Raw genomic sequence first — 115,002 nt, 5'->3', positions numbered from 1 at the left:
CGACGCCCGATGTGGTCGCCGTCACATAGAAATGCTCGTCGTGAATGCGCATGGCCACGCCGTCGTCGGTAATGACACCGGCCTGATCGGTCATCAGCACATAGCGCGCCCGGTTCAGCGGCTGCTTGAGATAGGTGAAGGTATACATGCGGTTGAGCATCTCCGCCGCGTCCGGCCCCTGCACTTCCAGGCCGCCCAGGGTAGACACATCAATCACGCCCACATTGTTGTGCACATTCATGGACTCGGCTTCGGCACACTCCCGCGCCTTGCCGGGAGGGCCGTAGTACCAGGGCCGGTACCAGTCGCCGGCGACCATCATCTGGGCGCCCAGTTCCACATGGCGATTGTGAATGCCGGTCAGACGGATCGGGTCAAAGCTGCGCCCGGCAAGTTGGCCGAAGGTCTCCGCGCTATAGGGCGGACGCGACGTGGTGGTCCCCACATCGGCCATGGCTTCACCGGTGGCCCGTGCCGCCATCCGCATGGTGTTGATGGCCGAGTGACGGCCCTGTGACGGTCCCATGCCGGAGGTGGTGAAGCGCTTCAGCAGTTCCACATGGGAATAGCCGTCAGCGATACCGTTCTTCAGATCCTTGACTTGCAGGTCTTCATCAAAATCAACGAAGTCCTTGCCCTTGGGATGGCTGAAGATCGGCCATGGATGGGTCTGGCCGAGGCTGCCGCGGGTGTTGGGGACGGCCGGTTCATTATCCACGCTGAGGCCGGCGTCTTTCGCCGCCGACCAGCCCGCGTGGCGACCTTCGGCGACCACCGCCGAAAGATCGAAGGCGTTGTTGACGGAGCCGGCGACAAACAGGTGCTCCGGCAGTTCACGCACCGCCATCATTGCGGTTTCGTCGTCATAGGACAGCTTGGCGCCGGCGTGATAGAGCATATGGGCGGTCGGCGTATAGCCGACGCTCATGCACAGCATGTCGCAATCGAGGGTCTCGCCGGTCGGATCGCACTGACCCTCGCCGGTGACGCGGGCAATGGCCGCGCCGGTCAGGCCGCGATTGCCTTTTGCCGCCTGCCCTTCCCACACCGTATGACCCGGCAGGATACGAATGCCGTTGCGCTCGACCGCTGCGCCGCGCTGGCCGGCGTCCGGATCCTTGCGCAGGTCCACCACCGCCTTGATCTCGACCCCGGCCTCGGCCAGGTCCAGCGCCACGCCATAGCCGTCGCCATTGGCGGTGGCCACCACCGCCTTCTGTCCCGGCCGCACGCCATAGTGGTGGATCAGCCGCTGGGCGGCACTGCCCATCATTACGCCGGGCAGATCGTTATTGCGGAAGACCAGAGGCTGCTCCATGGAGCCGGTGGCCACCACCACGCTCTTCGCCCGCATCTTGTACATCCGGTTGCCGCGGATCAGCGGCAGCCAGTTGTCGGCAAAGCAGGCCTGGCAGGTGGTATCGGTCATGACCGTGATGCCGGCGTGGCCGCTCACCCGACTCACCAGGTCATTCAGGCTGGCCGACGGGTCAACCCCATTGGCTTCGAACCGGGCATAGCCGAGCGAACCGCCAAGGATGGCGTTCTCGTCCACCAGAATGACCTCGGCCCCCTTGTCGGCCGCCTCCAGCGCCGCCGCCATGCCCGCCGGACCGCCGCCGATGACGGCCACGTCGGCCCACAGATACTGCTTGTCATGATAGGGGTGCGGCGCCTTCAGATTGACCTTTCCGAGCCCGGCCATATAGCGGATCAGTGGCTCCCACAGGGCCCACGCGCCCTTCGGGCGGAAAAACGTGCGGTAATAGAATCCCGCCGGCAGAAACCGCGACAGGCCGTTGAGGGCGGAGAGCTGATCCTTCTCCAGGCTGCCGCGGTAGTTCTGCCCTTCGACCCGCAGCGCCGGCGACACCGGCAGGCGGTCGGCCAGTACATTCGGCTCGTCGGGAAGCTGCACCAGCGTGTTGGCGTCCTGGCCGGCCATGGTGAGAATGCCGCGCGGCCGGTGATACTTGAACGAGCGCGACAGCATGGCAACGCCATTGGCGGCCAACGCGCTGGCCACCGTATCGCCCTCATAGCCGTCGTACAGGCGGCCCTCGAACGTAAAGCTGACGGGCTTGTCACGATTGATCAGCCGTCCCGCCGGGGCGGCCAGGCGCTCTGCACGTGCGGTCATGACCGGTCTCCGCTCTTGCTCTCGGCCGCGGCCGGTGGCCGGTTGAAATCGCGCCGTTCCTTGAAGACTTCGTCGTATTTATAGGTGCGGACGATTTCGTCCGTCACGGTGTTGCGTTCGGCAATGAACCAGTAGGCCGTGGGCACGTGGTACCACCACTCGCGCACCACACCGGCGGTGTTGTTGTCCATGATGGCATAGTCGACCCACTCGCGATCATTGACCGTCCACGGATCGGGCATCGGCTTTACTTCGCCACCAAAAACAAACTCGGAGATGTTGCGTGGTCCGTTGAGGGGACACGTCATCAGTTTCATTGCGTCACTTCCCTTTCAGGCGCCCGATGGCGCGGTCCTGAAACCCGTCATGCATCATCGCGGCCGCTGGCCGGGGCTGCGCGCCCGGCGCGGTCGCCGTCAGTGGCCGACCGAAGCCGCGCCTTTTTCGCCTACTTGCTCGAAATTGTAGAAGCGTTCGAAGCTGAAGGGCTGAATCAAGTCCGGCACCTTGCCGGTGGCCAGTGTCTCGGCCATGCGCTTGCCGCTGACCGGCGTCGCCTTGAAACCCCACGTGCCCCAGCCGGAGTCGATATAGTAGTTCTTGATGGGGGTCTCGCCCATGATCGGCGCGAAGTCCGGCGTCATATCGGCCATGCCCGCCCACTGACGGAGGATTCGCACGCCCGACAGGAACGGTAGAAGCTCCAGCATGTGCGTCATCAACCCTTCTTTGAAATCGAGGGTCGAGCGCGTGTTGTAGAGCGTGTAGGGGTCGGTGGAGCCACCCATCACCAGCTCGCCGCGGGAACTCTGCGAGATATAGACGTGCAGGCTGCCGGACACGATGATGGTGTCGAGGAAGCGCTTCATCGGCAGTGAAACGCACGCCTGTAGCGGAATGGTGCGAATCGGCAGCTTGAAGCCGGCCATCTTCGCCAGCAGCGAAGTGGAGCCGGCCACCGCCTGCATGGCGACGCCGCATTTGATGTCGCCGCGGTTGGTTTTGACCCCGACGATTCTGCCGTCCTGGATATCCAGACCGGTCACTTCGGTCTTCTGATGCAGCTCCACGCCGCGCTTGGCCGCGCCATGGGCATAGCCCCAGGCCACCGCGTCATGGCGGGCGATGGAGCCGGGCTTGTGATACAGCGCGCCGAGAATGGGAAAGCGCACGTTGCGGCTCATGTTCAGGGTCGGCTCGATACGGGCGATCTCGTCCGGATAGATCAGCTCGGAGTCGACCCCGTGGTGCTTGTTGACCTCGGCCCGCCAGCGGCTGGTGCGTAGCGCGGCATCCGTATGGGCCAGCGTGAAGTGGCCGCGCTCGGAATACATGATGTTGAAGTCGAACTCGTTGGACAGCCCCTGATACAGGCGCACGGACTCGTCATAGAACCGGACGCCCTCGTCCGTCAGATAATTGGAGCGGATGATGGCCGTATTGCGCGCCGTGTTGCCGCCGCCCAGATAGCCCTTCTCCAGCACTGCCACATTGGTGATGCCGTGGTACTTCGCCAGGTAATAAGCCGCCGCCAGACCATGCCCGCCACCGCCGATGATGACCACGTCATAGGACGGCTTCAGGTCCGTTGCGGTGATGATGTCGCGCTGCGCCGGATAGGAGTTGCGCAGACCATATTTCAGCAGCGCCAGTACCATTTGATCCCTCCCCGGCCGAACCGGTCATGGACTTCCCAACCACCAGCCCGACCACCAGCCCGGAGAGTGCCGCCGGTGCTGTAGTGGACCATTGTGAACCATTCGCGAACCAAAAACAGGACCGAAACAGGGAACACCGATCCTGCAGACGTTCTGTCCGGGCTGTCCGGGCGCGAGGCCCCCCTGATCCGAGGCCTGACGTTATCTGTGATCGGGCCTCGGTGCAATACGCACTGCACCGCGGCAGCATACAGATTTCAACGGCGTTTACCCATCCCGTCGAGACCGCCGGCGTGGCCCGCTGCCGCTCGCCGTCGGCGCCGACGCCACGATCCGTTCAGCCGCCGCCGGCGGCCAATCGGTTCACACCTCGGACGATACCAATAGTGAACCAATTGGCGGAACTCAGTCCGGGCGACCGGATGCCGGGGGGGCGAGAACGCCGGCATACAGGGCGGGACGGCGCTGCTGCGCCAGGTCCCACCGCTGGCGCACCGTCGCCACATAGTCCAGATCAATGGTCTGCAGGGTGATCCCCGGCTCGTCGGAGGCAGTTGCCGTCACTACGCCCCACGGATCAACGATCATGCTGCGGCCGACGAAGCCGATGCCAGAGCGAGGCTCCCGGCCGGTCTGGCCTGAGGCAATCAGCCACACCTGGTTGTCAGTCGCCCGCGCCCGCAGCAGAAATTCCCAGTGGTCAGCCCGTGGTGCCAGAAAGGCGGACAGGCACACGATCGCATCCGCATTCTGCAGGGCGATGGCGCGGTACAGCTCGGGAAACCGCAAATCGACACAGATGGTCATGCCGATCCGGCCAAGCGCGGTATCCAGCACCACCAGCTCGTCACCTGGCGTCACGCGGGCCGACTCGATGATGCCCGGCGGAATATCGGTGCGCTGCGGCACGTCGAACAAATGGCTCTTGCGATAGCGTCCGATGATTGCCCCGTCCGGCCCGATCATCGGTGCGGTATTGTATACCCGACCGTCGCCGCCGGCTTCGTACCACGAGCCGGTGATGTGGCAACCGTGGCGTCGCGCAACAGCGCTCAGGGCCTCGCTGGTGGGGCCGGGAATGGGTTCGGCGATCTGCCGCCAGAACGAGTCGTCGCTATAGCCCAGGCCGGTCCACAACTCCGGCAGGCAGATAAGGTCGGCGCCGGCCATGGCGGCCTCTTCCGCCAGGGCCAGACCCCGCGCCAGATTGCCCGCCTGATCGCCGTCCACCGTCGAGAGCTGGACCAGACCGACACTCAGGCGGCGGCCATGCGGCCGCTTGTCCGGGCGGGTTGCGACGCCGGGTCTCGCTGCGGCTTCCGTCATTTCAGCCTCCCTGCCATTCCATCCATGCGCCGTGGAAATCCGCATAGGCCAGCGCCTGCGCCTTTCGTTCGCCATCCGCATAGACATGCAGCTCCAGCAGTGGCTGACGGCTTGAGATGTGCTCCAGACCGACCCGATAGATCGGCCGGTCCTGAGAGTAGGTTTGCAGGATGGAACTGAGATACTGCCGGTCGGCCAGTGACATCTGGTAGATGGCGATGGAATGAAAGATACAGGCAGGCGCCCCGTCAGGCAGTCCGGCCAGATGGGCCGGCAGCAAATCCAGAGCATTGCCGCGCCGCACCTCCGGCCGGCGGCGGCGGGCCAGCGCCAGCGCGCCATCCAGCCGCGCCATGCGTTCCGGCTGATCGGGCCAGACCAGTGCTTTAAGCCAGCGCACCTGGTTGGCATCGTCGATATCTACCGGATTGAGGTCGAGACCGACCCGTGACGCCGCTTCCGGCAGCCGCGGCGCAATCACCGGTATGTGCCCGCCGCGCAGCTCACAGTTCAGGTGCACCGGTGACTGGGCGTGGCCGATAATCCGCCCGTCGCCATAGCTGAAACCGCACCATGGCCATAACAGGTTGAACCCGGCGGAGGCGCCAACCTCCACATAGTGAACCGGCTCATCCGCATACTGCATGTCCAGCATCATGAAGGCCGGCAACAGCACGGCCAGCCGCTGTATCTCGTTGGTCTGCACCGTCCGCGTGGCGATGATCTGCCGCAGGGCGTCCTCGTGGCTGGCGCAGAAGTCGAGAAATACGGCCGGGTCGCCCGGCTCTGTCGCCGCTTCTCCCCTGCGGCCTGGCGTGAGGCTTGGATAATATCGGGCCAGTGGCGCCTCCACGCCCGACAGCAGCAGGTCGTGGACGGCGGCCAGCAGCAGATTGGGCGCCAGCTGGCCGCGCGGTGTGCCGGCGGCCAGGGCCATGCAGCGGCTATCGGCGGCGGCCCAGCGGGCCAGTCGACCATAGAGCGGCGAGTTGCTCTCGACGGTATCGGCCCAGCTACGGAACGTCGCCGCCATATCTGGCGAGTCTTTCATGGCGATGCGGCCTGCCCGGGCTTGGTCATGTCCGACAACTCCTGCATCAGGCGGCGCAATCCGGTGACACGGCTTCGCGCGTCACGCCATGACTGATGAAAAACCAGACGTTGATCCGGCCGCAGGCTGATGCGGGCGGCATTGCGACCAATATAGGCAATCAGTGCTTCCGGCGCGGCGAAGCTGTTGTTGCGGAACGATAGAACCGCGCCCTTGGGTCCGGCCTCGATCTTCTCAACTCCGGCCTGGTGGCAGCGCAGCTTGAGCGCCACCACATCCAGCAGATTTTCTACTTCCTCCGGTAGCGGACCGAAGCGGTCGATCATTTCCGCTGCAAAGGCCTCGATCTCCGGCTCGGTCTGCAACGCCGAAAGACGCCGGTACAACCCCATGCGCACCGGCAGGTCGCCGACGAAGCTCTCGGGAATCAGCACCGCCATGCCCACATGGATCTGTGGCGACCACTGGTCCTCGGCCGGTGCCGTCTCGCCCTTTACTTCGGCCACCGCCTCCTCCAGCAGATGCTGGTAGAGCTCCACGCCGACCTCGCGGATGTGGCCGGACTGCTCCTGACCCAGCAGATTGCCGGCACCGCGAATATCCAGATCATGGCTGGCCAGGGTGAAGCCGGCGCCGAGGCTGTCCAGGGTGTGCAGGACTTCCAGTCGGCGTTGCGCCACCGGCGACAGGACACGGCCCGTGGGCAAGGTGAAATAGGCGTAGGCGCGCTGCTTGGAGCGGCCGATCCGGCCGCGGATCTGATACATCTGCGCCAGGCCGAACATGTCCGCCCGGTGGACAATCAGGGTGTTGGCGGTGGGCACGTCCAGCCCCGACTCAATAATGTTGGTGGCCAGCAAAATATCGTGGCGCCGGTCATAGAAGGCGGCCATCACCCGTTCCAGATCGCTCGGCGCCATCTGGCCGTGCGCCACACCGATGCTGGCGTCCGGCGCCAGCGTCGCCAGGCGCTCGAAGACACGGGGAATGTCGCTCACGCGCGGGCAGACATAGAACACCTGTCCGCCGCGGTGGCGTTCGCGGTTGATCGCCTCGCGCACGATGACCGGGTCGTAGGGCAGGACAAAGGTGCGCACCGCCAGGCGGTCCACCGGCGGCGTTGCGATGATGCTCATGTCGCGCACACCGGCCAACGCCATCTGCAAGGTGCGTGGAATGGGCGTCGCCGTCATGGTCAGCACGTGGACGTTGCTGCGCAGCTCTTTCAGACGCTCCTTCTGACGCACGCCGAAATGCTGCTCTTCGTCGATGATCACCAACCCCAGGGCCTTGAACGCAACCGTCTTGCTGAGCAGCGCATGGGTGCCGATCACCACATCGACGGTGCCGTCGGCCAGGCCCTGCCGGGTTAGCCTGGCGTCGGCCGCCGGCACCATACGGGACAGTTGCGCGATGCGCACGGGAAAGCCCGCGAATCGCTCGCTGAAGGTGGCGAAATGCTGACGCGCCAGCAGCGTGGTAGGCGCTACCACCGCCACCTGCAGCCCGTTCATGGCGGCGACGAAGGCGGCGCGCAACGCCACCTCTGTCTTGCCGAAACCCACATCGCCGCAAATCAGGCGGTCCATGGGCCGGCCCGCTACCAGGTCGGCCAGGGTGTCCTGGATCGCCCGCTCCTGGTCCTCCGTCTCCTGATAGGGAAAACGGGCGCAGAACTCATCCATCAGCCCGGCCGGCGGTTGCAGGGACGGACCGCTTTGCAGCAGGCGTTGCGCGGCCAGACGAATCAGTTGACCGGCGATTTCGCGCACCCGCTCCTTGACTCTGGACTTGCGCGCCTGCCAGGCGACGCCGCCCAGCCGGTCAAGGGTGACAAGTCCGTCCTCGCGGCCATAGCGGGTCAGGACGTCTATATTCTCCACCGGCAGGTAAAGCTTGTCGCCGCCGTCATAGACCAGGCGCAAACAGTCGTGTGGCGCGCCACCCACTTGCAGCGTTTCCAGACCTTCATAGCGGCCGACGCCGTGGTCGATGTGGACCACCAGGTCGCCGGCATCCAGCGTGCCGACCTCTTCGATGAAGGCCTCGTTGCGCCGCCGCCGTCGGGGTGCATGAGCCAGACGCTCGCCCAGAACATCCTGCTCGCTGATCAACGTGATCCGGCCGTGTGAAAAGCCGCGCTCCAGCGGAAGTACGACCAGTCCCAAAGTTCGCTCCGGCAGAGCCTCCACGTCGTGCCAGTCGGTCAGGGTCCGCACCTGCCAGTGGGCGTGGGTGGCGATCAACCCGCCCAGCCGATCGCGCGCGCCGGCGGTAAAGGCCGCCACCGCAATGCTACGGCCAGCCCCCGCTTCCGCCTCAAGGTGGGATTTGACCGCATCGAACAGCCCGCCGTCGCGGCGAATACGGGCTTCGGCAAATTCCGGCCCCCGCCGCGCGCCGAAATCAAGCGCCCGTTCATCCGCATCTGGTGGTGCGAACGGACTCATCTCGCCGCCGCCACGCGACGCCAGCAGAGCCTGCCACTCGTCAGCGGTCAGGTAGAGCCGGTCTGGTGGTAGCGGGTTATAAATCGCCCCTTCCGCTCGCGCCGCTTCACGGGTTTCCAGCCGCGCCTGAAAGTGTTCGCCTATCTGCTCGAAACGTGCCGCCGCTGCGTCGCCACCCTGGTGATCGAGAGTCAGCAAGGCATCGGGGCAATAGTCGAACAGAGTGTCCAGCCGTTCCTGAAACAACGGCAACCAGTGCTCCATACCGGCGGCACGGCGGCCGGCGCTGACCGCGGCATATAAGGGATCATCGTCGCCGGTGACCTGAAAAGCCTCCCGGTAGTGACTGCGAAAGCGGCTGATAGTGTCCTTGTTCAGGACAACCTCGCTCACCGGCTGCAGAATCACATCCTCGAAGGTGCCGGCGCTGCGCTGGGTCATGGGATCGAAGGCGCGCAGGCTTTCAATGACGTCACCGAACAGATCCACCCGTACCGGATTTTCGGCGCCGGGCGGAAACAGATCAATCAGGCCGCCACGAATGGCGAACTCGCCCGGTTCATGAACGGTGCCGCTGCGGTGATAGCCGTTGCTTACCAGAAAGGTCTCCAGCGCGGCCTGATCAATGGTCTGACCGACAGCGAGCGTATAGGTGGAGCCGGCAAAGACCCGGCGCTGTGGCACCCGTTGCAGGATCGCCGCTACGGTGGTCAGCACCACTCGGCCCCCGCCGCCGGTTCCGCCCCTGCTCGTCTGGCCCCCGCTGGTCTGGCCCCCGCTGGTCTGGCTATGACCAGACCCGGCATCGGCCAGCCGTCCAAGCGCATCGATCCGCCGCGCTACCGTCTCCGCATTGGGCGACACCCGGTCAAAGGGCAAGCAGTCCCAGGCCGGAAACTGGATGACCTGACTATCCGGTTGAAACAGCGCCAGCGCTTCGCTCATGCGAGTCATGCGCGCCTCATCGCGGCAGACGTGAACAACCCCGGCACCATGGGCCTTTGCCAGAGCGCCTATAACAAAGGCATCGGCGCCTTCCGGCGCACCACCGATCAGGTAGCGGTTGTTGACCACCCGGTCATACAGGCTGGCCGCGCCGGTCGCGGCCGGCTGTTCCGGTGCCGCATCGGCGACCGGCATCCTGGTGGCGGTGTGGGCCACTACAGGCTGTGTCCCGGGCGGAAGGCCCTGATACGCCGCAACAACCCGCGGTCCAGCGACTCAGACGGCGGCACGCTACCGGCGATCCAGGCAAAGAGGTCGGCTTCAGCGTGGGACATCAGCACTTCAAAGCGGTCCAGGCCATCGTCGTCGAACTCGTGCAGGTGGGCACGGGCAAACCCCCCCAGGATCAGGTCAATTTCACGCATGCCGGTATGGCCGGCACGATAGCACAGGCGGCGGATGCGAACCGCGTGCCGGTCGTCCGGGTCGTCTGTCATCGTCAATCCCCGACCGGTTGATCCACCGCAAACCTCAAAAACCGCTGTCGCCTGAAGCCAAGCAGCGCCACCCGGCCTGACCCGGCCGCCTTAACGGTGCGGCCACAGGCTCATGCAAACCGCCCGGCCGGTCGCCATGCTTGGCGATTCGCCCGAAGCCAGAAATACTCACAATCCATGCGACCGCAAATCCTCTACCCGCTCTTTCGCCCCGTGGCCACCCTGAAGGGGGTCGGTCCACGCCTGGCGCCCCTGTTCGAGCGTCTGGCCGGGGCGCGGGTGGTGGATCTGCTGTGGCATCTGCCGGTAGACCTTGTGGATCGTAGCTACAGCCCGTCGGTGGCGGATGCGGAGCCGGGCCGGATCGCCACGCTGACCGTGCGGATTCTGCGCCACGAGGCGCCGCGTATCAAACGGCTGCCCTGGCGCGTGATCGTCGCCGACGATAGTGGCGAACTGACTCTGGTCTATTTCAACGCTCGCGCCGACTGGCTGACAAAAAGCCTGCCGGTGGGCGAGGTCCGGGTGGTGAGCGGCCGCACGGAAACCTGGCGTGACGCCCTGCAGATGCCCCATCCCGATTTGGTTATGACCGTCGAAGAGGCAAAGCAGGCGCGGGCCGCGGAGCCGGTCTACCCCCTGACCCAGGGCCTGACGCCACGGGTGGTCCAGCGCACCGTCGCCGCGGCGCTGGCTCAGGTGCCGGTGCTGCCCGAATGGCAGGATCCGGCGTTGCTGGCCCGCGAGGGGTGGGCCGACTGGTCGTCGAGCCTGAGCCATATCCATGCCCCCGAAGGCGGTGGCGACCTCGATCCCCTGTCCGCCTGGCGTCGCCGCCTGGCTTATGACGAGCTTCTGGCGTCGCAGCTGGCGCTGGCCATCGTCCGTCGCAGCCATCGCCGCCGGCCGGGTCGGGCCCTGCATGGCGATGGCCGCCTCCAGGCAAAGGCTCTGGCCGCCTTTGGCCATGCCCTGACCGCCTCGCAGGAGCGAGCCTTAAGTGAAATCGCCGCCGACCTGTCGTCGGGCGAGCGCATGCTGCGCCTGTTGCAGGGCGATGTGGGCAGTGGCAAGACCATTGTCGCCCTGCTGGCCATGCTTGGCGCCGTCGAGGCCGGCGCCCAGGCCGCCCTTCTGGCACCCACCGAAATCCTCGCCCGCCAGCACCATGCCACCATCGCGCCCCTGGCGGCGGCGGCCGGCGTCACGGTGGTTCTGCTGACCGGGCGCATGAAGGCGGCGGAGCGCCGCGATGCGCTGGCCCGTCTGGCTGACAACCGGGCAGCCATTGCCGTCGGCACCCACGCCCTCATTCAGGAGGATGTCGCCTTTCACGACCTCGCCCTGGCGGTGGTCGACGAGCAGCACCGTTTTGGCGTCCATCAGCGCCTGGCCCTGGGCCAGAAGGGGCGCGGCCTCAACCTGCTGGTGATGACCGCCACGCCGATCCCGCGCACCCTGCTGCTGGCCGGCTACAGCGATCTGGACGTGTCCCGCCTGACCGAGAAGCCGGCCGGCCGCAAGCCGGTGCAAACCCGGGCCATGCGGTTGGAGCGACTGGACGAGGTGGTCGCCGGGCTGGACCGCGCCATCGCCGCCGGCGGCCGTGCCTACTGGATTTGTCCGCTGGTGGAGGAATCGGAGCTGGTGGATCTGGCCGCCGCCACTGATCGCCACGCCATGCTGCGTCAGCGCTTTGGCCAGCGGGTCGGTCTCGTCCATGGCCAGATGCCGTCGGCCGAGCGCGAGGCGGCGATGGCCGCGTTCAGCGCCGGCGATCTGGATATCCTGGTGGCCACGACCGTTATCGAGGTTGGAGTGGACGTGCCTGAGGCGACCATCATGGTGGTGGAACAGGCCGAACGCTTTGGCCTGGCCCAGCTCCATCAGTTGCGGGGCCGTGTCGGTCGTGGCGGCGGGGCCTCGTCGTGCCTGCTGCTCTACCAGGCACCGCTGGGCGAGGCCGCCAGGCGCCGCCTGTCGATCATGCGGGAAACCGACGACGGATTTCGCATCGCGGAAGAGGATCTCCGACTGCGCGGCGGCGGCGAGCTGCTGGGCACGCGCCAGAGCGGGCTGCCCGGCTTTCGGCTGGCTGACATGGCGGTTCATGCGGACCTGCTGGAAATCGCCCGCGATGACGCTCGCCTTGTCCTGGATCGCGACAGCGATCTGGCCTCCGCGCGGGGTCAGGCTCTGCGTGTTCTGCTCTACCTGTTTGACCGTGACGCGGTGGCCAATTCGCTCAAGGCCGGTTAGTCGCGCCTGAGGCGTTACGGTCGGCCAGGGTCTGCGACGGCATGCCGCGCTCGCCGGCGGGCCGGCGGTCCGGCGGCGCCACGATGCCACCGGACATGACCATGCGGATGCCCTCTTCCACGGTCATGGATACGACCCGCACCTCGCTCATGGGCAGGAATAGCAGAAAGCCGCTGGTCGGGTTGGGGGTCGTCGGCAGAAAGATGTTGACCACCGGGTCTTCGGTTTGCGCCTGCACCTCGCCCTCCGTTTCACCGGTCAGGAACCCGATGGCCCACACCCCGCGGCGGGGATATTCCACCAGAACCACCTGGCGGAAAGCCTTTGATTTGGCGGCAAAAACCGTTTCGAAAATCTGCTTCAGCGTGCCGTAGATGCTGCGCACGATCGGCATGCGCGCGACGATGCGATCACTCAGCCGCAGTACCATCCGGCCGACCAGCCCGGCGGTCAGGGCGCCGATCAGCACAAGGCCGACGACGACAATGATGACGCCCAGCCCGGGGACAGAAAATGGCAGATAGGTTTCGGGCCGGTAGGCGACCGGTACCAGCGGCGTCACCAGCCGGTCAACAAAGGTGATACCGGCCCACACCATCCAGAAAGTCAGGCCGACCGGTGCGGTGACCAGGATGCCGGCGATCAGATAGGTGCGCAGACGGGCCATCAGCCGGGCTGTCAGCCCATGCCTCACTTCCGGTTTGGGCGCCGCCTGGCCGTCTGGTTCAGGGGTGGTCATCGCCGTTAGTGTAGCGCGTTTGCATGGTTATATTCCAACAGCGGCTGGACCTGGTGTCCGCAAGAAAAGGCCGCCGGCGTGTGCCGCCGACGGCCTTGTTTCTTGTATTGCCGGCCGGCGGTTTGTCAGTTGGCCTGTGACAGATGGGCGATGGCCGCGTCCACGCCACCGGAGGTATGGGGCACACCAGCGGCGCGCAGGCCCATTTCCACCGAGCTGAGAGCGCCGGTCAGCATGGCCTCATTAAGATCACCCATATGGCCGATGCGGAACACGCGATCGGCGAACTTGCCGAGGCCCGCACCCAGCGAAATGTTGAAGCGCTCGAAGGCGACCCGGCGGAAAGCATCGGCCGAATGGCCTTCCGGCAGATAGATGGCGGAGACGGACGGGCTGAACTCCCGCTCGTCCTGGCAGACGACCTCCAGGCCCCAGGCCTCAACCGCCTTGCGCGTGGCTGTGGCAAACCGGTTGTGGCGGGCAAAAATATTCTCCAGCCCCTCTTCGTGCATCATATCAATGGAGGCGCGCAGGCCATTCATCAGGCTGGCCGCCGGCGTGTAGGGGAAAATCCCCTTGTCGTAGGCGCCGGTCATCCACTCCCAGTCCCAGTAGCTGCGGGGCATCTTGGATGATTTGTAGGCCTCGCGCGCCTTCTTCGAAATAGCGTTGAAGCCGAGCCCGGTGGGCAGCATCATGCCCTTCTGCGAGCCGCAGATGGTCACGTCAACGCCCCACTGGTCATGCTGGTAGTCGGTGCAGCCGAGGCCGGAAATGCTGTCCACCAGAAGCAGCGCCGGATGCTTGGCCGCATCCATGGCCTTACGGATATCGGCCAGCCGGGCTAGAACCCCGTTGGACGTCTCGTTGTGGACGATGCACACGGCCTTGATGGCGTGGTTCTTGTCCTGGGTCAGCTTTTCCTCGACCACCGCCGGGTCGGCGCCGCGCCGCCAGTCATTTTCCACCACCTGCACGTCAAGCTGCAGCATTTTGCCCATCTTGACCCAAAGATTGGAGAACATGCCGGCATCGAACATCAGAACCTTGTCGCCGGGCGACAGGGTGTTGACCAGGGCCGCTTCCCACGCGCCGGTCCCGGAGGACGGCCAAATGGCAACGGTTTCCTTTGTCTTGAAGAGGGTTTTGACGTCTTCCAGCAGCTTGATGGCAAACGGCAGGAAGTGCGGCCCGCGATGATCGACACCGGGGGCATGGATGGCCTTGAGAACGCGGTCGGGAATATTTGTCGGACCGGGAACCTGCAGGAAATGGCGACCGCTGTTGCTCACGTGACGTGTCTCCGTGGACGGGTTGGAAGGTGTCTGGGCCTGGCCGGCGGTTTACGACCCGTGGTCTGACCGTCGGCCCCGAATTCGCTGGCGACGGCCCGAATAGCATGGGCGAACCGCCAATTGAAGCGGCGATGACCGGCGATGACCGATGTGCGACCAATCGCCGGCCTCACCGGCCGCCGCCGCCACAGGTCCCGGCCGTCGCCTGAACCGCGGGCGCCTGTGACGCCCGGCGGTGGCCCGCCGGAGGCTAGCGGTGGATCGCGCTCTCCGGCCGCAGCGCGGCGAACAGCGCCGCCGCCTGGGCCCGGTTGCGGACCGCCAGCTTGCCATACAGGTTCTTCAGGTGAAACTTCACTGTATCTATGGAAATACCTAATTCCAAAGCCAATTGTGCGTTTGAGCGCCCGGAAGTCAGTGCCGCCAGCAACTGATATTCGCGCGCCGTCAGGGACTCCAGCGGATGGACCCCCAGGGTGCGCACGTCAACGAACGGAAAGACCATCATGCCGCGCGCCACGGCGTCGGCCACGCTCAGCAGATACTCTGCGGTCTCATCGCGCGAGCAAAACCCGGCGCCGCCGGCGGCCATCACCTGTCGCGGCACATCACGCTCCGCCGTTCCGGCATAGACCACTATGCGCGGCTTGCGGTCGCGGTGGCGCAGCGCGTTGAGGACCCCCTGCCCGCTGAGGTTGGGCAATGTCCAGCCGATGACGCCCAGCGCCACATGGGCCTGATCCACGGCGTCAAGGAATGCCTCGCCATCGCCGACGGCGGCGTGCAGGCGAAACCGCGGATCACCGCTGAACAGCCGCACCAGCGCATCGCGCACCAGCGGGCTGGGGTCGGCGACCACGACGCTGTGCTGGGTTGCCGGGCGGCCCGGCTCTGTCTTCTGCTCGCTCATGGCTGGTAGTGTAGTGCAGGCTTGGCCGGTGGAGCATCCTGCATTGACGGGCTGGTCGCCGCGCCGTGGATGGGCGAGTGTCCCGGAGCGTGATTTAGTGGGCAGCAAGGCGGCGCCGGATCGGCGCAGGGCCGGATCGACGGGGAGACATCTTTATGACCACCGGAGCTGTGACCACTGGGCGCGCCGACACCATCATCCGCAACGGCTGGGTTATTGACGGCAGCAATTCGCCGCGCTACCGCGCTGATGTGGCGGTGACGGACGGCCGCATCTCCGCTGTCGGCGATCTCGCCGCGTGGTCCGCCGACACCCAGCTGGATGCCGCCGGCCGTATTGTGTCGCCCGGCTTCATAGACGTGCACACCCATGATGACTGCGCCCTGGTCAACACGCCGGCCATGACGCCGAAGCTGAGCCAGGGCGTGACCACCGTGGTGGTTGGCAATTGCGGGGCCAGTGCCGCTCCATTCACCCTGGCGCCCGGCGGCTGGCCGCCCGACCCTCTCGATCTGCTGGGTGATCGCGGCTTCGATTTTCCGCGTTTCGCCGATTATATCGCCTGGCTCGGCTCCCATCCGCCGGCGATCAATGCCGCGCCGCTGGTCGGCCATACCACCCTGCGTCATCGCCATGTGAGCGATCTTGGCGGGGCTGCTCGCGAAGACGAGATTCAGGCGATGGAGCGCGACATGGCGCAGTCCATGGCGGACGGTGCCATTGGTCTGTCCACCGGCCTCGACTACAAGGCGGCGCTTGGCTCCTCCACCGAGGAAGTGGTGCGGCTCGCCCGGGTTGCCGCCGGGCACGGAGGCATATTCACCTGTCACCACCGGGCCTACTTCGCCGGCATCGAAGAGGCGCTGGAAGAGGCCTTTGACATCGGCCACCGGGGTGGCCTGCCCATGGTCGTGTCCCATCACCAGTGCTCCGGCCGTGACAATTTCGGCAAGGCGGCGCCGACCCTCGCCCAGATTGAGCGGGCCCGCCGCCGGCAGACCATCGGTCTCGACGTCTATCCCTATGCCGCCAGCTCCAAGACTCTGGATCCCAACCGCTGTCAGCCGGGCGTGAAGGTGCTCATTACCCGGTGCGTTCAGCATCCGGAAATGGTCGGCAAGGAAATCAGCCAGGTGGCGGCGGAATGGGACTGCGCCACCAATGTGCAGGCGGCCGAACGTCTGGTGCCGGCCAACGCGGTGTATTTTCAGCTCGACGAGGACGATGTGCGGACCATCGTCGGCTATCCCTCCTCCATGATCGGCTCCGACGGTCTGCCGGCCGACGACATGCCCCACCCGCGGCTGTGGGGCACCTTTCCCCGCGTCTTCGCCCGCTACGTTCGGGAAGAGGCCATGTTTCCCACCGAAATGGCGGTGTTCAAAATGACCGGGCTCAGCGCCCGCCAGTTCGGTTTCGCCGATCGCGGGTTCATTGGCGTCGGCATGGCCGCTGACATCGTCGTATTCGACGAGGCCACTATCGATGAACAGGGCACATGGGAGAAGCCGGCCGTGCCGGCGGTCGGTATCGACCTGGTGATGGTCAATGGTCAGGCCGCATGGCGCCAGGGCCAGGATACCGGCGCCAGGGCAGGCCAGGTGCTGCGGCGCGATGCCTCGGTGACCCCGTATCCGGCCACGCCGCTATATGAGACGGCTGCGTAAACAGGCCTGCTATCATACTGAATTACATACGGGAAAAACGTTCGTGACTCTACGCAGCGAGGCCCTGTACACGCGCACCGAGATCGCCGCCCCGCGCGGCATTTGCACCGGTGGCCATCAGGCGGAGGCCGATGCCGGGGTGCGTATCCTGCAGGCCGGTGGCAATGCGGTGGATGCCCTGGTGGCGGCCGGCTTCACGGCGTTTGTGGTGGAGCCACGCTCGTGCGGCGTCGGCGGGTATGGCCACACCTCCGTCTGGCTGGCCGCGGCCAACCGGTTCGTCTCCTTCGATCATTATGTGCGGGCGCCGCTCAAGGCGCGGCCGGACATGTTCGAACCCGACTGGAGTGTGCCGCCCACCTATTATGGCTACCCCCATGCGGTGGGACGGCACAACGTCACCGGGTTCCTGGCCCCGGCGGTGCCTGGTGCGGTGGCCGGTCTCTGCGACGCCCATGCCATGTTTGGCCGGCTTCCCCTCAAACGGGTTCTGGAACCAGCCATCGAGGCGGCCGAGGCCGGTGTGTCGTTCACCTGGCTCGACAAGATGTCCATCGCCGACCGGCTGCCGGAGATTCAGGCGGTTGCCGGCGATGCGGAACTGCTGCTGCGGGCTGACGGACGGGTGCCGCAGACACCGCACCAGGATCCCACAGGCGATGTCATGGACACCTCGCGCCTGGCCCGCCTGCTCAAGGATATCGCCCGGCGTGGCAAGCGTGCCTTTCATGGGGGCGCCTTCGCTCGCGCCATCGGCCGCTATATGGCGGCCAACGGCGGTATTCTGTCGGCGGCGGATCTGGAGTCCTATCGCACTCGCATCATCGAAGAGCGACCGGCGCGCTATCGCGGCCACCACTATGTGTCCTGCTACGATCAGGTCGCCTATGAGGCGCTGAATATTCTGGAACGCTATGATCTGCGGAAATATGGGCCCGACAGCTTCGAGTATCGCCATCTCATGGCCGAAGCCCTGGCCGTCGCTTTCACCGACAATATCGCCCAGTACGGTGACCCCGATTTCGTCAGAGCGCCGGTGAACGGACTGGCCAGCCCGGTCTTCGCCGCTGCCAGGGCCCGTGGCCTGTCCCTGCGGCGCGCCCTGCCGCGACCGGTCCGGGTGATGGACGCCTGGCCCTACGAGGAGTCGTTTCCGCCGCCCGAGCCGCTGCCGGAACCGACGGCCACCCTCGGCCGCACCAGCGGCACCAGCCAGGTTGTGGCCGGCGACCGCTGGGGCAATATGGCGGCCAGTTGCCTGTCCATCGGCCCCGGGTTTGGCGGCATGCTCTATGTCCCGGAACTGGGCATCTTCCTCAACGGCTCCATGGCCAATTTCGACCCGCGGCCAGGCCATCCCAATTCCATCGCCCCCGGCAAGATGCCGATCTTCGCCGCTCCGGCCATTGTCGCTGCACGAGGAGGTCGGCCGCGTTTTGCCGGCTCCGGCTCAGGCAACTACCGCATTACCACGGGCGTGTTGCACGCCATGTGCGGCCTGATTGATTTCGGCCAGAGCCTGCAGCAGGCGGTGGACAGCCCGAAAGTCCATTGCCAGGGCCAGGAAACCTATGCCGATGTGCGGTTGCCAGCGCGTCTGCGCGACCGCCTGGCCCGCGTCGGCCACCATGTGGTGGAGGTGGAGGAAGGCCCGTCGCGGCTCAATTTCGGCCGCGTCTGTGCCATCGCCTGGAACGCCCGCCGCAAGGTGTGGACGGCCGGCGCCGGGCCTGTGTGGATGACCGGGGTCGCCGGATACTGACTGCGGCGGCCGCGACGCCCCCTTGGCATCGTGCGGCCGTGGTGCATCATGGCGCCGTGCCGCCACCAGGCACTTCAGAACGAACCGGGGGGAACGGTCATGGCCCGCACCATTACGCGCAGCAAGCCTGTCTATTCACGTGAGGAAGTGGAATCCGACCGCGGCGTAGTCGCCGCCGGCCATGAGCGTGAGGCAGAGGCCGGCGCGCGCGTCCTGGCGGCTGGCGGCAATGCGGTGGATGCCATGGTCGCTGCCGCTTTCACCGGTTTTGTGGTGGAGCCGGCGTCCTGCGGCGTCGGCGGCTATGCGCACACCACGGTGTGGATCGAGAAGCGTGGCGAGAGCATTACCTTCGACGGCTATGTGCGGGCGCCGTCCCGTGCCCGCGCCGACATGTTTGAGATCGATACCAGCACCACCGGCCACTACTATGGTCATCCCGTGACCAAGGGTCGCAAGGCGGAAGCAGGTTTCCTGTCGCCGGCCGTCCCCGGCGCCGTGCGCAGCCTGTGTGACGCCCATGAAGCGTTCGGCAAGCTATCTCTCTCCCAGGTGCTGGAGCCCGCCATCGAGGCGGCGGAGGAAGGTCTGCGCTTCACCTGGCAGCACCTGACCACCATCGTCAATCTGGAGGACACCATTCGCTCCCTGCCGGAAACGGCGGCGATGCTGTTGCCCGGCGGTCGTCTGCCGCGGGTCCCCTACAGCGGCAAGAGCGCCCAGCGTCTGGACCAGACAGCGTTGGCCGGGACTCTCAAGGAGATCGCGAAGAAAGGCGCCGCCGGATTCCATGCGGGCCGCGTGGCGGAAGCCATCGGCCGTTTCGTCACTGCCAATGGCGGCATTCTCTCGGCCGACGACATCAAGGGCTATCGCACCCGCATCCTGCGTGAAAAGCCGTCGCGCTATCGCGGCCATCGCTATACAAGCTGCTTCGATCAGGTGGCCTACGAGGCGTTGAATATTCTCGACGCTTATGACCTGCGGGGCTATGGCCCGGACAGCTATGAGTATCGCCATCTGGCGGCGGAAGCCCTGGCCCTGGCCTTTACGGATTCCATCGCGCTCTATGGCGATCCGGATTTCGAGAAAGCACCGGTCAATGGCCTGGCCAGCGAGGCCTTCGCTGACGCCCGACGCAAACTGATTCGCATGGGCAAGGCGCAGTCGCGTCCCGTGGCGGTGGGGGACCCCTGGCCCTATGACGACCGCTGGCCGGCGCCCGAGCGTCTGGAGGCGCGGCCGACCACCGCACGGCGTGACGGCACCAGCCAGATGGTGGCGGCCGACCGCTGGGGCAACATGGCCTCCACCATCGTCAGCCTGACCAGTGGTTTCGGCTGCCTGGTTCTGGAGCCCAAAACCGGCGTCTTCCTGAACAACTCCATGCAGAATTACGACCCCCGGCCGGATCATCCCAACCGTATCGTGCCCGGCAAGATGCCGATCTTCGCCGCGCCGGCCATCGTCGCCTGGAAGGGCGGCAAGGCGCGCTTCGCCGGCGCCGGGTCCGGCGGCTATCGCATTGAAGGCGGTGTGCTGCACACCATGATGAACGTGCTCGACCACCGCATGGGCGTGCAGCAGGCCATCGATCATCCGCGCGTTCATTCGCAAGGGGCGGAGACCGTGGTGGACGACCGTATCCCGACCAAGGTGCGCGACAAGCTGGCCAATGCCGGTCATGACGTGCAGGTGGTGCGCGAAGAGCCCGGCGCCGTTAATTTCGGGCGCATCACGGCGATTGCCTACAACCCGCGACGCAAGACACTGACCGCGGGCGCCGCGCCCAACTGGGGCACTGGCGTCGCCGCCATCTGAACCGGAGGACCAGTCATGCAGCTTGGACGGGCACGCTTTGGCCGGGATGAGGTGGCCGGCGAGCGCGGCGCCGTCGGTGCCGGCAATCTGCGTACCGCCGCCGCTGGCGCCCGTATTCTGGCGAAGGGCGGCAACGCTGTGGATGCCGCCATTGCTGCCGCCTTCATGGCCTATGTGGTGGAGCCGGCATCGGCCGGGCTGGGCGGGCACGGCCGGCTGACCGTGCACATGTCCAAGCTTGGCAAGACAATAGGCATCGACCACTACATCCGAGCTCCGGGTGGCGCCACGCCGGCCGCCTATACCGAGGCCCTGCGCCGCTCCGGCCATGACACCCGCCGGATCAAGCATACCGGGCATCTCTCGGTGGGTGTGTTCGGCACGGTCGCCGGCATCTGCGCCGCCCATGAACGGTTCGCCACCCTGCCCCTTCCCACCCTGATGGAAGAAGCCATCGGCGCGGCCGAGGTCGGCCCCTATATTGATCGTGAGATTCAGAACGCCATTCTCGGCCGGGTGGAGGATCTGGAGGGCTTTCCGCGGGCGCGCGAGGCGCTGCTGCCGGGCGGCCGTGTGCCGCAGGTGGCCAACGGGCTGGTGCGCGGCACCGACGGCTGGGAAGGCCCCGGCCATCGTCTCGACACCTCTGATCTGGCCCGCACTCTCAAGCGTGTCGCGCACGAGGGCGCCGCGGCGATCTATACAGGCAGCATCGCCGAGGCCATTGACCGGGAGATGAAGGCCAACAATGGCGTACTGACGGCGGCCGATCTGGCCGGCTATCAGCCATCGGTCTTCGATGAGGCGCTGTATACCTATCGCGACCACACCTACACCACGTGCTCGGACCTGCTGGGGCCGCAGTTTCTCAACATCATGGAGCGCTTTGACGTCGCCGCCATGGACCCCGATGGCGCAGATTACCGTCATCTGGTGGCCGAGGCGCTGGCCCTGGCCTTCGCCGATACCTTCCACTATCCGGCCGATCCCGCAGCCGCCGATGCGCCGCGCCGGGGCCTTGCCGCCAAACCCTATGGTCAGGTCCAGGCGGCGCGCATCAATATGGCAAAGGCCATGGGCAGGGGCGGCTACGGGCCGGGCGACCCCTGGCCGTTCGAGGGCCGCCCGCGGCCGGCCGGGACTTTGGCCGGCGGCGAGACCGCGCCGCTGCCTGGCACCACGGCGGTGACCGTCGGCGACAGCGACGGCAATATCGCAAGCTTCATCACCAGCCTGGGATCCAGCTTTGGTTCGCTGGTCCTGGTGCCCGACAGCGGAGTCTTTCTCGGCAACGCCATGCAATGGTTTGATCCGCGGCCTGGCCTGGCCAACTCCGTCGCGCCCGGTCGCATGCCGGTCTATGGCGCACCGCTGATGACCGTCTATCGCCAGGGCGTCCCCGTCGGCGCAACCGCCGGGGCCGGCGGTTTCCGCATCCCCACCTGTCTGTTCCACGCCTTCCTCAACCGGGTAGACCATGGCATGGCGATCCAGGCGGCGCTCGACCACCCACGACTGCACACCGAAGGCCAGGAACTCGTGGTTGACGAGCGGCTGGGCGAGCCTGTGATCGGGGCGCTGATGGACCGTGGACACACGGTTCAGGTCAATCAGGACAGTTACTTATCCTGGTCTTTTGGCCGGCCCAATGCGGTCTGGCGTGACCGGGGCGGGACGTGGCATGCGGCCTCGGACGCCAAATCCGGTGGCTCCGCCGCGGTGTAGGACGGCCGTCCCGCCGGCTCTACCAGGCCGCGACCAGCCCGGAGCCTTTACGCCCGGTTAACCAAGGTGGCTTACCTAGGGTTCTACGCCGTCGTGCGCTTGGCGGCAGAATCCGGAGAGGTCGCCTTGGTATGAGCGTCCCGACCTTCTATGAAATCGCCATCTTTCGGGATGGGCGATGGTCCAGCCACGCCACCTATGCTGAGCGGCACGAGGCGATCGATGACGCGCGCCGGATCATCAATGAGGGGCGCTGTGAAAGCGTGCGCGTGACCCATGAGAAGTTTGATGTGGCGTCCAGCCTGTTTCGTGGCTCGACGGTCTTTCGCCAGTCGCGAAAGTCGCCGGGTGAGACAGCGGCGGCGCGGCGCGACAACATGATCTCCGATTCGACACAAGCGGGCCACACCATCAGGATTCTGAACCCGCCGCCGCGGCGTCGCATGGGGACTCTCTGGTGGCTGTTTGCCCTGGCCGTACTTGGCGCAATCGGCATGGTGGTCATGACCCAGACCCGGAACTGGCTCCAACTGCTGTTCGCCATGTGGTCGTGATGGGCCTTCTGGCGAAACCATGGGCCATGACTGCAGCCGCCGGCGCGCGGTGGAACGGAGGCTGATATGGCGGACTCGGCCAATGATCTGCCCCCCGCCCGCAGTTTCAAACGCACGGTCATAGGCCTTTTGGCGCTGGCGCTCGGTGCGGCGGCCGGCTCCCTGGTGGTTGGCTATCTGCTGGACAAGCCGGCGACCGTACCGGGACACGGATTGCTGGAGCTGGCTAAGGGATCGCCACAACTGGCGCTGGAACTACGCGACCTGTCCGTGCCGCTGATTCATGACAACCGCGCGTATCGCCAGCAGGTCGTCCATGTCACGGTGTCGTTCACCAGCCGTGATGGTCGCCGCCGCGCGGAGAAGGAAGTGGCGCGCCTGAGAAATGCCTTCACCCTCGCTCTCAGCACCCTGCCGCAGTCGGTGCGCGGCGAGGAACTGCTGACGCTGGACTACCCGGCCCTGACGAACGAATTGCAGCGGGTCAGTGACGAGGTTCTGGGGCCCGGGACGACCACCGGCATCGGCATCGAGCCCGGAATTATCCGCCACTTCTAGGGAATCGCTCCCCCGCCCGAATGGCCGGGGGAAAATGGTTGGCCGCCGGCGCCACCGGGCATATCCAGTGAGGATTGTCCTGGTAGGCGCACGAGGCGTGGTGGGCGAAGTTGAAATCTACAATCAACTGTCCATCCGCCTCGCCGAGATCGGCGCTCTTGATAGTGTCCAGCAGAAAGCGACCGTCACTATGGGTCTCGCCGCCACTGGTGTCATCGCGAAAGGCGAAGAAGCAACCGCCGGCATAGCCATCGAGCCAGTACAGCAGCCCTTCCCGTTCCAGTTTTGGACTTAGGCCACAGGTGCGGGCAAAGGGAATCAACCGCAGACTGTGGCCACCGCCCAGATCCTGAACCTCCGCCGCCGCATCCGATGCCGGGATCAGGCCAACGCTGAAGCGCATCTCCGGGTCATAGTCGAAATAAGAAAGCCCGCTGAAGTGGCGCCGTTGCGCCGGCGACAGCGGGCTTTGCGGATGCCCGGCGAATAGCCGGTCCCGGCTGTCGCGCCAGTGGCACCAGGCCTGAACCGGGTCTTGGCTCCGCCGCACCGTCTCATAAAGCGCCTGCATCTGACGCCGCCAGTCCCACACCTGGCCATAGTGATCAAGCGCACGCTGCGCCGCTGGCCGGTCGGGCCCGGTCATGGCGCTGTCAGGCGACCACGGTGGCGCTGGTCCGTCCAAGACCCTCGATCTCGCAGCTCACCTGATCGCCGATGGCGCTGATCCGCGCCGGGGCGACGACGCTACCGGTGGAAATGAAGGCTCCTGCGGCGATGCCCTGACCGCGCTTCGCCCGCTGGTTGGCCAGCCAGGCGACGGCGGCGAACGGATCGCCCAGCGGCAGATCCCCGTATCCCTCACCGATGACTTCACCGTTGAGGATTGTGCGGGCCACCAGACGGGACAGATCCAGCGACTGCCAGTCCGTCACCGGCTCCGCCAGAACGCAGCCCCAGCCCCAGGAATCGTCGGCGACGATGGTCCGGGCGTCGTTTTTCCGCGTTTCCTCATCGTAGGTATAGCGGGAATGGCCGATCTCCATGCAGGTCATCAGCGCCTCGGTCCTGTCGCGGATGTGGGCGGCGCTGAAGGGGGCGTCCTCGGGCCTGGTCGCCGTTCCCATAACCACGCAGATCTCGTTCTCACAGCCCATGGCGCGAAATGCCGTAGCGCGCGGGATATCTACATGACCTTGATAGACGCGGTTGGCGAAGACGCCGCCGGGGCACGGATGGTCGATGCCGATACGCTGCTGCATGACTCGCGTCGTACAGGCCAGCTTGTGACCGATCACTTCGCCCAGCCCGCGGCCGCGCAGCCGGTCGTGAACCAGCTCCTGAATGTCATAGGCTTCGTCGATGGTTGGCGGCGTCGCCTCGTCCGGCAGGGCGTTCAACCGGAACTCCGGCCGTACCCGCAGTTCCGCCAGAATCTCCGCTGCTCGCTCCATTGCGTCCCCGTCCATGCCAGCCCCCCAAAGCGCTCGATTGCCCGGTCCAAGGCTCCCGCGGCTGGCCGGGGAAAGCAAGCCCGCTGCCTCACCACAAGGGGCGGCGCACGAATGGTCAGGGGCCGTCAGGGGGCCATCAGAAGGACGCTGGCCAGGCCGGCTCCATCAGGGGCGGCGAAACAGCCGCGCCACGCTGACGGCCAGATCGCGGAGCTGGCGCATCTGGGCCTGCTCGTCACGGACCAGGCAATCGGCCGCCGCATCCGCGATCATGCCCGGATCACCGCGCACCTGGCCGCGCTCGTCCTGCACGGCACTGGCCACGTCCAGACCGTCGCCATCACCGTCACTGTCGCCGCCGTCGGGCGCCAAGGTCATGCCGTTGGCCGCGCCGAGCACGAAATCCACCGACCGGCCATCGTCGCTCAGCGGCAAAAGAACGCTTCGGAACAGCAGGCGCCCGCCATCGAAGCGGGTCAGTGAATCTTCATGCAGCAGCGGCGCCCCTTCATCGAAGACGCGGCGGAAGTCCCGCACCGCCTTGTCCAGCAGTGTCTGGGTCCAGTCGAACCGGCCGCTCAGATAGATGCCGGAATAGGTCCTGAGGGCCGAGCCCAGATAGTGGAAATAGGGAAAGCTGTTATTGCCGAACCGGCGGATGACGAAACAATGGGGCCACAGGTCGGCGATGGCCGCCGGCTCGATATCGTTGAGCGCCGGCCAGTCGCGCTGCCCGGCACGGGTTTGCCAGTAGGTCATCAGGCGATAGGTCAGGCGGCGCTCCTGGGCCGGCCCCGCATGGGGCGGTCCCGGCCGGCGACGATCCGGTGACTGTGCTGGCTGCGGTGTCTGCTGTGACAAGAGAGCGGTCATGGCAACGTCCGTCCTGATGCTGACCCTGCCTTTTGGCAAGGTTCAGCAACAGACTGAAGTGAAGCCGTTAACCTATTGTCAAACGAAGGTTTCTTGGCAAAACCCCGCTAAATGCAAATAGTCGCGACTGTGACCGGCATCAGCCGGCTCCGCTTTATCCGGCAATAGCGCGGGCCGGTCGTGTCGACTGGGCCGGTCGCCGGTTGCGTTTGCCGCGGAGCTGACTGGCCGGCGTGGAGTCGTGCGCACCCTTGCCGGCGCGCCCCGGCTGGCCGCCCCGTGTGTTGGCGGCGTCATCACGGCCGTGCCGCCTGTTGTTCTGCGGGCGTTTGACGGGCGTACGGGACACCGCATGGGGCCGCTCGCCGCCGGCAACCGTAATCGGCTGTTTGACGATAGTCTCGATGCTGCGCCAGGCGGCAAACTCCGTCTCGTCGCAGAAGGTAACCGCCACGCCCTCGGCGCCGGCGCGGGCCGTTCGGCCGATGCGGTGAACATAGCTTTCCGGCTCCACCGGCACGTCAAAATTGATGACGTGAGAGATCCCCGCCACATCGATGCCGCGGGCGGCGATATCTGTCGCTACCAGGGCCCGCACCCGGCCGGAGCGGAAGTCCTCCAGGGCTCGCTGACGCGCGCCCTGCGACTTGTTGCCATGCATGGCGCTGGCCGGAATGCCTGATTTGACCAGGCCATCGGCAACCCGGTCGGCGCGATGCTTGGTCCGGGTGAAGACAATCACGCGCGACAGAGCCGCATCATTCAGCAGATCACGCAACAGCCGCGCCTTCACTGCTGAAGAGGCGAAATGGACGCTTTGGCGAATGGCGGCGACGGTCACCACCTTCGGCGTCACCGACACCCGCACCGGGTCCTGCAGCATGTCGCGGGCCAGCGACGCCACTTCGTCCGGCATGGTGGCCGAGAACAGCAACGCCTGACGTTGCTTCGGCAAGGCGGCGATGATGCGCCGGACATCGCGGATGAAGCCCATGTCCAGCATGCGGTCGGCTTCGTCCAGGACCAGGTGGCGCACTTCGCCGAGGTCGGCCTGACGCTGGCTCATGAGGTCCAGAAGGCGGCCTGGGGTGGCGATCAGAATATCCACGCCGCGGCGCAGCACATCAGCCTGGCGGCGGATCGGCGCGCCGCCGATGACCGATGCGGCGCGCAGCTTGAGCCCGGCGCCATAGTCGCGAAAGGCGCTGGCCACCTGAATGGCCAGCTCGCGGGTGGGCACCAGAATAAGCGCGCGCGGCCGGCGCGATGGGGGGATATCGGCCAGGGCCTGGAGAATGGGCAGGGCAAAGGCGGCGGTCTTGCCGGTTCCCGTCTGGGCGATGCCCATGACGTCCCTGCCCTGTAGCAGCGAGGGGATGGCCTGGGCTTGAATGGGTGTCGGGTGTGCAAAGCCAAGAGCGGCGAGCGTGCGGCAAAGCGGCTGGCTGATTCCGAGATCGGAAAAAGCAGGAGGAGTAGTCAGAATGGTTTTTATCCTTGAGAAAACAGTTACATCGCGCCCGGCGCCACCGTCATTGCGGTCGGCGGCGGGTTATCCTGAACCGGACGGCGCGCCCGTACCGACGCCGGTCTCCCGAGAGAGACGGCGCCGGCCGGGTCTTGCGCGCCGGTCAGTCTTTTCGACGATGTCTTGGTGTGGGCGGAAACCGCCCAGGGACGCCAGATACCGTCAGATGGTTTCTTGACGGCGTGGGTCTGGCTACTCGGCCTGCAGGTTGACGGCCTTGGGGCCGCGCGCGTCAGGCTGAATCTCGAAGCTCAGCTTCTGGCCTTCGTTCAGGGTCTGGAGTCCGGCCCGCTCAAGAGCGGACACATGGACGAACACGTCCTTCGAGCCGTCGTCAGGAGCGATGAAGCCATAGCCCTTGGAAACGTTGAAGAACTTTACGGTACCTGTGGTCATTTTCATACTTTCAAAGTCACGGGAAAATCCGCACGGACTCGAGTCCGGCGGAGCGACAAACTACACAGTTTCAGGGGAACGGGTGAGCACCACCAAGGCGGTAAACGCAAACGTCACATGAGAGGCTGTGGAGCCATCACGCCCCTCATATGGGCCCGGCCGGGCTGAATTGCAAGGGTTTCGTTGCGGCGAACCGGCGCTCTTTTCGGTTGTCATACACCAGCGCCCGCCCGGACATGAAGATAAGCGCGCGATTCGCCCGGACTTTGCCGCATTTTCCGGTTAGACTGTAACCATGAGCACAACCGAACCGCCTGCATTCAGCAAGCCAGACCCGGAAACGCCGGCCCGGCCAAAGACCCGTAACTGCCTGTCCTGCCAGCGTTCCTTCCCGAGCCTGTGGGTCGGGGAGCGCATCTGCCCCAAGTGCAAGGCCTCGTCATGGTGGCGATCGGACAGCGCCGCCGGCTAACCCCGGTTCGCCTGATCTCTGGTTCCACCGTCCGGCTACAGGCGTGATTCACTGCCAAATGGCCTCACCAGAAAGCAACTCACCACAAAGTGCCTTGTCCGTGTGCCCGCCCATGATGAGGCTGAGCGATCTTTGTGATCGACCGCGCGGGGTGCCATCCACCATGCCTGACTTTGCCCTGAACCGCCGCGCCGTGCTGGCCGCTGGTGTCGGCCTTGCCGCGGCGTCCGTCGCGACCCTGTCCCTGCCCGGCACCGGCCAAGCGGCAACCCTCGACAGCGCGTTGCAGACCGCTCTGAAGGGCCAGCGGGTGCTGCGCGACCCGGTCACCGACGCGGCATTCGACGGCCGGCCCGTGCTGGTCACCTTCTTCGCCAGTTGGTGCCCGCCATGCCGCGCTGAAATGGGGCACCTGCAAAGCTATATCGATAAGCACGGTGATACCGTCAGCATGATTGCGGTCAACTGGATGGAGGACTTCGCCGGCCCCATAGATACCGCCCGTCTCAACCGTTTCCTCGATGTGGTTCCCGCTTCCATGCCGGTGATTCAGGCCGATGGCCGCCTTACTCAGGCCATGGGCGGCGTGCTGTCCGTGCCGGCGGTGTTTATCTTCGACGGCCAGGGTCAGGAAGTCTTCACGCTGGGCGGTGGTCAGGGCCAGATCGGCCGCTACTTCATCACCGAGGATCAGCTCACCACCGTCATCGCCGGCCTGTCATAGGCCGCGGCGCATCCGGGTGTGTATGCCTGATGAATATGGTGAGCCCGGCAGGTCTCGAACCTGCGACCCTCTGATTAAAAGTCAGATGCTCTACCAACTGAGCTACGGGCTCTTCGCCGGCCCGCCGGGCCGGTGCGGCCGGACCATAGCGGAGATGAGCCGGAAATCAATCGCGCTGGCCGGCTGAGGGCCGCACACTGCGCCTGACTCCCGGTGGTTTTGCCGGCGTCAGGCGGCCGGGTCGCCGCTGCCGGCGGCATATTTGGCGCGCAACGCCCGGGCGATGTCCGGCGCCACAAAGCTGGATACATCGCCGCCCAGCCGCGCCACTTCCTTGACGAAGCGCGAGGCGATGAAGGTGTGCTTTTCCGAGGCCATGAGAAATACGGTCTCCAGCGTTGGGTCCAGCCGCGTGTTCATACCGACCATCTGAAACTCGAACTCAAAGTCAGAGACGGCACGCAGGCCACGGACGATGGCCCGTGCCCTTTCCTCGCGCGCCAGATCCACCAGCAGCCCGTCGAACGGCCGCACCCGGATGCGTTGGCCGGCGCCATCGGGCAGGGCCGCCACCGCCTTCTCCACCATGGCCGTTCGCTCGTCCAGGCTGAACAGCGGCGCCTTGCCCGTATCCGCCGCCACCGCCACCACCAGGCTGTCGAACAGGCGCGCCGCCCGGCCGATAATGTCCACATGGCCCAGGGTCACCGGGTCGAAGGTGCCGGGATAGACGGCGCGCGCGCCGGCCTCGTTCACGCCGGCTTCACTCATCAGAGTCGTCCGGCCCGTCCCGGGACTCACCCTGGCTGTCCGGCGCCCCGACCGGGCCACTGGCCGGTTCCTCGGGGTCTTCCGGCGCATCGGCGTCTTCCGCCATCTGGCTGACCGAAACCGTGCGTTCGCCGTCATCCAGGCTGAACACCGTCACCCCCTGGGTGGCGCGACCGGCGATGCGGATATCATCCACCGGACAGCGCATGATGCGGCCGCGGTCGCTGACCAGCATGATCTGATCGCTGTCGGTCACCGGAAACGACGCCACCACCGGTCCATTCCGTTCCGACGTGATGATGTTGGCATAGCCCTTGCCGCCCCGTTTGGCGGCCCGGTACTCGTAGGCGGAGCTGCGCTTGCCGAACCCGTTCTCGGTGATGGTCAGGATGAACTGCTCCTGTGCGGCCAGACCGTCATAGGGCGGTTGGTTGAGCAGCGCCGCCGCCGCCCGGTCATTGTCTTCCGCCTCGTCACCCTGGCTGGCCAGACGCCGCGCCGCCATGGCCGCCCGCAGATAAGCCTCGCGGCTATCGGTGTCCGCCGCCACATGGTCGAGGATCGACAACGAGATCAGCTCGTCGCCCTTGTCCAGACGAACGCCGCGCACACCAGTGGAGGTGCGACCGGAAAAGACCCGCACGTCGCTGACCGGAAAGCGCGTGCAGCGTCCGCTGCGCGCCGCCAGCAAAATGTCGCTGCCGTCCTGGCAAGCGGCGACACCGATCAACCGGTCGCCGGGGTCCAGCTTCATGGCGATCTTGCCGTTGGCCATGACATTGGTGAAGTCGTCGAGGCGATTACGCCGCACATTGCCGCTGGCGGTGGCGAAGACGATGTGCCCCTCGCCCCAGGCGGCTTCATCTTCTGGCAGGGGCATCAGGGTGGTGATGGTCTCGCCGTCTTCCAGTGGCAGAAGATTAATCAGGGCCTTGCCGCGGGTCTGCGGACTGCCCAGCGGCAACCGATAGACCTTCTGCATATAGACCATGCCGCGCGACGAAAAGAACAGGACTGGTGTGTGGGTGTTGACCACAAACACCTGGGCCACCGCGTCGTCTTCCGTGGTGGTCATGCCCATGCGGCCCTTGCCACCGCGCCGCTGCGCCCGATAGGTGGAAAGCGGCACCCGCTTGATGTAGCCGTTGTGGGTGACGGTGACGACCATGTCCTCGCGCTGGATAAGGTCTTCCAGATCGTGCAGCGCCTCCCCTTCCGCCAGCTCGGTCCGGCGCGGTGTGGCGAAGGCGTCCTTGATGGCGATCAGCTCCTCGCGAAGGATGTCGCGCAGCCGCAGACGAGAGCCCAGAATGTCCAGATAGTCGGCGATACGGTCCACCACTTCCTGCAGCTCGGCGGCGATTTTTCCTCGCTCCAGCCCGGTCAGGCGGTGCAGACGCAGCTCCAGGATGGCCCGCGCCTGTGCTTCCGACAGGGCGTAATGGCCATCCACCACGGGCCGGTCCGGCTCCGCTACCAGGGCGATCAACGGCGCGATGTCGGTCGCTGGCCAGAGCGCCGTGGTAAGAGCCTGACGGGCCGCGTCGGGGTCGCGGGCGGCACGGATCAGGCGGATTACTTCGTCCAGATTGGCTACCGCCACCGCCAGACCGATCAAGGTATGGGCCCGCTCGCGCGCCTTGCCCAGATCATAGCGGGTGCGCCGGGTGATGATCTCTTCGCGGAAACTGATGAACGCCTGCAGCACCTCACGCAGCGACATGATCTCCGGCCGGCCGCCGTTCAGCGCCACCATGTTGACGCCGAAGCTGCTCTGCAGCGGCGAATAGCGGTAAAGCTGGTTCAGCACCACGTCCGGCTCGGCGTCACGTTTTAACTCGATCACCACGCGTACGCCGTCGCGGTCGGATTCATCACGCAGGTCGGAAATGCCTTCGATGATCTTGGCGTTGACCGCCTCGGCAATACGCTCGATCATCCGTGACTTGTTCACCTGGTAGGGCACTTCATTGACGATGATCGAGGCACGTCCGCCGCCGCGATCCTCTATTTTTGTGCGGCCGCGCACGATGATGGTGCCGCGGCCGGTGGTATAGGCCTGACGGATGATGCCGGTGCCTTGGATAATGCCGCCGGTAGGAAAGTCCGGCCCCGGCACCAGCTCCAGCAGGGCGTCGTCGCTCAGATGGTCGTCGGCCAGCAGGGCGCAGCAGGCGTCGACCACCTCTCCCAGATTGTGTGGCGGTATGCTGGTGGCCATGCCGACGGCGATGCCGCCGGCGCCATTGACCAGCAGATTCGGAATACGGGTCGGCAGGACCGTCGGCTCGCGGGTCGTCTCGTCGTAATTCTCTTTGAACTCCACGGTCTCGCGGTCGATATCGTCCAGCAGAGAATGGGCGGCGCGGGCCAGCCGCGCTTCGGTGTAGCGCATGGCTGCCGGCGGATCGCCATCCATGGAGCCGAAATTGCCCTGACCGTCCACCAGCGGCAGGCGCAGGGAGAAATCCTGCGCCATGCGGACCATGGCGTCATAGATCGCCGAATCTCCGTGCGGATGGTATTTGCCCATCACGTCGCCGACGATGCGGGCGGATTTGCGATAGCCACGGTTATAGTGGAAGCCCGACTCGTGCATCGAATAGAGGATGCGCCGCTGCACCGGCTTCAGTCCGTCGCGCACGTCCGGCAGGGCCCGCGAGACGATCACGCTCATGGCGTAATCCAGGTAGGAGCGGCTCATCTCCTCTTCGATGGTGACCCCCAGAATATTCTCGCTGGGAGGCTCGCCGGTCGGGATCGTGATGGTCAAATGCCGCTGCCTGATCTGGTGCCTGCGGCCCGGCTGCGCCTGTGCATACCGGGCCGGCGGGACGATGACTCCGGCCCCGTGACGAGGCGCAGGAGGGACGGGCACGAATACCCGCCGCGAACCCAAAACCTAGCAGATCGAGGGCCCGTCAACAACCAGATGCGGTGTTTTGCCGGGCCCGGCAGGCGTCGGCGATGGAGCCTGGAATCGGCTCAAACCGGGCCTCGTTCAGACATCCCCGGCCAGCACCTCGGGTGGTCGCCGACTCAGCACGAAAAAGCGCGCCGACAACAGGCCGACACTGACGATGCTGGCGATGATGATGGCCTCGATCAGGCCCCGTGTGCCGCGTTCCAGAGTGATCGCCAGCAGCCAGCCCAGCGGCAGCATGATGACGATATAGCTGACCACATGACACAGGGTCGGCATCCAGGTGTCGTGCATGGCGCGCAGGGTGGTGGCCATTACCCCCTGCCCGCCGTCGAAGATCACCGCGAAGGCGGTCAGAATCAAAAGCGGCGTGGCGGCCGCGATCAGGGCCGGGTCTTCGGTGTAGAATGAGGCAATGGCTCCGGCAAACGGCGTCACCACCAATGCCGCCAGCAACAGGCAAACAACCGTATTGGCGGCCAGCCCGGTCCAGCCGGCAAAGGCGGTCTCGTCGCCATCGCCGTGGCCGATGGCATAACCCACCCGCACGGCCGTTGCGAAACCGGTGCCCAGCGCCACCATGAACAGCATGCCCAGCAGATTGAGGCTGATGGTGTAGACGCCAACGGCGATGACGCTGATGGCGCTGGCATACAGTGTCATGGCGGAGAATGCGGCGGCCTCGGCCAACTGGCTGACGCCATTGGCATAGCCGAGCCGTCGTTCGCGCGTCGCCCGCCGCCAGCTTCCCGGCCGTGGCCGGCGCAACGCAAAGGCGCTGCGGCCGGGCATCAGCCACAGGATATAGGCCAGCAACGCGCCGGCCATGGCCCAGCGCAGGATGGACGAGGCCAGGGCCGAACCATCGGCGCCCAGCGCCGGCAGGCCCCAATGGCCATAGACCAGCAGCCAGTTGAGCAGGATATTCAGCAGGTTGGCGCCGACCATCAGAACCATGGCCGGACGCGGCCGCTTGATTCCCTCCAGGAAGAAAGCGGCCATCATGAACAGGGTGGCGCCAGGCAAGCCGAGAGCAAAGATGCGTGTGGCGCTGGCGGCGCCGGCCACCATATCGGCGCTGCCGGCGGTCAGGCTGAACAACGGTTCCGGCCAGGCCATCAGCACCATCGCCGCCACGCCCAGAACAAAGGCGTAGCGTACGCCGCGCCGGAAGACCTCGCCGCACAGGTCCGCATCGCCTGCGCCATAGGCCCGCGAGGTGGAGGCGACGGTGCCGATCAACAGGCCGATGGCGCCGATCATGACGGTGAACAGCACCGCGTTAGCGAGACCCAGATAGGCCAGGTCGCCGGCGCTGTAGCGTCCGACCATCATGGTGTCCACGGTGATCATGATGGTTTGGCCGGAGCGCGCCAGGATCATCGGCACCGCCAGTCGGGTCAGGTCTTTAAGGTGGCGGCCGAGGCGCGGCCGGAAGGCCAGGGACTCCGGCGGGGTCGTGCTCATGGCGGGAATGCCGGGTTTTATGGCCCGCTCGCCCCTGTGGCGCGGGCCAGGCTGCGCCCTGCTTGGTGCGCCGCGCCGTTCTTATGCCTTGGGCCCGCCCGGCCGTCCAGTAGTCCGTTGCACAACGGTCTCGCCGGCCATCAGCCCGGCCTGCTCTCAGCCCGGCCTGCTCTCAGAAAGGAATGTCGTCGTCCAGATCGGCCGCGCCGGCGCCCATGGACTGACCACGCCCACTATCATCGGCCATGGCCGGTTCGTCATAACCGCTTGCCGAACTGCCACCCGACGACGCGCCGTCGCCGCGGCCGCCCAGCATGGTCAGCTCGCCACGGAAGCGACGCAGCACCACTTCCGTGGAATAACGATCCTGGCCGGACTGATCCTGCCACTTGCGGGTTTCAAGCTGGCCTTCGACGAAGATCATGGAGCCCTTGCGCAGATACTTCTCCGCCACTTCCACCAGCTTGTCGTCGAAGATCACGACCCGGTGCCATTCGGTCTTCTCGCGGCGCTCGCCGCTCTGCCGGTCGTTCCACCGCTCGCTGGTGGCCAGGGTCATGTTGCATACCTTGCCGCCGTTCTGGAACGTCCGCACTTCCGGGTCGCGTCCCAGATTTCCGACCAGAATCACCTTATTGACGCTGCCTGCCATGTGCTGTCTCCCGACCTGTTCGGCGTTCCCGCGGGCTCAACCCTGCTGTCGCCGATCCTACACAGGCCGGCCGCCGGCCGCGACCCGCAGCCCCATCCCCGCTGGCCCGCTAGGCAGGCTTGCGGGCGGCGACAATACCGCGGGTGCCGGCCAGGGTAAGGACCGTTGCCGTCAGGCCAAGCGCGCGCAGGGAGGCCAGGAACCAGTCCAGATTGGCGGCGGTCTCGCCGCTGCCGGTGCGGTTTTCTGAGGCCGATTTCTCGGCCACGGGCGCTTCCGCCAACTGGCGTCCCTGTTCAGCCCAGAAGGCCCGGTAATCGTCCATCAGCCGGTCGTCGGATGGGGCGAAGCGGTCGAGGGTCAGGAACAGGCCGCCCGGCAACAGAGCATCGGCCATGACCTTCATCTGGCGGGCTTTCTCATGATCGGGGAAATGGTGGAAGCTCTGTACGCACAGCGCCACGCTGATCGGCGTCGCCGCCAGGTCCGCCGCCTCAAGTGTGGTCAGGTCCGCCTGCAGAGTCCGCACCCGACTGCCGAACGGCGCCAGTCGCTCACCGGCTCGCTTCAGACAGGCGGCGGAATAGTCGATCTCCAGCACCTGGACCCTTTCATCCCGACCCAACAGCGGTTCCGCCACCAGCCCGGTGCCGCAGGCATAGTCAGCGATCCAGCTTGCCGGCTGCCAGGCGGCGGCGGCCAGCGCCGCCAGATAGGCCACCTGGGAGTCCCGCTCCGGCCAGCGCGCATGGTTGGCGCTGTCCCACTCCGCAACGAATTCGGGTTTATGCCAGCGGTCGCTGTCAGCCATGTCATCGTCTCTCTGTATGCGTAAAAAGGGGGAGCGTAAAAGAGGGCTTAAGGCGGGAGAGTATAGGGGGTTAATGCGGATTGCCCGAAAAAGGGGCCCAAACAGTGGCCGCCGCCGCCCGCCTGGTCAACCGGCCCGGTCGATCCGTCTGCCAGTCGGCCGGACCTGACCAACGGGCCCATGGGCCATGGGGAGTCGATTCAGGGCGCCGGCAAACCTATATTGATGAAACACCGGATGATTTCCGGTCCCGCCCCACCCCCGAGCCAAAGCAGGCCATGAGCGCACCTCCGCATCAGACCCATATTTCCGTGCGCGGAGCCAGAGAGCACAACCTCAAGAATATCGACGTGGAGATTCCGCGCGACCAGCTGGTGGTGGTCACCGGCCTGTCGGGCTCCGGCAAGTCCTCCCTGGCCTTCGACACCATCTATGCGGAGGGTCAGCGGCGCTATGTGGAAAGCCTGTCAGCCTATGCCCGCCAGTTCCTGGAGCTGATGGAAAAGCCGGACGTGGACCAGATCGAGGGCCTCAGTCCGGCCATTTCCATTGAACAGAAGACCACCTCGCGCAATCCCCGCTCCACCGTCGGCACGGTGACGGAAATCTATGATTATCTGCGCCTGCTTTATGCGCGCATCGGCGTACCCTATTCGCCGGCCACCGGCCTGCCCATCGAAAGCCAGACCGTGTCGCAGATGGTTGATCGTGTGATGGCCATGCAACCGGGAACCCGCCTCTACCTGCTGGCGCCGGTGGTGCGCGGCCGTAAGGGCGAATACCGCAAGGAGATCGCCGACCTGCAGAAGCGAGGTTTCCAGAGGCTTCGCGTCGACGGGACCATTGTCGAGATCGATCAGACTCCGACTCTCGACAAAAAGCGCAAGCACCACATCGAAGTGGTGGTGGACCGCGTTGTCGTCCGCGATGACCTGGCCGGTCGTCTGGCGGAATCCTTCGAGACGGCGCTGGAGCTGGCTGACGGCATTGTCTGGGCCGATGACGCGGACAGCGGAGAGCGCACGGTCTTCTCCGCCCGCTTCGCCTGTCCTGTTTCCGGCTTTACCATCGACGAGATTGAGCCGCGCCTCTTTTCCTTCAACAATCCGCACGGCGCCTGCCCGGCCTGCGACGGCCTCGGCACCACCATGTTCTTCGACCCTGAGCTGATTGTGCCGGATGAGTCGAAAAGCTTGCGGGATGGCGCCATCGGGCCATGGGCCGGCTCGTCATCGCAATATTACGGCCAGACCCTGGATTCCATCGCCCGTCACTTCAAGGTGTCGGTCAAGACCGCATGGAGCGACCTGCCCGAGGCGGTGCGCAAGGCGGTCCTGTTCGGCTCCGGCGCAACGCCTGTCACCATGAAATACGACGATGGCCTGCGCACCTATAAAACCAGCAAGCCGTTCGAGGGTGTCATTCCCAATATGGAGCGGCGCTGGCGCGAAACCGATTCGTCATGGGTCCGCGAGGAGCTGGGCAAGTATCAGAACATCAGCCCGTGCGGCGTCTGTCAGGGGCGTCGGCTGAAGCCGGAGGCGCTGGCCGTCAAGATCGCTGGCCATGACATCAGCCAGGTGGCGGAGTTTTCCATAGCCAGTGCCGTGCGCTGGTTCGGCACTCTTGAGTCGCGTCTCAGCGCCAAGGAAAACGAAATCGCCCGGCGCATCCTGCGCGAAATCAACGAACGGCTGGGCTTTCTCAACAGTGTCGGGCTCGACTATCTGGCCCTGTCACGTAACTCCGGCACCCTGTCGGGCGGCGAAAGCCAGCGCATCCGTCTCGCCTCACAGATCGGCTCCGGCCTGACCGGTGTCCTCTATGTGCTGGACGAACCGTCCATCGGTCTGCATCAGCGCGACAATGCCCGCCTGCTCTCCACCCTGGTGCGGCTGCGTGATCTGGGCAACACGGTCATTGTGGTGGAGCATGACGAGGAAGCGATCCGCAGCGCCGACTGGCTGGTGGACATGGGCCCCGGCGCTGGCGTTCATGGCGGTCATGTTATCGCCTCTGGCCTGCCCGATACGGTCTTTGCCAATCCTGACAGCCTGACCGGCCAGTACATCACCGGCATGCGTCAGGTGCCCCTGCCGGCGACACGGCGGCCCGGCAAGATCGTCGGCGGCAAGCGCCGTGAGGTGCGCATCATCGGTGCTACCGAACACAATCTTCAGTCGGTTAACGCGGCCATTCCGCTTGGCGCCTTTACCTGCGTCACCGGTGTATCGGGCAGCGGCAAGTCCACGCTGATTCTGGAAACCCTGTATAAGGCCATCGCCCGCCGGGTCATGGGTGCGCGCGATCATCCCGGCGCTCACGAGCGTATCGAGGGACTGGAATACGTCGATAAGATCGTCGATATCGACCAGTCCCCGATCGGCCGCACACCGCGCTCGAACCCGGCCACCTATACCGGCGCGTTCACGCCTATCCGCGACTGGTATGCAGGTCTGCCCGACGCCATCGCCCGTGGCTACAAGCCGGGCCGGTTCTCGTTCAACGTGCGCGGTGGCCGCTGTGAGGCGTGTCAGGGCGACGGCGTCATCAAGATCGAGATGCACTTCCTGCCGGACGTCTATGTCCAGTGCGAGGAATGCCATGGCAAGCGCTACAATCGCGAGACTCTGGAAGTCCGCTTCCGCGGCAAGTCCATCGCCGACGTGCTGGATATGACAGTGGAGGAAGGCCTGGAGTTTTTCCGCGCCGTGCCGGCCATTCGCGACAAGCTGGATACGCTTAATCGCGTGGGGCTTGGCTATATCCATGTGGGCCAGTCGGCGACGACCCTCTCCGGCGGCGAAGCGCAGCGGGTGAAGCTGGCCAAGGAACTGTCACGGCGGGCCACTGGCCGCACGCTCTATATTCTCGATGAGCCCACCACCGGTCTGCACTTCGAAGACGTGCGCCGCCTGTTGGAGGTGCTCCATGCCCTGGTTGAGCAAGGCAACAGCGTAGTGGTGATCGAACACAATCTGGAGGTCATCAAGACCGCCGACTGGATTATCGATCTGGGGCCGGAAGGCGGCGACGGCGGCGGCCGCATCGTTGCCGCCGGAACGCCGGAAGACGTGGCAGAGGTGGCCGAAAGCTATACCGGCCAGTTTCTCCGCCCACACCTCAGGCGACCCCTGCAACAGCGTGTGGCGGCGGCGAAAGCGGGTCCGGCGGTTGCCCAACCGCGTAAGGCGAAAACCGGCCGCGCCAAAGGTCGCCCGCGCAAGGCAACCGCCAGCGCCGCCCGCTAGGCGATCAGGGCGATGCGTTCAGGCGCGGAACGGCGCGTCAAAACGGAGGACGGTCCATGGGTCGTGTCATCCACTTCGAAATCCACGTCACTGACGTGGCGCGCGCCATCGCATTCTACGAAACCGTCATGGGCTGGCGGATCAGGCCCTGGAACGGCGAGAGCGACGGCTACTGGCTGATCGAAACCGGCGAGCACGGCACAGCCGGCATCGACGGCGCCCTGATGCTGCGCCATGGCCCCGCCCCGGTTGATGGACAGCCCCTCACCGGCTTCATGTGCACTGCGGAGGTGGCCGATGTGGACGGCGTGACCGCTGCCGCGGAAAAGGCCGGCGGTAGAGTCGCCTTGGCCAAACGGCCTATCCCCGGCGTCGGCTGGCACGCCTGCATCCACGACAGCGAGGGCAATATTCTGGGCCTGTTGCAGCCGGACCCGGCCGCCGCCAGCGGCTGATTTCGGCTTGCCCTTAACTGCCGCTTTGGAGTGCGTCCCAGTAGGTCTTGTTGAGATCGCCGATCATCTGGTCATGCCGCGCCGCCAGGCAGTCACGCATGGTGAATCGACCGCCGTCCGGCGCTTTCGCCAGACACGTGTCATAGGCCTGCCGCGCGCCGGTCCGCCCGGCCTGTGCCGCCGTGCCCAGGGTGATGTCCCACAGGCCATTGCGCTCGCTGGCGCTCTCCCGTTCCGCCAGTGGCAGGGCGTTGACCAGACGGGCGGTCAGCAGCGCCGCCCCTGCCGCTTCCGTGTCGCCCTCGACGATTCGCCGGCCCAGGGGGCGCAGCACGTCTTCGGCCAGGGCCAGGTCTATCGCCGTGTGCGGCAGGCTGAATTGCCCGGCTTCATCCGCCACCGCAACGAAAACGTCCGGCGCCACGCTGACCGCCGCACTGACCAGTCCCAGTTGTCGCAGCGCCGCGCCACGCACGGTCACCTGGATGGCCGAGTGGCCGCGCAGCGAGGTGATCGCCACCATCTCGCCCGCCGGTACGCTTATGGTCTGGCCATCGGCCGTCATGCCGGTCAGGACGAAGTCATCGGCATTGCGCGCCTCATAGCGCGTTCCCCTGGCCGGCGCCCGGCGTTCCGGCTCCAGGCAGAAACTGGTCAGTTCCGCATGACACTGACCATAGCGGCACTGCAGAGGCACAGCCACCGGGGTCGTCAGAACGGCCAGCAGTTGCGGCGCCCGATTAAGGGCGCTCTCGGCCGAACCAAAAGGAAGCAGCGATGTCAGAGCAAGGGCTGACAGAAGCAGCAGGCGACGCATGACGTCTTCTCCTGTTCATGTCGAAATGCCTGCCGGATGCAGGCCAGCGATGAACTCTAGCGGCTCCGGGCCGCAGTCGTCAAAAGGTCCCGTGATCAGGCTTGTCGGACGAACCTGCCCCTGGCCGGCTTCCGTCTGTAGACTGCGGTCATGACTCCGCCAAGCCAGGTCGCAGGCCGGCCCCTGTCGGCCGCCGCCGCGGCCGCCACGCTCCGTGCCTGGCTGCTGGGCCCGGCCCGCGCCATCGACGACACCGGCGACCTGCTGGCCGGCCTGGCCGTGCGTCTGCAGGCGGTGGGTGTCCCGGTCTGGCGTCTGACTGTCCACAACCGTCAGCTCCACCCCCTGCTCTTTACCCGCGCCTATTACTGGGTGGACGGCAAGGGCACCAGCCAGGTGCAGCGGCCGCGCGATGTGGAGGGCACCAACTTCTTCATCAACAGCCCCGTCGCCCGCGTCTTTGCCGGGCACGGTCCCGCCCGCTATGACCTGGAGCACATGGTCGCACCGCGCGAATTCCCGCTGCTGGACGATCTGGCGGCCGACGGCATTACCCACTACGCCATCTGGCCGCTGGACAGCAGCGAAGGCACCGCCGCCATGGCCTTCACCGCCTCGACGCGACAGGCCGGCGGCTACGGCAAGCGCGCGCTGACGATCCTCGATCAAACCCTGCCGGTGGTCGCGCCGCTGATCGAGCTGATCCAGCGCCGGCTCAACGCCATTGCCATTCTCGATACTTATGTGGGCCACCACGCCGGGGCGAAAGTGCTGGCCGGCAGTATTCACCTGGGCGACGGCGAAACTATCGAGGCAGTGCTGTGGTACTGCGACATCCGTGATTTCACGGCCCTGTCGGAAACCCTGCAGCGCGATGCGCTGATCGACACCCTGAATGGCTTCTTCGAATGTGTTGTGGATCCGGTGCAGGAACTCGGCGGCGAGGTGCTGAAGTTCGTCGGCGACGCCATGCTCGCCATATTCCCCTTGTCGGGGGATTCGCGGGCCAGACGAACCGCGGCGCAGAAAGCGCTGGATGCGGCCAATGCGGCCCGCCGCCGTGTGGAGGAATGGAATACTGGACGGGCCGGTGGCGGCGCGCCGCAAATCCGCTTCGGCATCGCCTTGCACGCCGGCGATGTCATGTATGGCAATATCGGCGGCGATGGTCGCCTCGACTTCACGGTCATCGGCCCGGCGGTCAATCGCGTGACCAGAATGGAGAAGTTCTGCTCGGCCTGGAATACGGCGCTGGTGGCTTCGGCGGAGTTCGTCGCCCTCTGCCCGACTCCGTTCCAATCGCGCGGCGAGTGCGCTCTGCGCGGCATCGCCCGGCCAGTGGAGTTGTTTACGCCCGCCTGATCGCCATAGCCAACTGCGATGCCCGCTCCTGATGCCGGGTTCCGTATCGGGCCCTGACTCCTGCTCCCTTTGAGGTTCCGGCCCTCTTATACTCATTGCCGGGCGCTGGCTGGCGTCCTATGTCTCGGACTTCGTACCCAATGGCTCAAACCCGTCCCTCCGATTCCGCTCTTCCCTCATTCCTGCCCCGCCCAAGGATTTCCCCATGACCCCTGATCTGCCGCCGGTTCATATTGTCGGTGGCGGCCTCGCCGGCTCCGAAGCGGCCTGGCAGGTCGCCCGCGCCGGCGTTCCGGCGGTGCTCCATGAAATGCGCCCGCTGCGCCCGACCGCGGCTCACGCCGGCGACAGCCTGGCGGAGCTGGTCTGCTCCAACTCCTTCCGCTCCGATGATGCTGAAAGCAATGCGGTGGGCCTGTTGCACGAGGAAATGCGCCGCTGCGATTCGCTCATCCTGGCGGCGGCGGACGACAATCGTGTGCCGGCCGGCTCGGCCCTGGCGGTGGACCGGGTTGGTTTCGCCGCCAAAGTCACAGCCCGACTGGAGTCCCATCCCTTGGTGACGATCCGCCGCGAGGAAATCGGCGGGCTGCCGCCGTCCGACTGGGACAATGTGATTGTCGCTACGGGTCCCCTTACCTCACCGGATCTCTCCGCCGCCATCGCCGACCTGACCGGTGAGACCTCCCTTGCCTTCTTCGACGCCATTGCGCCGATTGTTCACCGCGACAGCATTGATTTCTCCATCGCCTGGTTTCAGTCGCGCTATGACAAGGGCCTCACGGAAGGCTCCGGCCAGGCCGGGGACTACATCAACTGCCCGCTCGACGACGTGCAGTACAGGGCCTTTATCGAGGCGCTGAACACGGCCGAGACCACGCCCTTCCACGAATGGGAGAAGGACACACCCTATTTCGAGGGCTGCCTGCCGATTGAGGTCATGGCCGGGCGCGGGCCGGAGACATTGCGTTTCGGCCCCATGAAGCCGGTCGGCCTGACCGATCCCCGCACCGGCCGTCGCCCCCATGCAGTGGTTCAGCTTCGCCAGGACAATGCACTCGGCACGCTGTTCAACATGGTCGGCTTCCAGACCAAGATGCGACATGGCGAACAGGTGCGCGTGTTCCGGACGATCCCCGGGCTGGAGCAGGCGGAATTCGCCCGCCTCGGCGGAGTTCATCGCAATACCTTTCTCAACAGCCCGCGCCTGCTCGACCCGCTGGCCCGCCTCAAAGCCGATCCCCGGCTACGCTTTGCCGGGCAGATCACCGGCGTCGAAGGCTATGTGGAAAGCGCGGCCATCGGCCTGCTGACCGGCCGCTTTGCGGCGGCGGAGCGGCTGGGCCAGGTGCCGGACCAGCCGCCTCTGACCACCGCGCTCGGCGCGCTGCTCGGCCACATCACCGGTGGCGCCAGGGCCGACACGTTTCAGCCCATGAACGCCAATTTCGGCCTGTTCCCGGATCTGGCACCGGAAATCCGCGATGCTCGTGGCAAACCGCCCCGCGGCATGGACCGCAAGCACCATCTGACGCGCCGTGCCCTGTCCGACCTGGCGGCGTGGCTGGATGACAGTGTTGCCGCCGTGGCCTGACCCCATGGTCGGGGCCCTGGCCTGACTAGGACCGCCGGCTCAACCCGCGCCAGACCATGCCGGCGCGACGCCACACCGGCCAGGGGTCGCTGGCCACCCGCCAGGGGTCGTGGTCTGCCCGCTGCAGCCGGCCAAGGTCGCGCCGGGCAACCCCCGCCAGCAGCGTGATCGGCCGCGCCGCGGCTCCACCGCCAACACGGTCCGGGTGGGCCGGGCCGGCCAGCAAACGGCGGGCTTCCTGCGCCACCTCCTGCACCACCTTCCCCAGGCCGGCCGAACCGGCGGCACTGGCTGGCGCTACGCCATGATGGGCCAGCCGGTCGGCCGGCAGGAACAGGCGGCCGTGGCCAGCCCAGCGCGGCAGGTCCAGCAGCAGCCGAGACAAGCCGACGCCTTGCGCCATGCGGGCGAAAGCGCCACCCGGTGAAGGCGCACCAGCCAGATCGTGGATCAGCCGCATCGCCTCGCCCCAGGTGGCATCGGCAAAGCCGGTCAGTGCCGCCATGTCCCGTGGCGGCTCGCCGCCGGTGGCGAAGTCCGTGGCTGCCAGCATGGTCTGAAATTTTCTTTCCTGGTCAGGGCTTTGCACAGCGAAGCTGGCCAGGAGCCGGAGCACCGGTTGCGCCGCGACGCCGGTTGTGGGAGCGCCGCCTGAATGGCTACCGGGTGTCCGGGCCAGGGCGTCAGTCCACCAGGCAAGCCGCAGGCGGGCCGCCGCCGGTTCTCGCACGGTTGCCGGAATGCGCAGCAGTTCGTTCAGCAGGCCGAGCGCCGCCGCGCCGGCCATACGGGCTTCCGCCGGCGTCAGCAGAACCGCCAGATAGGAATCCCGGTCCAGGTCCCGGAGGTGGGCCAGACTCTGTGTGGTATCAGGCCGCGCCTGCGGGTCGTCGGTCACCGGCTGAATCCTGTTTCGTTTCGGCCGACGCCGGCGGCTGACCACGGGACTGCCGTCTTTTCCTGCAGATGACCTTTTCCCTGCCCCGGCCCGTCACTATACTCCGGCCAAGTCAAATTGACGCACCCAGGGGGAGTTCTTATGGGCAGCATTCTGCAATCACTCACCGGCACGGTCGTTTCTGGCGTCGTGCTGCTGGTGGTCCTGGTCATCATCGCCAATCTGATCGGCGCCTGACCACCGGCCGACACGGTTCTAACAAGAGGGGAGGCCCGCTGTGGAAGGGGCAATGCATATGGGTATGGGTGAGTTTGTCAGTGTTGAATGGTGGACCTTCATGGTCCGCTGGGCGCACGTCATTTCCGGCGTCATGTGGATCGGTCTGCTCTGGTACTTCAACTTCGTCCAGATTCCGAGCATGCCGAAGATCCCGACGGAGCAGCGCCCGGCCATCAGCAAGGTCATCGCGCCGACCGCCCTCTTCTGGTTCCGCTGGGCCGCGTTGTCCACGGTCGTCTTCGGCCTGCTTCTGGCCTGGATGAACGGCTATATCTGGGATGCACTCCTGATCGGCCTCACCGGCACCGGCGGCGTTGGCCATACGGCCATCGGTTTCGGCATGTGGCTCGGCCTGATCATGGCCTTCAATGTCTGGTTCATCATCTGGCCGAACCAGCAGCGGGCCCTGGGCATGGTGCAGGCCGATGACGCGTCCAAGGCGTCATCCGCCAGGACCGCCATGCTGGCCTCGCGGACCAACACCCTGCTGTCCATCCCCATGCTCTACTTCATGGTGGCGGCGCAGAGTCTCTACGTCATTTCCTGATCCGTACCGGATCCAGAATGACATCAGGCGGGGCCTTCGGGCCCCGCCTCTTTCTTGTCCGGCGCGGCGCTTGCCCCGTCCACCGGCAGCGCCATGAGCGCGGCGGCGACACGCCGCCCCTCACTGGCCATCAGGTTATAGCTGCGGCTGGCCGGCGCGGTCGCCATCACATCGGCGATCTGCCCCGCCTTGCGCAGCGCCGCCACCAGGCCGGCCGGCGAGGCGTCCAGCCGCGCGCCGCAACCGATCAGCAGCACGTCCGCCCCACCCAGTCCGCTGAGGGCGGCAATGAGCGACGTCGGCTCGATTCCATCCAGACTGTCTATGGGCCAGGACCGCCAGCCGCTGGGGGTCAGCAGAATGCCTCCGTCCACCCGCTGCCCGGCCAGGTGGAAGCGGCCGGGTCCAACACTGTCTATGGTCAACCGGCCGTCCGCTGCCAGCCTGGCCAGGCGTGTGCTCATGTCGCCACGGCGGCTGGCATCATCGCTCATGGGGCGTGTCGGGTTCAGCCCGGCTCTGCGTCGGTGTCGGCGCCGGAAGCGGCCTCGCCCGCCGCATTGCCGCCGGACCCGGCGGTGCGGTCACCGACTCCGAAAATCAGCAGCAGCGGGACTGCCAGGCAGATCGACGAATAAGTGCCGATGACGACGCCCAGCAGCAGGGCGTTGGCGAATCCGCGGATCACCTCGCCACCCAGCGCGATCAGGGCGATGACCGCCAGCAACGTGGTCAGTGCCGTAATCACCGTCCGGCTCAGGGTCTCGTTGATCGCCTTATCGAACAACTCGCCTAACTCCATGCGCCGATACTTGCGTAGAATTTCACGCACCCGGTCGAACACCACCACCGTGTCGTTGATGCTGTAGCCGGCGATGGTCAGGACCGCCGCGACGGTGGACAGGTCAAACTGCCAGCCCATCAGTGAGAACACGCCGAGCGTGATGACCACGTCATGGCACAGGGCAATGATGGCGGCGACGGAAAACTGCCACTCGAAGCGCAGCCAGATGTAGATCAGGATCGCCAGCATGGCGAGGGTGAAGGCGATGATGCCGTCGCGGATCAGGTCGGCGCTGACGGTCGGTCCCACCAGCTCCGTGCGTCGATAGTCCGCCACATCGCCTTCCAGGGCGGCCCGCACCACCTCCAGTGCTGCGGTCTGCGCCTCGTCGCCCCCGGGCTGGCGCTGAATGCGGATCAGCACAACATCCTCCCGCCCGAACTCCTGCAATGACACCGCCCCAAGACCAAGCCCGCCCAGGTCGGCGCGCAACTGGCCGAGATTAGCCGGCCCCGCGGTCTCCACCTCCAGCACGATGCCGCCGGCGAAATCGATGCCGAAGTTCAGGCCGCGCCCCGCCAGAAGCGCCACCGACGCCAGGATCAGGCCGATGGACAAGGCATAGAACAGACGCCGCCGCGGGATGAAACCCACATGCGTGTCGTCGGGGATGAGGTGCAGTGCCATGGTGATCCTACAGCGTCAGGGTGCTGGGCCGCCTGGCCCGTAGCCACCGCACAATCAGCAGCCGCGACACCATGAACGCGCAGAACAGCGACGTCAGAATGCCGACCGACAGGGTGACGGCGAAGCCGCGCACCGGGCCGGAGCCGAATATGAACAGAAACAGCGTGGCGAACAGGGTCGTCAGATTGGAATCGATAATCGTGCCCATGGCCCGGCTGAAGCCCGCGTCCACCGCCTGGATGGGACTGCGGCCCAGCCGCAGCTCTTCGCGGATGCGCTCGAAGATCAGCACATTGGCGTCCACCGCCATGCCCATGGTCAGCACGATGCCGGCAATACCCGGCAGCGTCAGTGTCGCCTTGAGGGCGGTCAGCACGGCGAACAACAGGATGATGTTGCTGACCAGGGCGATATTGGCATACAGGCCGAAACGGCCGTAGGTCACCAGCATGAAGCCGGTCACGATGACCAGGCCGACGCCCGCCGCCAGCTTGCCGGCGGAAATCGAGTCGGATCCGAGGCTGGGGCCGACCGTGCGTTCCTCGATGATCGTCAGTGGCGCGGGCAGCGCGCCGGCGCGCAGCAGCAGGGCCAGATCCTGCACTTCCTGGGCGCTGAAGGATCCTGAAATAATGCCGTTGCCGCCCAGGATCGGCTCGCGCATGACCGGTGCGGAGATGATCCTCTCGTCCAGCACAATGGCAAAGCGGCGGCCCACATTCTCTGTGGTGATCGTCGCGAACTGCCGTGCGCCCAGGGAATCGAAGCGGAACGAGACCACCGGCTGGCCCTGGTGAAATGTCGCCTGAGCGTCCGTCAGGTTTTCGCCGCTGACCCGGGTTCGCCGTTCGATGGCCAGCCGTCCGGCCTCCTGCTGCCCGGCTCCTTCCACCGGCAGGACCAGCCGTCCGGCGGGCACTCGTCCACCAGCGATGTCTGCCGCGGTCACCTCTTCATCCACCAGATGGAAGGTCATGCGGGCGGTACGCCCCAGCAGGCTCTTCATGCGCTCGGGGTCGTCGACGCCGGGAAGCTGCACCAGAATGCGGTCGGCGCCCTGACGCTGGATCAAGGGCTCGGTCGTGCCCGACTCGTCAACCCGCCGGCGAATGATCTCGATGGACTGGCTAACCGCGTTGCTGGCCCTGGCGTCGGCGGCTTCCTGGCTGAGGCTTACGGTGATGGCGTCGCCCTGCCGCTCCACGCTGAGGTCGTGGTCGATGGCGCGCAGAAGCGTCATCGCCGCATCGCCTTCCGCCGGGTCCGTCAGGGTCAGGCGGACCCTGCCGGCGGCCACGCCAAGCCCGCGATAGCCGATCCGATCTTCACGCAGGCTGGCCCGGACCAGATCCACCACGCTGTCCAGATAGTCATTGACGACACTGTCGGTCTCGACCCGCAGCAGCAAGTGCGAACCGCCCTGCAGATCGAGCCCCAGAACCACCTGCCGCGCCGGCAGCCAGGACGGCAGGCTGTCCACCACACTGCGCGGCAGCACATTGGGCACCGCCACGATGATGCTGGCCAGCAGCACAGCAAGGGTCACGGCTACCTTCCAGGGAGCGAGATAGACCATCGCTTGGCGTCAAAACCGCGCTTGGCTGGCGGGCCCGGACAGCGGCCTAGCGGCCCATCAGACGGTTGATGATACCGCCCTTGCCCTGGTCATTGCTGGGTCCGCTGACCGGGCCGGAAGCGGCATTGCCGCCGCCGCCGCTGTCGGCCGGCTCGCTGCGCGACAGGATATCGGTGATGGTGCCGCGCATGACGCTGACGCGAACGCCCTCGGCGATCTCCACCTGCACTTCCGCATCACCGGTGACACGGGTCACCTGGCCGACGATGCCGCCGCCGGTGACAACGCGGTCGCCACGCTTGAGGGCCTGCACCATCTCCCGGTGGGCCTTCATCTTCTTCTGCTGTGGGCGGATCAGCAGGAAATAAAAGACGACAAAGATCAGGACCAGCGGCAAGAAGCTGATGAAACCACTACCGGCTCCTCCGGCGGCGTCCTGGGCGAGGGCGGGCGAAATGAACATGGGCAAGTCTCCGGGGTGTCATTGGCCGCTGGGACGGCTGGGGAGCTGGGACGGCTGGGGCCTGGTGGGGCCGGTTCTCGGCCGGCGCAACCGGCCGGAATCTGGCGCGGACCTTATCAGCCCGCCCCGCCCTTGCCAATTGACACGCCCGGCAGCGCCCTGCCGCATCGGCTCCCTCGCCGGCTCGCCCAAATGGCTGGCCATCATGTCCCGGGGGCCATCTCCCGGGGGCCATCTCCCGGGGGCCATGACTGGCTGTGCCGCTGCCGGCCCTGTGATAGCGTCCCGGCGATGGATGACTTCGCCCTCAACATGCGTGTGCTGGCGGCGCTGGAGCGCATCGCCGCCGCCTTGAATCGCTCGGCCGGCGACACTGCTGCCGCCCCATCGGGCGCCGCTCCCGCCGCCTCTGACACCCTCCCCGACGCCCCCGACGCCCCCGACGCCCCCGACGCCTGGCTATGGGAGCCGGCAGCGGGCCGCCTGCATCCGATTCCTCGCATGAACGCTGTGGCTCTCGATCTGCTGGTCGGTATCGACCGGCAGCGCGATTTACTGCTGGCCAATGTGCGCCAGTTCGCCGCCGGACTGCCGGCCAACAATGCCTTGCTGTGGGGCGCGCGCGGCACCGGCAAGAGTTCGCTGATCAAGGCGGTGGCCCGCGCCGTCGCCCATGAGCACCCCGGCGTCCTCCACCTGGTGGAAATCCACCGTGAGGATATCCCATCCCTGCCCGCCCTGCTTCGCCTCCTGGGTCAGAAAAACGGCCGCTTCCTGTTGCTGTGCGATGACCTGTCCTTTGACAGCAGTGACGCCAGCTACAAGTCGCTCAAAGCCGTTCTGGAGGGCGGCGTCGAAGGCCGGCCCGGCAACGTGCTGTTCTGCGCCACGTCCAACCGCCGCCACCTGATGAGCCGGCGCATGATCGAGAACGAGGACGCCAGCGCCATCTCCGCCGGCGAGGCCGGTGAGGAAAAAATCTCCCTGTCCGACCGTTTTGGCCTGTGGATCGGTTTTCACGCGGTGGACCAGCCAACATATCTGGCCATGGTCTCCGCCTATGCTGATCGTTTCGGCCTGGACATACCGGCGGACCGTCTGCACGCGCAGGCGAAGGAATGGTCGGTCACCCGCGGCGCCCGCTCGGGCCGGGTTGCCTGGCAATACATTCAGGATCTGGCCGGGCGGCTGGGCCAGACTCTGGACTGACAGCCGGCCGCATCTGCATGGCTAACCCCGCCAGGGGGCCGGGTCCGCCGCAATCAGGGCGGGCGGGTCAGCCCGACGTCCGCCGGGTCGACCGGTCGCGAGTGCCGCCGCACTTCAAAGTGCAGTTGCGGCTCACCTACATTGCCGGTGGAGCCGACGCGAGCGATGGTCTGACCGCGCCGCACCACGTCGCCCCGTCGCACCGCCAGCACGTCGTTGTGGCCATAGGCGGTGAGCCAGCCATCGGCGTGTCGGATCAGCACCAGATTGCCGAAGCCCCGGATTTCGTTGCCCGCATACACCACCGTGCCGTTCTCGGCCGCCAGCACAGGGGTGCCGCGCGCCGCGCGGATGTTGATCCCATCGTTCTGCAGGCCGCCTTCACCAGGCCCGAAGCGGGCGACCACCTGACCCTCCACCGGCCACAGGAAGGTCCCGGCGCGGGCCGGCGGATCGGCCAGCGGGCCCCTCACCGCTGCGCGTGGCCGGGTCGCCACGCTGATCGTCGGCAGCCCCTGGCCCGCCGCAGGGGTGATGCCCGCCGAGCCATTGGCCAGGGAATCGGTTGCGGCAGCGCTCTGGGCCGGCTGTGTGGTGGCGACAACCACGCTCTCGGCTGCTTCCGGTTCCAGGCTGTCCAGCGTCTGGGCAGCCACGGCAATGGACGCCGCGGCGCTCTCGGACTGCGCGGCATCGCCGGTCAGGGACGTGGTGGAGGTCACCACCGTGGCTGGCAGGGTCAGAAGCTGGCCAACCTGAATACGGGCCTCGGCACCAAGGCCGTTGGCCCGCGCCAGGGAAACCTGATCGACGCCGAACCGGTTGGCGATGCCATAGACCGTATCGCCGGCCTGCACCCGGTAGGTGGTCGGGGTCGGCACCGTCAGGCTCTGCCCGGCGCTCAAACGAAAGGGCGGGCGCAGGCCGTTGGCCTCGATCAGGGCGCGCTGCGATACGCCGAAGCGCCGGGCCAGGGCATAGACCGTATCGCCCGAGCGCACCACCACCATGCCAGGTCCCCCGCCAGAGACCCCTGACGCCGTGGCGGCAGTCGGCTGCAGCGGCCGCGTGCGGGCGTCCTGCTCCACCGCCGGCAGCGGCAGACAGGCGGCCAGGACCAGCAGTGCACAGGCGGTGACCAGGCAGGCGCGGCGCCAGGCCCGCAGGACACCGGCCATCAGGGCACCGGCCATCGCCGTCAATCCACCGTACGATCCGACACCAGCGGGACGAACCTGACCGGCGTCAGTGGCTCCTCGCGCCAGGTCTCTCCGGTCCGGGTAATCCGCACCAGACTCTGGTCGCTGTGCTGTCGTCCCACTGGCACCACCAGAACGCCACCGTCCCGCAATTGCTCAATCAGGGCCGTCGGCACGACATCGGCGGCGGCGGTGACGATGATGCCATCGAAGGGCGCCTGTTCCGGCCAGCCGGTGGAGCCGTCGCCAACCCGCGTAACGATATTGGACAGGCCCAGCTGGTTGAACAGGATCTGCGCCTGACGCATCAGGCTGCGATGGCGTTCGATGGTGTAGACCCGGCGCACCACATGGGCCAGCACGGCGGCCTGATAGCCGGAGCCGGTGCCGATCTCCAGCACCTTGTCGCGCGGGCCGACGCCCAGTGCCTGAGTCATCATCGCCACCACGCTGGGCTGGCTGATACGCTGATCCTCGCCGATAGGCAGGGAGGTGTCTTCCCACGCCCGCTCGCGTGAATGTTCGGGCACGAACAAGTCACGCGGCGTCTGTTCCATGGCCTTGAGGACCGCCATATCGCTGATTCCGTGCTGGCGGAGCGTCATGATCAGCCGCGCCACCCGGGCCGGATCGGGCTGGCTCACACCGTCACTGTCCGCGGCGTGGCCGGTCATGTGATCGCGCCGTTCAGATGCTGTCGAAATCGCGCCAGGGCCGGGCGATAGGTGTGGTCCAGGTGCAACGGCGTAACCGCAATGGCCCCTTGCTCTATGGCCGCCAGGTCCGTGCCTTTGCCCATGGTGCCGCCGGTGCGATCGAGAATCCAGAAATAGTCGCGACCGCGCGGGTCGGTGCGACGGTCGATGGCGATTTGCAGGTCGCGCCGCCCCTGACTGACGATCCGCACCTCCTTCACGTCTCCTGGCGGACGCGCCGGGAAATTGATATTGACCAGAACGCCTTTGCCCCAGTCGAGCGTTATGATGCGGCGGATCAGGTCCGGCGCATGGCGCTCCGCCGCCTTCCAGTCGAGCCGCCCCTTGCTGTCCCGTTCCTGGCTGAGCGCGATAGCGCGCATGCCAAGAAGGGTCGCCTCCTTGGCCGCGGCGACGGTGCCCGAATAGGATACGTCCTCGCCCAGATTGCTGCCCTCGTTGATGCCCGACAGGACCAGGTCCGGCGGCCGGCCCTCAACCAGATGACGGCTGCCGATCAGCATACAGTCGGTGGGCGTGCCACTGACCGCAAAGCGCTGCGGGCCATGGGACGACACGCGCAGCGGCGCGTCCACGGTCAGGGAGTGGCTGGCGCCGCTTTTCTGGGTTTCCGGCGCAACCACCCACACATCGTCGCTAAGGGTGCGGGCGATCTTCTCCAGCACCTTGATGCCGTCGGCGTGGACGCCATCGTCATTGACCAGCAGGATGCGCAGCCCGCGATCATGCTCTTTCTGAACGGCGGATTTATCGCCCCCGACGGCACGGGCCGTCGTGGCTTTGCGGATCACGCCGCCGGCTCCAGCCGTGTGACACCGCCCATGTAGGGCTCCAGCACAGCCGGAATCCGCACACTGCCGTCCGCCTGCTGATAGGTCTCCAGCACCGCCACCAGGGCGCGCCCTACCGCCACGCCGGAGCCGTTCAGGGTGTGGACGAACTGCGTCCCCTTGCCGTCGGCCGGACGCAGGCGGGCGTTCATGCGGCGCGCCTGAAAGTCGCCGCACGTGGAACAGCTTGATATTTCGCGGAACATATCCTGTCCCGGCAGCCATACTTCCAGGTCATAGGTGCGGCGGGCGGAAAAGCCCATGTCGCCGCTGCTCAGAACCACCACCCGGTAGTGCAAGCCAAGCCGCTTGAGCACTTCTTCCGCACATGCGGTCATGCGCTCCAGCTCCTCCTCGGACTCCGCCGGACGGACGATAGAGACCATCTCCACCTTGGTGAACTGATGCTGGCGGATCATGCCCCGCGTATCACGGCCGGCAGCCCCCGCCTCGCTGCGAAAACAAGGCGAATAGGCGGTCATGCGCAGCGGCAGCTCGTCTTCGGGCACAATCTGCTCGGCGACCATGTTGGTCAGCGAAACCTCCGCCGTCGGGATCAGCCAGCGATCATCGGTGGTGACGAACTGCTGATCGGCAAACTTCGGGAGCTGGCCTGTACCGAACAACGCGTTCTCGCGGACCAGCAGGGGGGCATTGATCTCCCGATAGCCGTGCTCGCCCGTATGCAGGTCCAGCATGAACTGGGCAAGCGCCCGCTCCAGGCGGGCCAGGCCGCCACTCAGGACCACAAAACGTGAGCCGGACATGCGCGCCGCGGTCTCGAAATCCATCAGGCCGAGCCGTTCGCCGATCTCGAAGTGCTGCTGCGGCGGGAAGTCCAGTGCCGGCTTCTGGCCGGAGCGCCGCAATTCCACATTGGCCGATTCATCCGCGCCAACCGGAACGTCGTCCGCCGGCAGGTTGGGAATACCAGCCAGTAGGCCCGTGATTTCCGTGGCCAGGGCGTCGGCTTCCGCTTCCACAACCATCAGCCGTTCATCACCGGCGCCGGCATTGGCCAGCAATGCCGAGGCGTCTTCGCCGCGGGCCTTGGCCTGGCCGATTTCCCGGCTCAGTTTTTTCTTCGCGGCCTGCAGCACCTGCGCTTCGGTCAGGGCGGCGCGGCGGCGTTCGTCACGGGCCAGCACATCGGCCGCCATGGCCGGCAGGCCGCGACGGGCCAGGCCGGCGTCGAAATCCTCAGGATGTTCGCGAATCCATCGCAGGTCATGCATACCCCTTCGATGGCATGGCCGCCGGACCGGTGCAAGGCCCCTGTTGCCGGACGCCGGCCGCTAACCTGCCGCGCCATGGAGCCCGGGCGGGCCAGCCTGGCGGCGGCCCCGCGGCAGCCCGGGTGGCGGCTCTGACCGCGCCTAGCTGTTGAAGTCGGTCTCGTCCTCGTCCTCGTCGCCGCCCTCGTCCTCTTTCAGGGTCTTTTCCTGGCGGCGCAGGCGACCCTTCTCGATACGACGCACGGCGAAAACCGAAACCTCGTAAAGCACCAGAATCGGCAAGGCCAGGCTGATCTGGCTGAGCGGATCGGGCGGCGTCAGGATGGCCGCGGCGATGAAGGCGATGACAATGGCATAGCGCCGCTTCTTGGCCAGACCGACCGAGGTGACGATACCGGCGCGCCCGAGCAGCGACAGCAGGACCGGCAACTGGAAGGCCACGCCAAAGGCGATGATGAACTTCATCACCAGGGACAGATACTCGCCGACCCGCGCCTCGAGCTGCACTTCCACGCCGCCGGCCAACTGCGTTTCCTGGCTCAGGAAAAAGCCCCACGCCAGCGGCATGACTACGTAATAGACCAGCGCCGCACCGGCCACGAACAGCACCGGTGTGGCCAGCAGGAACGGCAGGAAGGCCCGTTTCTCCGTGCGATAGAGCCCCGGCGCCACGAACATCCACAACTGGCCGGCAATGATTGGAAAGGACAGAAAGAACGCGCCGAAGAAGCCGACCTTGACCTTGACGAAGAAAAACTCCTGCAAGGCGGTGAAGATCATTCGCCGGTTCTCTACATTCTCGCCGAACGAATCAATCAGCGGCTGGGTCAGGAAGGCGAAGATCTGATTGGCGAAAATGAAGCAGAAGACAAAGGCGATAAACAACGTCCCCACCGCCCACATGAGGCGGTTGCGCAGCTCCAGCAGGTGCGCCAGCAGCGGCATTGGCCGATCGGTGACGGGGGCGTCCTCGGTGGTCATCGCATGGCTGTCGGTTGCACGGGTCCGGGTGTCAAAGGGTTCCTTCCGGCCGCCTGTCCGGCTGGCCGAAGCGGCCGGTCAGCCGCCAGCCTGTGGCCGGCTGGATTGCGCGGCCCGGGACTCGCCGCTGCCGGGCGCGGTCTGGCCGCCGCCGGGCGCCGGCGGAGTCTGACCGTTACCGGCGACCGCCGCCTGGCCATTGGCCGGCGAGGCTTTGCCGAGGGTGCCGGCGGCCGCTGCGCCCGCTGCGGGAGTAGCGGCACCCACTGCCGGCGTAGCACCGGCGGACGGTGCGGCTGCGAGCGACGATGACCGCCCGGACAGTGAACGGGTGGTCGCCGCCAGGCTGCCATCGGGATCGATCGACTTCTCCAGCCGCTTGCCCATATTGACGCTGGACGCCGACTCGATCTGCTTGCGCACTTCGTTCAGTTCGCTTTCCTCGGCCATATCATTGATGGAGTTCTGGAAGTCACGCATGACCCGGCGCGCCTTGCCACTCCAATAGCCCATGGTCTTGAACGCGCGCGGCAACTCGCGCGGACCGATCACGATGATGGCGATGATGGCGATAACCGCCAGTTCCGCCCAGCCCAGGTCAAGCATCGGGAGCCCTGCCGATTAACGGCATGCCGGCGAAGCCGTGGCGTGGGACGCCGCGGCGTGTCCGGACTACGCCGTTTCCTTTTTCTCGGTCGTCGTCGACGCGGCCGGAGCCGGGCTGTCCGATGGCACCTGCTTGGAGACGGTCTTGGCGTCACGCGCCTCGTCGCCCTCGTCCTGCATGCCGGACTTGAAGCTCTTCACGCCCTTGGCCACGTCACCCATCACCCGCGGCAGTTTGCCCGCGCCGAAGATGATAAGGATGATCGCCAGCACCAGAACGACCTGCCAGATACCAATACTCATGGGAAAAACTCCCGTTTCCTCAAGAGATTAAGCGCCAACAATGACAGAAAGCCGGGGCCGGAGCAACGCGTCCGCGCGGCACGTTATCGCGAGGCCGCCATTCCGCCGCCGCCGCCCACCTCGCCCGGCCGCCCTTGGCGATCATGCTGGCTGTCCCGCGCAAAGACAAAGGTATGGGCCGGGTTCATGGTTACCGCCACGTGTGCGCCGGCAATCCGGTCATAGACACCGGGCACCCGGGCATGGAGATGGAGCGGCGTTGCGCTGCCATCATCCGCCACATCCAGCGACAGATGCACCAGTGACGTGCGTCCCAACAGGCGGCTGGCCTGAATCTGCGCCACACGGGGCGGCAGCCCGCCGCCGGACTGAGTCTGGGTATATGACCCGGGCTCGGCGGCGGTCAAAAGCAGGCCCTCTGGCCGGATCAGCACCTGGACTGGCGTACCATCCGCCAGATCCGGTGCCGCGACCGGGCCCAGCGGCGTTGCCACAAAGCGCTGGATTACCATCCCGTCGATCCGGTTGACCTCGCCGAAAAAACGGGCCACGAAATCCGATGCCGGCCGCAGATACAGGTCCGCCGGCCGCCCCACCTGGGCCAAGCGCCCCTCGCGCATCACCGCAATGCGATCGGCCATGAACATGGCCTCTTCCGGATCATGGGTAACCAGCAGGGTGGCGGTGCCGCTGTCCTGCAACAGGTGCAGGGTATCGTCCCGCACCTGATCACGCAGCCGCGCGTCGAGGCCGGAAAACGGCTCGTCCAGCAGCATGATCCGCGGTTGCGGCGCCAGGGCGCGGGCCAGGGCGACGCGCTGCTGCTGGCCGCCGCTCAGCATATGGGGGAAAGACGCGGCAAGGTCGGCGATGCCCACCCGTTCCAGGGTCGCACCCACCCGCTGCCGCCGCTCACCGGACTTCAGGCGGCGCAGGCCGAACGCCACATTTTCCCATACAGACAGGTGGGGGAAAAGGGCCATGTCCTGAAACACCAGCCCGACGCCGCGATGTTCCGGCGGTGTGTCGGTCCGGCCATCGGCCACCAGCGTGCCGCCGATCAGGACCCGTCCCGCCTGCAACCGCTCCAGCCCGGCGGCCAGCCGCAGCAGCGTGGTCTTGCCACAACCTGACGGGCCAAGCAGACAAACCAGCTCCCCGACGCCTACCGCCAGGCTGACACCGCGCACCGCTTCGAACGCGCCATAGCGGTGCTGTACGGACTCCAGCGACAAACCGCTGGCCCGCTCCGCCATAGCCGGCCGCTGTTTCTGCCCGCTCAGCGCCACCACATTGTGCTGGTTCTTAGTCATTCTGAAATATCAGTATAGATATATGTGACAAGAGTCTGATTTTTAACCTTGAAAGCTTATCGTTCACGAACGGAAGTGAGCGGCGTCGCGTCGCCTTCGCTCTCCTCCCCGTCATCCATCAGTGCGTCGTCGAAGGGGTCGCCGCCGGGCCCCTCGCTACCGTCTTCATCATCCTCGGCCGGCTCGGCAAGCTCGTCGGCTGCGTCGCCGCCGCCGACCTCCGGGCCCATGGGCACCTGGCGCGCCAGCAGGCCGGTGGCCTTGAGGTCTTCCATGCCCGGCAGGTCGTCGATGGACTCCAGGCCGAAATGTTCCAGAAATGCGGGGGTGGTCAGCCAGGTTACTGGCCGCCCCGGCGTGCGGCGGCGGCGGCCGGGTTTGATCCAGCCGGTCTCCAGCAGGATGTCCAGCGTTCCCCGGCTAAGGGCAACGCCCCGGATTTCCTCGATTTCAGCCCGGGTGACCGGCTGGTGGTAGGCCAGCGTGGCCAGCGCCTCCACCGCGGCCCGGGACAGCCGCCGGCTGACCGTCTTTTCCACTTCCAGATAGGGCGCCAGATCCGCCGCCGTGCGAAAGGTCCAGCGGCCGCCGACCTTGACCAGATTGACCCCGGCGCCGGCATAGCGCGCCGCCAGATCAGCCAGGACCTGCGACAGATCGGTGCCGTCCGGCAGCCGGGCCTGCAACGTCGCCTCGTCCAGCGGTTCCTCGGCCGCGAACAGGACGGCCTCGGCGAGGCGCAGCGGGTCAACTGAAGTCGTCATGGTTTCAAAATCCCCGCTCCGGTCAGGCCGACTGATTACGCGCGCGCAAGAAGATATCGCCGAACTGACGGTCCTGGCGGATTTCAGCCCGGCCGCTGCGCACCATTTCCAGGCTGGCGGCGAAACTGGAGGCCATGACGGAGCGCACCCCCAGCGGGCTGGCGCCGCCGGCGCCGGCAATCAGGCTCGACAGGCTGGTCCAGTCGGCCAGCCCCGGCAGGACGCGGCTCAACCGCTGGATCGCTTCGTCCATGCTGGTCAGATCGCCCGCGTCGAAGTGCATGATGCCGGGGTCGCGCCGCCGCATCTGGTTGCCATAGGCGCGCAGCAGGTCATAGAGGCTTAGCTGAAACACCGGGTGGTTGATGACGCGGATGCCTTCCGGCTGGCCCCGTCGAAAAACGTCGCGCCCCAGACGTGGCAGCGCCAACAGCTTTTGCCCGGCTTCCTGCATGGCTTCAAGCTGACGCAGACGGAAGGTCAGGGCGGCGGCCAGTTCTTCACCGCTCGGCCCGTCCTCCTCGTCCTCCACCGGCAACAGCAGGCGGGACTTGAGATAAGCCAGCCACGCGGCCATCACCAGATAGTCCGCCGCCAGCTCCAGCCGGTGGTGGCGGGCGATCTCCACAAACTTCAGATACTGCTCGGCCAGGTCCAGGATCGAAATCTGAACCAAATCCACCTTCTGTTCGCGGGCCAGGGCCAGCAGCACATCGATAGGCCCCTCATAGCCGTCCAGCAGCAGCACCAGATCGCCGCCGTCCACGGCCGCCGGGTCATCTTCCGCAAAGCCGGCCGACCGTCCGCCGGCCGCCGTTTCACCCTCGCCGACCACGCGCAACTGCGGCGGCGTGGCGCCGCCGGCCGCCGCCTCTGGGTTGTCGTTTGCCGTGTCGTCGCCTGTCATGGCCCCGGCCTGCCCCCGTAGCTGTCTGCCCGTGGTCCGTCTGCGCGGTGCGGCCATTCCAGCCCGAAGGCTGACCGCCGGCCCCACCTTAGCGGCACGGGTGTGGCGAAGAAACCAGTCATTGGGCGGCATCGCGGCCCATCAACCGCCATAGGGCGGCCAGCCGTTCAGCCGGCGCCGCCGCTTCTTCCGCTCGTCGTGCCACGGTCAGCCGCGCCTGATAATCCCGCGCCGCCGTCAGACGCCTGGCCGACGCCGCACTCATGGTCGGCAGCGCCATCGCGATTTCGCTCATTTCCGCCAGATCGCCCTTGCAGTGAAGGGCAAGGTCACAACCGGCCGCCAGGGCCCGCTGCGCTCGCTCCGCCAGGCTGCCGCCAAGCGCGTTCATATTCAGGTCATCGCTCACCACCACGCCCCGCAGGCCCAGCCGGCGGCGCAGGATGCCGCCGATGACGGCGGTAGAGAATGTTGCCGGCTCGCGCGTGTCCCACGCCGGATAGCGGATATGTGCGGTCAGCACCCAAGGCGCATCCTGATGAGCGGCAAAAGGCGCCAGATCAATCGCCAGCCGGTCATCGCTATCCGCCACCTCCGGCAACGCCTCATGGCTGTCGGCAGTTGCCCGGCCATGTCCCGGCGCGTGCTTTATCGCCGGCGAAACCCCGCCGTCCTCCAGCCCCTCACGCCAGGCCCGACTCAGGGCCATGACCGAATTGGCCGTATTACCGAATACCCGCCGCACCAGAAAGTGGTGGGTTTGCGCCTGCCGCACGTCCAGGGTCGGCGCGCAATCCACGGTGAACCCCAACGGCGCAAGCTGGCCAGCGATGATCCGGCCGTGCAGCCTGGCTGCCGTCAGCCCGTTGCCCGGATCGGCCTCATACAGATCGCCAAGATCGGCCGGGGACGGCAGGTCCGCCCATGCCGGCGGCCGCAGCCGCTGCACCGGACCGCCTTCCTGATCGACCAGGACCGGCGTCAACCTGTCGCCGACGCAATCACGCAGCTCGCCAATCAGGTCCCTAATCTGCTCGGGCCCGCGACAATTGCGTCCCATCAGAATGAACCCGGCCGGCCGCAATCCGGTGAAGAACGCCCTTTCCTCCGCCGTCAGTCGTTCGCCTTCGCACGAGAAGATGACCGGCGCACGATCACCGCTGACCGCCATACCAGGATCTAGCGGCTGATCACGAGACAGGCCTGATTCTGCGCCGCCAGGGCTTCGCAGGCCTGTTCCGCCGCCGCCTTGTCGGCCCAGTCGCCCGCCCGGATGCGCCAGAAGACGCCCCGCGAACCAAGGTCGGCGCGCTCCAGGTGCAGGGTCAGGCTACCCAGCACGGCCGGATATTTGCCCTGCATCCGCTGCCATTCGTCGCGCGCGCGATCCTCCTCGCGCACCGCGGCCAGTTGAATGCGCCAGGCCCCGGCGCCATTTGCCGTGCCCGTATTCACGGTGCCGATGGCCGTCGCGGAGGCGCTCGCCGCCGCCGTCCCGGTCGCTGTCTCGGTCGCTGTCGCGGCGCCGCTTTCCGCCGCCGTGACGGTGGCCGCGTTACTTGCACCGCCGGTTTGCCCGGCCGTGTCCACAGCCTCGGCTGCCTCGGCAATATCGGCAAGCACCGCTTCGGTTTCCGCGTCCGCCGCCGCACTGGCCGGCGGCAGCAACGCACCCTCGGCGACCTGCTCCGCCGTGGGTAGGTCAGGCACTTCCGGCCCGCCCTCCCCATCCTCGCCGGCCGCCGCCGGCTGGGGCAGCGCTTCGGCTGGCGGCGGCAATAATTGCTCGACGCTGCTCTCCCCGCTTTCCGGGTCAATCCGCTCAAACACGGTGGAATCCTGATTGGCGATATCCAGCCCGCCAGGGTCCGCCGGGCGCACCTTTTCCGGCGTTTCGTCGGCCGTGATCATCGGCGGCGCGCCATCATCCGCGCCGCCGCTCACCAGGCCATAGGCGTACCACACCAGCCCGCCGAACGCGGCGACCAGAACGGCGGCGATTGCCCAGGTAAACAGACGGCGACGCTCGCCACTCTCGTCATCCCGCCTGTCGTGTCGATCATCATCCAGCGCCATCAGCGCATCTCCTCCGCCGCGGTCACTCCCATCACCTCAAGACCGGCCGCGATCACCAGCCTGAGGGCGCTGACCAGGGCCAGCCGCGCCCGGGTCGCCGGCACATCGTCCGGCAATAAGAATCTAAGTCCCGCATCATCCCGCCCCTTGTTCCACAGAACATGGAAGCCGCTGGCAAGATCATACAGATAATAGGGCACGCGATGCGGCTCGTGCGCCTCCGCCGCTCCTTCCAGGGTGCGCGGCCAGCCGGCCATCTGGCGGATCAGGTCAAGCTCCGCCGGGTCGGTCAGCGGTGTCAGGTCGGCCGCCGCCAGCGCCGCCGGCGACAGGTCTATCGCCGTCATCTCGCTGGCGGCGTGGCGCAGCACCGACGAGGCGCGGGCGTGGGCGTATTGCACATAGAACACCGGATTGTCGCGCGACTGCTCCTTGACCTTCTGCAGATCAAAGTCCAGCGGCGCGTCATTGCGACGGGTCAGCATCATGAAGCGCACCGAATCGCGCCCCACCTCCTCCACCAGATCGCGCAGGGTGACGAAATTGCCGGCCCGCTTGCTCATGCGCATGGGCTCGCCACCGTCCAGCAGGCGGACCAGCTGGCACAGCTTGATGTCCAGCGTCACCGCACCGTCGGTCAGCGCCGCGACGGCCGCCTGCATACGTTTGACATAGCCGCCATGATCCGCCCCCCAGACGTCGATCAGGCTTGTCGCCCCGCGCTCCACCTTGTCCAGGTGATAGGCGATGTCCGGTGCGAAATAGGTCCAGCCGCCATCGGACTTGCGCAGCGGCCGGTCCACGTCGTCGCCGAAGCGGGTAGCGCGGAACAGGGTCTGCTCGCGCGCCTCCCAGTCGTCCGGCACCTGGCCCTTGGGCGGCTCCAGCACGCCCCGATAGATCAAGCCTTTGGCCTCGAGCCGGGCACAGGCGGCCTCCACCTTGCCGGCCTCGACAATGGCCCGCTCCGACGTAAACACCTCATGGCGCACGCCCAGCTCGTCCAGGTCGCGGCGGATCAGATCCATCATGGCGGCCACCGCAAACGGTCGTACCGTCGCCAGCCACACGCCGGCGCCGGCCGGCCCTGGGCTGCCGCCCCTATTGTCAGCCAGGCTGTCGCCGTGTTCTGCCGCCAGGGCCTGTCCCGCCGGCACCAGATAGTCGCCCTGATACTCAAGCTGGCCGGTGGGCGTCAGGGCGCCAAAGGCCGCCGCGTCCATCGGCGCGCCAAGCGCCTCCAGATAGCGCCAGTACGTCGCCCACGCCAGTGCATCAACCTGCGCCCCGGCATCGTTGACGTAGTATTCCCGGGTCACCCTGTAGCCGGTGGCCTCCAGCAGCGAGGCCAGCACATCGCCGACCAGCGAGACGCGGGCGTGTCCGATGTGCAGCGGCCCGGTCGGATTGACCGAGACATACTCCACATTGACCGTCTGCCCCTGGCCGGTGGTGGACCGGCCATAGGTGCGGCCCGCCTGCAGGATGTCGGCCACCTGGCTCAGCCAGAACGAGTCGCGCAGCCGCACGTTGACGAAGCCCGGCCCGGCCACCACGGCCGCCGCCACCTCCGGCAACGCCTGCAGTCCTTCACACAGCATGTTGGCAATTTCGCGCGGCGCCATGGCCGCCGGCCTGGCCAGAATCATGGCTGCATTGGTAGCCATGTCGCCGTGGCCGGCCTCCCGCGGCGGCTCGACAGTCACCCGCGCCAGGTCCAGGCCGTCCGGCAGGCGGCCGGCCGCCACCAGCGAGGCAATCACCTGGTTCAACTGGCGCCGCAAATGATGAAAGGGGTCCATGGCGTCGGGCTGGCTCAGGCGTCCCACCGGCCAGCCGGCCGGCGGTCGGGGAAAAAGCGTTCGTGCTCGCGGAAGGCAAAGCGGTCAGTCATGCCGGCGATATAGTCGGCGACCAGCCGCGCCTGCTCCGTGCTGGCGGCGCCATCGGTAAGGGCTGCCCATTCGTTTGGCAAGCGGGTCGGGTCGCTGTTAAGGGCCTCAAACAGATCGCGAACCACCTGCCGCGCCACGTCCGTGCGCTCGGTGACCACCGGATGACGATACATCCGGGCGAACAGGAAGCGGCGGACCGACTGCACTGCGTCCGTCATCTCACCTGAAAACGCCACCACCGGCCTCGCCGCCTGCCGAATGGCATCAGGCGACTGGGGGGCAAGCTCCTGCAGCCGGCGACGGGATTCGTCGATCATGTCGGCCACCATGCGGTTGATCAGCCGGCGCACCGTCTCATGAACCAGACGGCCTGCCTCCAGATCGGGATAGCGCTCCACCACCTCCGCCACCGCCGCATCCGCCAGCGGCAGCTCCGCCAGGTCGGCAACGCTGAACAGGCCGGCCCGCAGGCCATCGTCCAGATCGTGATTGTTGTAGGCTATATCGTCGGCGAGAGCGGCGATCTGCGCCTCCAGGCCCGCATGCGTATGCAGTTGCAGGTCATGCCGGGCGGCGTAGGCCGCGATGGCATAGGCCAGCCCGGACGTATCGCCACCGGCCCGGTCGATCAGCGGGCCGTTGTGCTTGACCACCCCTTCCAGGGTTTCCCAGGTCAGATTGAGGCCGTCGAACGCCGCATAGCGCCGCTCCAGCAGCGTCAGGATACGCAGGGTCTGGCCGTTGTGATCGAACCCGCCATGGTCGGCCATGGCTTCGTTCAGCGCGCTCTCGCCGGCATGGCCGAATGGCGTATGGCCAAGATCATGGGCCAGCGCCAGGGCCTCGGCCAGATCCTCATGACCGCCCAGGCGACGGGCGACGGAACGGGCGATCTGCGCCACCTCCAGCGAATGGGTCAGGCGGGTGCGGTAATGGTCACCCTCGTGAAAGACAAACACCTGGGTCTTGTATTGAAGCCGGCGAAAGGCGGTGGAGTGGACCACACGGTCACGATCACGCTGGAAGGCCGACCGGCCGGGGCTCTCCGCCTCGGCATACAGCCGCCCGCGGCTGTGCTGCGGGCGGCACGCATAAGGCGCCAGAAGCGCGGAGCGATCATCGGGCGTTGGCGCATCTTGGGGCGGCGGCATGGACCGGACGCTATATCTATGCCGGCCCGCTTTCAATGCGCGTTTGACCCGGACTGCCGGACCGCCTACATAGCATCCAACGCCGTTTTCCTACCGGATTGCCCCATGAGCCAGACTCAACACGACCACCCGGCCGCCGCTTCACCTGGCGATACCCCGGCCGCGGCGCCGGCGATCGTGGTCACCGCCTCGGCGGCCCGACGCATCCGACAAATTGTCGAGGCGGAATCCGGTCCGTCCATGCTGCGCATCGCCGTCAACGGCGGCGGCTGTTCCGGCTTTCGCTATGATTTCTCGCTTGAGTCCCAGGTCGCGGACGATGATGTGCGTTTCGAACGCGACGGCGCGGTTGTCCTGGTGGATGCCATGTCGCTGGATATTCTCGCCGGCTCGGAAGTGGATTTCGTCGACGACCTGATCGGCGCCGCCTTCCAGATTCGTAATCCCCAGGCCAAGTCATCGTGCGGCTGCGGCACGTCCTTTGCCATCGGCTGAGTTCGGGACCAGCCCGCACCTGGCGGCGGAGTCCCTGCGACCTATGAAGATCGCCACCTGGAACGTCAATTCCCTGCGCGCCCGCATAGAGCGGGTGGTTGAATGGATTGACGAGGCCGGCCCTGATGTCCTGCTGATGCAGGAAATCAAGACGGTTGCCGAGACCTTTCCGCGCGATGCTTTTGAAAGCCGCGGCTACGCCCTCCATGTGGTCGGTCAGAAATCCTATAACGGCGTGGCCATTGCCTCACGCCTGCCCATGACGCCGGGTCTTTCCACCCTGCCCGGCGACACGGACGACCTCCAGGCGCGCTATGCCGAGGCGGTCATCGGCGACGGGCCGTCGGCCGTGCGGGTGGCGGCGATCTATCTGCCCAATGGCAATCCCGCGCCCGGTGAAAAGTTCGACTATAAGCTGGCCTGGCTGGCCCGCCTTGATGGCCATGTGCGGCATCTGATGGCCGGTGAAGAAACTTTCGTCCTGGGCGGCGACTACAACGTCATTCCCGAGTCGCGCGACGTCCATGACCCGGCTGCCTGGCAGAATGATGCGCTTTTTCGCCCTGAAAGCCGGGCCGCCTTACGCACCCTGCTTCACCACGGCCTGACCGACGCCTATCGCGCCGTCCACCCGGACACCATCGCCTACAGCTACTGGGATTATCAGGGCGGCGCCTGGCAGAAGGACAATGGCATCCGCATTGACCATCTGCTGCTGTCGCCGGCGGCGGCCGACCGTCTGGACGGCGCCGACATTGACCGGGCGCCGCGCGGCCGGGAAAAGGCCAGCGACCACACGCCGGTGTGGTGTACCCTCAGCGACTAGCCGTCGCCGGGCGACCCGACCCATAACGGCCGGCAAATCAGCCCCCCAGCCTTGAGAGGCGCCTTAGTTCACGGGCCCCGGACTCAAAGATCCCCGGATCACAGGTCCGCGTAGACGTGGGTCTCCGCCTGTGCGCCGGGATGGGTCACCGCCCCCTTCTGCGCCGGACCGACGGTCTGGGCATAGCGCCACAGGGCGCCGGACTGGAAATCGGTGGCGCGCGGCGTCCATGCCTTGCGCCGCTCCGCCAGTTCCGCCGCTGACAGCGCCACGTCGATGGTCCCGGCGTCGGCGTCGATGGTGATGGCATCGCCGTCGCGCAACAGGCCAATGGGGCCGCCCACCGCCGCTTCCGGCCCCACATGGCCGATGCAGAAGCCGCGCGTGGCGCCGGAAAAACGTCCATCGGTGATCAGCGCCACCTTGTCGCCCATGCCCTGACCATAGATCGCCGCCGTGGTCGCCAGCATCTCGCGCATTCCGGGGCCGCCCTTGGGCCCTTCATAGCGAATGACCAGCACCTCGCCCTCCCGGTAGTCGCGGCGCTGCACGGCGGCAAAGGCCTCTTCCTCGCTGTCGAAGCAACGGGCCGTGCCGCTGAACTTCAGAGCCTTCATGCCGGCCACTTTCACGATCGCTCCTTCCGGCGCCAGATTGCCTTTCAGACCGACAACGCCACCGGTCGGCGACAGCGGGTTCGACACCGGCCGAATCACATCCTGTTCATCAGAAAACTCAACATTTTCAAGATTTTCTGCCAATGTCTTCCCACTGACGGTTATGCAGTCACCATGCAGATAGCCGCCGTCCAGGAGGGCCTTCAACAGCACCGGTACGCCACCGATCTCATACATGTCCTTGGCCACATAGCGGCCGCCGGGCTTGAGGTCGGCAATATAGGGTGTGCGCCGGAAAATCTCCGCCACATCGAACAGATCGAAATCAATCCCCGCCTCGTGGGCGATGGCCGGCAGATGCAGCGCCGCGTTGGTCGACCCGCCGCTCGCCGCCACCACCATGGCCGCGTTCTCCAGCGCCTTGCGGGTGACGATGTCACGCGGCCGGAGGTTCATCTGCAGCAAACGCATGACCATTTCGCCGCTGGCCTCGCCATAGGCATCGCGGCTCTCATAAGGCGCCGGCGCCCCGGCCGAGCCGGACAGCGCCAGGCCCATGGCCTCGCTGACACAGGCCATGGTGTTGGCCGTGAACTGGCCGCCACACGATCCGGCGGACGGGCAGGCGACGCACTCCAGGGCGTGCAGTTCGGCTAAATCCATCTTGCCGGCGGAGTGGGCGCCCACCGCCTCGAACATGTCCTGCACCGTGATATCCCGCCCCTTATAGCGGCCGGGCAGAATGGAACCGCCATACATGAAGACCGACGGTACGTTCAGGCGGACCATGGCCATCATCATGCCTGGCAGCGACTTGTCGCAGCCGGCCAGCCCGACCAGCGCGTCATAGCAATGGCCGCGCATGGTCAGCTCGACCGAATCGGCGATCAGGTCGCGGCTGACCAGCGACGACTTCATGCCGGAGTGGCCCATGGCGATGCCGTCGGTGACCGTAATGGTCGTGAACTCGCGCGGCGTACCGTGCGCCGCCTTGACCCCTTTCTTGACTGCCTGCGCCTGGCGCGACAGTGAAATGTTGCAAGGGGCAGCTTCGTTCCAGCATGTAGCGACGCCGACGAAAGGCTGATTGATCTCCTCCTCCGTCATGCCCATGGCGTAGTAGTAAGACCGGTGCGGCGCCTTGTCCGGGCCAACCGAAACGTGACGGCTGGGCAGACGGGACTTGTCCACGGGGCGGGGCGTGAAATCGTCGGGCATCGGCGTTCTCCGGTCTCTGCATTGGGGACATTCAAGTCAGGGCAGTCAGAGCGTGGCAGTCATTACGGCCGGGCCGGCGCTCCAGGGCCTGACCCTACCTGTCCCGGCGGCGGGTGCCTAGCTGGCGCCAGGCCTCATGCGCCTCCGCCACACGCGGCCGCGACACATGGGGCCGCGGGTACGGGCGACAGGCGGGCGATGCCCGCCCTAGGCGGCGGCCAGTTGCTCCAGCGCCGCCGCCAGCCGGTTGCGTGCCTGCTCCGCTTCGTGGCGCTTTTCGCGCTGCTCCTCGACCACGTCCTCGGGCGCCCGGGCGACGAACTGCGGGTTGGCCAGCTTGCGATCAAAGCCGGCGACCTCCCCGTCCAGCCGCTGGATTTCCTTGTGCAGGCGCTCGCGCTCCACGGCGATATCGATAACGCCGGCCAGCGGCAGCACCAGCGTCGCCTCGTCCACCAGCACCCGGACGGCCGCTTCGCCACTGTCTGTGGGCGAGAAGACAATGCGCTCCGCGTCGAGCCTGGCCATGCGGGTGATAGTGTCGCGGTAGGTCTCGAACCGCTGGATCGTCATTTCGCTGCCGCCGGCAACCATCACCGGCAGGCGCGCCGCGGCCGGCACATTGATTTCGGCCCGGACCGTGCGGATCGCGCCGATGGTACGGACCAGCCAGTCCATTTCCTCCTGGGCGTATTTATCCACCAGGGTGCGGTCCTCATCCGGCCACGGGCTGACAATCAGCCGGTTCTTCTCACCACCCGCCAGGTTGTCCCACAACTCTTCGGTAATGAACGGCATGAACGGATGCAGCAGATGCAGGGAACGGCCAAGCACCCAGCTCGCCGTCGCCTGAGTCTCGGCCCGTGCCGCCCCGTCCTCGCCGCTCAGCACCGGCTTGGCGAACTCCAGATACCAATCGCAATAGGTATGCCACAGGAACTGGTACAAGGCTGAGGCCGCCTCGTTAAAGCGGAAGGCGTCCAGCGCCTCGCTCACCGCCAGCACCGTGTCTGCGGTTCGGCCGATGATCCAGCGGTTGACGGTCTGGTCCGCCTCGGCCGGGTCGAAATCCGGGTCAAAGCGGCATTCGTTCATTTCGCAGAAGCGCGCCGCGTTCCATAGCTTGGTGGCAAAGTTGCGATAGCCGGCCACCCGGTCTTCGGCCAGCTTGACGTCCCGCCCCTGCGCGGTCAGCGCCGCCAGGGTAAAGCGCAGGGCGTCGGCGCCATAGCGCTCGATGAAGTCCAGCGGGTCGATGATGTTTCCCTTGGACTTGCTCATTTTCTGGCCGCGGGAATCGCGCACCAGGGCATGGATGACGACCGTCCGGAACGGCACATCGCCCATGAAATGCAGGCCGAACATCATCATCCGGGCGACCCAGAAGAAGATGATATCGAAGGCGGTCACCAGCACGTCGCCGGGATAGAACCGCTCCAGCGCCGGCGTCCGCTCCGGCCAACCCAGCGTGCTGAACGGCCACAGGCCTGACGAGAACCACGTGTCCAGGACATCTTCGTCCTGACGCAATGCGACACCCGCGCCGAACCGGGCCTCGGCTTCAATCCGCGCCTCGTCCTCGCTCTCGGCGACGAAGATGGTGCCATCCGGGGCGTACCAGGCGGGGATCCGGTGCCCCCACCAAAGCTGGCGCGAGATGCACCACGGCTGGATGTTGCGCATCCATTCGAAATAGACGTTCTCGAACTGCTGCGGCACAAACCGGGTCCGCCCCTCTTCCACCGCCTCGATGGCCGGTTTGGCCAGGGTCTTGGCGTCCACATACCATTGGGTCGTCAGCCACGGCTCGATGACCACGTCGGAGCGGTCGCCATAGGGCACTGTGTGGGCGTGCTCCTCGACCTTCTCCAAAAGGCCGAGGGCCTCCATCGCGGCGACAATGCGCTCGCGCGCGGCGAATCGGTCCAGCCCGCGATAGGCTTCAGGCACCGCCTCGTTCAGTGAAGCATCGCCGTTGAAGATGTTGATCATCTCCAGGTCATGACGACGGCCCACTTCGAAATCATTGAAGTCGTGGGCCGGCGTGATCTTGACCGCTCCCGACCCTTTCTCGGGATCGGAATAGGTATCGGCGACGATCTTCAGGCGGCGGCCGACAATGGGCAGCACCGCGTATCGGCCGACCAGATCGGCATATCGCGCATCGTCGGGATGCACGGCGATGCCACTGTCGCCAAGCATGGTCTCCGGCCGGGTGGTCGCCACGGTGATCGTGCGGTCAGGCTCCCCCTCGATGGCGTAGCGGAAGTACCACAGCTTGCCTTTCACGTCGCGATTGTCCACTTCCAGATCGGAAATGGCCGTGCCCAGCTTGGGGTCCCAGTTGACCAGCCGCTGGTCGCGATAGATCAGCCCCTCGCGGTGCAGTTGCACGAACACTTTGCGCACGGCGGCCGACAGGCCTTCGTCCATGGTAAAGCGCTCGCGCGCCCAGTCGGCCGAATCGCCGAGACGGCGAAGCTGGCCAAGGATGGTGCCGCCGGACTCCTGGCGCCACTGCCAGACCCGCTCGACGAAATCGTCGCGGCCCAGGGCGGCGCGGCTGGAGCCTTCGCTCTCAAGCTGGCGCTCGACCACCATCTGGGTAGCGATACCCGCATGGTCGGTGCCCGGCTGCCACAGTGTGTTGCGGCCGCTCATACGGTGATAGCGCACCAGTACGTCCTGTAGTGTGTGATTGAGCGCATGACCGATGTGCAGGCTGCCGGTGACGTTCGGCGGCGGCATCATCACCGTGAAAGGCTGGCCGTTGGATCGTTCATCGGCGGCGAATACGCCGCTCTTCTCCCACGCCGCATAGCGGCGCGGTTCAACATCGTCCGGTTGATAGGTCTTGTTCAGCATGAAGGGATGGATCGAAACCGTAGGAGGCGGAAACAAGGCCGCTGCCGGTCACCGCAGGCCAGGGCCATGGAGAAACGGGCGTTTGACCCCTTGGCCGCGCCTAGCGACGACCACCGCGTGAAACCATGCGCTCAATTTCATGGGCGACGATGCGTTCAACCAGACCCGGCAGGTTCTCATCAACCCACTGTTTGAGGATCGGCCGCAGCACTTCACGCACAATGTCCTCAAGGGTACGCTGACCATCGCCCAGATCGAGATGGCCATGCCGCAGCACCTCGTCAAGCTGGCTGAATGCCGCGCTGGTGGCGCTGGCGGTCTGCTCGGAGGCAACGGACGTGTCCTCGTCCGCCGGCTCTGCCACGCTGTCGTCGGACAGGGTCGCGGCGGGCGTCGCAGCCGGCTTCGGCGCCACAGCCGGCGGCGCATCGTTCTCGGCGAATTCAAGCTCCGCATCGCCAGCCGATGGGTCACCAGCCGACGAGCCGGCAGACGGGTTTGTATCGTCCGGTGTGTTGCTCATGTCTGCAATCGAGCCATCGTCAGCCACCATCTGGGTCAGTTCGAGGACGTCATCATCGGGCTCCGCGTCATCGCCGTCACGTGCCGCCGCCCCATCTGCCGCTGCCCCGTCCGCCGCCTGATCCGCGGCCGCATGGTTCGCGGCGGCCTTGCCCACCGCCGTGGCGATTGCCGCCCCGCCAGCCGGCGCCTGCGGTTCAGCGTCCGGCACCGCTCCATCGCCGCCCTTGGACGCGCCCGGCTCGTCCTCCTCCGAGATAATACGCCGGATGGACGCCAGGATTTCCTCCATGGAGGGTTCCTGGCCTGGCTTTTCGTCAGTCATGAATCCGGCTCTGTCTTTTCCTGCAGGCCTAGCCTAGCGAAGTCCGTCCACCACGCAAACATGCCGGTTTCCGCAATCAGGGGTCAATTCCGGTGCCGAAGAAGCGCCCGCGTACCGAACGATAGTGCTCATCCATGTCATAAATCTCCACCGCCAGAGCCAGATCCGCCGCGGTCAGAACACCGGCCGCCGCCAGCAGACGATAGGCCGCGACAATCTGGTCGCGCTGCGCGCCCACAAGGCTGACCCGCGCATCCAGCAACTCCTGCTCGGCGTCCAGCACGTCCAACACGGTGCGCGCGCCGACCAGGGACTCCTGCCTGACCCCTTCCAGCGCCAGGTCAGACGCCTGGACGCGCGCCGCCTGTGAGGCGATGGAGCCCGTCGCCGACTGCAGCTCCTGCCATGTGACCGTTGCCAGTTCAGCCGCGTTGCGGCGGGCGTTTTCCACCTCGATCCGACGCTGACTCGCGCGCTGCTTGGCCTCGCGAACGCGCGAATACACCGCGCCCGCCTGATACAGCGGCACCGACAGTTCCGCGGCAATGCTTGCGGATTCCCGTTCGCTGTTGGCGCCGAGTGAATCTTCCTGACTGGACAGGCTGCCGGTCAGGCTGACCGCTGGCAGCAGCTCGCCCTCAATGGACGCCACGTCATCAGCCGCCGCCTGGGCGGCAAACTGCGCCTGCACTACGGCCGGGCTGTGCACCTGGGCTCCGGCCAGAGCGGCATCCAGAGACTCCGGCAGACTGGTCGGCAGGTCCGGGTCCACCAGGGTGCCCGGCGGGACACCCACCACCCGCTCAAAAACCGCACGGGAACTGTGCAGGGTTGCCTCGGCTGTAATCCGCTCTGACGCGGCCAGAGCCAGGCGGGATTCGCCCTGGGCAACGTCTGTTCTTGTCAACTCACCGACGCGGAAGCGGTCCTGGGTTGCTTCCAGCTGACGTTCCAGAACCTGCTCATTGTTGCGCCGCAGCTCCAGAATCGCCTGGTCACGCAGCACGTCCATATAGGCGGTCACGGTGTCCGCAAGAACGGTTTGCTCCGTCGCCACAAGGACGGCACGCTGGCGCTGGATTTCGTTCTTCGACAGGCGGGTCGTCGCCTGCGTGCGGAAACCGCGAAACAGCGGCTGGCTGACCGACAATGTAGCCGAGACCGGCGTCCGGTTGGACACCCCGCCGGTGGTGCTGGTGGTCGTATCGATACGCTCCTTGCCGGCGCTGCCGGACAGGGTCACGGTCGGCCGCCAGCCGGCAAGAGCCTGCGGCAGGGACTCGTCCACGGCACGCAGGGCGGCACGGGCGGCCAGCAGCTCCGGGTTGTTCTCATAGGCCAGCACCATGGCCGCATCCAAAGTCTGGCCGGCGGCCATGACCGGTGCCAGAAGTGTAAGGCCGGCCAGCACGGCGGCTATGGTGAGCCGGCGATAAGCCCGCAGAGGCAGCGGCAGAAAGAGCGTCATGGCTCGGCTTCTAGCATGGATCATCGGCCAGCGCGTGGTTTTCTCGGTCAAAGAAGGTGAATGCGGGCTAGAAGGCGAATGCGGGCGATGTGGCCAGGTCGGCCAGATCGGGCGTGGCCGCATCAAAAACAATCCGCCGGGTCAGCCGGCCTCTGTCGTTGCCTTCCACGGCGGTGCGCCGGAACACCGTCGCCCGGCCCAGACCGCCTGCATCGCGCACCACCGCAAGCAGCCGGCCGCCGTCGGCCAACTGTCCTTCCAGGGCCGGCGGTATCTGGCGGATCGCACCGTTGATCAGGATGACGTCATAGGGCGCCTGCCGCGAATAGCCCAGAGTCAAAGGACCGCGGACAATGGCGGCGTTATCCACCGACAGGCCGACCAACAGTCTTTCGGCCTGCTCCGCCAGACGGGCGTCGCTCTCGAGACCGACCACCCCGGCCGTCAGGCGCGCCAGCAACGCCGTGGCATAGCCGGTGCCGCATCCTACATCCAGCGCGATATCGTCTGGCTTGATCTGGCCGGCTTCCAGTAGCCGGGCAAGGACACTTGGCTCCATCAGATAGCGCTGCGCCTGCCCGCCACCCGCTGCGGTTTTTGTCGCGCCTGCCGGGGCCCCATCCAGGTGCGCCCCGTCCGGCGCGCGCCCGTCCAGCGGCAAGTCCTCGTCCACATAAGCCAGGGCCGCTCGCGGACCGGCCAGAAAGGCCTCTCGCGGCAATTCCGCCATTGCCGCGAGGATACGCTCGTCGCGCACTCCCTGGGCCCGGATCTGACATTCCACCATGATGCGTCGCGCCGCGGCGCTGCGCCGTCCGGCTTCCGACAACTGGGCCGCGGTGATCTCGTCCGTCGTCATGGCTGGCTCCCCCTCAAGGTCGCGTCCGGCGGCCTATCCGAGCCGGCTTTATACTGGGAGCGGCCGACCCGGACAATCGCCCGGCCGCCGGCCTCCCCATCTTCGCTGACGGCCTTCGCCGCAAACAGATGATACAGAGATGGTTGATCGCCGGCCAACGCGCGCCTATATGTCGGCGCCGGCCGGCCGGGTGGCAGAGTGGCTATGCAGAGGACTGCAAATCCTTGTACGTCGGTTCGATTCCGGCCCCGGCCTCCATGCCAGTCGCCGACCCTGTCGGTGTCCGGCCAGGCGGTTGCCGCCAGCCCGTAAGACAGGGTAAAGATTCGCTAGGGATTTCGGCCCATGGTCGCTAGTCCGACCACGGATGCTCTGATCCTCGGTAGCTCAGTTGGTAGAGCGGGTGGCTGTTAACCACCATGTCGGCGGTTCGAGTCCGTCCCGGGGAGCCATTATGAGGAGGGGTTAGATCACTGGTCTAACCCCTTCTTTTTTATCAATGTTCGGCGCTGGACTCAGGGTATCTCTCCATCTGGCCGCCGGGCTGTGCCGTTGGCGTATCTCTCTTGCCGCCGCCGTCATGGTCATCGCCTGCCGACCCGGATGGGGCCATGCGCGAACCAAACGCAGTCACTAAACTCAGCCGCTGGACACGGCCTCTGAACCCGGCCGCTAAACGCGGCCTCTGAACCCGGACCAAAAGACTCATGATGACCATCCGCCTCAATGCTTTTGGCGACCTGACGCCGCGGGCCTATGACCGGATCGTTGCCGGCGAGGCGACCGTGGCGGTTTCTGACCAGGCCCTCGCCCGCGTCGAGGCCAACCACCAGGCCTTTCTCAGTCACATCGAGTCCGGTGCCATCGTCTATGGCACCAATACCGGCACCGGCGCGCTGGTCCACACCGCTCTGCCGCGTGAGGACTGGCTGCCCATGCAAGAAGCCGTGCTGGTCAACCGGGCCGGCGCCTCCGGCCCACCCCTCGCCCCGGACGTCGCCCGCGGCATCGTGCTGTTGCGGCTGCACATGGCGCTCACCGCCGTATCGGCGGTCAGTGCCGATCTCTGTCGCTTTCTGGTGGACCGGGTCAATGACCGCATGACTCCGTGGGTGCCGGGCCAGGCCCTCGGCATGGACGGCGAGATGATCGTGCAGTCCCACGCGCTGACGCCGATCATCGGCCAGGGCTTCGTCATGACAGAGGACGGCGGCCGGCAACCGGCCGCCGACTGGCTGGCGGCGCGCGCCATCACGCCCTATCGCCTGCAAATGCGCGAGGGCCTGTTCCTCGTCAGCGGTCACACCGCATCTTGGGCGCGTCTGCGCCAGGTGCGCCGCGACGTGCTGGACACGGCGGCGCTGCTGACCATGACCGCATCTGCCTCTATCGAGGGCATGGCGGCCATGGATCAGCACTATGCAGCGGAACTGGAACAGCTCATGCCGGTGCCGGGTCTGGCCCCGGTATTGAAGGCCATCCGCGCCTACCGTGCGGGCTCGGCCATCCCCACCAGCTCTTTTCAGGCGCCCATTTCCTACCGCACCACGCCGATGATCCATGGCGCTCTGCTGGCCGCCGTGGCGGCGCTGGATGGCGCCATGGCCGGGGAACTGCACTCGGTTGACGACAATCCCCTGGTGCTCGGCGACCAGTCTGACGGCCTGCGATTATTCCACGCTGGCGTCTTTCACAATCAGCACACCGCCAATCTGGTGGATGGGCTGGCTGTGCCCCTGACCCAGCTTGGCCTGCTGTCGGCACACCGCCTGCACCGACTGCTGGACCCGGCAGAGACCGGCCTGACTCGCCAACTCGCCGCCCGCCCCGGCATGGACAACGGCCTGATCATCCTGCACAAGGCGGTCATCGGCCTCGAACCGCGGCTCAAGGCGCTGGCTGCGCCCTTTACCATCCACACCACCGAATCGAGCCTCGGCCATACGGATGTGGAGACCATGATCTTTCCGGCCATCGATCGCATCGCCGAGATGTGCAGCCTGCTGCGCCGCTTCGCTCTCTACGAGCTCTATACGGCACTGGCCGCCATTGACCAGCGCCAGGCGAAACCCGGTGAGCGCATCGAGGCGATCCGGCGGATCGTCCGCCGGCGCATAACGCCCTATAAAGGCCCCCGCCAACTGGGGCATGATATCGACGTTCTGGAAGAGATCGCAGCCGCCGCCGATTTCCGCTGCCTTGTCCTGCCGCTTGAACCGGAGCCCCAGCCATGACGGTCACTCTGGGCCAACCGGCCGACCTGACGCCAGAGACATACAATCGGGTGATCTATGACGGTGAGCCGGTGGCTCTTGCCAGCGATGTGATGGCCCGTCTCGATCGCAATCTGGCCGCCTTCAATGACTTTGCCCGGACCGCCGGTTTCATCTACGGCACCACCACCGGCGCCGGCGCCATGGTCCACAACACCGTCGACCGCGACGCCTGGCAGGAGCGTCAGCGCAAGGTGGTGCTGAACCACTCCGCGGCCATCGGCCCACCCCTGCCCGGCGCGGTGGCGCGCGGCATCATCCTCGTCCGGCTGGCCCATTTTCTGGGAATGACCGCGGCCGTATCGCCTCATTTTGCCCAATACCTGACGGATCGCCTCAATGACGGCTTCACGCCGTGGGTGCCGTCGGAGGGCATGGGCATGGACGGCGAGACCATCCCGCACGGCCATGTTTCCCAGACCTTCATCGGCGAGGGCTTTGTCATGGACCCCACGGGCCAGCGTGTGCCGGCCGGCCAATGGCTGGCGGCGCACGATATTGCACCGGTGGAGCTCGGCCGGCGCGATGGCGGCGCCTTCTCCAACGGCTTTGGCGCGTCGGTTGCCCTGGCCATGCATGTGCGCCGCCGGCTGGCCCGCGCGCTCGACGTCCACACCGCCGTCGCTGCCTGCTCGGCCGAGGCCATGGCGGTGCTCGATGAACATTACGGCCCCGACGTTGTGCGTCTGCTGGACGCCCGCGGCCTGCCACAGACCATCGCCGCCATGGCCGGCCTGATGGCCGGCTCGGCCATTCCGCGCGCCGGTGTGCAGGCGGCCATCAGCTACCGCGTCACTCCGCAGGTCCATGCGGTGCTGCTGGATGCCTTATGGCGACTGGACGAAGAACTCGCCCGTGAGATGCGCTCACGCCCCAACAATGTGGCGTTCTTCCCGGCCGGCCCCGACGGCCCCGCCCGTGTCGTCCATGCCGGCCAGTTTCACAACCAGCCGCTGGCCAATCTGGCCGACGCCGCGGCGCTGGCCCTGGCCCAGGTGGCGATCCTCGCCAACCGTCGCCTGCACCGTCTGCTTGACCCGCAGGAAACCGGTCTGTCAAAGCAGCTTGCCCTGCAGCCCGGCACCGATTCCGGCCTCATCATCCTGCACAAATCAGCCGTCGGGTTTGAGCCGGAGCTCAAGGCCCTGGCCCAGCCATTCAGCCTGCACACGGTGGAATCCAGCCTCGGCCACACCGACGTGGAGACCATGGCCATGCCGGCCCTGGGTCGTCTGCTGCGCATGGCGGACATGACCGCCGCCATCGCCGCCTATGAACTCTATGCGGCGCTGGTGGCGATCGATCAGCGCGGCGCCCGTCCCGGCGCCGGAGTCGCCGCCATCCACGCACTGGTGCGGGCTCGCATTCCGCCCTTCACCGCTGACCGCAACTACGGACCCGAAATCGAAACGTTGCGCGACCTGATGGCGACCGACGCCTTCCTCGCCCTCATTCCAAGCCTGGACCATGCCGCCGCCAGCGCCGACATCCACGCCTGACCTGCTGCGCCGCTTGCGGGCGTTGGGCCAGCCGGAGCGCGCCGCCTTCCTCGCCGCCGGCTATGCCTTGTCGGCCGAAACCCACTGGGGGGTGCCGGTGCCGGCCGTGCGCCGGCTGGCCCGTGACACCGGCCGCGCCCTGCGGCCGGCGCCGGCGGCAGAGGTATTTGCCGTGACCGACCGGCTGCTTGCCGCCCGCGTCTTTGACGCCCGCTGCCTTGCCTATGAAGTGCTCGCCTGGCTGGCCGAGCGGGACCAGGCCTGGGCCGGCCGCCTGACCGCCGGCCGCCTCAAACGTCTGGCCCGCCATCTGGACTGCTGGCCGGCGACAGACCTCCTTGCCACCCGGCTGACGGGTCCGGCCTGGCGTGACGGCCGCCTGGCCGACAGCGATCTGCTGACCTGGGCACGGTCGCGCGATCCATGGCGACGCCGGCTGGCGCTGGTCTCCACGGTGGCGCTCAACCTCGCCAGCCGTGGCGGTAGCGGCGACAGCCGGCGGACCCTGCTGCTGGCCGACCGGCTGGCCCGTGACCCTGATCCGAACGTGCAGAAAGGCCTGTCCTGGGCTCTGCGGTCGCTGATTGACCATGACTGCAAGGCCGTCGAGTCCTTCCTGCACCGCCACGACCAAGCTCTGCCGGCTCGTGTGCGCCGTGAGGTGCGTAACAAGCTCAGCACCGGCCGCAAGAGCGGCAAGGCCTGACGCATCCGCGAACGCCATCCGACAGGCAGCATCCAGCGGCGGGGGTGGTTGGCCGGCGGCGCCACTGGCAAGATCGCGCGAACCCTGACGGAGCCACGAACGATATGCAGGATTTCCTGTCCGAATACGAACCCCTGGTCGCCTCGCTGACTACGCTCGCGGTGCAACACGCCTTGTCCGCTCTGGGTGGCGTCCTGATTCTGGTGGCCGGCTGGATCGTCGCTGGCTGGGCGCGACGCACGGTGCTGCGCGCCATGCGCCGGGTGAATCGGGTGGACGTGACCCTGACCCGCTTCCTCGCCGGCGGCCTCCGCTATCTGGTGCTGGCTCTCACCCTGCTCCTGGTGCTGGCGCAGTTCGGCATCCAGACCGCAAGCTTTATTGCTGTCCTCGGCGCTGCCGGTCTGGCGGTCGGCCTGGCGTTGCAGGGCACCCTGTCCAACGTGGCGGCGGGCGTGATGATTCTGTTTCTGCGCCCGTTCCGCGTCGATGAATTCATCGACGCCGGCGGCCTCATGGGCACGGTGGACGAAATCGGCCTCTTCGCCACCCACATGAAGACCCTGGACGGCAACCTGCTGATCGTTCCCAACGGGCGACTGTGGTCATCGGAGGTGGTCAACTGGAGCCGCCTGCCGACCCGCCGCCAGGACATCCAGGTAGGGGTTTCCTACAGCACCGACCTAGACCGGGCGCTGGCGGTCCTGCGTGAGGAACTGGACAAGGACCCGCGCGTCCTGCAGGACCCCGAACCCATGGTCGCCGTCAACGAGCTGGGCGACAGCGCGGTGGTCATCCTGTGCCGGTTCTGGGCGGCCGCCTCTGACGCCTATACGACGAAGCTGCATCTCAACAAGGCGATCAAGCAGCGGCTGGACCTGGAGGGCATGGAGATTCCCTTCCCGCAGCGGGTCATGCACATGCTGCCGCCACAGCCGTCATAAGGACAGCGCTGACGGCAAAGGCCGGGCTCTGCGCCCGCAGAACCGTATCACTGAATCGATTCGACGATGTCTGGGAATCGCTTCGACAATAACTGGCGCCGCGGCTGGCGCCTGTCCCGCGCGCGGTCACCAGTTTCGATTCCGCGTCAGGGACTGCGCCACGCTCTTCGCATACTCCTCATCAACGGCAAAAGGCAAACAGTAGAATCCTATGAGTTTGTCCCGTCCCTGCCGGGCATTGACGTCCATGCCACCGAATCCCTGACGGAAGATCACACAGGCCATGCCCGCAGCGTCGCTGAGCTGGCCAATGGCGTATTCAATGCGCCCAAGATCGTTCTCGGTGACCCTGACGGCCTCTTCGACCCGCGCCTCCGGAAACATTTTATCGATTCGGAAGAATGCGAACACGCGGCTGAGATCACGCCTGAAGACGTCCCAGTCGGCCGCGACGCAATCGTTGTGGGTCAGTGAAATGAAGATGATGGCAATCGGCGGGGCTTCGGACCATGTCGCAATATAGTTATCGCCGCAGTGGCTCTCCTCCACGGTGTAGGTGCCTCCACCGCCCATCATCAGCGGCGGTTCGAACAGGATCGGCATGTCTGTTGCGGTAGTGGTCTGCCGGGCCGACGCTGCCGTGCTCAAGACGAGAACCGCAAACAGACCCGCAACAAGCGACCTCACCGGTCCTCCGCCCGCATTGTAATCTGTGTCATCGCCCGTCCTGTTGCCGTTACCGGATTCGGGCGACGGCACACACCGCTCAGGCCGCGCCCCGGCCTTCCTGCGCGGCGCTGGCCCGCCCGCGCTCGGCCAGCCGCTCGCCGGCCACCGCGAAATAATCACCGTCGGCCCGCACGCCGCAGCCATCCACCATGCGATTGAGAAAGTTGTAGTAGCAGCAGACCATCAGGGCATCGAACAATGTCCGCTCGTCCCAGCCCGCATCAAGCACCGCATCCACGTCGCGCTGCACCACCTTCGATGGCTCTGTCGTGACCTTAGCCAGATAACGGAACAGCGGTTTCCACCTGGCCTCCACCGGTGCCGTTTCGGGGTCTTGCGCCACCGCCTTCAGCAGGTCTGGTGACACTCCGTGGTTGGCCGCCACCTGCTCATGGACGCCGAAGCAGTACTGGCAGGCGTTGTGGTGGGAGACGAAGGCGGCGATCAGTTCGCGGTCGCCCAGGCTCAGGGCCGAGGGCCCGGTCATCACCCGATTGGCGAACTCCCGCTGCAGCGCCAGCGGATCGTCAAAGGCGGCCTGCACGTCAGGCATCTTTGCCTCGGCCGGCAGGGAGGGTAGAAAGGCCATCTCAGGGCCTCCATCGAGGTTCAACTGCCAGCCTAGAGCCTGGCATTCCATTGGCCAACCCCGGCGGCCACCGGCCGCCTTCTCCTGGAGCGATACGCCATGAGCCAGTCTGACGCCGAAATCCACATCACCTGGCTGGGCGGCCCGGAGGTCAAGGCCCTCAAGCTGACGGACCAGGAGATTCTCGACGCCATCGAGAGCGGCCTGCGCGCCCAGGGCAACGGGGAAACGGTGATCGAGCCGCGGGTCCATCTGGTGCCGCGGGATTCGGCGCACGGTCACTTCAATGTTCTGCGCGGCTATATCCGGCCCATCGACATGGCCGGCGTCAAAGTGGTTGGCGACTTCTTTAACAACTACAAGCAGGGCCTGCGGTCAGAGATGGCGCTGCTCAATCTGTTCGACCCCGAAACCGGGACGCCCCGCGCCGTGCTCGACGCCAGCGACATCACCGATATGCGGACCGGCGCGGTCACCGCCATCGGCGCCAAACACCTGGCCCGCAAGGATTCAAAGATTCTGGGGCACATCGGCGCACGCGGCACCGCCTACTGGAACGTCAGGCTTCTCGATTCGATTTACGACTTTGATGAAATCCGGGTCCATTCACGCCGGCCTGAAAGCCGCGACGCCTTCGGCGCGAAACTGGAAGCCGATCTTGGCAAGAAGATCATCGTCACCGACAACTGGCACGACTGCGTGGCCGACGCCGACATCATCATAGAGGCGTCGCGCCTGACCGAGCCGGCCCCTCTGCTCAAGACCGAGTGGATCAAGAAAAGCGCCTTCGTCTGCCCCTACGGCACCATGAGCGCGGTCGAACTCTCCCTCACCGATATCATGGACAAGCTGGTGGTGGATGACTGGGGTCAGTGCAAGGGCGGCCCCTATGGGGCACTGCGCGAACACGTCAATCAGGGCAAGCTGAGCGAGAAGACCCTCCATGCGGAGCTGGGCCAGATCGTTGCCGGGCTGAAGCCAGGCCGCGAATCCGACGACGAGACCACCCTGCTGTGGCATCGTGGGCTCAGCCTGTCGGACGTGGCGCTGGGCTTTGCCATGCTGGAGAAGGCCCGCACCATGGGCATCGGCCAGAAACTGCGTTTCGCCTAGGCCTGCGCCACCGGCGGCGAAACTGCCTGTTTCGCCGCCGCACCGGGCGCTGCGGCGGCCGGCTCCTGTTCCATGACCGCGGCGATGATGCGCCGCCGCCGGAAGGTCCACAGCCAGACGCCAAGACAAATCAGGGCCGCGCCCACAAAGGGCGGCGTGAAGCCATGGCTTTCCGCCAGGAAGCCGATGATCGCCGCGCCCACCGCCGGTGCCGCCGAGAAAATCAGGCTCATCAGGCTCAGCACGCGACCGCGCAGGGCGGGATCGGCCGAGTTCTGAATCAGCGTCTGGTTGCCCACACCGGAAATGATCATCAGGCCGCCGGCGACGGTCAGGAACCCGGCGGCGACCCAGAAATCTGGTACCAGGGTCACCGCTGCCATGCAGCCGATCATGACCAGAACGGCGGTAAAAAAGACCCGGGTCAGCCCTTTAACCGGGCCGCGCTGGGCCAGCCACAGCCCGCCCAGCACCGCGCCGATGGCGTTCGCCGCATTGAGCAGGGCGAAGGCGGAGCCGCCGGCGCTGAACAATTCGTCTGCCACACCGGCCAGCATCTCCAGCAGCGGCCGCAGCAGCATGCCGGTGGCCGTCGCCATCAGCAGCATCGGACCAATCCCAGGATGGCCCACCGCATAGGCGATGCCGGCCCGCATATCCCCGAAAAAGCTGCCGCGCGGGCCCTGGCGCGCGGCCGCCCCCGGCAGGTCCATACGTTGCAGCACCACCATGAAGACGACAAAGCTGGCGGCATTGATCGCGAAGATCATGGTCACGCCGTTGAGGCCGAAAAAGAGGAAGGCTGCGGCCAGACCCGGACCCACCGCGCGCGACAGGTTGAAGGTCACCGCCCCCAGGCTGATGGCCGTCGCCAGATATTCGCGACTCACCAGATGGTGGACAAAGGCCATCCGCACCGGGTGGTTGAAGCCCATGACAAAACCCAGGAACACCGCCAGTCCGGCCAGCCAGTAGATGGTCATCAGGCCACTTAGCATGAGGATTGTCAGGGCCACCGCCTGGCCCATGGCCAGCACCTGAACGCCTTGAATCAGGGTCTTCTGGTTGACCCGGTCGGCGATAACCCCGGCCACCGGGCTGGCGATGATTGCCGGGAACAACTCCGCAAAAGCGACGATGCCCAGCCAGCGGAAGTCGTGTGTCAGGTCCCAGGCCAGCCACTGCACCGCCAGCCGCTGCATCCAGGTGCCGCTCAGGGAAACCAGATTGGCCCCCACATAGGGGCCGTAATTGGGCTGGCGCAGGGCGCCGGCGATCTGCGCGATGTTCAGGCCGCGGCTCATGGCGCGACCGGCAGGTCATTCATGCGAACGGACTCATGGCGAAGGTGGTGTCCTGCCGGCGGCGCGCGACGCCGGCCTTGGGATACAATGGCAAAGAAAGCGGACCCGTGGCGGCCCGGCCGCTATTGTCGCCGGGCCGACACTGTGTTGTCCATCGCGCCCTGATCTCAAACCGTCCCTGCCGCCTCATATAGCCGGAGCCCGCCATGCCCGAAGACCATCCGGACGTCAGAATCCTGGAGCGCACGCGCGCCTTTCAGGGCTACTTCGCGGTGGGCCGCTATCGCTTGCGCTACCGTCGTCACGACGGACAATGGAGCCCGGAACTGACCCGCGAAGTGTTCGAGCGCGGCCATGCGGTAGCCGTCCTGCCTTATGATCCGGTCAGGGATGCGGTGGTTCTCATAGAACAGTTTCGCATCGGCGCCCACGTTGCGGGCCGTGCCGCCTGGCTGATCGAGGTGGTTGCCGGCATCGCCGGGCCGGGCGAAGACAATGACTCCGTCGCCCGCCGCGAGACGCTGGAGGAAACCGGCCTGGCGGTCAGCGATCTGGTGGCCGGGCCGGACTATCTGGTCAGCCCCGGCGGCAGCAGCGAAAGCGTTGCCCTGTTCTGCGGCCGGGTGGACAGCAGCCAGGCCCTGCCCTTCGCCGGCCAGGCGGATGAAGGGGAAGACATCCGGGTCTTCGTGGAACCGGCCAACCAGGCCATCGCCCGTCTCCACGCGGGCACACTGTCCAATGCCTTCACCATCATCGCGCTTGGCTGGTTTGAACGGGAACGTGAACAATTGCGGCGTATGTGGTCATAAGGACGCCATTACCCTTCCTTGAACCGGCGGCATGCGGCCACTAGGCTGATTATCCGGCCATTCTCCTGTAGGACACCCCCATGGACATTCGCGACGGCTTCGTCGGCGCCATCGGCAACACTCCCCTGATCCGCCTGCGCAGTCTGTCGGACGAGACGGGCTGCGAGATCCTGGGCAAGGCCGAGTTCCTCAACCCCGGCGGTTCGGTCAAGGACCGCGCGGCGCTGGGCATTATCCTCGATGCGGAGAAGCGCGGCCTGCTGAAACCCGGCGGCACCATTGTCGAGGGTACCGCCGGCAATACGGGAATCGGCATCGCCCATGTGGCGGCGGCCCGCGGCTATCGCGCGGTCATCGTCATTCCCGAGACCCAGACTCAGGAAAAGAAAGACCTGCTGCGCCAACTGGGCGCCGACCTGCGTGAAGTGCCGGCCGTGCCCTACCGCGACCCCAACAATTATGTGAAATATTCCGCCCGCCTCGCCGAAGAGCTGGCGGCCAGCAGCCCGGCCGGCGCTGTCTGGGCCAACCAGTTCGACAACACCGCCAATCGCGAGGCCCACCGCACCACCACCGGGCCCGAAATCTGGCGCCAGACCGACGGTACTGTCAGCGCTTTCGTTTCCGCCGTCGGCACCGGCGGTACGCTCGCCGGCACCGGCATGGCGCTCAAGGCGGAGAACGACAAGGTGCAGATCGTCTGCGCCGACTGCATGGGCTCGGCCATATACTCCTGGTTCAAGCATGGCGAGTTGAAAAGTGAGGGCAGCTCCATCACCGAGGGCATCGGCCAGGGCCGGGTCACAGCCAATCTGCAGGACGCGCCGGTTGACGACGCCTGCCTGATTCCGGACAAGGAGGCGCTGGATCTGCTCTACCGGGTGTTTCAGGAAGAGGGGCTGGCCCTTGGGACCTCCAGTGGCATCAACCTGGCCGGCGCGGTGCGCACGGCGCGCCAACTGGGCCGCGGCCACACGGTGGTGACCATGCTCTGCGACGGCGCCGGGCGCTATGCCAGCAAGCTCTACAACCCGGAGTTTCTGCGTTCGAAAGACCTGCCGGTGCCGCCCTGGCTGAACGAGGCCGTTGCATGAGCGAACTGCTGTTTCGCGATGACGCCTATGCCCGCACCTGCACGGCGACCGTGACCGCCGTCACTACGGACGAGCGTGGCGGCCGCGCCGTGCGTCTTGACCGCACGGTCTTCTACCCCACCGGCGGCGGTCAGCCAGGCGATAGCGGCCGCCTGGTTCTGGCCGACGGCACCGCCTGCCCGGTCGCCACCACCATCAAAGGCGAGAGGCCGGACGATGTGCTGCATATACTGGCGGCCGACGCTCCGGCGCCAGCCGCGGGCGACACGGTGACCGCAGAGCTGGACTGGGACCGCCGCCACCGTCACATGCGAATGCACACCTGCCTGCACCTGCTGTCGGCCCTGCTACCCTACCCGGTGACCGGCGGTCAGATCGCCGCCGACAAGGCGCGAATGGACCTGGATATCGCCGAGGCGATCCTCGACAAGGCCGAGCTGACGGCGCAGCTCAACGCGCTGATTGAACGGGATGCCAGAGTCAGCGCCCGCTGGATCAGCGATGAAGAGCTGGCCGCCAATCCCGACCTGGTGAAAACCATGGCGGTCAAGCCGCCCACCGGCAGCGGCCGCGTCCGCCTGATCGAGGTGGAAGGCCAGGACCTGCAACCCTGTGGCGGCACCCACCTCCGCCGCACTGGCGAAATCGGCCGTGTCATCGTCACCAGAATCGAAAAAAAGGGCCGGCAGAACCGCCGCGTCGCCATCGCCTTCGACGAAGCGGTGACCAGTCCGTGAGCGACAGCGCCCTCGTCTCCACCCGATGGCTGGCAGACCGCCTTGCCACCACGGCGCAGGAGCGGCTGGTTGTGATTGATGGCACCTGGCACATGCCCGACGCCGGCCGCGATGCCGACGCCGAGTATCTGGCGGCGCACATTCCGGCCGCGTTGCGGATTGATTTCGGCCGCCTGCGCGACACCCATAGCCCGCTCCCTCTCACCCTGCCGTCGCCCGACGCCTTCTCCGCCCATGTGGGCCAGCTCGGCATCGGCCAGGACCACACGCTGGTCATCTATGACAGCAATGGGCTCTTTTCCGCGCCGCGGCTGTGGTGGATGTTCCGCGTCATGGGGCATGAACGGGTCCATGTGCTGGACGGCGGGATGACCGCCTGGCAAGCGGAAGGCCGGCCCGTCGAAAGCGGTCCGCCGCCGGCCCGCCGGCCTGTTCCTTATGCCGCAAGGTACCGGCCGGAACTGCTGCGCACCCTGGAACAGATGCGCCATTGCCAGGCGGCCGGATCGGAACAGATCGCCGACGGCCGCGGCGCCGCCAGTTTCAATGGCCAGAGCAAAGGCGGCGGCCACATTCCCGGCAGCTACAGTCTGCCGTGGAGCACTCTGGTCGATGCCGCCACCGGTACCCTTCTTCCCGCCGATACGCTCGCCCAACGTCTCCGCGACGCCGGAGTTGATCCGGCCCGCCCGCTGGTGACCACCTGTGGCGGCGGCGTTGTCGCCTGCACCGTGGCCCTGGCCCTGCACGAGCTGGGCTTGCGCACGGTTCCGGTCTATGACGGATCATGGAATGAATGGGGCTCCCTGCCCGATACCCCCAAGGCAGCGGTGCCCGACCTGCGGAGTGAGCCATGACCACCGATCTACCCACGCCGACCGTGGACGCCCAATGGCTTCGCGCCCATCTGAACGCGCCCGATGTGCGGGTGGCGGATGCCACCTGGTATCTGCCGACCGTTGACCGGGACGGCGCGGTGGAGTTCGCCGCCGGCCATATTCCGGGTGCGGTGCATTTTGATTTCGATGCCATCGCCGACAAAAGCAGCGACCTGCCGCACATGCTCCCCACGCCGGAGCAGTTCGCTGAGCAGGTGGGCGCTCTCGGCCTCGGCTCCGATCACGCCATCATCGTCTATGACACCAACGGGTTGTTCGCCGCGCCGCGCGTCTGGTGGATGCTGCGGGCCATGGGTCATGAGCGGGTGGCGGTCCTGGAGGGCGGCTTGACGGGTTGGCAAGCCGCCGGCGGCGCAATCGAGACCGGCGCCGCCTCGCCGTCCCCGGCCATCTTCACCGCCCGTCGCCGCAGCGATCTGATCCGTTCGCGCCGGCAGATGGCGGCCAACCAGACCAGCCATAGCGAACAGGTGGTGGACGCCCGCGCGCCCGGCCGTTTCGCGGGGGCCGAACCCGAACCACGGCCGGGTCTGCGCGCCGGTCACATTCCAGGCGCCATCAACCTGCCGTTCAGTCAGGTTCTCGACAGCCAGACAGCGCGTTTGCGTTCTGCCGACGCCATTCGCAGCGCCTTTGCCGAGGCCGGCGTGGACCTGGCACGGCCGGTCACCACCTCCTGCGGTTCCGGTGTCAGCGCCTGTATTCTGGCTCTCGCACTGGCCAGCATCGGCCGCGACATCGTAGCGGTCTATGACGGCTCGTGGACTGAATGGGGCGGCAGTGACCTGCCGCTGGCCACCGGAGCCTGAGCCGTGGCAGGACCGCCCGCCCGTATCTGCGATGTGATCATTGTCGGTGGCGGCACGGTCGGCTGCTCCGCCGCGCTCCATCTCGCTTTGCGTGGACTCGATGTGGTGCTGCTGGAGCGCGGCCTGGTCGGCGAAAAGGCGTCCGGCCTCAATTTCGGCGGTGTCCGCCAACAGCAGCGCAAGCTGCCTGAACTGCCCTTGGCCCGCCGCGCCCGCGACATGTGGGACCGGTTCCCCCAGATGCTGGGCAGCGACTGCGGTTTCCGTCCCACCGGACACCTGCAGATGGCCCTCAGCGAGGACGAACTGGCGAAGCTCACCGCCTATGCCGCCGCCGCGGGCGAACATGGGCTGGACCTTGAAATGCTCTCCGCCGCGGAACTGCGCCGGCGCCATCCCTGGGCCGGGCCGGAGGTGGTTGGCGGCAGCTGGTCGCCGACCGATGGCCAGGCCGATCCGACCACCGTGACCCCGGCTTTCGCCGCCGCCGCGCGCCAGGCCGGCGCCACCATTCACGAGGGCGCGCCGGCCCGCCACATAAGTCACGACGGCGATGAGTTCCAGGTGACCGCCTGCACCGCCGCCGGCGACAGCCTCACCTTCCTGTCGTCCCACCTGATCAACGCCGCCGGCGCCTGGGCCAACGAAATCGCCCGCCAGTTCGGCGAGCCGGCGCCCATGGCGCCGCGCGCACCGCAAATGGCCGAAAGCGAACCTCTGCCAGCCCTCATCAGCCCTGTTCTCGGCTGCGTCTCCGGTGCGGTCTATCTGCGTCAGGCAGCGGACGGTCGCATATTCTTCGGTGGCGGCTATGGCCGCTTGCTGGACGATGGTGAGAACGCCGAGCCGGTGGAGCAGACCAGCCGGGCAACCCTGGCCGCCGCCCTGCGCCTGGCGCCGGCCCTTAAGGACATGAAGGTCCGTCGTGCCTGGAGCGGCGTCGAGGGCTATATGGAGGACGGGGTCCAGGTGCTGGGACCCAGCGCCACCACCGACGGCCTGCTGCATGGCTTCGGCTTCTCCGGCCATGGCTTTCAGATCGGCCCAGCCGCCGGCGCGGTCCTTGCCGATCTGGTGCTCAGCGGCCGCAGCACGACACCCATCGACGCCTTCGCCATTACTCGCTTCGCCGCCGCGTCGTGACCGGCCGCCAGCCTGACAACGACGCTGGCAGCGAGACTGGCGGTGAGACTGGGCAGGCCATCAGCGCCAACCGCACCCTGTGGGATGGCCTGGTGGACGATCATCTGAAAGCGCCGCTCTATGACGTGGCCGGCTTTCTTGCCGGCGCCGACCGGCTCGGCCCTATCGAAAGCCGCGAGGTCGGCGACGTCGCCGGCAAGCGACTGCTCCACCTGCTATGCCGTTTCGGTCTCGATACCCTGTGCTGGGCCCGGCGCGGCGCCACGGTCACCGGCGTCGATATCGCGCCCAAGGCCATTGCCGCCGCCCGCGATCTGGCGCGGCAAAGCAATCTTGCCGCCACCTTCATCGCCAGTGATGTCCGCACCTGCCAGCCGCACCTGACCCCGCCTTACGACATCGTCTTCATGTCCTGGGGCGCGCTCTGCTGGCTGCCGGACATGGACGAGCTGGCCCGTCTGGTGGCCGCCAATCTGGCGCCCGGCGGAGTCTTCTATGTAGTGGACGGTCACCCCATGGCCGGTGCGGCCGATGAAGACTGGTCGCCGGCAGACGGTGTTGTCCGCCTCAAGTGGAACTACCAGACCGGCCGCCGTCCGGATACCGCCATCTGGAACAATGACTATGCCGGCTCCAACAGTGCGGCGCCGGGCCTGCCGGCTCATGAATGGGCGCATGGCCTTGGCCGCATCGTCACCGCCCTGACCGCCGCTGGCCTGGTGATTGATTTCCTGCACGAGCATGACGTGGCGGCCTGGCGGTGCATGCGGGGGCTGGAGCCGGCAACCGACCATATGTGGCGATTACCGGCCGGCGTGGCGCAGATGCCGCTCAGCTTTTCACTTCTGGCCCGCAAGCCTTGACCGGTGCCGGCCCCATGGGGCGCTAAGCGGATCTGCGTCGCAGCCACGCCCAGAGCCGCCCGTCAATGGCCGCCAGGCCGAGACCGATCAAGGCAAAGCCAGCCAGATGCCGCGGCAACAGCGCCTCGCCCAACAGGGCGACGCCCAGCCCCACTGCCACCACCGGAATCAGAAAAGTCACCAGCGCCAGGTTAGTGGCGCCGGCCATGGCCAGAATGCGGAAGAACACCACATAGGCCAGCGCCGTCGCCAGCACCGCCAGGCCGATCAGCGCGCCGACGGTCTCCGGACCCGGCGCCGGCAGCGTCCAGGGTCGGTCCACCACGATCGCCAGCGGCAGCAGGATCAGGCTGGAGGCCAGCAACTGCCCCGTCGCCGTGGCCAGTGGCGAAAGGCCCAGGCGGCGAAATCTGCGGCCGTGGACGCCGGCGAAGGCATAGGACAGGGCCGCACCCAGAATCGCCGCCTGGGCGATGATCGCCACCCCGAACGGGCCCGCCGCGGCAATCCCCATCATCACTGCCACGCCGGCCAGGCCCAGCAGAACACCGGCCACGCGCCCGACGTCCAGCCGCTCGCCACGGGTCAGCGCATGCGCCACCACCACTGTAAACAGCGGCGTTGTGGCATTGAAAATCGACGCCACGCCGGAGGCGATATGGGCCTGACCCCAGACAATCAGGCTGAACGGTATGGCGTTGTTGAGCACCCCCATGACCGCCAGGGCCCGCCACACCGGCCAGCCGAAGGCCAGACGCTGCCCGCTCAGCCCCATCACCAGCCACAAAATGGCAGCGCCGCCCGCCACCCGCACCGCGACCACAGTGAAGGTCGGCTTTCCGCACCGCCACGCCATTGAAAAAGAAAGAGCCGCCCCACAGCACCGCCAGCGAGACCAGCAGGCCCCATTCCATGGGCCCCATTGTACGATTGATCGGATTCAAGGCCGCGTTGCTGTCCATCGCCGCCGGTCATAGCGGATAGCTTCGTCAGATGCCGCCCGAATCATGCGCCCGCCGGCAACCAGGTGGCCGGCTGCGACCGGGCTGGCTCAGTGGGCCAGAATCTGGCTGAGGAACAGTTTGGTGCGGTCGCTTTCGGGATTGGAGAAAAACGTCTCCGGCGGTGCCTGTTCGACGATCTCGCCGCCATCCATGAAGATGATGCGGTCGGCCACGGTGCGGGCAAATCCCATTTCATGGGTGACCACGATCATGGTCATGCCGGCCTCCGCCAGGTTGATCATGACGTCCAGCACTTCCTTGATCATTTCCGGATCAAGCGCCGATGTGGGCTCGTCGAACAGCATGATCTTCGGCCGCATGGCCAGCGCCCGGGCAATGGCCACGCGCTGTTGCTGGCCGCCGGACAACTGGCCCGGATATTTGTCGGCCTGTTCGGGGATGCGCACCTGTTCCAGATAGCGCATGGCCGACTCCACCGCTTCACGGCGCGGCATCTTGCGCACCCAGATCGGCGCCAGGGTCACATTCTCCAGCACCGTCAGATGGGGAAACAGGTTGAATTGCTGAAACACCATCCCCACTTCGCGACGGACGCTGTCGATCTGCTTCAGGTCATTGGTCAGCTCGATGCCGTCCACCACGATGCGCCCCTGCTGGTGCTCCTCCAGCCGGTTGATGCAGCGGATCATGGTGGATTTGCCGGAGCCCGACGGGCCACAGACAACGATGCGCTCGCCCCGGTGGACACTGAGATCGATGTCCTTGAGCACATGAAACTCGCCGAACCATTTGTGAACGCCGGAAAGCTCGATGACCACCTCGTCGGACTTCAGGCTGTCGCGCGGCGCCTGATCGTCGGCGGCGTTGGCGCTGCTCGATGGCATGTCACTCATGACGGTGTCCTCGTTTCCCGCGGGATGGCATCAACGGCGGTCGCCGACGCCCAGTCGGCGTTCAACCGACTGGCTGTAGCGTGACATGCCGTAGCAGAAGATGAAGAAGACAAAGGCGGTGAAGACATAGCCCTCGATCGCGAAACCGCCCCAGTCCGGGTCGTTGAAGCTTTGCTGCACACGGCCCAGAAGGTCCAGCAGGCTGATGATCGCCACCAGCGTGGTGTCCTTGAACAGGCCGATGAAGGTGTTGACGATGCCGGGGATTACCGCTTTCAGCGCCTGCGGCAGGATCACCTGCGCCATGCTCTGCCAATAGCCGAGACCCAGCGCCGACGCCGCCTCGTACTGGCCTTTGGGTATGGATTGCAGGCCGCCGCGCACCACTTCCGCCATATAGGCCGACGCGAACAGAGCCACCGCCACCAGGGCGCGGATCAGCTTGTCCACGGTGACGCCTTGCGGCAGGAACAGTTGAAAGACATTGGAGGCCACGAACAGGAACACGATCAGCGGGATGCCCCGCCAGAACTCGATGAATACGGTGCACAGCATGCGCACCGCCGGCATTTCAGAGCGCCGCCCCAGGGCCAGCACGATGCCGATGGGCAGCGAGAAGAAAATGCCGATGCCGGCAATCACCAGGGTCAGGAAGAAGCCGCCCCAGTCTTCGGTCGGCACCAGTTCCAGACCGAAGAAGCCGCCGACGAACAGCCAGTAGGCGATCAGCGGATAGCCCAGCATGAGAAAGGCACCGAGTATCCGTTTGTGGCGGAACGACTCCACAAACAGGGGCGCGCCGGCGGACACCAGAATGGCGAAGGACAGGACCACCCGCCACCGTTCGTCCTCCGGATAGAAGCCGAACATGAAGGTCCAGAACCAGACCTTGACATAGGTCCAGCAGGCGCCGCTGACCGCGGCGCAGGCCTCGCGCGAATTGCCGGCGATGGTGGACGAAAAGAACACCCAGTCAATGAACGGCGGCACCACCTGCCAGATGATCCACAGCGACAGGATCGTCAGTGCGGTATTGAACCATGACGAGAACAGGTTGGACCGCAGCCAGCCGATAAGACCAACAGAGGTGCGCGGTGGCGCCAGATCGGGGGCGCGCTCGAATACCGACATCTCAGCGCTCCACCAGCATGATGCTGCGGTTGTAGATATTCATCACCAGCGAGATCAGCAGGCTGATGGTCAGATAGACCGCCATGACGATGGCCAGCACCTCTATGGCCTGGCCGGTCTGATTGAGGACGACGCCGCCGAAAATCAGCATCAGCTCAGGATAGGCGATGGCCGCCGCCAGGGAGGAGTTCTTGAACAGGTTGAGATACTGGCTGATCAGCGGCGGCACGATGACCCGCAAGGCCTGGGGCACCACCACCAGGCGCAGGGTCTTGCTGTGCGACAGGCCTAGCGAATGCGCCGCCTCTGTCTGGCCGTGGCTCACCGCCTGAATGCCGGCCCGCACGATCTCTGCAATGAAGGCCGCGGTATACAGTGTCAGCGCGAGCAACAGCGCGACAAACTCCGGGATCACCGAAAAGCCGCCGACGAAATTGAAGCCGCGCAGCTCCGGATAGCTCCAGGTGAAGGGCACGCCCGCCGCCAGCGCCGCCAGGACCGGCAAACCGATGATCAGCCCCAGTCCCGCCAGCACATCGGGAAACTGCTGCCCGGTCCTGGCCTGGCGCCGCTTCGACCAGCGGCGCAGACCATAAGCACCGATCAGACCCAGCACAAAGCCGATGGGAATCAGGCTGAATCCCGGTTCCATGGTGGGCGACGGCAGATAGAGACCGCGAATGTTGATGACGCCCAGGCCGAACGGTATGACAAAGCTGTCGCGCGGCGATGGTAGGTTGCGCAGAACCGCGAAATACCAGAAGAAAATCTGCAGCAGCAGCGGGATATTGCGCAGGGTCTCGATATAGACCCAGGCCATGCGCGCCACCAGCCAGTTCTTGGACAGGCGCATGATGCCGATGAAAAAGCCCAGCAGCGTCGTCAGGACGATGCCGATGGCCGACACCAGAAGCGTGTTCAGCAAGGCCACCACGAAGGCGTAGCCATAGCTGGACTCTTCGCTATAGGGAATCAGTGTCCAGGTAACGCCGAAGCCGGCGGTGGTCTCCAGAAAGCCAAAGCCGGAGGCAAGACCCGCCGCGGCCATGTTGGTGACGGTGTTCTGGATGATGATCCAGCCGATGACCACCACCGACACCAGGACCAGCCCCTGAAAGAACAGGGCCCGCACCTTCGGGTCATACAGCAGCGACGAGCGGGCCTTACCTGCACCGGGGCCCGCGCCGGGGCCCGTATCGTGTGAGGTCACCGTCATTGCCGGATTGTCGCCATGGGCGATCCCGTCATACTGCGCTGCCCGTCATACTGCGCGGATGGTCAAACGATACGGGGTGCGATTGTCAGACAACCGCACCCCGCCTCGTCATAGTGCCTGTCTAAGCCAGTTTGGCTCAGCGCATCGGCATGGCGTACATCAGGCCGCCACTGGACCACAGCGCATTGGCGCCGCGCTCTAGGCCGAGCGTCGTGGCCGGACCCACATTGGCTTCATAGCTTTCGCCATAGTTGCCCACGTGCAGGATGATTCGTGCCGCCCAGTCGTTGGTCAGGCCCAGATTCTCACCAAGCGCACCCTCGCTGCCGAGCAGACGCTTGATGTTGGGATTGTCGCTGCTCATCATCGCGCCCACATTGTCGGACGTGACGCCGAGCTCTTCGGCTTCGATCATGGCGTACAGGGTCCAGCGGACGATGTCGCCCCACTGGTTGTCGCCGTGACGAACCACCGGACCAAGGGGCTCCTTGGAGATGATCTCCGGCAGGACCACATGATCGTCGGGGTTGCTCAGCTTGATGCGCTGGGCGGCCAGACCGGAACGGTCCGTCGTATAGGCGTCGCAGCGGCCGGCGTCATAGGCGGCGACCACTTCATCGGCCTTTTCAAACAGAACCGGCGTATAGGCCATATTATTGGCGCGGAAGAAGTCCGCCATGTTGAGCTCGGTGGTGGTGCCCAGATTGGTGCACACCGACGCGCCGTCCAGCTCAAAGGCCGACGTCACGCCCAGATCCTTGCGGACCATGAAGCCCTGGCCGTCATAGTAGTTGACGCCGACGAAATCCAGGCCGAGCTGGGTATCGCGCGACTGGGTCCACGTGGTGTTGCGGGACAGGATGTCCACTTCACCGGACTGCAGGGCGGTGAACCGCTCTTTGGCCGACAGCGGAGTGAACCGCACGGCGTTCGGATCGTCGAAGATGGCGGCCGCCACGGCGCGGCACAGGTCCACGTCGATACCCGACCAGTTATTGTTTTCGTCCGGATTGGAGAAACCCGGCAGACCCTGGCTCACGCCGCACTGGACGTGGCCCTTCGCCCGGACATCATCCAGCGTGGCCGCGGAGGCGACGCCGGTGAAGGCCAGGATAGCAGTCGCCGCACCGGCGACCAGATACTTGAGACTCTTCATGAACTCAGCCCCCCAAAGGATTATTCATCCGTTCGTTTCACCCGCCGGCCGGCCCGTCATGTACGACCGGCGAGGCGATTCCCGGCCCGCCTTTGTTTGGCTGGACCGGATCTGCGGGCGTCCCGGCCAGAACCCTGCTGGGTCCTCACCGGAATGTGGCGCAATGATGAAACGCCGGATACCGCTTGCCAAGCCCCGTCACCCGGCCTGTTTCCTGATAGGAATAAATCATCAGGCGACGAACCCGCCATGGTGCCCCTGCACCTCCGGGCTTTGGCCATGGGGCCGCCCCAGGAACGCGCCAGGCGCGCGCCGTGGGATCGCCCGTGGGATGGCCGGTGCGATTGCCGTCGGGACCGTCATGCCGCCAGTTGACGCCATGGCTTCCCCTCCATCTAATCGCCGGCAGCCGATGGCATACACCGTGTCGCCGCCGCCCGCGTGCCCCATGGTGCCGGCGGTGGCACCGGATACTGCCGGCCAGCAAGACACCAGCACGACATCAGCAAGACAGCGGAAAAAGGCGCCGAGACATGAAGGAAGATACAAAAATCGCCCATGCCGGGCGCCACCCCTTCGACAATCACGGGGTGGTCAATCCGCCGGTCTATCACGCCTCGACCATCCTCCACCCGACCGTGGCGGCCATGGAGGAGTCCCGCAAGGCCTTCACCACCGGCGCCAAGGTCACCGTCTACGGTCGCCGCGGCACCCCCACCAGCTATGCCTTTGAAGAGGCCGTAGCGGCGCTGGAGCAGGCGGCGGACGCGGTTGTCCTGCCGTCCGGTCTGGCCGCCATTACGGCAGCCATGCTGGCCTTCCTGAAGGCCGGCGATCATGTCCTGATGGTCGACAGCGTCTACACCCCGTCACGTCGCTTCTGTGACGGGTTTCTCGCCCGTTTCGGTGTTGAAACCACCTATTACGATCCGACCATCGGCGGCGGTATTGCCGATCTCATGCGTGACACCACGCGCATCGTCTATACGGAGTCGCCGGGCTCGCAGACCTTCGAGGTCCAGGACATCCCGGCCATCGCCCGGGCCGCCCATGCCGGCGGCGCCAAGGTGCTGATGGACAACACCTGGGCCTCGCCGGTCTTCTTCAAGCCCTACGACCATGGGGTGGACGTCTCCATCCACGCCGCCACCAAGTATATGGTCGGTCATTCCGACGCCATGCTGGGGGTCGTCACGGCGGCCACCACCGAGGACGCCCTGAAAGTGCGCAACGCCGCCAGCGAGCTGGGCTTCTCCACCGGACCGGACGATATCTATCTGGGCCTGCGCGGGCTACGCACCATCGGCGTGCGCCTGCGCCAGCACCATACCAGCGGCATTGCCCTCGCCCGCTGGCTTGCCGCCCGGCCGGAGGTGGCGCGGGTTCTCCACCCTGCCCTGGAGGACTTTCCCACTCACGCCTTGTGGAAACGGGACTTCAGCGGCGCCTCGGGCTTGTTCGGCGTGGTCCTCAAGCCGTGCTCGAAGGACGCCGTCGCGGCCATGCTCGACGGACTCAAGCTCTATGGCATGGGCGCCAGTTGGGGCGGCTATGAAAGCCTGATCCTGCCAACCCATCCCGAGGCCAGCCGCAGCGCCACCACCTGGGCGACGGACGGTCCGTGCCTGCGTATTCACTGCGGGCTGGAGGACATGGAGGATCTGACCGCCGATCTGGACGCCGGCTTTGCCCGCCTGCGGGCCAGCGACCGCCAGCCCGGCTGACGGCGAAGCCATGATTGCGGCCATTCCCCGTCCCTCCATCCTGCGCGCCGCCGCCCTCGCCCTCGCCGGCCTGCTGCTGGCGGCCTGCTATGAAACCTCGGCTGAGATCATCCCGCCCGACCAGGCCATCAGCCTGACCGACCTGCCGGGCAGCTACAGTGGCAGCGACGGCGCCGAAACAGAGATCGCCGCGATTGCCTTCTCCAATGACTATCGATTTCGCCGCGTTACGGCCGACAATGAACAAACCGTCGGCACAATCCGCATCATGCCGCTGACCGGGGACATCTATGTGGTGCAGATGGCCGACGATGACGACAGTGCCTACACCATCCTGTTCTATCGATTTTCCAGCGACCAGAACGGGACCGGCTTCAGTCGTGTGACGTCGGCGGCAACCGACGAGCAGCTTGTCGCCCTGGCCGCCAGCCATGGCGCAACCTATGACCCGGACTTCGCTGTTCTCGAAGGGCCGGCGGCAACCCAGCTGGCCTTCGTCCTGGCCCATGCCGAATTGCCGTTCACCACTGCCGACGAATGATGACCAATGACTGATACGCCCCGCCAGACAGCCGCGCCGCGTCTCATGCCGGGCAAGGTTGCGCTTGTCACCGGTGCCGGTTCGGGAATCGGCGCCGCCTGCGCCAGCGCCTTCGCCGCCGCCGGCGCCTCTGTGCTGGCCACCGACCTGGACCCGGCCGCTGCCGCCGCCACCGCCGCGACGATCCGCCAGGCCGGCGGTGCCGCCGACTCCATGGCCCTCGATATTGCCGACTATGATCAGGCGGTTGCCGCCGTCGCCCGCGCCGAGCAGCTCTATGGCGGCCTGCATGTGCTGCTGCACGCCGCCCTGTGGTTCGCGCCGCCCCACAAGGTGGCCGATATTCCGCTTGCGGTGTGGCGGCGCAACAGTCTGGTCAATTTCGACGGCTCATTCTACGTCTGCAAGGCGGCGATCCCGGCCATGATCCGTGCCGGCGGCGGTTCTGTCGTGCTGATTTCGTCCAACTATGCCCATGTGGCGGCCGAAGGCGGCTGGGCCCCCTATGACACGGTCAAGACCGCCTTGCTGATGCTCGCCAAGTCCATTGCCGTAGACCATGGAGCCGACGGCATCCGGGCCAACACCCTGTCCCCCGGCGCGGTGGAGACCCGCCGCCTGCTGGAACTCTATGACGGTGATCTGGCGGCGGCGCGCCGCGACGCCGGGCCGCGCCACCTGCTCAATCGTACGGCGCGGCCGGAAGAGATTGCCGCCGGCGCCGTATTCCTCGCCAGCGATGAATCATCCTTCATGACCGGCACCGATCTTCTTCTCGATGGCGGCATGACCGCCCGCTAGGGGCCGATCCCGTTAGAAGCTGGTGATAACGACGATGCCCCGCGTGTCATAACGACCCATGGACTCAAGAACCGGACCGGTTTCTTCCACGCCCACCTGCCGGGTCACCAGCCGTTCCGGCGCCAGCCGTCCGCTTTCGATCATGGCGAACAACGGCGCATAGCCGCCAAGCGGCATGCCATAGCTACCGATCACTTCCAGTTCGCGCCCCAGAATGGTGTCCGTCGGCAGCAGAATACCGTCGCGATCACTCTCCGTGGCAATGCCGATCTGGATGTGGCGGCCACGCTTGCGCAGGCTCATCAGGGCATTACGGCAGGTCTCGGCCAGCCCCAGCGCGTCCACCGCCACATGGGCGCCGCCGCCGGTCAAGGCGCGCACTGCGTCTACGGGATCATTGGCGCGGGCATTGACCGTGGCCACCGCACCCAGCGCCGCCGCCATCTCCAGCTTGGCCGGGTCCAGGTCCACCGCGATGGCCTGCGCCCCCAGCGCGCTGGCGATCTGCACCGCCGACAGGCCAACGCCGCCACAGCCATAGACCGCCAGCCACTCGCCGGGGCGGATGCGGCCGCGGTCCACCAGCCCATGCCATGCGGTCATGTAGCGACAGCCCATGCCGGCCGCGGCAACAGAACTCACCGCCTCCGGCAGGGCAATGGCGTTAAGGTCGGCGTGGGCCACCGGCACCAGCGGGCCAAAGCCGCCTGGCCACTGGGGGCTGAATCCCGGCACCCACGGATCGCTGCAGATATGCTGGTGGCCGTCGATGCACCAGGTGCAGACGCCGCAGCCGCCGCAGAACGGCACTACCACCCGCTCGCCCATCTTGACCCGCCGCACCTGCGGGCCGACCGCCACCACATGGCCGGCGATTTCGTGGCCCATGACCACCGGAAACTCCAGCGGCCAGTGGCCCTGCCAGACATGCCAGTCGCTGCGGCAAATGCCACTGGCCTCTACCTGGACGATCACGCCGTCGGCCGGACAATCGGGGTCCGGCATCTCCCGCACCACCAGCGGTTGGCGAAAGGCATCCATGACAGCGGCGCGCATTGGCGTCTCCCTGTTGCGGGCCGGGGCCGATTCCGGACCTGGTGCGCCCTGCAGGACTCGAACCTGCGACCGTCGGCTTAGAAGGCCGGTGCTCTATCCGGCTGAGCTAAGGGCGCGTGGTAGGCGCCGCCAGCCGCCCTCTAGTGGGTCCACGGACCGCGGCGGCTGGTGGCGAAATTGTCGGCATAGGCCTTGGCTCTCGGTGAACGCTCCTGCGGCTCTTCCACCTGATAGCGATAGCCATGGTGCTCGGCATAGGCGATGGCCTCGGCCTTGTCGGAAAAAGTCAGCCGCACCTGCGAGCGGGCATCGGCCGTGCCGGTCCAGCCCATCAGCGGGTCGCGCAGGCGCGGGCTCAGCGGCGCGAACTCCAGCACCCAGCGATGGGTCCTGGCGCGGCCGGACTGCATGGCGGTCTTTGCCGGTCGATAGATGCGAACGCGGAGATTCCTGTCACTCTGTCCCATGGCGCTGTCCGTCTGCCTTTTCGTCTGCCTGTCGCAACCTGTTGCAACCGGTGGTGGGCTGGTCGGGGCGAGAGGATTTGAACCTCCGGCTTCCTGCTCCCAAAGCAGGCACTCTACCAGGCTGAGCTACGCCCCGCGTCGCCGCGCCTATATCACGCCCTCGATCCTGTGGCGCCGCAACATACGGCCTTCGCCGGCGGGAAGAAAGCGTTAGCTGGCGGCGTTTGCCGGCGAGCAATGCGGTGCTAGGCTCCGGCCATGTCCGCCCACCCCGCACCGCGGCCCGTGATCCGCCCCCGTCCCGCCGAATCCACGGCGGCGCGCCTGTCGGCGGCAACCGCGCCGGCCGACCTGGTCAACCGTCTGCGTTATCCCCTCGACCGCCCGGAGAGCGATGCCTATGGCGGCCTCCTGCACCAGTCGCGCGTCCAGTTGGCGCAGGACCAGATTCTTTCCCTGTCGGGATTTCTGCGGCCGGCCGCGCTTACCCTGCTGACGGAAGAGGCCCGCGCCCTGGCGCCGCGCGCCCATCGCTTTGAAACCATGGCCAGCCCCTATTCAGAGGACCTGTCGGCGGCCGACGACACCAGCCTGCCGGCCAGCGACCCGCGCCGCCTGCGCCTGCGGGCCGCGCACGGTATGGTGGCGGGCGACTTTATCGGCGGCGACAGCGCCATTCGTCGCCTCTACCAGTGGCCGGCACTGGCGAACTTTCTCGCCCATGTTCTGGACCTGCCGATCCTCCACCGCAGCGCCGACCCCATGGCCGACGTCAATCTGCTGGTCTATCGGCCCGGCGATGAGAATGGCTGGCACTTCGACACTTCGGAGTTTGTCGTCTCCCTGCTGCTGACCCGCGCCGACGAGGGCGGCGAATTTGAGTATGTGCCCATGCTGCGCCAGCCCGGTGACGAATGCCGGGCCGAGGTAGCGGAGGTGATGCAGGGCGCGCGCGGCCGTGTGCGCCAGGTGTGGCAGGCGCCGGGTACCCTCATCCTGTTTCGCGGCAAATATTCGTTGCACCGGGTGACGCCGGTGACCTTTGGCGGGCCGCGGCTATTGCTGGCCTTTGCCTTTTCCGCCACGGAGGGCCATATGGCTCCCGACGGCACCCGCCAGGCCCTGTACGGTCGCACCCAACCCCTGACCTGACCCGGCCCCAACCATTACCGCGCCCGCCCGTGTGATGGTCATCGTCATACGTCATCATAATGCGGTCGCCACGGAGGATTTTCATGAGCAGCAAGACTCTCAACATGTCCGACGCCCTGCACGCCTTCCTTATGGACGCGACCATCCAGGAGACCAAAGAGCAGATTGCACTGCGTGACGCCACCGCCAGCCATCCTTCCGCCGGTATGCAGATCTCGCCCGAACAGGGTCAGCTCATGAAGGCCCTGATCGCCATGCTCGGCGCGCGACGGGCCATAGAGGTCGGCACCTTCACCGGCTACAGCGCGTTGACCGTGGCCCTTGCTCTGCCGGCCGACGGCAAGCTGGTGGCCTGCGATGTCTCTGACGAATACACCCGCGTTGGCCGGCCCTTCTGGGACCAGGCCAAGGTGGCGGACAAGATTGACCTGCGCCTGGGCGCGGCCATCGACACGCTGGATGCGATGATCGCCGCTGGCGAGTCCGGCACCTATGACTTCGCGTTCATTGATGCCGACAAGGAAAACTATGACGGCTATTACGAGCGCTGCCTTACCCTGCTGCGGCCGGGCGGCGTTGTCGCCATAGACAATGCCATCTGGGGCGGCGCCATCGCCGATCCGTCAAAGACGGACTCATCCACCGAAGCGATCCGCGCCGTGGACCGCAAGGCCGGCAGTGATGATCGGGTAATATCCGCCATGGTGCCGATCGGTGACGGCCTGATGCTGGCGGTAAAGAAAAGCTAAACCGGGGCCGCGCCGGCGGATGACAACGCCTGGCCCGTGACCGGCCGTCCGGGGCCTCCGGCTCCGCGGGGCTTGACCGGACCGGTGGGCCGGGCCATTCAGGCGGTACCTTGACCCCATCTGCACGGCGCACCCCATGAGTACGCAATCCTACGGTCGCGGCATCGCCCTTGCCGCGGCCGGTATGCTGGTCATCAGCCCCGATGGCCTGCTGATCCGGCTGCTCGACGCCACCGGCCCCTGGCAACTGGTATTCTGGCGCACTGCCTTCATGGCCCTGGCGCTGGCGGTTGGTCTGGCCATCGCCTATGGCGGCCGGCTGCTGCCGATAGCGCGGGCCCTGGGCGGTGGCGGGTTGCTGGCCGGCATCATCATTGGCCTGTCCAATGTCACCTTCGTCGGTGCCATAACCAACACCACCGTCGCCAATACGCTGGTGATCCTGGCGACTCTGCCGCTGTTCGCCGCCTTGTTCGCCCGCGCCATCCTCGGCGAACGGGTGGCGCCCCGGACCTGGGCGGTGATCGCCGTGGCCTTCGCCGGCATGGTGCTGATCTTCGCCAACTCACTGGGCGGCGGCAGCCTGACCGGCGACGCCCTGGCCCTGCTGACGGCGGCGCTCTTCTCTCTCGGCGTGGTGATCCTGCGCCGCGCCGGCAACCGCGACATGACCGCGGCCCTGTGGGTTGGCGCCATGGTGTCGGCGCTCATCGCCCTGCCCCTGTCCCTGGCCGGCCCGTCGGGCCTCAGCCTGTCAGGTCTGGTGGTGCCGGCCGGCGACATGGCCATTCTCGCCCTGCTCGGCCTGCTGATTCTGCCGCTGGCCTTCACCCTCTATATCGCCGGCGCGCGCTATGCACCGGCGGCGGAGATCGGGCTCATTTCCCTGTTGCAGACGGTTCTCGGACCGCTGTGGGCGTGGCTCGGCGTCGGCGAACGCCCGGCCGCCGCGGCGCTGGCCGGAGGCGCAGTCGTCATTGCGGCCATCGCTATCAATTCCACTCTGCCCCTGCTCCGCCGTCGGCGGCGGCCCGCCTGAACCTACTGCAGCGGCCGGCCGAAGATCGGGTGGTTCACCTTGTCGCCGCGCCGGATATCCAGGCGATCAACAGTGCCGCCCCGCAACTCGATCACCGCGCGGACCGGGCCGCCCGGATCAATCACCGTCTCCGACAGGGGGGTGGCATTGCGCACCACCACAAAGATGCGGCCGGTCTCGTCAACGAACAGCATGTCCAGTGGCACCAGTGTATTGCGCATCCACATGGCGATGCGTTGCGGCCAGCCATAGTCGAACAGCATGCCGCCATCAGCCGCCACCTCGGTCCGGCACATCAGGCCGCGGGCGCGCTGTTCCGGCGAGTCCGCAAGTTCGACCGAGAAGTCATGGCGGCGCAACGGCGATTCGATCTGCAACCGGGTGGCGCCAAACTCCACGCTTGAAGCCGGACAGGGGCGGGCATCCTGGCCGTACGCGACATTGCTCACCAGCGGCGGGGCCGGCACCGCAAGCAGCCCCGTCCCCACAGCCAGGATCGCCAGCAGGGCCATCCGCCAGGAATATCTGCGGGCTATCACGACTCCTCCTCCTCGCTCTCTGGCGCGCCATGCGGAGGTGCCCCCGGGGTGGCGCCCGACCTGCCCACCGGTGTGCCAACTGGCGCAAACGCCCGCTCGAAACTGTCACGCACCGAGACTTGCCGCAAATCCTCCTCGCCCCGCGCCATGGCCAGTTGTTGCTGCCGCCACATGCCCGCATAAAGCCCGTCCGGCCGGGTCAGCAGCTCGCCGTGCCGTCCCTGCTCGGCGATGTGGCCGTCCTTGAGCACGATGATCCGATCGGCATCGATGATGGTGGACAGTCGGTGGGCGATGACCAGAGTGGTGCGGTTGGCCGAAATACTCTTCAGCGCCTCCTGGATTTCCTTTTCCGTGTGGGTGTCCAGCGCGCTGGTCGCCTCGTCGAACAGCAGGATGCGGGGCTGCTTCAATATGGTCCGGGCAATAGCCACCCGCTGGCGCTCGCCGCCGGACAGCTTCAGGCCGCGTTCGCCGACCACCGTGTCATAGCCTTCCGGCAGGGTTTGTATGAACGCGTGGATGTGGGCCAGCTTCGCCGCTGCTTCCACCTCCTCGCGGCTGGCATCCGGCCGGCCATAGGCGACGTTGTAATAGATCGAGTCGTTGAACAGGACGGTGTCCTGGGGAACGATGCCGATGGCCCGGCGCAGGCTGGCCTGACGCACGGTCCGAATGTCCTGGCCGTCAATCCGGATGGCGCCGCTATTGACGTCATAGAAGCGGAACAGCAGACGCGAAATGGTGGACTTGCCGGCGCCGGATGGTCCGACGATAGCGACGGTGTGGCCCGGCGGCACCGTGAAGGACACATCGTGCAGCACCGTGCGGTCCGGCCCATAGCCGAACGCCACATGGTCGAACCGCACCTCACCGGCGCCCGGCGCCAGGTCCGGCGCGCCGGCTTCATCGGAGATTTCCGGCGCTTCCGCGCCCAGCGAAAACATATCCTCCAGGTCGGTCAGCGACTGCTTCATCTCGCGATAGACGAAGCCCAGGGCGTTCAGCGGTATATACAACTGAATGATGTAGGAATTGACCAGCACCACGTCGCCCATGCTCATACTGCCATCGGCGACGCCGAAGCCGGCCATGATCATCAGGGCGGTCGCGCCGACGGCGATAATCATCGCCTGGCCCACATTGAGCAATGACAGGCTGGACTTGCTCTTGACCGCCGCATCCTCATACGACCGCCGGGCCCGGTCGAAGCGTCGCGCCTCATGCAACTCATTGCCGAAATACTTGACCGTCTCGTAGTTGAGCAGGCTGTCAATCGCCTTGGTGCTGGCGGAACTGTCCATCAGGTTCATGGCCCGCCGGAACTTCAACCGCCATTCCGTCACTGCGAAAGTAAAGACCACATAGGCGACCAGAGTGACGAACGTTACGACCGCGAATCTGAGCTCATAGAGGTACAAAAGCACGCCGGCGACAAAGAGGATCTCCAGAAAGGTCGGGATAATGGAGAACAGCACCATGCGCAGCAGATATTCGATGGCCCTGATTCCACGCTCGATAGCGCGGCTGATACCGCCGGTCTGGCGGTCCAGATGAAAGCGCAACGACAAGGCGTGCAGATGCTGGAACACTTCAAGCGCAATGGTGCGCACCGCCCGCTCGCTGGGTCGGGCAAACACCGCATCGCGTAATTCAACAAAGGCCTGGGACAGGAAACGGGCCACGCCATAGGCCAGGAACAGGGCGATCGGCACCACCACCACCGCCAGTTCCGGCACGTCCAGCGCATCCACCGCCTGCTTGTAATACAGCGGCGCCACCACCGTCGCGCCCTTGGCCGCCACCAGCAGGACAACCGCGGCCACCACCCGCAGGCGCAACGCCGGCGCGTCGGCCGGCCAGATATAGCGCGCCAGGTTCATGAGAACGCGGGAATCCGCCCGCAGCGTATCGCGCCACGTGGCGCCTGGCCGGCGGCGGCTCAAGACGGACCCGCCGGAACTGGCGGACACGCAGGGGGCGGACACATTGGGAAATAGCGGATCAGGACAGGCTCCGGGCGGATCAGGAATGAAAACGGCGGCGAACCGGCACACACAGGCGGCCGACAGGCAGCCGGCAGGCCGCCGCGCTTTCTATCATATAGTCGCGCCCGGCAGGATGGCCCGCGGCCCGCCCGCACCGCCGCCCCGTCTTGTTGTGCCGCCGCCGGACGCCGCCGGCGGCGAGCCGCGTTTGCCTGTGGCCCGCGGCCGGCTACAGTTGGCCTCGATATCCGCGACGATGACGCAGGCAGGTGTCGCCATGGACATGACCGGAGAATACATCATTCCGGCACCGCGCGAGGTTGTGTGGCGGGGCCTCAACGACCCGGCTGTCCTGGCCCGCGCCATACCGGGCTGCGAATCCCTGGAGCGCGACGGCGAGACCGGCTTTACCGCCCGCGTCGCCGCCCGCATCGGACCGGTCCGCGCCAAGTTCACCGGCAAGGTGACGCTCAGCGATATTGAGCCGCCGCGCGCCTACACCCTGACCGGTGAAGGCAAGGCGCCAGCGGCCGGGTTCGCCCGTGGCAGCGCGCGGGTGGAGCTGGCGGAGACCGACGACGGTCAGACCCGCCTGACCTATACGGTGACCTCCAGCGTCGGCGGCAAGCTGGCCCAGATCGGCAGCCGCCTGGTGGATTCCGCCGCCGCGAAAATGGCCAATGAGTTTTTTCAGAGCTTTTCCGATGTGGTCGGCGGCGACCATGCGGAAAGCGAAACGGCGGCAACCGTCGGCGAACCGGTCCCGCCGCGTGCTGCCGCGCCGACGGCGCCGCCGCCGCACGTGCCCGAACCCGATCATCTGGTGCCGCCGCCCATCTCCCTCAGCAGCCGGCGCAGCCTGTCGCCACGGGTATGGATCGGCCTGTTGATCGGGCTGGTCATAGCCATTCTGGTGGTGGTCGCGCTCTCCGCCAACGGTTAGCGCAAGGCGCTGGTATGGCGGGCGGCGGTTGACGCCCGCCAGGCGTCGCCGCACACTTGCCGCTCGAATCGACGCCTCAGCCGTGGCCGCGCCCGGCCGCTGGTGTCGCCTGCCTGTTTCACTGCCTGCCCGTTTCACTGTCTGCAAGAGGATGCCCATGCCCAGCGTGTCGCTGACCGTTAATGGCCGCGCCGTTACCCAGGAAGTGGAGAACCGTACGCTTCTGGTTGAACTGCTGCGCGAAAAGCTGGAATTGACCGGCACCCATGTGGGCTGCGACACGACCCAGTGCGGCGCCTGCACGGTGCATGTGGACGGCAAGCCGACAAAAAGCTGCACCATGCTGGCGGTGCAGGCCGCCGGCGCCGAAGTGACCACCATCGAGGGCCTGGCCGACGGCGTGAAGGCGGACGGTGAGACCGACGGTCTGCACCCCATGCAGGCTGCCTTCCGCGAGCATCACGGGCTGCAGTGCGGCTTTTGCACGCCGGGCATGATCATGAGCGCCGTGGCCCTGGGCGAGGCCAATCCCGACGCCGATGACGCGGCAATCCGCCATTGGCTCAAAGGCAATCTCTGCCGCTGTACCGGCTACCACAACATCGTCAAATCCGTGGCCGCCGGGATCAAGGCCATGGCCGCCACGAACCGCTGAACGGGGATTCCGAATGCACGATTTCGCCTTTCACCGGCCAACATCGCTAAAAGACGCCCGCGCCCTCTTCGCCCGCTGCGACGATGCCAGCTATCTGGCCGGCGGCATGACCCTGCTGCCGACCCTCAAGCAGCGACTGGCCATGCCCAGCGACCTGATCGACCTGTCGGCGGTGGGCGAGCTTGTGGGCATCACCATTACGGATAGCACGGTGACCATCGGCGCCATGACGCCCCACGCCATGATCGAGACCGACAAGGCGCTGGCCGCCGCCGTTCCGGTGCTTGCCGCCATCGCCCGCCAGGTGGCCGACCCCATGGTCCGCAGCCGCGGCACCATCGGTGGCTCGCTGGCCAACAGCGATCCGGCGGCGGACTGGCCGGCCGCCGCTCTCGGACTCGGCGCCACTCTGGTCACCGACAGTCGCGAAATCGCCGCCGATGATTTCTTCACCGGCCTGTTTGAGACCGCTCTCGAGCCCGGCGAAATCCTCACCGCCATTCGCATCCCCCGGCCCAGGCGGGCGGCTTATGAGAAATTCTCCCAACCGGCCTCGGGGTTCGCGCTGGTCGGCGTCCTGGCGGCGGAGACCGCCGACGGCCCGCGCGTGGCGGTGACCGGCGCCGCCGCTTGTGTCTTTCGCCAGACGGCCATGGAACAGGCGCTGGCGGCATCATGGTCGGCTGACGCCGTGCGCGCCGTCGCGGTATCCGCTGACGGCCTCAACAGCGATATCCATGCGGCGGCGGACTATCGAGCCCATCTCGTCTCGGTCATGGCCGGCCGCGCCGTGGCCGCGGCGTGAGCCGACCCGCCGTCCGGCCCCCCTCCGCATGATCGCACTGCCGGCATCGGTTGACGCCACCGGCGACCTGTTGTCGGGCGGTGACTATGTGGCCGACCGCAGTCTGGCGACGGTCCTCTACCTGTCCCTGGCGCTTGGCCGCCCTCTGTTTCTGGAGGGCGAGGCCGGTGTCGGCAAGACCGAAATCGCCAAGGTTCTGAGCACGACCCTGGGCCGCCGCCTCATCCGGTTGCAGTGCTATGAAGGCCTCGACGTCAATGCCGCCGTCTATGAGTGGAACTATGCGGCGCAGATGATCGCCATTCGCGTTGCCGAGGCCACCGGCGACCGTGACCGCGATATGATCACCAGCGACATCTTCTCGCCCCACTACCTGATCAAGCGGCCTCTGCTCGATGCGCTGGAGCCGGACCTGGCCGGCCCGCCGGTGCTGCTGATCGATGAACTGGATCGCACGGACGAGCCGTTCGAGGCCTATCTGCTGGAAGTCCTGTCTGACTGGCAGGTGACCATTCCCGAGGTCGGCACCATCCGGGCGGAGAAGCCACCCATCGTCATCATCACCTCAAACCGGACCCGCGAAATCCACGACGCGCTGAAGCGGCGCTGCTTCTATCACTGGATAGACTATCCGACCGCCGCCCGTGAACTGGACATATTGCACGTCAAGGCGCCGGACGTGGCGGCGGACCTCAGCCGCCAGGTGGTCGCCTTCGTTCAGCGGCTGCGTGACATGGACCTGTTCAAGCTGCCGGGTGTGGCTGAAACCATTGACTGGGCCAACGCGCTCGCTGCCCTCGACGCTACGGCGCTGGATACCGCCACGGTCGACTCCACCCTTGGCGTCCTGCTCAAGTACCAGGACGATCTGGCGCGGGTGCAGGGTAGCGAAGCCGCCCGCATCCTGGATGAGCTCCGCAGCCAGCCCGCCTGAGGGCCATCCTGGCTCCGGCGGCGCCGGCGGGCCCGGCGGGCCCGGCGACAATGACGCCGGCGACCAGGCCGGCCAGATCGCCCGCAATTTCATTGCCTTTGTTCGCGCCTTGCGCGCGGCGGGTCTGGCCGTCGGGCCGGGCCAGATGCTCGACGCCCAGCGCGCCGTCCAGGCGGTCGGCCTCGAACGGCGCGAGGATCTCTACTGGGCGCTGCACGCGGTACTGGTCCACCGCCGGCCGGAGCATGAGATTTTTGATCAGGCGTTTCGCGTCTTCTGGCGTGATCCTGGTCTGCGCGACTCCATTCTGGCCCTTGCCTTCGGCCCTCAGGGCGCCGTTGACGAAGCCGGGTCAGAAGCCATCAGCCGACGTGTCGCCGAAGGGCTTGGCCTTGGCCAGGCCACGGCCAACCGGGTCAAGCAGGTCAGCGACCAGAAGGACAGCGATGGTCCGCCAGGCCACACCGCCGAAGAAAGCCTGAACGACAAGGATTTCGAGTCCATGACCGAGGCGGAACTTTCCGCCGCGCGGCGGGCCATCGCCCGCCTTTCCCTTGACCCGTGGCAGGTGGCCACCCGCCGCCACCAGCCGGCAACGCGCGGACCCATCCATGCCCGCGCCAGTTTGCGCGCCAGCCTGCGCGCCGGTGGCGATCTCATTCTGTTCCGTCGCCGCCGCCGTCGTCTCAGACCGCCGCCGATCGTGGTGGTCTGCGACATTTCCGGCTCCATGAGCCGCTATACCGAAATGGCGCTGCATTTCATGCACGCGATCACCAGCGACCGCGACCGGGTTCACAGCTTTGTCTTCGCTACCCGCCTGACCAATATCAGCCGACTGCTGCGTCAGCGCGACCTGGAAGTGGCCCTTGACCGGGTAGCCACCGTCGTCACCGACTGGGAGGGCGGCACCCGTATCGGTGCCGCCCTGGCCGACTTCAACCGCACCTGGTCGCGGCGGGTGCTGACACAAGGGGCGATGGTTCTGTTCATCACCGACGGCCTGGATCGTGAAGGCGCCACCGGCATGGAGCGTGAAATGGAACGGCTGCACCGCTCTTCCCGCCGTCTTATCTGGCTGAACCCGTTGCTGCGCTATGCGGCCTATGAACCGCGCTCCACAGGCGCGGCCGTCATTGCCCGCCATGTTGACGATTGGCAGCCGGTGCACAATCTGAAGAGTCTGGAGGCGCTGGCCCGCTACCTGTCACGGCCGGCGCCGCGTCGCTTCGAACCCCGTTCCGCCGCGCTTGCGCCCGAACTGCCGCCTGACATGAAAGCCGCCATCCCATGAGCCAGAGCGACCCCCCGCCAGCCCCCGCACCGGCTATGGACCCCGCACCAGGCGATCCGATTGCCGTCGCCGCCCGCTGGCGCGCCGCCGGCCTGGGCGTTGCCCTGGCCACTGTGGTCAGCACATGGGGCTCATCGCCCCGGCCGGTCGGCAGCCAGTTGGCGGTGGATGAACACGGCAACTTCGTCGGCTCGGTGTCCGGTGGCTGCATCGAAGGCGCGGTGGTGGAAACGGCGCAACGGATTATCCGTCAGGGCGGCGTCGAGCTTCTCGACTTCGGTGTCAGCGATGACGACGCCTGGGCGGTGGGCCTCGCCTGCGGCGGCCGCGTCCAGGTGTTTGTGGAGCGGCTCGACTCATGAAGGCGGCCCTGTTCGACGCCATCGTCGCGGCCGGCCGCCGCAAGCGGCCGGTTGCCACCGTCACCGATCTCAACGACGGGGCGCAGGCTCTGGTCACCGCCGACTCTGTCACCGGCTCCCTGTCTTTGGACGCGGCGCAAATCGCCGAGTCCCGGGCCATGCTGGCCGGAGAGGCCTCCGGCCTGCTGCGCGAGGCCGCCAGCCCAGGTGGTGACGGTCCTCGCCTGTTCGTCCATGTCTATGCCCTGCCGCGACGCCTGGTCATCGTCGGCGCCGTTCATATCGCCCAGGCCCTGGCGCCCATGGCGCGTCTCGCCGGCTATGCGGTCCAGATCATCGACCCGCGGGGCGCCTTCGCGACGCACGCGCGCTTTCCCGACTGTGATCTGCAGGTGGCCTGGCCCGATGATGTGCTGCGCAACTCGCCACCGGACAGCGGCACCGCCATCGCCGTCCTGACCCATGATCCGAAGATTGACGATCCCGCCCTGCGTGTCGCCTGCCCCGGACCGGCTTTCTATATCGGCGCCCTGGGCAGCCGCCGGACCCACGCCAAACGGCGCGAGCGGCTGGCCGCCGAGGGTCTGACCGCGGCCCAGCTTGACCGCATCCATGCGCCCATCGGTCTGGCCATCGCCGCCCGCTCGCCGGCCGAGATCGCAGTTTCGATCCTGGCCGAGATCACCGCCGTGCGCCGCGGCGGCGTCCCGGTTGCCGGCCCGCAGGCAGCGTCTGCGACCCCGGCCGCCGCGTCATGATCTTCGACTCGCTGCCGGTGGCCGAGTGCGCCGGCGCCATCCTCGCTCATTCCACGCGGTTGGCCGGCCACGCCAGCGGCCAGTTCCGCAAGGGCCGGCTGCTGTCGGCCGACGACATCGCCATTCTCGCCGCCGCCGGCCACACCCATCTGATGGTTGCCCGCCTGCAAGACGGCGATGTGGCGGAAGACGCCGCCGCCGCTCGCGCCGCCGCGGCCCTGGCCGGCCCCACTATCACTGTCACCGCCCCCTTCACTGGCCGGGTCAATCTGGTGGCGCCGACGGCCGGTCTGATCACCGTTGATCGGGCTCTGGTGGACCGCTTGAACGCCATTGATGAATCGCTCACCGTCGCCACCCTGCAACCCTTCGCTGCGGTCAGCCCCGGCCAGTTGCTGGCCACCGTCAAGATCATTCCCTTCGCCGCGCCGCGCGCCGCGCTCGACCGGTGGGAGCGCATCGCCGCCAGCGCCCCTCACCGGGCCATCGGCCATGCGCCGTTCCGACCGCTGGTCGCCGGGCTGATCCAGACCCGACTGCCTGGCCTCAAGGACTCGATCCTCGACAAGACCGCTCGGACGCTCGGCCAGCGCATGTCCGATCTCGGCGGCGTTTTGCTGCCGGACCGCCGTTGCAATCATGATCCGACGGCCATCGCCGCCGAACTGGGGGCCCTGCGCCAGGCCGGCGCCACCTTGCTGATGGTCTCCGGTGCGTCGGCCATCACCGACCGCCGCGACGTGGTACCCGACGGCATCACCCGCGCCGGTGGCCGGATTCTCCATTTCGGTATGCCGGTGGACCCGGGAAATCTGTTGCTGCTGGCGCGCCTCGACGGCCTCCCTGTCCTTGGCCTGCCAGGTTGTGCCCGCTCGCCGGCGCTCAACGGAATTGACTGGGCGCTGCAACGGCTGGCCGCCGGCCTCGAACTGAGCGGCAGCGACCTCATGACCATGGGTGTCGGCGGCTTGCTCAAGGAAACCGGCGAGCGACCGCAGCCGCGCAGCGGACGGGGTGCGCCCGGCGGCGCGGCCGGCCAGGCCCGGTCAGCAGCCGCGGCGGCGGAGGTGCCACAGGTGGCGGCCATCGTCCTCGCCGCCGGCCGCTCCAGCCGCATGGGCGACACCAACAAGCTGCTGGCGGCCAGCGGCGGCCGGCCTCTGGTGAGCCACGCGGTGCAAGCGGCCACAGAGGCCGGCTGTGACCCGGTCATAGTCGTCACCGGCCATCAGGCCGAGGCGGTGGAAGCGGCCGTGGCGCACAGCCCGGCGCGTATCGTCACCAACCCGGACTATGCCAGCGGCCTCGCCTCATCTCTCCGCGCCGGGCTGGCGGCGCTACCGGACTCGGCTGACGGCGTGGTGGTTCTGCTGGGTGATATGCCACGGGTCAGGGCCGGTCATGTGGCCCGCCTGCTGGCCGCTTTTGATCCGGCGGAGGACCGTTCCATCTGCGTCCCCACCCGCAACGGCGAATGGGGCAATCCGGTGCTTTTCGCCCGCGCCTATTTCAGCCAGATCATGGCGCTGGACGGCGACCGCGGGGCGCGCGCCGTGCTGCGCCGGTATCCTGACCATGTGGTCGAGGTGGCCATGGACGACGATGCGGTGCGTCTCGATGTTGACACACCCGATGACCTGGCCCGTCTGAACCGCTGATCGACGGTAGCCCCGTCCGGAAAAAGGGCCGCTGCGGTTTCCCCTGCGGCCCCGGCCCGTATCCCACATATGCCTGCGCCCGTGGGTGTGCCTCCGTCGGCCTGCTCCCGTATGGCTAAGCCGCGGCGGGCTCAAGAGCTGCCCTGGCTCTCCATATAGCTGGCGATGGAGGCGCGCAGCTCGTTCAGTTGCGAACAGCCGAACGGGCAGGCGCCCACCAGACGCTGTTCCAGCTCCTGCGCTTTGGCAAGATCGCCGACCTTGAGGTAAAGCTCACCCAGATAGGCCATGGCCCCGGTATGCTTGGGGTCCAGCTCCAGCGCCCGATAGTAGTATGTGAAGGCGTCGTCATTCTGCCCGGTCTGGCGCATGGCGAAACCCAGCCAGTTAAACGGGTCCGCCTCGGTCGGATTCGTCTGAACCACCTGCTGCAGCAGCGGGATCGCCTGGCCATACTGCTCGGCCTTGATCAGCGCCACCGCCTGAACATAGGTGGGATCGCCGGCAAGGGACGAGGTGTTGGTATTCAGCCCGCCATCACCGGCGGCGACGGCCGGACCCGGTGCCGTGCCCATCAGCAGGGCGCCACTCAACAGGGCGGCGGTCAGCGCGGCGGCGAGTTTGTGGCGCGGGAAAGACAGGGACTTGAACATGGCGAGACTCCACCAATGAAGGCCGACCCACGAAAGCCGGCGGGGACACCGGGCGGCGAGTGCGGGCCGCGAAATCCACCGGAAGTTTAATGACCTGCCGGCCCGGTGGCTATTGCTGCAACCGCCCTCTCCCCTGAATGTGAACCGGCGGCGGATGACGCCGTGCCGTGGCGTCTTTGCCGGGGGCCACACGAGCGCCACAATAGGGCCAGCCGAAGGGGGTCAGAATCGCTATGATACATCGCCTCAGGCTGGCCAGCGGCCTCGTCCTCTTCGTCTTTGTTCTGTTTCACAGTGTCAATCACTCTCTCGGCCTCATTTCCCTGGAGGCGATGGAGGCCGGCCGCCATATCTTTCTCTGGGTGTGGCGCGGCTGGGCCGGCACCACCGTGCTGCTGGTCGCCATGGTCACTCACATATGCCTGGCGCTGACGACCATCTACCGCCGCCGCAGCCTGCGCCTGCCACCCTGGCACTGGGCGCAGATGCTGCTTGGCCTGTTCATCCCGCCCCTGCTGGCCATCCATGTATTCGGCACCCGCCTCAGCCACGAGTTTTTCACCACCCAGGACAGCTACGCCTATGTCCTGCTGGTGCTGTGGAAACTGTCGCCGATGGACGGCATCCAGCAGGCGGTGGTCCTCATGGTGGCCTGGGCCCATGCCTGCTTCGGCCTGCACTTCTGGCTGCGCATCCGGCCCTGGTATCGCCGCCACATCGCCTGGCTCTACGGCCTGGCCCTGCTGGTGCCGGCAGCCGCACTCGCCGGCTTCGTCGCCGGCGGCCAGGCTGTGGCGCGGCTGGCGGAAGATCCGGCCTGGTTGCAGGGTCTGGCCGCCGCCGCCAATCCACCGGACGCGGCGCAGGTCCGCACCCTCTATGACGCGCACAATCTGGCCCTGGCGGTCATGGCGGTGCTGCTGCTGGTGCCTTTCGTCGCGCGCGGTGTCCGCCGCCTGAACGAGCGCCGGCGCGGCCTGATCCGGGTGCGCTACCCGTCCGGCCGCTCCGTCCAGGTGGCGCCGGGCCCGACCCTGCTGGACATCAGCCGGCAATTCGCCATTCCCCATGCCAGCGTTTGCGGCGGCCGCGGCCGCTGCTCCACCTGCCGGGTGCGGGTGGACGACGGCCAGGACAATCTGTCGCCGCCGGACAGCCACGAACAGGCGGTCCTGCAACGTGTCTTCGCACCGCCCGGCGTACGGCTCGCCTGCCAGGCGCGGCCGCGCGGCGACGTGGCCATCGCCCCCCTGTTGCCGCCCACCGCCTCACCGGCCGACGCCGCACCAGGCAGCGCTGCCCGTCACGGCGTCGAACGTGACGTCACCGTGCTCTTCGCTGATCTCCGCGAGTTTACCCGGTTCAGCGAGAACCGCCTCCCCTATGATGTTGTTTTCGTCCTCAATCGCTACTTCCGGTCAATGGGTGAAGCCATTGAAAACGCAGGAGGAATTGTGGACAAGTTTATCGGAGACGGGATCATGGCGCTGTTCGGGGTCACCGGCGATCCGGCGCTGGGCGCCCGTCAGGCGGCCGCCGCCGCCTGCGCCATGGGTGCCGCTCTTGCCACCCTCAACCAGGACCTGGCCGACGACCTGTCGCAGCCGCTGCGCATGGGCATCGGCCTGCACCATGGCCCGGTCATTGTTGGCGAACTGGGCTATGGCGAGACGATCTCCCTCACCGCCATCGGCGATACGGTCAATACCGCCAGCCGCCTGGAAAGCATGACCAAGAGCTATGGCTGCGAACTCATACTGTCGGAAGATGTCAGCCGCGCCGGCGGACTCGATCTGACCGGCCACGACACCGCCGAGGCGGAGGTCAGGGGACGCACCCGTCCCCTGACCGTGCATCTGGTCGGCCGCGCCGCCAGCCTCGACCTCTGACCGGTCCTTCCGGACCGGGGCGTCTAGAAGACAATCGCCAGGAAAATGACGATCTGGGCGACAAATCCGGCGCTGAACGCCAGGGTCCGGAGATACGGAATACCCGCATACAGCACTGCCGCGTGAGCCAGCCGCGCCCAGAAGAACACCTGCACCCACAGCGCCGTGGTGGCGCTGGTCTGGCCGCTCAGATGGGCGACAATCACCAGCACCGCGAAGGGCGCCAGGTTCTCCACCATGTTGAGATGGACTCGTTTGGCCCGCTGGGCCCAGCCGGTCACTGGCTTTTCAGTGGCCTGGCGAAAATCCTCGGCCGAGATCATGCCGTTCTGGGCGACGATGCCCAGCACCTGTGGAATCCACAATAAGGCCGCCAGTCCGGCGGTCAGGGTCAGATAAAGCAGTTCAGTGGTCATGGCCTTCCCCCTGTTCCGGCGGCCCCCTTGTCCGGTCGGGCGGGGCATCAGCCGTTAGCGCCGGACTCTGGGCTGCGGCCGACCGGCCGGCAAGGCTGTGCGCCGGCTCTTGGCGCACTGCGGCCAGCCGCTAGACTGGCCGCCGGTCCGCTACACGGGAGCCTGCCATGGACTATGTTCGCCTCGGTGCCAGCGGCCTCAAGGTATCGCGTCTGTGCCTTGGCACCATGTCCTATGGCGATCCGAAGATATACGCCGGCTGGGTGCTGGACGAAGCAGCGGCACAGCCGTTCTACCGCCAGGCCTGGGAGGCGGGAATCAACTTCTTCGACACGGCGGACATATATTCCCGCGGTGTTAGCGAAGAGATCACCGGCCGCGCCCTGAAAGCCCTGGCGCCACGCGACCGGCTTGTCATCGCCACCAAGGTCGGCAATCCCATGGGCGACGGACCGAATGACAGGGGCTTGTCGCGCAAGCGCATCATGGACTCGATAGATAACTCCCTGCGCCGGCTCGGCACCGACTATGTGGACCTCTACCAGATCCACCGCTGGGATCCGGAGACCCCGATCGAGGAAACCCTGGAGGCGCTCAACGACATCGTTCGCGCCGGCAAGGTGCGCTATATCGGCGCCAGCTCCATGTTCGCCTGGCAGTTTCACAACGCGCTCCACGTCTCGGAGCGCAATGGTTGGGCCCGCTTCGTCTCCATGCAGAGCCACTACAACCTGGTCTATCGCGAGGATGAGCGCGAGATGAACCCGCTGTGCCTCGACCGCGGCATCGGACTTGTTCCGTGGAGCCCGCTGGCGCGCGGCTTCTTCGCCCGCAACCGTCATCGCCAGGACGGCGGCGATACGCTGCGCGCCCGCAATGATCCGTGGACTCTACAGACCTACAACCGTGACTGCGACTACGCCATCGTCCATGCGGCAGAGGAGATCGCGCGGCAACGCGGCCTGACGCCGACCCAGGTGGCGCTGGCGTGGCTGCTGTCCAGGCCCGGCCTGACCGCCCCCATCATCGGCGTCACCAAACCGGAACACCTGGACCAGGCTGTCGCCGCCGTCGGCGTCGCCCTGACGGACGAAGAGTGTGCCGCGCTGGAAGCGCCCTATGAACCGCGGCCCGCCGGCGGATTCTGACCCTGACCTGAGTCCAGATCCTCAACGGGAGTTGG

At 66.5% G+C, this 115,002-nt stretch carries 104 protein-coding genes and 5 tRNA genes (2 of these 109 only partly in view); 46 read left to right on the top strand and 63 right to left on the bottom strand.

Annotated elements, in window-relative coordinates:
* The 7 genes from RIE31_10255 to RIE31_10225 form a co-directional block, all read right to left on the bottom strand.
* Positions 1–2,140, bottom strand: the 5' portion of a protein-coding gene (locus RIE31_10255; protein ID MEQ8640966.1) for a 2Fe-2S iron-sulfur cluster-binding protein. Its footprint begins 776 nt before the window's first position; 2,140 of the gene's 2,916 nt are visible here — the first part of the coding sequence; its start codon is at positions 2,138–2,140; its stop codon lies beyond the left edge, outside the window.
* On the bottom strand, positions 2,137–2,457 hold the full coding sequence (locus tag RIE31_10250; GenBank protein ID MEQ8640965.1) for a sarcosine oxidase subunit delta: 321 nt from the start codon (positions 2,455–2,457) through the stop codon (positions 2,137–2,139). Before RIE31_10250 ends, RIE31_10255 begins: the two co-directional genes overlap by 4 nt.
* A gap of 99 nt (positions 2,458–2,556) precedes the next feature.
* Positions 2,557–3,798, bottom strand: coding sequence for an FAD-dependent oxidoreductase (locus RIE31_10245; protein MEQ8640964.1), 1,242 nt, complete (start codon positions 3,796–3,798; stop codon positions 2,557–2,559).
* Positions 3,799–4,203: 405 nt separating this feature from the next.
* Positions 4,204–5,124, bottom strand: a complete 921-nt coding sequence (locus RIE31_10240) for a nitrilase-related carbon-nitrogen hydrolase (GenBank protein ID MEQ8640963.1) — start codon at positions 5,122–5,124, stop codon at positions 4,204–4,206.
* Between the two features lies 1 nt (position 5,125).
* A complete protein-coding gene (locus RIE31_10235; protein MEQ8640962.1) occupies positions 5,126–6,175 on the bottom strand; it encodes a DUF2332 domain-containing protein in 1,050 nt (349 codons plus the stop codon).
* Positions 6,172–9,786 carry a transcription-repair coupling factor gene (mfd, locus tag RIE31_10230; protein MEQ8640961.1) on the bottom strand — a complete coding sequence of 1,205 codons (3,615 nt, stop codon included), beginning with the start codon at positions 9,784–9,786 and terminating at the stop codon, positions 6,172–6,174. Before mfd ends, RIE31_10235 begins: the two co-directional genes overlap by 4 nt.
* On the bottom strand, positions 9,786–10,067 hold the full coding sequence (locus RIE31_10225; GenBank protein MEQ8640960.1) for a succinate dehydrogenase assembly factor 2: 282 nt from the start codon (positions 10,065–10,067) through the stop codon (positions 9,786–9,788). The genes mfd and RIE31_10225 overlap by 1 nt, the downstream gene beginning before the upstream one ends.
* A 177-nt stretch (positions 10,068–10,244) precedes the next feature.
* On the opposite strand from RIE31_10225, the gene recG reads away from it, so the two are divergent.
* Positions 10,245–12,326 carry an ATP-dependent DNA helicase RecG gene (gene recG, locus RIE31_10220; protein MEQ8640959.1) on the top strand — a complete coding sequence of 694 codons (2,082 nt, stop codon included), beginning with the start codon at positions 10,245–10,247 and terminating at the stop codon, positions 12,324–12,326.
* On the opposite strand, the gene RIE31_10215 is transcribed toward recG, so the two are convergent.
* From RIE31_10215 to RIE31_10205, 3 genes are all read right to left on the bottom strand, one after another.
* Entirely contained in the window at positions 12,313–12,993 is a 681-nt protein-coding gene (locus tag RIE31_10215; GenBank protein ID MEQ8640958.1) for a DUF502 domain-containing protein, read from the bottom strand. The genes recG and RIE31_10215 overlap by 14 nt on opposite strands.
* Before the next feature lie 197 nt (positions 12,994–13,190).
* Complete coding sequence (locus RIE31_10210; GenBank protein MEQ8640957.1) at positions 13,191–14,357, bottom strand: aminotransferase class V-fold PLP-dependent enzyme; 1,167 nt, start codon at positions 14,355–14,357, stop codon at positions 13,191–13,193.
* A gap of 253 nt (positions 14,358–14,610) precedes the next feature.
* Positions 14,611–15,270: a response regulator transcription factor gene (locus RIE31_10205; GenBank protein ID MEQ8640956.1), complete on the bottom strand. Its 660-nt coding sequence runs from the start codon at positions 15,268–15,270 to the stop codon at positions 14,611–14,613.
* A gap of 155 nt (positions 15,271–15,425) precedes the next feature.
* Between RIE31_10205 and RIE31_10200 the strand changes: the two genes are divergently transcribed.
* The 6 genes from RIE31_10200 to RIE31_10175 all read left to right on the top strand — a co-directional run bounded on the left by RIE31_10200 (position 15,426) and on the right by RIE31_10175 (position 23,357).
* Positions 15,426–16,937, top strand: a complete 1,512-nt coding sequence (locus RIE31_10200) for a D-aminoacylase (GenBank protein ID MEQ8640955.1) — start codon at positions 15,426–15,428, stop codon at positions 16,935–16,937.
* A gap of 43 nt (positions 16,938–16,980) precedes the next feature.
* Positions 16,981–18,699 (top strand): gamma-glutamyltransferase, encoded by a 1,719-nt coding sequence (locus RIE31_10195; protein ID MEQ8640954.1) that lies wholly within the window; start codon positions 16,981–16,983, stop codon positions 18,697–18,699.
* Positions 18,700–18,798: 99 nt separating this feature from the next.
* Positions 18,799–20,520 (top strand): gamma-glutamyltransferase, encoded by a 1,722-nt coding sequence (locus tag RIE31_10190; GenBank protein MEQ8640953.1) that lies wholly within the window; start codon positions 18,799–18,801, stop codon positions 20,518–20,520.
* A 15-nt stretch (positions 20,521–20,535) separates the two neighbouring features.
* Positions 20,536–22,245: a gamma-glutamyltransferase gene (locus tag RIE31_10185; protein ID MEQ8640952.1), complete on the top strand. Its 1,710-nt coding sequence runs from the start codon at positions 20,536–20,538 to the stop codon at positions 22,243–22,245.
* Between the two features lie 131 nt (positions 22,246–22,376).
* Complete coding sequence (locus RIE31_10180; protein ID MEQ8640951.1) at positions 22,377–22,799, top strand: hypothetical protein; 423 nt, start codon at positions 22,377–22,379, stop codon at positions 22,797–22,799.
* 66 nt (positions 22,800–22,865) lie between these two features.
* Positions 22,866–23,357: a hypothetical protein gene (locus RIE31_10175; protein MEQ8640950.1), complete on the top strand. Its 492-nt coding sequence runs from the start codon at positions 22,866–22,868 to the stop codon at positions 23,355–23,357.
* On the opposite strand, the gene RIE31_10170 is transcribed toward RIE31_10175, so the two are convergent.
* From RIE31_10170 to RIE31_10150, 5 genes are all read right to left on the bottom strand, one after another.
* Entirely contained in the window at positions 23,341–24,003 is a 663-nt protein-coding gene (locus RIE31_10170) for a DUF1684 domain-containing protein (protein ID MEQ8640949.1), read from the bottom strand. The two genes, RIE31_10175 and RIE31_10170, sit on opposite strands and share 17 nt — an antisense overlap.
* Positions 24,004–24,010: 7 nt before the next feature.
* A complete protein-coding gene (locus tag RIE31_10165; GenBank protein ID MEQ8640948.1) occupies positions 24,011–24,826 on the bottom strand; it encodes a fumarylacetoacetate hydrolase family protein in 816 nt (271 codons plus the stop codon).
* A gap of 150 nt (positions 24,827–24,976) precedes the next feature.
* Positions 24,977–25,684, bottom strand: a complete 708-nt coding sequence (locus RIE31_10160; GenBank protein MEQ8640947.1) for a PAS domain-containing protein — start codon at positions 25,682–25,684, stop codon at positions 24,977–24,979.
* A gap of 154 nt (positions 25,685–25,838) precedes the next feature.
* Positions 25,839–27,134 (bottom strand): DEAD/DEAH box helicase, encoded by a 1,296-nt coding sequence (locus RIE31_10155; GenBank protein ID MEQ8640946.1) that lies wholly within the window; start codon positions 27,132–27,134, stop codon positions 25,839–25,841.
* Positions 27,135–27,404: 270 nt separating this feature from the next.
* Entirely contained in the window at positions 27,405–27,614 is a 210-nt protein-coding gene (locus RIE31_10150) for a cold-shock protein (GenBank protein ID MEQ8640945.1), read from the bottom strand.
* Between the two features lie 629 nt (positions 27,615–28,243).
* On the opposite strand from RIE31_10150, the gene RIE31_10145 reads away from it, so the two are divergent.
* Positions 28,244–28,804, top strand: coding sequence for a TlpA disulfide reductase family protein (locus RIE31_10145; protein MEQ8640944.1), 561 nt, complete (start codon positions 28,244–28,246; stop codon positions 28,802–28,804).
* 36 nt (positions 28,805–28,840) lie between these two features.
* Here the strand turns inward: RIE31_10145 and RIE31_10140 are convergent.
* The 6 genes from RIE31_10140 to RIE31_10115 all read right to left on the bottom strand — a co-directional run bounded on the left by RIE31_10140 (position 28,841) and on the right by RIE31_10115 (position 35,428).
* Positions 28,841–28,916: transfer RNA gene (locus RIE31_10140), tRNA-Lys, on the bottom strand.
* A 116-nt stretch (positions 28,917–29,032) separates the two neighbouring features.
* Positions 29,033–29,575 carry a pantetheine-phosphate adenylyltransferase gene (gene coaD / locus RIE31_10135; protein ID MEQ8640943.1) on the bottom strand — a complete coding sequence of 181 codons (543 nt, stop codon included), beginning with the start codon at positions 29,573–29,575 and terminating at the stop codon, positions 29,033–29,035.
* On the bottom strand, positions 29,568–32,348 hold the full coding sequence (gyrA, locus tag RIE31_10130; GenBank protein ID MEQ8640942.1) for a DNA gyrase subunit A: 2,781 nt from the start codon (positions 32,346–32,348) through the stop codon (positions 29,568–29,570). The genes coaD and gyrA overlap by 8 nt, the downstream gene beginning before the upstream one ends.
* A 228-nt stretch (positions 32,349–32,576) precedes the next feature.
* Positions 32,577–33,965, bottom strand: coding sequence for an MATE family efflux transporter (locus RIE31_10125; GenBank protein ID MEQ8640941.1), 1,389 nt, complete (start codon positions 33,963–33,965; stop codon positions 32,577–32,579).
* A 172-nt stretch (positions 33,966–34,137) separates the two neighbouring features.
* Positions 34,138–34,617, bottom strand: coding sequence for a single-stranded DNA-binding protein (gene ssb, locus RIE31_10120; GenBank protein ID MEQ8640940.1), 480 nt, complete (start codon positions 34,615–34,617; stop codon positions 34,138–34,140).
* A gap of 109 nt (positions 34,618–34,726) precedes the next feature.
* On the bottom strand, positions 34,727–35,428 hold the full coding sequence (locus RIE31_10115) for a class I SAM-dependent methyltransferase (GenBank protein MEQ8640939.1): 702 nt from the start codon (positions 35,426–35,428) through the stop codon (positions 34,727–34,729).
* Between the two features lie 278 nt (positions 35,429–35,706).
* On the opposite strand from RIE31_10115, the gene uvrA reads away from it, so the two are divergent.
* Together uvrA and RIE31_10105 are read left to right on the top strand one after the other, a co-directional pair.
* Positions 35,707–38,679, top strand: a complete 2,973-nt coding sequence (uvrA, locus tag RIE31_10110; GenBank protein ID MEQ8640938.1) for an excinuclease ABC subunit UvrA — start codon at positions 35,707–35,709, stop codon at positions 38,677–38,679.
* Positions 38,680–38,735: 56 nt separating this feature from the next.
* The gene (locus RIE31_10105) at positions 38,736–39,134 is read left to right on the top strand and encodes a VOC family protein (protein ID MEQ8640937.1); all 399 of its coding nucleotides are present in this window, start codon (positions 38,736–38,738) and stop codon (positions 39,132–39,134) included.
* Between the two features lie 13 nt (positions 39,135–39,147).
* Here the strand turns inward: RIE31_10105 and RIE31_10100 are convergent, their stop codons facing one another.
* On the bottom strand, positions 39,148–39,951 hold the full coding sequence (locus tag RIE31_10100) for a hypothetical protein (GenBank protein MEQ8640936.1): 804 nt from the start codon (positions 39,949–39,951) through the stop codon (positions 39,148–39,150).
* Positions 39,952–40,101: 150 nt separating this feature from the next.
* Here RIE31_10100 and RIE31_10095 point away from each other — a divergent pair, with 150 nt between their 5' ends.
* Together RIE31_10095 and trmFO are read left to right on the top strand one after the other, a co-directional pair.
* Entirely contained in the window at positions 40,102–41,313 is a 1,212-nt protein-coding gene (locus tag RIE31_10095; GenBank protein ID MEQ8640935.1) for an adenylate/guanylate cyclase domain-containing protein, read from the top strand.
* 205 nt (positions 41,314–41,518) lie between these two features.
* Positions 41,519–42,907, top strand: coding sequence for a methylenetetrahydrofolate--tRNA-(uracil(54)-C(5))-methyltransferase (FADH(2)-oxidizing) TrmFO (trmFO, locus tag RIE31_10090; protein ID MEQ8640934.1), 1,389 nt, complete (start codon positions 41,519–41,521; stop codon positions 42,905–42,907).
* Between the two features lie 25 nt (positions 42,908–42,932).
* Here the strand turns inward: trmFO and RIE31_10085 are convergent, their stop codons facing one another.
* Positions 42,933–43,805, bottom strand: coding sequence for a squalene/phytoene synthase family protein (locus RIE31_10085; protein ID MEQ8640933.1), 873 nt, complete (start codon positions 43,803–43,805; stop codon positions 42,933–42,935).
* Between the two features lie 301 nt (positions 43,806–44,106).
* On the opposite strand from RIE31_10085, the gene RIE31_10080 reads away from it, so the two are divergent.
* Positions 44,107–44,631, top strand: coding sequence for a urate hydroxylase PuuD (locus tag RIE31_10080; GenBank protein ID MEQ8640932.1), 525 nt, complete (start codon positions 44,107–44,109; stop codon positions 44,629–44,631).
* Between the two features lie 23 nt (positions 44,632–44,654).
* Here the strand turns inward: RIE31_10080 and RIE31_10075 are convergent, their stop codons facing one another.
* The 4 genes from RIE31_10075 to yajC form a co-directional block, all read right to left on the bottom strand.
* Positions 44,655–45,125: an Mth938-like domain-containing protein gene (locus tag RIE31_10075; protein ID MEQ8640931.1), complete on the bottom strand. Its 471-nt coding sequence runs from the start codon at positions 45,123–45,125 to the stop codon at positions 44,655–44,657.
* A 14-nt stretch (positions 45,126–45,139) separates the two neighbouring features.
* Positions 45,140–46,102 (bottom strand): protein translocase subunit SecF, encoded by a 963-nt coding sequence (secF, locus tag RIE31_10070; protein MEQ8640930.1) that lies wholly within the window; start codon positions 46,100–46,102, stop codon positions 45,140–45,142.
* A gap of 7 nt (positions 46,103–46,109) precedes the next feature.
* Entirely contained in the window at positions 46,110–47,648 is a 1,539-nt protein-coding gene (gene secD / locus RIE31_10065; protein ID MEQ8640929.1) for a protein translocase subunit SecD, read from the bottom strand.
* A gap of 76 nt (positions 47,649–47,724) precedes the next feature.
* The gene (gene yajC / locus RIE31_10060; GenBank protein ID MEQ8640928.1) at positions 47,725–48,141 is read right to left on the bottom strand and encodes a preprotein translocase subunit YajC; all 417 of its coding nucleotides are present in this window, start codon (positions 48,139–48,141) and stop codon (positions 47,725–47,727) included.
* A gap of 291 nt (positions 48,142–48,432) precedes the next feature.
* Between yajC and RIE31_10055 the strand changes: the two genes are divergently transcribed.
* Complete coding sequence (locus RIE31_10055; protein ID MEQ8640927.1) at positions 48,433–49,350, top strand: ATP-binding protein; 918 nt, start codon at positions 48,433–48,435, stop codon at positions 49,348–49,350.
* A gap of 53 nt (positions 49,351–49,403) precedes the next feature.
* On the opposite strand, the gene RIE31_10050 is transcribed toward RIE31_10055, so the two are convergent.
* From RIE31_10050 to RIE31_09985, 14 genes are all read right to left on the bottom strand, one after another.
* Positions 49,404–50,543 carry a peptidoglycan DD-metalloendopeptidase family protein gene (locus RIE31_10050; GenBank protein MEQ8640926.1) on the bottom strand — a complete coding sequence of 380 codons (1,140 nt, stop codon included), beginning with the start codon at positions 50,541–50,543 and terminating at the stop codon, positions 49,404–49,406.
* Between the two features lie 5 nt (positions 50,544–50,548).
* On the bottom strand, positions 50,549–51,223 hold the full coding sequence (locus tag RIE31_10045) for a protein-L-isoaspartate(D-aspartate) O-methyltransferase (GenBank protein ID MEQ8640925.1): 675 nt from the start codon (positions 51,221–51,223) through the stop codon (positions 50,549–50,551).
* On the bottom strand, positions 51,220–51,981 hold the full coding sequence (surE, locus tag RIE31_10040) for a 5'/3'-nucleotidase SurE (GenBank protein MEQ8640924.1): 762 nt from the start codon (positions 51,979–51,981) through the stop codon (positions 51,220–51,222). Before surE ends, RIE31_10045 begins: the two co-directional genes overlap by 4 nt.
* 71 nt (positions 51,982–52,052) lie before the next feature.
* Positions 52,053–53,330, bottom strand: coding sequence for a serine--tRNA ligase (gene serS / locus RIE31_10035; protein MEQ8640923.1), 1,278 nt, complete (start codon positions 53,328–53,330; stop codon positions 52,053–52,055).
* Between the two features lie 141 nt (positions 53,331–53,471).
* Entirely contained in the window at positions 53,472–54,311 is an 840-nt protein-coding gene (tatC, locus tag RIE31_10030; GenBank protein ID MEQ8640922.1) for a twin-arginine translocase subunit TatC, read from the bottom strand.
* 78 nt (positions 54,312–54,389) lie between these two features.
* Complete coding sequence (tatB, locus tag RIE31_10025; GenBank protein MEQ8640921.1) at positions 54,390–54,917, bottom strand: Sec-independent protein translocase protein TatB; 528 nt, start codon at positions 54,915–54,917, stop codon at positions 54,390–54,392.
* Positions 54,918–54,983: 66 nt separating this feature from the next.
* Positions 54,984–55,220, bottom strand: coding sequence for a twin-arginine translocase TatA/TatE family subunit (gene tatA / locus RIE31_10020; protein MEQ8640920.1), 237 nt, complete (start codon positions 55,218–55,220; stop codon positions 54,984–54,986).
* An 83-nt stretch (positions 55,221–55,303) separates the two neighbouring features.
* Complete coding sequence (locus tag RIE31_10015; protein MEQ8640919.1) at positions 55,304–56,533, bottom strand: ABC transporter ATP-binding protein; 1,230 nt, start codon at positions 56,531–56,533, stop codon at positions 55,304–55,306.
* 56 nt (positions 56,534–56,589) lie between these two features.
* Complete coding sequence (gene scpB / locus RIE31_10010; protein ID MEQ8640918.1) at positions 56,590–57,297, bottom strand: SMC-Scp complex subunit ScpB; 708 nt, start codon at positions 57,295–57,297, stop codon at positions 56,590–56,592.
* A 22-nt stretch (positions 57,298–57,319) separates the two neighbouring features.
* A complete protein-coding gene (locus RIE31_10005) occupies positions 57,320–58,204 on the bottom strand; it encodes a ScpA family protein (GenBank protein ID MEQ8640917.1) in 885 nt (294 codons plus the stop codon).
* A gap of 118 nt (positions 58,205–58,322) precedes the next feature.
* The gene (locus tag RIE31_10000; protein ID MEQ8640916.1) at positions 58,323–59,375 is read right to left on the bottom strand and encodes a glycoside hydrolase family 3 N-terminal domain-containing protein; all 1,053 of its coding nucleotides are present in this window, start codon (positions 59,373–59,375) and stop codon (positions 58,323–58,325) included.
* Positions 59,376–59,383: 8 nt separating this feature from the next.
* Positions 59,384–60,280, bottom strand: coding sequence for an SPOR domain-containing protein (locus tag RIE31_09995; protein ID MEQ8640915.1), 897 nt, complete (start codon positions 60,278–60,280; stop codon positions 59,384–59,386).
* Entirely contained in the window at positions 60,280–62,082 is a 1,803-nt protein-coding gene (gene argS, locus RIE31_09990) for an arginine--tRNA ligase (protein MEQ8640914.1), read from the bottom strand. The genes RIE31_09995 and argS overlap by 1 nt, the downstream gene beginning before the upstream one ends.
* 14 nt (positions 62,083–62,096) lie before the next feature.
* Entirely contained in the window at positions 62,097–63,326 is a 1,230-nt protein-coding gene (locus RIE31_09985; protein ID MEQ8640913.1) for a deoxyguanosinetriphosphate triphosphohydrolase, read from the bottom strand.
* Positions 63,327–63,431: 105 nt separating this feature from the next.
* Here RIE31_09985 and erpA point away from each other — a divergent pair, with 105 nt between their 5' ends.
* Together erpA and xth are read left to right on the top strand one after the other, a co-directional pair.
* Positions 63,432–63,821, top strand: coding sequence for an iron-sulfur cluster insertion protein ErpA (gene erpA / locus RIE31_09980; GenBank protein MEQ8640912.1), 390 nt, complete (start codon positions 63,432–63,434; stop codon positions 63,819–63,821).
* 43 nt (positions 63,822–63,864) lie between these two features.
* Complete coding sequence (xth, locus tag RIE31_09975) at positions 63,865–64,647, top strand: exodeoxyribonuclease III (protein MEQ8640911.1); 783 nt, start codon at positions 63,865–63,867, stop codon at positions 64,645–64,647.
* A 98-nt stretch (positions 64,648–64,745) separates the two neighbouring features.
* Here xth and ilvD read toward each other — a convergent pair whose 3' ends face one another.
* From ilvD to RIE31_09950, 5 genes are all read right to left on the bottom strand, one after another.
* Positions 64,746–66,482, bottom strand: a complete 1,737-nt coding sequence (gene ilvD, locus RIE31_09970; GenBank protein ID MEQ8640910.1) for a dihydroxy-acid dehydratase — start codon at positions 66,480–66,482, stop codon at positions 64,746–64,748.
* Positions 66,483–66,689: 207 nt separating this feature from the next.
* On the bottom strand, positions 66,690–69,347 hold the full coding sequence (locus RIE31_09965; protein ID MEQ8640909.1) for a valine--tRNA ligase: 2,658 nt from the start codon (positions 69,345–69,347) through the stop codon (positions 66,690–66,692).
* A gap of 100 nt (positions 69,348–69,447) precedes the next feature.
* On the bottom strand, positions 69,448–70,194 hold the full coding sequence (locus RIE31_09960) for a DUF2497 domain-containing protein (GenBank protein ID MEQ8640908.1): 747 nt from the start codon (positions 70,192–70,194) through the stop codon (positions 69,448–69,450).
* A gap of 76 nt (positions 70,195–70,270) precedes the next feature.
* On the bottom strand, positions 70,271–71,662 hold the full coding sequence (locus RIE31_09955) for a TolC family outer membrane protein (GenBank protein MEQ8640907.1): 1,392 nt from the start codon (positions 71,660–71,662) through the stop codon (positions 70,271–70,273).
* Positions 71,663–71,729: 67 nt separating this feature from the next.
* Positions 71,730–72,521 carry a protein-L-isoaspartate O-methyltransferase gene (locus RIE31_09950; protein MEQ8640906.1) on the bottom strand — a complete coding sequence of 264 codons (792 nt, stop codon included), beginning with the start codon at positions 72,519–72,521 and terminating at the stop codon, positions 71,730–71,732.
* Between the two features lie 184 nt (positions 72,522–72,705).
* Here RIE31_09950 and RIE31_09945 point away from each other — a divergent pair.
* The 6 genes from RIE31_09945 (at position 72,706) to RIE31_09920 (ending at position 77,943) form a co-directional block, all read left to right on the top strand.
* Positions 72,706–72,779, top strand: a tRNA-Cys gene (locus RIE31_09945).
* A 118-nt stretch (positions 72,780–72,897) separates the two neighbouring features.
* Positions 72,898–72,973, top strand: a tRNA-Asn gene (locus RIE31_09940).
* A 255-nt stretch (positions 72,974–73,228) separates the two neighbouring features.
* Entirely contained in the window at positions 73,229–74,755 is a 1,527-nt protein-coding gene (locus RIE31_09935; GenBank protein ID MEQ8640905.1) for an aromatic amino acid lyase, read from the top strand.
* A complete protein-coding gene (locus tag RIE31_09930; GenBank protein MEQ8640904.1) occupies positions 74,752–76,293 on the top strand; it encodes an aromatic amino acid lyase in 1,542 nt (513 codons plus the stop codon). The genes RIE31_09935 and RIE31_09930 overlap by 4 nt, the downstream gene beginning before the upstream one ends.
* Entirely contained in the window at positions 76,262–76,999 is a 738-nt protein-coding gene (locus tag RIE31_09925) for a DNA alkylation repair protein (GenBank protein MEQ8640903.1), read from the top strand. The genes RIE31_09930 and RIE31_09925 overlap by 32 nt, the downstream gene beginning before the upstream one ends.
* Before the next feature lie 104 nt (positions 77,000–77,103).
* Positions 77,104–77,943, top strand: a complete 840-nt coding sequence (locus tag RIE31_09920) for a mechanosensitive ion channel (GenBank protein MEQ8640902.1) — start codon at positions 77,104–77,106, stop codon at positions 77,941–77,943.
* Positions 77,944–78,069: 126 nt separating this feature from the next.
* On the opposite strand, the gene RIE31_09915 is transcribed toward RIE31_09920, so the two are convergent.
* Both RIE31_09915 and RIE31_09910 read right to left on the bottom strand, forming a co-directional pair.
* The gene (locus tag RIE31_09915; GenBank protein MEQ8640901.1) at positions 78,070–78,546 is read right to left on the bottom strand and encodes a hypothetical protein; all 477 of its coding nucleotides are present in this window, start codon (positions 78,544–78,546) and stop codon (positions 78,070–78,072) included.
* A 163-nt stretch (positions 78,547–78,709) separates the two neighbouring features.
* Complete coding sequence (locus RIE31_09910; protein ID MEQ8640900.1) at positions 78,710–79,261, bottom strand: peroxidase-related enzyme; 552 nt, start codon at positions 79,259–79,261, stop codon at positions 78,710–78,712.
* 99 nt (positions 79,262–79,360) lie between these two features.
* On the opposite strand from RIE31_09910, the gene RIE31_09905 reads away from it, so the two are divergent.
* Positions 79,361–80,374, top strand: a complete 1,014-nt coding sequence (locus RIE31_09905; protein ID MEQ8640899.1) for an ornithine cyclodeaminase family protein — start codon at positions 79,361–79,363, stop codon at positions 80,372–80,374.
* Here RIE31_09905 and RIE31_09900 read toward each other — a convergent pair.
* Positions 80,371–81,678 carry an MFS transporter gene (locus tag RIE31_09900; GenBank protein MEQ8640898.1) on the bottom strand — a complete coding sequence of 436 codons (1,308 nt, stop codon included), beginning with the start codon at positions 81,676–81,678 and terminating at the stop codon, positions 80,371–80,373. The two genes, RIE31_09905 and RIE31_09900, sit on opposite strands and share 4 nt — an antisense overlap.
* A gap of 206 nt (positions 81,679–81,884) precedes the next feature.
* Here RIE31_09900 and RIE31_09895 point away from each other — a divergent pair, with 206 nt between their 5' ends.
* The 7 genes from RIE31_09895 (at position 81,885) to RIE31_09865 (ending at position 88,035) form a co-directional block, all read left to right on the top strand.
* Entirely contained in the window at positions 81,885–82,490 is a 606-nt protein-coding gene (locus tag RIE31_09895) for an NUDIX domain-containing protein (GenBank protein MEQ8640897.1), read from the top strand.
* A gap of 80 nt (positions 82,491–82,570) precedes the next feature.
* A complete protein-coding gene (locus RIE31_09890; protein ID MEQ8640896.1) occupies positions 82,571–83,584 on the top strand; it encodes a cysteine synthase A in 1,014 nt (337 codons plus the stop codon).
* The gene (locus tag RIE31_09885) at positions 83,581–84,321 is read left to right on the top strand and encodes an alanyl-tRNA editing protein (protein ID MEQ8640895.1); all 741 of its coding nucleotides are present in this window, start codon (positions 83,581–83,583) and stop codon (positions 84,319–84,321) included. Before RIE31_09890 ends, RIE31_09885 begins: the two co-directional genes overlap by 4 nt.
* Positions 84,318–85,178 carry a sulfurtransferase gene (locus RIE31_09880; protein ID MEQ8640894.1) on the top strand — a complete coding sequence of 287 codons (861 nt, stop codon included), beginning with the start codon at positions 84,318–84,320 and terminating at the stop codon, positions 85,176–85,178. Before RIE31_09885 ends, RIE31_09880 begins: the two co-directional genes overlap by 4 nt.
* The gene (sseA, locus tag RIE31_09875) at positions 85,175–86,029 is read left to right on the top strand and encodes a 3-mercaptopyruvate sulfurtransferase (GenBank protein ID MEQ8640893.1); all 855 of its coding nucleotides are present in this window, start codon (positions 85,175–85,177) and stop codon (positions 86,027–86,029) included. The genes RIE31_09880 and sseA overlap by 4 nt, the downstream gene beginning before the upstream one ends.
* Positions 86,030–86,032: 3 nt before the next feature.
* Positions 86,033–87,172 carry an FAD-binding oxidoreductase gene (locus RIE31_09870; protein MEQ8640892.1) on the top strand — a complete coding sequence of 380 codons (1,140 nt, stop codon included), beginning with the start codon at positions 86,033–86,035 and terminating at the stop codon, positions 87,170–87,172.
* Complete coding sequence (locus RIE31_09865) at positions 87,169–88,035, top strand: class I SAM-dependent methyltransferase (protein ID MEQ8640891.1); 867 nt, start codon at positions 87,169–87,171, stop codon at positions 88,033–88,035. Before RIE31_09870 ends, RIE31_09865 begins: the two co-directional genes overlap by 4 nt.
* A 22-nt stretch (positions 88,036–88,057) precedes the next feature.
* Here the strand turns inward: RIE31_09865 and RIE31_09860 are convergent, their stop codons facing one another.
* The 5 genes from RIE31_09860 to RIE31_09840 form a co-directional block, all read right to left on the bottom strand.
* Positions 88,058–88,891, bottom strand: a complete 834-nt coding sequence (locus RIE31_09860) for a DMT family transporter (protein ID MEQ8640890.1) — start codon at positions 88,889–88,891, stop codon at positions 88,058–88,060.
* Positions 88,892–89,086: 195 nt separating this feature from the next.
* Positions 89,087–89,884, bottom strand: coding sequence for an amino acid ABC transporter ATP-binding protein (locus tag RIE31_09855; GenBank protein ID MEQ8640889.1), 798 nt, complete (start codon positions 89,882–89,884; stop codon positions 89,087–89,089).
* Positions 89,885–89,923: 39 nt separating this feature from the next.
* Positions 89,924–91,024 (bottom strand): amino acid ABC transporter permease, encoded by a 1,101-nt coding sequence (locus RIE31_09850; GenBank protein MEQ8640888.1) that lies wholly within the window; start codon positions 91,022–91,024, stop codon positions 89,924–89,926.
* A gap of 1 nt (position 91,025) precedes the next feature.
* Positions 91,026–92,240, bottom strand: coding sequence for an amino acid ABC transporter permease (locus RIE31_09845; GenBank protein ID MEQ8640887.1), 1,215 nt, complete (start codon positions 92,238–92,240; stop codon positions 91,026–91,028).
* 136 nt (positions 92,241–92,376) lie between these two features.
* Positions 92,377–93,396 carry an amino acid ABC transporter substrate-binding protein gene (locus RIE31_09840; GenBank protein ID MEQ8640886.1) on the bottom strand — a complete coding sequence of 340 codons (1,020 nt, stop codon included), beginning with the start codon at positions 93,394–93,396 and terminating at the stop codon, positions 92,377–92,379.
* 533 nt (positions 93,397–93,929) lie between these two features.
* On the opposite strand from RIE31_09840, the gene metC reads away from it, so the two are divergent.
* Genes metC through RIE31_09825 form a run of 3 tightly spaced genes read left to right on the top strand, consistent with a single transcriptional unit; the run spans position 93,930 to position 96,462 of the window.
* A complete protein-coding gene (gene metC, locus RIE31_09835) occupies positions 93,930–95,120 on the top strand; it encodes a cystathionine beta-lyase (GenBank protein ID MEQ8640885.1) in 1,191 nt (396 codons plus the stop codon).
* 10 nt (positions 95,121–95,130) lie between these two features.
* On the top strand, positions 95,131–95,661 hold the full coding sequence (locus RIE31_09830; GenBank protein ID MEQ8640884.1) for a hypothetical protein: 531 nt from the start codon (positions 95,131–95,133) through the stop codon (positions 95,659–95,661).
* Between the two features lie 6 nt (positions 95,662–95,667).
* Positions 95,668–96,462, top strand: coding sequence for an SDR family oxidoreductase (locus tag RIE31_09825; GenBank protein MEQ8640883.1), 795 nt, complete (start codon positions 95,668–95,670; stop codon positions 96,460–96,462).
* Positions 96,463–96,474: 12 nt separating this feature from the next.
* On the opposite strand, the gene RIE31_09820 is transcribed toward RIE31_09825, so the two are convergent.
* The 4 genes from RIE31_09820 to RIE31_09805 form a co-directional block, all read right to left on the bottom strand.
* Positions 96,475–97,518 carry an alcohol dehydrogenase catalytic domain-containing protein gene (locus RIE31_09820; GenBank protein MEQ8640882.1) on the bottom strand — a complete coding sequence of 348 codons (1,044 nt, stop codon included), beginning with the start codon at positions 97,516–97,518 and terminating at the stop codon, positions 96,475–96,477.
* Between the two features lie 39 nt (positions 97,519–97,557).
* Positions 97,558–97,634: transfer RNA gene (locus RIE31_09815), tRNA-Arg, on the bottom strand.
* Between the two features lie 24 nt (positions 97,635–97,658).
* Entirely contained in the window at positions 97,659–97,985 is a 327-nt protein-coding gene (locus tag RIE31_09810) for an ETC complex I subunit (GenBank protein ID MEQ8640881.1), read from the bottom strand.
* A 59-nt stretch (positions 97,986–98,044) separates the two neighbouring features.
* Positions 98,045–98,121, bottom strand: a tRNA-Pro gene (locus RIE31_09805).
* 149 nt (positions 98,122–98,270) lie between these two features.
* On the opposite strand from RIE31_09805, the gene RIE31_09800 reads away from it, so the two are divergent.
* The 3 genes from RIE31_09800 to RIE31_09790 all read left to right on the top strand — a co-directional run bounded on the left by RIE31_09800 (position 98,271) and on the right by RIE31_09790 (position 100,925).
* Positions 98,271–99,137 carry a 2OG-Fe(II) oxygenase gene (locus RIE31_09800; protein MEQ8640880.1) on the top strand — a complete coding sequence of 289 codons (867 nt, stop codon included), beginning with the start codon at positions 98,271–98,273 and terminating at the stop codon, positions 99,135–99,137.
* 83 nt (positions 99,138–99,220) lie between these two features.
* Positions 99,221–99,886 carry a class I SAM-dependent methyltransferase gene (locus RIE31_09795; GenBank protein MEQ8640879.1) on the top strand — a complete coding sequence of 222 codons (666 nt, stop codon included), beginning with the start codon at positions 99,221–99,223 and terminating at the stop codon, positions 99,884–99,886.
* A gap of 136 nt (positions 99,887–100,022) precedes the next feature.
* Positions 100,023–100,925, top strand: coding sequence for a DMT family transporter (locus RIE31_09790; protein ID MEQ8640878.1), 903 nt, complete (start codon positions 100,023–100,025; stop codon positions 100,923–100,925).
* 2 nt (positions 100,926–100,927) lie between these two features.
* Here the strand turns inward: RIE31_09790 and RIE31_09785 are convergent, their stop codons facing one another.
* Positions 100,928–101,464: a DUF192 domain-containing protein gene (locus RIE31_09785; protein ID MEQ8640877.1), complete on the bottom strand. Its 537-nt coding sequence runs from the start codon at positions 101,462–101,464 to the stop codon at positions 100,928–100,930.
* Positions 101,461–103,347, bottom strand: coding sequence for an ABC transporter ATP-binding protein/permease (locus tag RIE31_09780; GenBank protein MEQ8640876.1), 1,887 nt, complete (start codon positions 103,345–103,347; stop codon positions 101,461–101,463). The genes RIE31_09785 and RIE31_09780 overlap by 4 nt, the downstream gene beginning before the upstream one ends.
* A 382-nt stretch (positions 103,348–103,729) precedes the next feature.
* Here RIE31_09780 and RIE31_09775 point away from each other — a divergent pair, with 382 nt between their 5' ends.
* From RIE31_09775 to RIE31_09740, 8 genes are all read left to right on the top strand, one after another.
* Positions 103,730–104,395: a carbon monoxide dehydrogenase subunit G gene (locus RIE31_09775; protein ID MEQ8640875.1), complete on the top strand. Its 666-nt coding sequence runs from the start codon at positions 103,730–103,732 to the stop codon at positions 104,393–104,395.
* A 157-nt stretch (positions 104,396–104,552) separates the two neighbouring features.
* Complete coding sequence (locus tag RIE31_09770; protein ID MEQ8640874.1) at positions 104,553–105,050, top strand: (2Fe-2S)-binding protein; 498 nt, start codon at positions 104,553–104,555, stop codon at positions 105,048–105,050.
* Between the two features lie 13 nt (positions 105,051–105,063).
* Positions 105,064–105,855, top strand: coding sequence for an FAD binding domain-containing protein (locus RIE31_09765; protein MEQ8640873.1), 792 nt, complete (start codon positions 105,064–105,066; stop codon positions 105,853–105,855).
* A 28-nt stretch (positions 105,856–105,883) separates the two neighbouring features.
* Positions 105,884–106,789, top strand: a complete 906-nt coding sequence (locus tag RIE31_09760) for a MoxR family ATPase (protein ID MEQ8640872.1) — start codon at positions 105,884–105,886, stop codon at positions 106,787–106,789.
* On the top strand, positions 106,764–108,083 hold the full coding sequence (locus RIE31_09755; protein MEQ8640871.1) for a VWA domain-containing protein: 1,320 nt from the start codon (positions 106,764–106,766) through the stop codon (positions 108,081–108,083). Before RIE31_09760 ends, RIE31_09755 begins: the two co-directional genes overlap by 26 nt.
* A 35-nt stretch (positions 108,084–108,118) precedes the next feature.
* Positions 108,119–108,445, top strand: a complete 327-nt coding sequence (locus RIE31_09750; GenBank protein ID MEQ8640870.1) for an XdhC family protein — start codon at positions 108,119–108,121, stop codon at positions 108,443–108,445.
* On the top strand, positions 108,442–109,203 hold the full coding sequence (locus RIE31_09745; protein MEQ8640869.1) for an XdhC family protein: 762 nt from the start codon (positions 108,442–108,444) through the stop codon (positions 109,201–109,203). Before RIE31_09750 ends, RIE31_09745 begins: the two co-directional genes overlap by 4 nt.
* The gene (locus RIE31_09740) at positions 109,200–110,861 is read left to right on the top strand and encodes a molybdopterin-binding/glycosyltransferase family 2 protein (GenBank protein ID MEQ8640868.1); all 1,662 of its coding nucleotides are present in this window, start codon (positions 109,200–109,202) and stop codon (positions 110,859–110,861) included. The genes RIE31_09745 and RIE31_09740 overlap by 4 nt, the downstream gene beginning before the upstream one ends.
* Before the next feature lie 131 nt (positions 110,862–110,992).
* Here the strand turns inward: RIE31_09740 and RIE31_09735 are convergent, their stop codons facing one another.
* A complete protein-coding gene (locus tag RIE31_09735; protein ID MEQ8640867.1) occupies positions 110,993–111,514 on the bottom strand; it encodes a tetratricopeptide repeat protein in 522 nt (173 codons plus the stop codon).
* Positions 111,515–111,747: 233 nt separating this feature from the next.
* Between RIE31_09735 and RIE31_09730 the strand changes: the two genes are divergently transcribed.
* Complete coding sequence (locus RIE31_09730; GenBank protein ID MEQ8640866.1) at positions 111,748–113,403, top strand: adenylate/guanylate cyclase domain-containing protein; 1,656 nt, start codon at positions 111,748–111,750, stop codon at positions 113,401–113,403.
* A 23-nt stretch (positions 113,404–113,426) separates the two neighbouring features.
* Here the strand turns inward: RIE31_09730 and RIE31_09725 are convergent, their stop codons facing one another.
* Complete coding sequence (locus RIE31_09725) at positions 113,427–113,819, bottom strand: MAPEG family protein (GenBank protein ID MEQ8640865.1); 393 nt, start codon at positions 113,817–113,819, stop codon at positions 113,427–113,429.
* A gap of 167 nt (positions 113,820–113,986) precedes the next feature.
* Here RIE31_09725 and RIE31_09720 point away from each other — a divergent pair, with 167 nt between their 5' ends.
* A complete protein-coding gene (locus RIE31_09720; protein MEQ8640864.1) occupies positions 113,987–114,967 on the top strand; it encodes an aldo/keto reductase in 981 nt (326 codons plus the stop codon).
* Between the two features lie 21 nt (positions 114,968–114,988).
* Here the strand turns inward: RIE31_09720 and RIE31_09715 are convergent, their stop codons facing one another.
* A protein-coding gene (locus RIE31_09715; protein MEQ8640863.1) for a M48 family metallopeptidase crosses the window boundary here: on the bottom strand, positions 114,989–115,002 show its final stretch. It continues 1,078 nt past the right edge of the window; only the last 14 of its 1,092 coding nucleotides appear in the window; its start codon lies off the right edge, out of view; the stop codon is at positions 114,989–114,991.

Source organism: Alphaproteobacteria bacterium (assembly GCA_040218575.1).
Lineage (GTDB): Bacteria > Pseudomonadota > Alphaproteobacteria > JAVJRE01 > JAVJRE01 > JAVJRE01.
This window is presented reverse-complemented; position numbering and strand designations above follow the sequence as displayed.

Bases quoted from the DNA above. Each gene is read 5' to 3' on its own strand.
- RIE31_10250 (MEQ8640965.1), bottom strand. From the start codon at position 2,457: ATGAAACTGATGACGTGTCCCCTCAACGGACCACGCAACATCTCCGAG.
- RIE31_10245 (MEQ8640964.1), bottom strand. From the start codon at position 3,798: ATGGTACTGGCGCTGCTGAAATATGGTCTGCGCAACTCCTATCCGGCG.
- RIE31_10240 (MEQ8640963.1), bottom strand. From the start codon at position 5,124: ATGACGGAAGCCGCAGCGAGACCCGGCGTCGCAACCCGCCCGGACAAG.
- RIE31_10235 (MEQ8640962.1), bottom strand. From the start codon at position 6,175: ATGAAAGACTCGCCAGATATGGCGGCGACGTTCCGTAGCTGGGCCGAT.
- RIE31_10225 (MEQ8640960.1), bottom strand. From the start codon at position 10,067: ATGACAGACGACCCGGACGACCGGCACGCGGTTCGCATCCGCCGCCTG.
- recG (MEQ8640959.1), top strand. From the start codon at position 10,245: ATGCGACCGCAAATCCTCTACCCGCTCTTTCGCCCCGTGGCCACCCTG.
- RIE31_10215 (MEQ8640958.1), bottom strand. From the start codon at position 12,993: ATGGCCCGTCTGCGCACCTATCTGATCGCCGGCATCCTGGTCACCGCA.
- RIE31_10205 (MEQ8640956.1), bottom strand. From the start codon at position 15,270: ATGAGCGAGCAGAAGACAGAGCCGGGCCGCCCGGCAACCCAGCACAGC.
- RIE31_10200 (MEQ8640955.1), top strand. From the start codon at position 15,426: ATGACCACCGGAGCTGTGACCACTGGGCGCGCCGACACCATCATCCGC.
- RIE31_10190 (MEQ8640953.1), top strand. From the start codon at position 18,799: ATGGCCCGCACCATTACGCGCAGCAAGCCTGTCTATTCACGTGAGGAA.
- RIE31_10185 (MEQ8640952.1), top strand. From the start codon at position 20,536: ATGCAGCTTGGACGGGCACGCTTTGGCCGGGATGAGGTGGCCGGCGAG.
- RIE31_10180 (MEQ8640951.1), top strand. From the start codon at position 22,377: ATGAGCGTCCCGACCTTCTATGAAATCGCCATCTTTCGGGATGGGCGA.
- RIE31_10175 (MEQ8640950.1), top strand. From the start codon at position 22,866: ATGGCGGACTCGGCCAATGATCTGCCCCCCGCCCGCAGTTTCAAACGC.
- RIE31_10170 (MEQ8640949.1), bottom strand. From the start codon at position 24,003: ATGACCGGGCCCGACCGGCCAGCGGCGCAGCGTGCGCTTGATCACTAT.
- RIE31_10165 (MEQ8640948.1), bottom strand. From the start codon at position 24,826: ATGGACGGGGACGCAATGGAGCGAGCAGCGGAGATTCTGGCGGAACTG.
- RIE31_10160 (MEQ8640947.1), bottom strand. From the start codon at position 25,684: ATGACCGCTCTCTTGTCACAGCAGACACCGCAGCCAGCACAGTCACCG.
- RIE31_10150 (MEQ8640945.1), bottom strand. From the start codon at position 27,614: ATGAAAATGACCACAGGTACCGTAAAGTTCTTCAACGTTTCCAAGGGC.
- RIE31_10145 (MEQ8640944.1), top strand. From the start codon at position 28,244: ATGCCTGACTTTGCCCTGAACCGCCGCGCCGTGCTGGCCGCTGGTGTC.
- coaD (MEQ8640943.1), bottom strand. From the start codon at position 29,575: ATGAGTGAAGCCGGCGTGAACGAGGCCGGCGCGCGCGCCGTCTATCCC.
- RIE31_10125 (MEQ8640941.1), bottom strand. From the start codon at position 33,965: ATGAGCACGACCCCGCCGGAGTCCCTGGCCTTCCGGCCGCGCCTCGGC.
- ssb (MEQ8640940.1), bottom strand. From the start codon at position 34,617: ATGGCAGGCAGCGTCAATAAGGTGATTCTGGTCGGAAATCTGGGACGC.
- RIE31_10115 (MEQ8640939.1), bottom strand. From the start codon at position 35,428: ATGGCTGACAGCGACCGCTGGCATAAACCCGAATTCGTTGCGGAGTGG.
- uvrA (MEQ8640938.1), top strand. From the start codon at position 35,707: ATGAGCGCACCTCCGCATCAGACCCATATTTCCGTGCGCGGAGCCAGA.
- RIE31_10105 (MEQ8640937.1), top strand. From the start codon at position 38,736: ATGGGTCGTGTCATCCACTTCGAAATCCACGTCACTGACGTGGCGCGC.
- RIE31_10100 (MEQ8640936.1), bottom strand. From the start codon at position 39,951: ATGCGTCGCCTGCTGCTTCTGTCAGCCCTTGCTCTGACATCGCTGCTT.
- RIE31_10095 (MEQ8640935.1), top strand. From the start codon at position 40,102: ATGACTCCGCCAAGCCAGGTCGCAGGCCGGCCCCTGTCGGCCGCCGCC.
- trmFO (MEQ8640934.1), top strand. From the start codon at position 41,519: ATGACCCCTGATCTGCCGCCGGTTCATATTGTCGGTGGCGGCCTCGCC.
- RIE31_10080 (MEQ8640932.1), top strand. From the start codon at position 44,107: ATGGGTGAGTTTGTCAGTGTTGAATGGTGGACCTTCATGGTCCGCTGG.
- RIE31_10075 (MEQ8640931.1), bottom strand. From the start codon at position 45,125: ATGAGCGATGATGCCAGCCGCCGTGGCGACATGAGCACACGCCTGGCC.
- secF (MEQ8640930.1), bottom strand. From the start codon at position 46,102: ATGGCACTGCACCTCATCCCCGACGACACGCATGTGGGTTTCATCCCG.
- yajC (MEQ8640928.1), bottom strand. From the start codon at position 48,141: ATGTTCATTTCGCCCGCCCTCGCCCAGGACGCCGCCGGAGGAGCCGGT.
- RIE31_10055 (MEQ8640927.1), top strand. From the start codon at position 48,433: ATGGATGACTTCGCCCTCAACATGCGTGTGCTGGCGGCGCTGGAGCGC.
- RIE31_10050 (MEQ8640926.1), bottom strand. From the start codon at position 50,543: ATGGCCGGTGCCCTGATGGCCGGTGTCCTGCGGGCCTGGCGCCGCGCC.
- RIE31_10045 (MEQ8640925.1), bottom strand. From the start codon at position 51,223: ATGACCGGCCACGCCGCGGACAGTGACGGTGTGAGCCAGCCCGATCCG.
- serS (MEQ8640923.1), bottom strand. From the start codon at position 53,330: ATGCATGACCTGCGATGGATTCGCGAACATCCTGAGGATTTCGACGCC.
- tatC (MEQ8640922.1), bottom strand. From the start codon at position 54,311: ATGACCACCGAGGACGCCCCCGTCACCGATCGGCCAATGCCGCTGCTG.
- tatB (MEQ8640921.1), bottom strand. From the start codon at position 54,917: ATGCTTGACCTGGGCTGGGCGGAACTGGCGGTTATCGCCATCATCGCC.
- tatA (MEQ8640920.1), bottom strand. From the start codon at position 55,220: ATGAGTATTGGTATCTGGCAGGTCGTTCTGGTGCTGGCGATCATCCTT.
- RIE31_10015 (MEQ8640919.1), bottom strand. From the start codon at position 56,533: ATGACTAAGAACCAGCACAATGTGGTGGCGCTGAGCGGGCAGAAACAG.
- scpB (MEQ8640918.1), bottom strand. From the start codon at position 57,297: ATGACGACTTCAGTTGACCCGCTGCGCCTCGCCGAGGCCGTCCTGTTC.
- RIE31_10005 (MEQ8640917.1), bottom strand. From the start codon at position 58,204: ATGACAGGCGACGACACGGCAAACGACAACCCAGAGGCGGCGGCCGGC.
- RIE31_10000 (MEQ8640916.1), bottom strand. From the start codon at position 59,375: ATGGCGGTCAGCGGTGATCGTGCGCCGGTCATCTTCTCGTGCGAAGGC.
- RIE31_09995 (MEQ8640915.1), bottom strand. From the start codon at position 60,280: ATGGCGCTGGATGATGATCGACACGACAGGCGGGATGACGAGAGTGGC.
- argS (MEQ8640914.1), bottom strand. From the start codon at position 62,082: ATGGACCCCTTTCATCATTTGCGGCGCCAGTTGAACCAGGTGATTGCC.
- RIE31_09985 (MEQ8640913.1), bottom strand. From the start codon at position 63,326: ATGCCGCCGCCCCAAGATGCGCCAACGCCCGATGATCGCTCCGCGCTT.
- erpA (MEQ8640912.1), top strand. From the start codon at position 63,432: ATGAGCCAGACTCAACACGACCACCCGGCCGCCGCTTCACCTGGCGAT.
- xth (MEQ8640911.1), top strand. From the start codon at position 63,865: ATGAAGATCGCCACCTGGAACGTCAATTCCCTGCGCGCCCGCATAGAG.
- ilvD (MEQ8640910.1), bottom strand. From the start codon at position 66,482: ATGCCCGACGATTTCACGCCCCGCCCCGTGGACAAGTCCCGTCTGCCC.
- RIE31_09965 (MEQ8640909.1), bottom strand. From the start codon at position 69,347: ATGCTGAACAAGACCTATCAACCGGACGATGTTGAACCGCGCCGCTAT.
- RIE31_09960 (MEQ8640908.1), bottom strand. From the start codon at position 70,194: ATGACTGACGAAAAGCCAGGCCAGGAACCCTCCATGGAGGAAATCCTG.
- RIE31_09955 (MEQ8640907.1), bottom strand. From the start codon at position 71,662: ATGACGCTCTTTCTGCCGCTGCCTCTGCGGGCTTATCGCCGGCTCACC.
- RIE31_09950 (MEQ8640906.1), bottom strand. From the start codon at position 72,521: ATGACGACGGACGAGATCACCGCGGCCCAGTTGTCGGAAGCCGGACGG.
- RIE31_09935 (MEQ8640905.1), top strand. From the start codon at position 73,229: ATGATGACCATCCGCCTCAATGCTTTTGGCGACCTGACGCCGCGGGCC.
- RIE31_09930 (MEQ8640904.1), top strand. From the start codon at position 74,752: ATGACGGTCACTCTGGGCCAACCGGCCGACCTGACGCCAGAGACATAC.
- RIE31_09925 (MEQ8640903.1), top strand. From the start codon at position 76,262: ATGCCGCCGCCAGCGCCGACATCCACGCCTGACCTGCTGCGCCGCTTG.
- RIE31_09920 (MEQ8640902.1), top strand. From the start codon at position 77,104: ATGCAGGATTTCCTGTCCGAATACGAACCCCTGGTCGCCTCGCTGACT.
- RIE31_09915 (MEQ8640901.1), bottom strand. From the start codon at position 78,546: ATGCCGATCCTGTTCGAACCGCCGCTGATGATGGGCGGTGGAGGCACC.
- RIE31_09910 (MEQ8640900.1), bottom strand. From the start codon at position 79,261: ATGGCCTTTCTACCCTCCCTGCCGGCCGAGGCAAAGATGCCTGACGTG.
- RIE31_09905 (MEQ8640899.1), top strand. From the start codon at position 79,361: ATGAGCCAGTCTGACGCCGAAATCCACATCACCTGGCTGGGCGGCCCG.
- RIE31_09900 (MEQ8640898.1), bottom strand. From the start codon at position 81,678: ATGAGCCGCGGCCTGAACATCGCGCAGATCGCCGGCGCCCTGCGCCAG.
- RIE31_09895 (MEQ8640897.1), top strand. From the start codon at position 81,885: ATGCCCGAAGACCATCCGGACGTCAGAATCCTGGAGCGCACGCGCGCC.
- RIE31_09890 (MEQ8640896.1), top strand. From the start codon at position 82,571: ATGGACATTCGCGACGGCTTCGTCGGCGCCATCGGCAACACTCCCCTG.
- RIE31_09885 (MEQ8640895.1), top strand. From the start codon at position 83,581: ATGAGCGAACTGCTGTTTCGCGATGACGCCTATGCCCGCACCTGCACG.
- sseA (MEQ8640893.1), top strand. From the start codon at position 85,175: ATGACCACCGATCTACCCACGCCGACCGTGGACGCCCAATGGCTTCGC.
- RIE31_09860 (MEQ8640890.1), bottom strand. From the start codon at position 88,891: ATGGCGTGGCGGTGCGGAAAGCCGACCTTCACTGTGGTCGCGGTGCGG.
- RIE31_09855 (MEQ8640889.1), bottom strand. From the start codon at position 89,884: ATGCCATCGAGCAGCGCCAACGCCGCCGACGATCAGGCGCCGCGCGAC.
- RIE31_09850 (MEQ8640888.1), bottom strand. From the start codon at position 91,024: ATGTCGGTATTCGAGCGCGCCCCCGATCTGGCGCCACCGCGCACCTCT.
- RIE31_09845 (MEQ8640887.1), bottom strand. From the start codon at position 92,240: ATGACGGTGACCTCACACGATACGGGCCCCGGCGCGGGCCCCGGTGCA.
- RIE31_09840 (MEQ8640886.1), bottom strand. From the start codon at position 93,396: ATGAAGAGTCTCAAGTATCTGGTCGCCGGTGCGGCGACTGCTATCCTG.
- metC (MEQ8640885.1), top strand. From the start codon at position 93,930: ATGAAGGAAGATACAAAAATCGCCCATGCCGGGCGCCACCCCTTCGAC.
- RIE31_09830 (MEQ8640884.1), top strand. From the start codon at position 95,131: ATGATTGCGGCCATTCCCCGTCCCTCCATCCTGCGCGCCGCCGCCCTC.
- RIE31_09825 (MEQ8640883.1), top strand. From the start codon at position 95,668: ATGACTGATACGCCCCGCCAGACAGCCGCGCCGCGTCTCATGCCGGGC.
- RIE31_09820 (MEQ8640882.1), bottom strand. From the start codon at position 97,518: ATGCGCGCCGCTGTCATGGATGCCTTTCGCCAACCGCTGGTGGTGCGG.
- RIE31_09810 (MEQ8640881.1), bottom strand. From the start codon at position 97,985: ATGGGACAGAGTGACAGGAATCTCCGCGTTCGCATCTATCGACCGGCA.
- RIE31_09795 (MEQ8640879.1), top strand. From the start codon at position 99,221: ATGAGCAGCAAGACTCTCAACATGTCCGACGCCCTGCACGCCTTCCTT.
- RIE31_09790 (MEQ8640878.1), top strand. From the start codon at position 100,023: ATGAGTACGCAATCCTACGGTCGCGGCATCGCCCTTGCCGCGGCCGGT.
- RIE31_09780 (MEQ8640876.1), bottom strand. From the start codon at position 103,347: ATGAACCTGGCGCGCTATATCTGGCCGGCCGACGCGCCGGCGTTGCGC.
- RIE31_09775 (MEQ8640875.1), top strand. From the start codon at position 103,730: ATGGACATGACCGGAGAATACATCATTCCGGCACCGCGCGAGGTTGTG.
- RIE31_09770 (MEQ8640874.1), top strand. From the start codon at position 104,553: ATGCCCAGCGTGTCGCTGACCGTTAATGGCCGCGCCGTTACCCAGGAA.
- RIE31_09765 (MEQ8640873.1), top strand. From the start codon at position 105,064: ATGCACGATTTCGCCTTTCACCGGCCAACATCGCTAAAAGACGCCCGC.
- RIE31_09760 (MEQ8640872.1), top strand. From the start codon at position 105,884: ATGATCGCACTGCCGGCATCGGTTGACGCCACCGGCGACCTGTTGTCG.
- RIE31_09755 (MEQ8640871.1), top strand. From the start codon at position 106,764: ATGAGCTCCGCAGCCAGCCCGCCTGAGGGCCATCCTGGCTCCGGCGGC.
- RIE31_09750 (MEQ8640870.1), top strand. From the start codon at position 108,119: ATGGACCCCGCACCAGGCGATCCGATTGCCGTCGCCGCCCGCTGGCGC.
- RIE31_09745 (MEQ8640869.1), top strand. From the start codon at position 108,442: ATGAAGGCGGCCCTGTTCGACGCCATCGTCGCGGCCGGCCGCCGCAAG.
- RIE31_09740 (MEQ8640868.1), top strand. From the start codon at position 109,200: ATGATCTTCGACTCGCTGCCGGTGGCCGAGTGCGCCGGCGCCATCCTC.
- RIE31_09735 (MEQ8640867.1), bottom strand. From the start codon at position 111,514: ATGTTCAAGTCCCTGTCTTTCCCGCGCCACAAACTCGCCGCCGCGCTG.
- RIE31_09730 (MEQ8640866.1), top strand. From the start codon at position 111,748: ATGATACATCGCCTCAGGCTGGCCAGCGGCCTCGTCCTCTTCGTCTTT.
- RIE31_09725 (MEQ8640865.1), bottom strand. From the start codon at position 113,819: ATGACCACTGAACTGCTTTATCTGACCCTGACCGCCGGACTGGCGGCC.
- RIE31_09720 (MEQ8640864.1), top strand. From the start codon at position 113,987: ATGGACTATGTTCGCCTCGGTGCCAGCGGCCTCAAGGTATCGCGTCTG.